Here is a 111479-nt window from a genome sequence, read left to right as displayed (position 1 = left end):
CGACCTGCGTCAGCGACGGGGATGGTTACATAGCCTCCGGCGAGCGCCATGCAAGCGCCAGGCAGGACGGATGTGGAGGAGCGGCGATAAAGCATTTGTCATCGACGCATGCGATCCTATACACACGGGCTCGCGTCGGCCTCCGCTCGTGTTCACGATCTCGTGGAAGAATTGCCTGGCGGCGCGTGCAGCCCCTGACCGACCACACCCTGATCGAACACCCAAATAGCGAAGTGACGACGTCTCCATGAGAGGATTCAAGGAACCTGGATTTGCCGATCGGCAGAAGGCCGCGCAGCAGGCCCGCCAGAGCATCGTGCAGAAGTTCAAATCGCAGCCGGGACCGGACGATCCCGAAGTCGTGAAGCGACGGCAGGAGCGCGAGGCCGCCGCCGCCCGCCGCGAGCAGCAGCGATTGGAGCGCGAGGCCGCCAAGGCTGAGCAGCAGCGTCTCGAGGAAGAGGCCAAGGCCGCCGAGAGTGCCCGGCTTGCGCGCGAGGCGGAAGAAGAAGCCGCCCGCTTGGCCGAGATGGAAGCCGAGCAGAAGGCGAAGCGTGATGCGCGCTACGCCGCGCGCAAGGCCCGTGGAAAGAAGAAGTAAGCAGCGACGCCGCCGCCACCAGACCTGCGCGTCGTCGCGTCCGGCATCGCGCGACTCCTCAATTCATCGGCGATGGGACTGATACGGTCGTCCCATCGCACGATGCCGTGCGAGACGAGCTAGTTCTTCTTCATCATGCCGTCGTCCTTCTTCATCCCGTCCTTGGACATGGCATCGTCCTTCTTCATGGCGTCTTTCGCCATCGAGTCCCTCTTCATGCCGTCGTGGGACATCGCGCCCTTTTTCATCCCATCGTCCTTGCTCATCTTGTCTTCCGCGAAGGCCGCCGGCGCGACGGCCACGTTGAACGCGAGGGCGGCAGCGGAGATACCGAGGATGAGGCGGCTACGATTGGTCATGATGATCGCTCCTTCGTATGACGGGGTTCGACGGCGACGGACGCGCCGTTCTTGGATATCGACGTTCCGATGAAGGCGATTGTTACGAGCGCGGGCGAGAATTTTGTTCGATCAAATTTGACTCGAATGCGTCCCGTTCCGGAATCGAGGACACAATTTTGCCCGGCAAGATCATGTTAGTACAACCGCGCAAGGGATTCACAGGCCGGTACGTGCGCCGCAGCAATATGTCGCTTCCCATGCATTTGGCCTCGAACGAACTGTCTAGTTCGGCTAGAGGTAAGCTCGACAGATTGGCTGGTATAAGTCACGCCAACGAACCGGGTCGGGAACCCAACCAGAAGTTGTTCAGGGGAAATCTCATGCTCACACGCCGTCATGTCATCGCATCCGCGCTCGCTGCGCCGGCCATGCTGCGTTTTGGAACCGGTACGGCCCACGCAGCAACGACGCTGAAGATCTCTCACCAGTTTCCCGGCGGCACCATCGACAAGGGCGATTTCCGCGACCGGCTCTGCCGGGTGTTCTCCGAGGAGGTTGCGAAGCGCTCCGGCGGCGAGATCGCGACCGAGATCTATCCCAACTCCTCGCTCATCAAGACCGTCGCGCAGTTCTCGGCCATGCGGAAGGGCGCGCTCGACATCAGCCTCTATCCGATGCCTTACGCCGGCGGCGAAGTGCCTGAGACCAACATCGCGCTGATGCCGGGTCTGGTCACGACCTACGACCAGGGCATGCGCTGGAAGAATGAGCCGGTCGGCAAGACGCTGAGCGATTTTCTGGCCGACAAGGGCATCATCCTGCTGACCTGGGTCTGGCAGGCGGGCGGCGTTGCCAGCCGATCTCGGCCGCTGGTGACGCCGGAGGACGCCAAGGGCATGAAGGTGCGCGGCGGCTCGCGCGAGATGGACATGGTGCTGCAGACCGCCGGCGCCTCGGTGCTGTCGGTGCCATCGAACGAAATCTACACCGCGATGCAGACCGGCGCCTGCGATGCCGGCATCACCTCGTCGACCAGCCTGATCTCGTTCCGCCTGGAGGAAGTGTCGAAGGCCCTGACCTCCGGCGCCAAGGCGTCGTACTGGTTCATGCTCGAGCCGCTGATGATGTCCAAGGCCTCGTTCGACAAGTTGCCGAAGAACCAGCAGGACATCCTCCTCGCGGTCGGCGCGGAGATGGAGGCGTTCGGGCGCAAGGGCGCGCAGGACGACGACATCGAAGTTGCCAAGGTCTACGAAAAGGCGGGCGCGAAGGTTGTGGAGCTCGATGTCCAGACCGTCAACAAATGGCGCGACATTGCCCGTGACACGGCCTGGAAGGACTATGGCGGCAAGTCTGCGAACTGCGCCAAGCTCCTCAAGCTCGCTTCCGACGTCGCGGCCTGATTGATGCACGCGCCCGTTATCGATACCGAGGCCACGACAGCCATCGGCGCCAGCGGTCCGCTGGCGCCGCTCCAGCGTGTTGTCTCGCTGCTCAATCGCATCATCGTGGTTCTGGCCGCGTTCGCACTGGTCGCGGCCTGCCTCATCCTGAGCTACAGCGTGGCGGGCCGTGCACTGTTCAAGGCCGCCAACTACTGGCAGGACGAAGCCGCCGTGTTCTTGCTCGTCGGCGCCACCTTCATGACTGCGGCCTATGTGCAGGAGCATCGCGGCCACGTCAGCATCGAAGCCTTCGTTGGGCTGATGTCGCCGCTCGCCAACAAGATCAGGCTCTGGCTGGTCGACGTCGCGAGCTTTTTGTTTTGTGCCTTCTTCACTTGGAAATCCTGGACCCTGACACATGAGGCCTGGGTCGATGGTCAGGTCTCGAATTCGATGTGGTCGCCGCCGCTGGCGATTCCTTACGGCCTGATGGCCGCCGGGATGACCCTGCTGTGCCTGCAGATGCTGCTGCAGATCGTGGCTCCGATGACCGGAGCGCGTCGATGAGCGTGTTCGGAATTGGGGTTGCCTACGGACTCTCGACCCTGTTTGCGATGTTCGCGGGCATGCCGATCGCGTTCGCGCTCGGCGCCGTGGCCGTCGTGTTCATGGCCATCTACATGCCTGCCGCGTCGCTCGATACGGTCACGCAGAACGTCTACGAGGAAATGGCGTCGATCACGCTGCTATCGATCCCGCTGTTCATCCTCAAGGGCGCGGCGATCGGCCGCTCCCGCGCAGGCCAGGACCTCTACTCGGCGCTGCATGCGTGGCTGCATCGCGTGCCCGGCGGATTGGGCGTCGCCAACGTGTTCGCCTGCGCGCTGTTCGCGGCGATGGCGGGGTCATCCCCCGCGACCTGCTCGGCGATCGGCTCGGCCGGAATTCCCGAGATGCGCAAGCGCGGCTATTCCGGCGGCTTCGCCGCCGGCATCATCGCGGCCGGCGGCACGCTCGGCATTCTGCTGCCGCCCTCGATTACGATGATCCTGTTCGCGATCGCAGCGGAGAAATCGCTGGGACGGCTGTTCCTGGCCGGTATCGGCCCCGGGCTGCTGCTGGTGACCCTGTTCGGCGTCTATTCGGTGGTGCGCTTCCGGCAGGAATATGCGCGCGCGAAAGCCGTCTATGAGAAATCGGGCGCGTGGTCGGACATCCTGACCAAGGACGATTTTACGATGGCGCAGCGCTTCTCCGTGCTGCCACGCGTGATTCCGTTCGTGCTGCTGCTGACCGGCGTCATGGTCGCGCTCTATGGCGGCCTCGCCACGCCATCGGAAACAGCCGGTCTCGGTGGCATCCTCGCGCTCGTGCTGATCGCGATCATCTACCGCGTCTGGAGCCCGGCCGATCTCGCGCCCATCATGAAGGCGACGCTGCGCGAATCGACCATGCTGATGCTGATCATCGGCATGTCGCTGCTGTACTCCTACGTGATGAGCTACCTGCACATCTCGCAGTCGGTTGCGGAGTCCATCGTGGCGATGCACCTGCCGCGCTGGGAACTGTTGTTCGCGATCCTGCTGATGGTGGTCGTGCTCGGCTTCTTCCTGCCGCCGGTATCGATCATCCTGATGACTGCCCCGATCATCCTCCCGCCTCTGCGGGCAGCAAACTTCGACATCATCTGGTTCGGCGTGGTGATGACGATCGTGATGGAGATGGGCCTGATTCACCCGCCGGTGGGTCTGAACATCTTCGTCATCAGGAACGTCGCGCCGGACATCCCGCTGCGCGAGGTGATCTGGGGCACGCTGCCGTTCGTCCTGCTGATGATGGCCGCCGTGCTGCTGCTCTGCTTCGTGCCGCAGATCTCGACGGCGCTGCCGGATCTCGTGATGGGGCCGGATCTCAGCCGCTGACACGCGGCGAATGGCGAATAGGGAGTGGCGAATAGGGAATACGGCGAGTCTGCCTTTCCCTACTCGCTATTCGCCCCTTCAGCCATTTGCTGCTCGCATGTTCTTCGCGTTCAGCGCCGCTGCAACACGGCTCACGGGTGGCCGACCGAGCAGCCGGCTCATGTCGTTGGTGGCGGCCAGCAGTTTCGTCATGTCGACGCCGGTGCCGATGCCCATGCCTTCGAGCATGTAGACGACGTCCTCGGTCGCGACGTTGCCAGTCGCGCCCGGCGCGAACGGGCAGCCGCCGAGGCCGCCGGCCGCGGCATCGATGACGCGGACGCCCTCCTCCATGCCCGCATAGAGATTGGCCAGCGCCTGGCCGTAGGTGTCGTGGAAATGCATCGCCAGATGCGTCACCGGCACGTCGTCGCAGACGGCGCGCAGCATCTGCTTTGCCTTGAGCGGCGTCCCGACACCGATCGTGTCACCCAGCGAGACCTCGTAGCAGCCCAGATCCCACAGCGCCTTGGCCACGCCGGCTACGGCCTGCGGCTTGATCTCGCCCTCATACGGGCAGCCCAGCGCGCAGGAGACGTAGCCGCGCACCCTGATGCCGTCGGTCCTGGCGTGGGCGATCACCGGCTTGAAGCGCTCCAGCGACTCCGCGATCGAACAGTTGATGTTGGCGCGGGAGAAGCTCTCGGAGGCCGCAGTGAACACGGAAATCACCTTGGCGCCGGCGGCGCGCGCGGCCTCATAGCCCTTCACGTTGGGCACCAGCACATGGAATTCGCCGGGTAGCGCAGCCACGCTGCGCATGACCTCGTCCGAGCCCACCATCTGCGGGATCGCCTTGGGCGAGACGAAGGCGCCGACCTCGACCGTGGTCAGGCCCGCCGCGACCAGCGCGCGGATGAAGGCGATGCGATCGGCGACGCTGATCGACATCTTCTCGTTCTGCAGGCCGTCCCGCGGGCCCATTTCGATGATGCGCACGCTCTCGCTCATGCCGACCTCTTCGGTTCGAGGATCAGGCGGACGGTTCGAGGTCCGCCAGTTCGACGCCTTCCTGCACGATGTCGCCGACCTTGCACTTGATCGCCTTGAGCCGGCCTGCGAACGGCGCTCGCAGGGTCTGCTCCATCTTCATGACTTCGAGCGTCAGGATCGCCGCACCCTTCTCCAGGACGGCGCCTTCCTGCGCAAGCAGCGCCACGACGGTCCCCGGCAACGGCGCCACGATCTTGTCCTCGCCGGCCTGCTCCTCGTCGTCACCGCCGAACGGATCGATCCAATGCAGATCGAAACGGCCGTTGCGGGTCCGCAGGTACAGCTCATGGCCCTCGATGACGGCCACCACATGGGATTTGACGCCGTCGCACACAAGGTCGAAGCCGCCGTCATCAGTCGGAAGTGCCGAGAACGGGGTCTCACGGCCCTCGATCGACAGGCGCTGCACGCTGGGACCATAGGCCAGCGTGGCGGTCCGCGGTTCATTCGCCGCGCTTTGGCGGAACGAGAACACGCGCTGCCGCAGTCCCACCGGCATCCAACCGGATGCGCGCCACGGCGAGCCTTGCTCCTTGGCCGCGGTCTGCTCGCCGATGAGAATGGCCGCGACGGCGGCACTGAGCTCCAGGTCGCCGGCCACCGCCCCCGACTGGGTCAGATGTGTCAGATGGCGCTCGATGAAACCGGTGTCGATCGCGTTGGCCACGACGTCGGGATGCGTTAGCAGCGACGACAGGAACGGGATGTTGCTGACGATGCCTCGGACGTCGGTGTCCTCAAGGCCGCGGTTGAGCCGCTCGATCGCGACCTCGCGGGTCGGCGCCCAGGCGATCATCTTGGCGAGCATCGCGTCGTAATAGGGCGAGACCACATCCCTCTCGCGATAGCCGGCATCGATGCGCAGGCCGCCGGTTTCAGCGGGAAACCGCCAGGTCTTGATCGTGCCGACTGAGGGCATGAAATTCTTGGCGGGATTCTCCGCGTACACGCGTGCCTCGATGGCATGGCCATGCAAGCGGATCTGGTCCTGCGTCAGCGGCAGCGCTTCGCCGAAGGCGACGCGCAACTGCCATTCGACGAGATCGACGCCGGTGATCAACTCGGTGACGGGATGCTCGACCTGCAGGCGCGTGTTCATCTCTATGAAGAACACGTCGCGGCCGTCGGAGACGAACTCGATGGTGCCCGCCCCGACATAGTTGACCGCGCCGGCCGCGCGACGCGCCGCGGCGCAGACCGTCTCCCGCTGCTCCGGCGTCAGCGTCGGCGACGGCGCCTCCTCGATCACCTTCTGGTGCCGACGCTGCAAGGTGCATTCGCGCTCGAACAGCGACACCAGATTGCCGTGGCTGTCGCCGATGATCTGCACCTCGATGTGGCGCGGGTTCTGGACGAATTTCTCGATCAGCACACGGTCGTCGCCAAACGCCGCCTTGGCCTCGCGCTTGGCGCTGGTGACGGCATCAGCGAGATCGCCGGCTGCATTGACCACGCGCATGCCGCGGCCGCCGCCACCGGCGGAGGCCTTGATCAGAACGGGAAAGCCGATCCGCGCGGCTTCATTGGCGAGCGTCGCCTCGTCCTGCGCCTCGCCGTGATAGCCGGGCACCAGCGGCACGCCGGCCTGCTCCATCAGGAATTTGGAGCCGGACTTGGAACCCATCGCGGTGATCATCGCGGCCGTCGGCCCGACGAACACCAGGCCCGCGTCGAGACAGGTCTGCGCGAATTCGGCGCTCTCGGACAGGAAGCCATAGCCGGGATGAACCGCCTCGGCGCCTGTCTGCCTCGCAGCCTCGATCAAGCGCTCGATGTTAAGATAGGAATCGCGGGCGCGTGCGGGGCCGAGCAGCACCGCCTCGTCGGCGAGCGCGACATGCAGCGCGTTTCGATCCGCCTCGGAGTAGACCGCGACGGTCTTCAATCCCATCGCGCGTGCCGTGCGGATGACGCGCACGGCGATCTCGCCGCGGTTGGCGATCAGGAGCTTGCGAAAACGACGATACAATCCGGGACGAGCCATGATCACATCCTGAACAGGCCGAATTTGGTCGGCTCGACCGGGGCATTGGCGGCGGCAGACAATCCGAGCCCGAGCACAAGGCGGGTATCGGCGGGATCGATCACGCCGTCGTCCCACAGCCGCGCCGTCGCGTAGTAGGGATTGCCCTGGGCCTCGTATTGCGCACGGATGGGGCTCCGGAATTTCTCTTCCTCTTCCGCAGGCCAGCTCTCGCCCTTGGCCTCGATGCCGTCGCGGCGGACCTGGCTCAGCACCATCGCGGCCTGCTCGCCGCCCATCACCGAGATGCGCGCGTTCGGCCACATCCAGAGGAAACGCGGCGCATAGGCGCGGCCGCACATGCCGTAATTGCCGGCGCCGTAGGAGCCGCCGATCACCACGGTGAACTTGGGAACCGACGCGGTCGCGACCGCAGTCACCAGCTTGGCGCCGTCGCGGGCGATGCCGCCGGCCTCGTATTTCTTGCCGACCATGAAGCCGGTGATGTTCTGCAGGAACACCAGCGGAATGTTGCGCTGGCAGCACAGTTCGATGAAATGCGCACCCTTCAGCGAGCTCTCGCTGAACAGGATGCCGTTGTTGGCGATGATGCCGACCGGATGGCCCCAGATGTGGGCGAAGCCGCACACCAGCGTCTGGCCGTAGAGCTTCTTGAACTCGTCGAACTCCGAGCCGTCGACCACCCGCGCGATGATGTCGCGCACGTCGAACGGCTTGCGGCCGTCGACCGGCACGACGCCGTAGATCTCTTCCGCCGCATAGCGCGGCTCGCGCACCTCGCGCATGTTCAGCGCGCTGCGCGCGCCCGGCGGCTTCAGCGTGCCGACGATGCGACGCGCGATGCCGATCGCATGGGCGTCGTTCTGTGCGTAGTGATCGGTGACGCCCGACTGGCGTGAATGCACGTCGGCGCCGCCCAGTTCCTCGGCCGTGACGACCTCGCCGGTCGCCGCCTTCACCAGCGGCGGGCCGCCAAGAAAAATCGTGCCCTGATTGCGCACGATGATGCTCTCGTCCGACATCGCCGGCACATAGGCGCCGCCGGCGGTGCACGAGCCCATCACGATCGCGATCTGCGGGATGCCTTGCGCCGACATCTGCGCCTGATTGTAGAAGATGCGGCCGAAATGCCGCTCGTCCGGGAAGATCTCGTCCTGCAGCGGCAGGAACGCGCCCCCGGAATCGACCATGTAGACGCAGGGAAGGTTGTTCTGCCGCGCGATGTCCTGGGCGCGCAGGTGCTTCTTCACCGTCATCGGGTAGTAGGTGCCGCCCTTGATGGTGGCGTCGTTGGCGACGACGACGCATTCGCGGCCGGCAATGCGGCCGATGCCGGTGACGATGCTCGCCGAATGGACGTCGCCGCCATAGAGCCCGTGCGCGGCCAATGGCGACAGCTCCAGGAACGCCGTTCCAGGGTCGAGCAGCAGGTCCACACGCTGACGCGCCAGCATCTTGCCGCGCGACAGGTGCCGCTTGCGCGAGGCCTCGCCGCCGCCCTCGGCGACCTGCCCCAGCTTCGTCCTGAGGTCGGCGACCAGCGCGCGCATGGCGTCGGCATTGCGGGCGAAATCGGAGGACGATGGATCGATCGTGGAGTGAAGCGTCATGACCGGCGTCTTCGTTGCGAGGCTGGAGGGGGAAGCCGTGGGAGCACGCGTCAGAGCGGTCGCGGCCGTTCAGGCCGCTGAGAGCCCGGGTGTACCATCTTTGCCCGCATGCTGTCCTCCCTGCCCGTCGGCGGCCCGGTCTGCGGCCGTCCGTCCTTCTCGAATTAAACGATCATACGTTTTTAAATTCTATTCTCAAGCGGATTGTTGTAGGGTCCGGGGTGAGCAGCATTTGCTTGAGACCACGGAATTTTCAGACTTCACTACGGGGCCCCTCCCGAGGCGGATCCGCCGCGATCGGCACCGGGACGGTCCAGCGAGGACGAGATGGCGCGCACGATCGGGTCACATGGTCCGACGACGATGGAGGCGATCCGCAAGGCCGGCCTGCGGCTGATCTTCCAGCACGGCTATGAGGCCATGAGCCTCCGCCAGCTCGCCGCCGAGGTCGGCATCCAGCCAGGCTCGCTCTACAATCACATCAGCACCAAGCAGGAGCTGCTGGCGGAGCTGATCCAGGACCACATCAACAATCTCCTGCGCGAGCTCGACCAAGCGCTGCGCGACACCCATGGCCCCGTCGAACGCCTGCGGGCGTTCGTCGCCTTCCACGTCAGCTATCACATGACCCGGAAGCGCGAGGTCTTCATCGCCAATTCGGAGCTGCGCAGCCTCGATCCCCGCAACTATGAGGCGGTGGTGGCGCTGCGCGGCGCCTATGAGCGCCGGCTGGCCGACATCCTCGGCGACGGTGTGGCGCAAGGCGTGTTCGACGTCGACGACATCCAGGTCGCGACCTTTGCCATCATCGCGCTCCTGACCGGGCTGTGCAGCTGGTACCGTCCTGGCGGCCGGCTCACCAGGGAGGCGATCATCGCGGCCCACGAGAAGCTCGTGCTCTCCGGCGTCATGCCGCGCACCGTCGGGACCGATCAGGCCGGCGGTGGCCGGCCTGATCACCCGACCGGCTGAACGGGCCGCGCCGATGGCTGGCAGCCCGGAGCTCGACGCGATCGATCGCAGGATCCTGGCGGAGCTCCAGGCGGATGGCCGGATCCGCATGAACGAGCTCGCCGACCGGGTGGGGATCTCGCATCCGAACTGCCTGCGCCGGGTGCGGACGCTGCGCAGCAGCGGCGTGATCAAGTCCATCCGCGCCAGCGTCGATGAACGGTCGCTGGGCTATGAGGTGGTCGCGTTCGTGTCGATTCAGCTCGACAGCCAGCACCAGACGGCGCTGGAATCGTTCGAGGCCGCGATCGTGACGTTGCCCTGGGTCCAGCAATGCTGGCGGCTGTCGGGAGATGCGGATTTTCTGCTGAAATGCGTGTCGACCGGGGTCGAAGGCATGAGCCGCCAGCTCCGCCAGTTCGCCGCCCTGCCCGGCGTCCGGGCCATCAGGAGCTTCCCGGTGCTCGGCCTGTCCAAGGACGCGCCGCTGCCCAACCCCGGCGGGCCGCCTCAAACAGGGTGAACGGACGACGGCCGGGCCGGCCCCTCAATGCGTCCAGGGCTCGCCGCGGCGGAACGAGAAATTGTCGGCATAGGCGATCTGCCGCTTCACCGGCTCCTTCGGCTCGATCACCTGATAGGGAATGCCCTTGCGCTCGCAATAGGCGATCGCCTCGTCCTTGGTGTCGAAGCGCAAGGTGACCTGCTGCTTCATGTCCGAGGAGGACGTCCAGCCCATCAGCGGCTCGACCGAACGCGGCTGCTCCGGCTCATAATCCAACTGCCAGTCCCGGGTCTTGGCCTTGCCCGATTGCATCGCGTTCTTGGCGGGCTTGAAAATGCGTGCGGTCATGGCTGGAAGAGCCCCTGGAAGCTGCGTCGTCATGCGTTTGGCGGAAACGGCCGGGATGGGGTACAGGCAAGCGTCGGCACGGAACGGTGATTCCCATCCTGGACATGACCGTCTATCGTGCCCCGTATAGTCATTCTGCCGTCCCGTGACAATCTCGGTCGACTGCCACGGCGCCTCTGCTCCCCGAACGCTTTCCATTCAAAACAGTGCGTTGAAGCGGCCATGAAAATCAATGCCACGCTGCCCGAGCGAGGGCGCGACCTTCGGCTCGACCTGTTTCGCGGAATCGCCAACTGGGCGATCTTTCTCGATCACATCCCGGACAATGTGGTGAACTGGATCACCACGCGGAATTACGGCTTCAGCGACGCCGCCGACCTGTTCGTGTTCATCTCCGGCTATACCGCCTCGTTCGTCTATGCGCGCATGATGATCGACCGCGGCTTCATCGTCGGCGCCACCCGGCTGTTCAAGCGGGTGTGGCAGCTCTACGTCGCCCACATCGTGCTGTTCGTGATTTATATCGTGGCCATCAGCTATCTGGCGACGCGGTTCGGCGTCTCCGAGATCATCGACGAGTTCAACGTCGCAGGCCTCGTCGACCACGCCAGCGATACGCTGGCCCAGGGACTGATCCTGAAGTTCAAGCCGGTCAATCTCGACGTGCTGCCGCTCTACATCGTGCTGATGGGCTTCTTCCCGCCGGTGCTGTGGATGATGCTGCGCCAGCCCGACCTGACCATGATCGCCTCGATCGTGCTTTGGCTCGTGGCGCGACAGATGGGCTGGAATTTTGCGGCCTATCCGGCGGGCACCTGGTACTTCAATCCGTATTGCTGGCAGGTGCTGTTCGTGTTCGGCTCGTGGTGCGCGCTCGGCGGCGCCCGCCGCTCGATGGGCATCATCATGGCGCCGGCCACGCTGTATTTCTGCATCGCCTATATGGTGCTCGCGCTGGTCATGACGATGGCCGGCCGCTTCCCCGAGCTCGGATCGATGTTTCCGAACTGGCTCTATTCGGCGTTCAATCCCAACGACAAGACCAATCTCGCGCCGTACCGCTTCCTGCATTTCGTGGTGATCGTCATTTTGGTCATCCGGTTCGTGCCGAAGGAATGGCCGGGCCTGGAGTGGAAGGCGTTCGATCCCCTCATCGTCTGCGGCCAACAGTCGCTGGCGGTGTTCTGCGTCGGCGTGTTCCTGTCCTTCATCGGCCACTTCACCCTGATGCTGAGCTCAGGTTCGCTGCTGGCGCAGATCCTCGTCAGCGCGGCGGGCATCGCGATCATGACCACCGTGGCCTACTACATCTCCTGGTCGAAGCGGCAGGACAAGCCGCTGCCGAAGCCGCCTGCGCCGAAGTAAACCCCGCGCATCATGGGCGCGGGGGGGTCCCCGCGTCCGTTGACCTGCATCAAGCCGGCCACGATCGGGCTCGCTAAGGTTTGCTTCACAACGGGTGCCGCCTTCCGCGGCGCGCGTTCCATGGCGAACGCGCAAGGCCGCCACGCGGCGATTTGCTGACAAGGACCAGAATATGCCGACCCATTTCCATGCCGTCGTGTGGCTCGATCACAGCGAGGCCAAGGTGTTCCATATCGGACTGACCGGTGCCGACGAGCTGACGCTGCATCCACACCTGCAGACCAAGCACCTGCACCACAAGGCCAACGAGATCGGCAGCGGCCACGCGGCGCCCGACAAGAATTTCCTCGAGGAGGTCGCGCACGCGCTCGATGACGCCGGCGAGATCCTGATCATCGGCCCGGCCGGCGCCAAGACCGAGCTTGCCAAGTACCTGCACGAGAAGCATCCTGCGGTCGGAAAGCGCATCGTCGGCGTCGAAGCTGCCGATCACCCGACCGATCGCCAGATCGTCGCCTATGCCAAACAGCACTTCAAGATGGCTCCGCCCCGCGTGGCGACGGGTACTGCCGGCTAAGTATAGCCTTTCTCCCGTCGCAGGGTCCGTTCGATCATGGACATGCTGACGCCGGACCGATCCAACGCCATTGCTGCCCCGCCGGCCGTCGATCGCGGCCGGCGTCGTTTTCCGTGGCGCGGCCTGCTCTCGATCATCCTGCTGTTCGGCGCGCTGGCCGGGCTTGCCACATGGTGGGTGCGTGGACCGCTGATCGCGACCGCCCGCATCACCCGCGGCACGGCGGCCGAGATCGTGTATGCGACCGGCGCGGTGGAGCCTGAGACGTGGTCGCGGAGCACGCCCCTGGTCCGCGGCCGCATCGTCGAGCGCTGCCGCTGCGAGGGCAAGCTGGTCAAGGCCGGCGACGTGCTGGCGCGGCTCGACGACAAGGAGGCGCTGGCCACCTTGAACGATCTGCGCGCACAGGAGGAATTCCAGCGCCACGAGTTCGAGCGGCAGTCGCAGTTGCTGGCCCGCGGCGCGGCCACATCGCAAGCGTACCAGCGCTCCGAAAGCGATCTCGCCCGCATCCGCGCCCAGATCGCGGCCCAGACCCAGCGCCTCGACTACTTCAAGCTGGTGGCGCCGATGGACGGCGTCGTCCTCAAGGAGGACGGCGAGGTCGGCGACATGGTCGATCCCGGCACCATCCTCTACCGCGTCGGCCTGGAGAAGCCGCTCTGGGTCGTCGCCGACGTCAACGAGGAGGACATCCCCCGTGTCCAGGTCGGGCAGAAGGCGCTGCTACGCGCCGATGCGTTCGGCAACCAGGCCCTGCCCGGGACGGTGAAGCAGATCACGCCGGCGGGTGATCCCGTGGCCAAGACGTTCCGAGTGCGGATCGGCTTGCCCGACAACACGCCGCTGCGCGTCGGCATGAGCGTCGAGGCCAACATCGTCAGCCGCGAGACGGGCGACACGCTGCTCGCGCCGGCCAATGCCGTCGTCAACAACAGCCTCATGGTGATCGATGGCGGCCGTGTGCACCGGCGCGCGGTGCGGATCGGCATCCGCGGCTCCGCGGCGGTCGAGATCCTCGACGGCGCCCGCGAGGGCGAGCTGGTCGCGGCGCCGGCGACGGCCGACATCAAGGACGGCGAGCGGATTCGCGTGATCGAGCCCGAGACGTCCGTGCCATGAGCCTCGTCCTGACCATCGCCTGGACCCATGTGCGCCATCGCGCCCGCCAGACGCTGGTCGCGATCGCCGGCGTGATGACCGGCGTGGCGTTTTCGGTGATGATGGCGGCAATGATGGAGGGCTCCCAGGACGACTTCATCCGCACGCTGGTCGACGCGCTGCCGCACATTTCGATCACCGACGAGCTGCGCCAGCCGACCCGCCAGCCGGCCGACCAGGTCTATGCGGCGGCCGAATATCATCGATTGACCCCGAATGTCCGCCGCCCCGGCATCAAGAACCCGATGGCCACCATCGCCTCGCTGCAGGGCTGGGTGCCGGGCGCGCTGACGGCGTCGGTGCAGTCCAAGGCCGTGCTGCGCTTCGCCGGCCGCAACCTGACGGTCGCAATCATCGGCATCGATCCGCGCACTGAAGGCCAAGTCTCGACGCTGGCGAGCCACATGCGGCAGGGCAATCTCAATTCGCTGTACCGGTCCTCGCACGCGATCCTGCTCGGCGACCGGCTCGCGGCCAAGATCGGCGCGCGGGTGAACTCCAACATCACGCTCGCCTCGGCCCAGGGCATCAGCATGAACGCGACCGTCGTCGGCATCTTCCATTCCGGCTTCCGCGGCACCGACGAGACCACCGGCTACGTGCTGCTGCGCACCGCGCAGATCCTGGAGCGCCAGACTGGGATCATCAACGAGATCCGCGTCCGCACCAACGATCCGATGCAGGCGCGCCTGATCAGCGAGCGCATCGGCGAGCAGACCGGCTACAAGGCGGTCTCCTGGCAGGAGGCGCAGGAGGACCTGCTGGCGGCGATCACGCTGCGCAACGTGCTGATGTACACCATCGTCGGCGCCATCCTGCTGGTCGCGAGCTTCGGCACCTACAACATCATCTCGACCATCACCCACGAGAAGACCCGCGACATCGCCATCCTCAAGTCGCTCGGCTTCCGCGACCGCACGGTCCGCACCATCTTCATCGTCGAGGCGCTGTTCATCGGCCTGACCGGTGCCGCCCTAGGCTGGGCGCTCGGCTACCTGCTTACCCGCGGGCTGGCCTCGCTCGAGTTCAAGACGCCGTTCTCCGACTACAATCATCTGCCCGTGCTGTATTCGCTGAAGCACTATCTGCTGGCCGGCGCGGTCGCGCTGATCTCCAGCGCGGTCGCCGGCTACTTTCCGGCCCGCGCCGCGGCGCGGTTGCATCCGGTCGACATCATCCGGGGGGCGACGTGAGCCCGCCCCTGATCGAGGCGCGGCAAGTGACGAAGGTGCTGCCTGGCGAGGTGCCGGTGACGCTGGTCGCCAACATCGATCTCGTAATCCATCCGCGCGAGCTCATCGCCATCACCGGACCGTCGGGCTCGGGCAAATCCTCCCTGCTCTACCTGCTTGGCCTGCTCGACCTGCCGAGCCAGGGCGACGTGCTGATCGACGGCCGCTCGACGACCGGCATGAGCGAGGATGAGCGCGCCGAGGTGCGACTGTCGCGGCTCGGCTTCGTCTTCCAGTTTCATTTCCTGCTGCCGGAATTCTCGATCACCGAGAACGTCGCGCTGCCGATGCGCGCGCTGGCACGGCTGTCGCCCCGCGCCATCACCCAGCGCGCCGAGGAGCTGCTGGAGTCGCTTGGGCTGGCCGAGCATCTGCGCAAGACGCCGGACAAATTGTCGGGCGGCCAGCGCCAGCGCGTGGCGGTGGCGCGCGCGCTCGCCAACGATCCGCCGGTGATCCTCGCCGACGAGCCGACCGGCAGCCTCGACACCGCCGCGACCGCGCAGGTGTTCGGCATCCTGCGCGATCTGGTCACGCTGCGCGGCAAGACCGTCGTCGCGGTTACGCACGATCTCAACCTCGCCGCTCAGATGCAACGGCGCGTGCACATCATCGACGGCCGGCTGGCGCAGGGCGAGCTGGCGCGCTGATCCGCCCCCGGCGACCTCGGCACGGCCGACGCGCGAACTGCCTCCTGCGCCTGATTTGATTTAGCGCAAAGACGCGAGATTTCGATTCAGAGGATGCTGACGACCAGCGGATGTTCCTTCCCCGGATTCACCCGCACACTTCGGATGCTCCCGGGTTTTGCCGCTGCGGGAGCATCCGAATTTTTTTGGCCCAGCCGCGCTCGCGGTCGCTCGTGCCGATTGACGGCTGGCGGCCTGGCCGAAATCCTTCTCGCTATCGTGAGCGTCGAGCCGGAGTTCGCACCAGCAATTGGCCTCACCTGGGAAGCCGCGCCGCTGCGGAGATGGTCGGGGCAGCTGGATTCGAACCAACGACCTGCAGTACCCAAAACTGCCGCGCTACCAGGCTGCGCTATACCCCGATGGTCTCAAGGACGATTGTCCTCGAGGACCAGTCACTACACGGTCGCGGCCTCCGCAGCAAGACTGCGGCCCGTCCGTGAAGATGGAGCCGACATGAAAAACGGCCCCAGGAAACGCCGTTCCGGGGCCGTCAAATGCGGTGGTCGCAGCAAGCATCCGCTCAGTGCGAGGACAATGCCGGCGAGCCCGTCTCGGGGTGGATCTCGGCCGCCATCATGCCCTTGGAGCCGGGCCCGTAGCGGACCAGCACCCATTGGCCGGGGCGCAGCTCGGTCATGCCGTAGCGGCGCAGGGTCTCCATGTGGACGAAGATGTCCGGGCTCCCTTCCCCGCAAGTCACGAAGCCGAAGCCGCGCAGCCGGTTGAACCACTTGACCTGGGCTCGCTCCAGCCCGCTGGTCGGCGTGACCGTCACATGGGTGCGCGGCGGCAGCATCTGCGCCGGATGGATCGCCGTCGACTCGTCCATCGAGACGATGCGGAAGGCCTGGTAGCCCTTGGAGCGCTGCACGCACTCCACCACCAGGCGAGCACCTTCATAGGCGGTCTGGTAGCCGTCGCGCCTGAGCACCGTGACGTGCAGCAGCACGTCCGGCCAGCCATTGTCGGGAACGATGAAACCGTATCCCTTGGAGGCGTCGAACCATTTGATGACACCGCTGATTTCGACGAGGTTCTCGCCAAGACCGGTCATCGCATCGATTGCCGAGTCGCGCGCGACGCCGGTTTGATATTCCGCCCCGAGCCGGGTTGGTGTCGATACACCAACGACCGGCACCCCAAGCTTCTTGGACTCAAATCCGTCCGACCCCATAACCCCGGACCTCACATATGAATTGTGAGCCGCCACCCCTGCAACGGCGCCCTCATACACGTGCTCACCACCTATACCCACGATGAGTCACGCGAATCTCTCGAATCAAAGATAACATTCCCTCGTGCCGCGCATAGATAAAAATCGGTTTCAGTGAGGCATATGAACAGAGATGCCGACAAAAATGCATCAATTTCCGTTCAATTACGGACGAACGATCCGAGTACTTCGCCGATGTCGTGGTGGATAACGAGGTCTGCAACGTCGTCCTGATCGGTCGGTTCCCGGTTGATGATCACGAGTTGCGCGCCAGCCCGCTTTGCCATCAATGGAAAGCCCGCGGCCGGCCACACAACCAGCGACGAGCCGATCGCGACGAACAGATCGCAGTGCTGCGCGAGTTCGCTGGCACGCTGCATTTCATGCTCGGGCATCGACTGACCAAAGGATACCGTCGCGGTCTTCACCGGCTCCGCGCATTCGGGGCAATCCGGCGCGGCACCGTCAGCCTCGAAGCGCTCGCGCACCCAGTTGAGCTCATAGCGCTGCCCGCATCCGATGCATCGCGCGTAGGTGGTGTTGCCGTGCAGCTCGATGACGTGATCCGGGGCGAAACCGGAGTCTTGGTGCAGGTTGTCGATGTTCTGAGTGATGACGGCCGGAATTTTCCCCGCACGGTAGAGCGACGAAAGCGCCAGATGGCCGCGGCCGGGCCGCGCCGCGGCAAACGTCTCCTGCATCGCGAAGCGCCGCCGCCAAGCCTCGTCCCGCGCCTCCTGGCTGGCGACGAATTCGTCGAAATGGATCGGCCGGTTGCGCGTCCATAGACCGCCGGGAGAACGGAAATCCGGAATGCCCGTCTCGGTCGATATTCCAGCACCGGTGAAGGGGACGATCACCCGCGCCGCAGCGATCATGTCTCCCAGGCGGTTCACCCCGTCGTGCAGATCGGATGCAATCATCAGCGGCGGCCCCGAACCATGAAACCTCGCATCATCATTGTCCTCCCTTCATAGCACGGCAAGCTGGCTCCCGCCTCTGAGCGTGTCTGGCCCCGGCTGTGTCGTTGCCCCACTCCGCGTCCGCCGGAACCAGTCGTGAACGACGCAACTGCAAGCAAAACGAGTCGGATTGTTCCGTGTCTACCGGAAGGCGTTGGCGTTGCTCGCCTTCCGTCCCCAGCAAAACGCGCGAGCCGCCTGCAGCCGGGGCCGACCGTCCGCAATCACGCCCCAATCGGACATCCACATCGCGCCAGCGATTCGCCAGGAAGTTTGTCACGCGTCTCAGGGCGAGGCTCGCCGGATAGCGACCGGAGCAGAGAGGATCCGTGAGGCAGAACGAGACGCAGGACGACCGCCGCGCGAAGGAGCGCGCCGACATCACCGCAAGGATTGCACGGTTCAAGTCGACCCAGGAGAAGTTCGCGCGCGAACGCGAGGAATATGCCCGCTTGGCGTGGAAGAAGGCGCAGCGCGGCGAGGCCGCGGAATAGCAGGGATGAAAGAAGAGCCCGGAGGCTTTCGCCATCCGGGCTCTCCTTGTCACGACTGGCGCTTACCAGTGATGACGCCAGTGGTGGTAGCGATGATAGTACGGTCCGCCGTAATAGGCATACGGCCCGGGCGCGTAGACGTAACGCGGGCCGTAGTCGTAGTAATCGTAGCCGTAGCCCGGACCATAGTAATACGGGTGCGAGGCCGCGATCGCGCCGGCAGTCAACGCTCCCGCCGCGAGGCCGAATGCGAGACCCGGGCCGATGCCGCGCGCCTGTGCCGGTGCGGGTGCCGCGAGTGCGGTGATGGCGACGGCGCCCGCGGTCGCCAGAACAGCCAATGTCTTTCTCATGATCGAATGTCCTCCAATTCCCATGCGTCCAAACAACGCAGATGCGGGGGAGTTGGTTGCAGCCCGGCTCACCGCCGCGCGCGTTGGAACCGTGACCGTCGCCACACGTTCACCGCCATGAGGGAAATCCGCGATGGCATCCTGGCTGGAACTTCTGTTCAACATCATCGGCTATGGCGGATTCGTCGTGCTTGCGTCCTGTCATCCCAGGACCGAGGCGGCCGGTGCGGCGCCTGAAATAGCTGCGGACGACAGAGCGGATCTGACCGGCGAGCGCCGCTGAAGCCGAGCTTTGCGGGCGAGCGCCGGGCCTTCATCCACAGCCGATCCAACGCTTGTCCACAGCTCCTCGCCTCGGCCCTTCGGATCGCGGATCAACGGCTTGCTGCGCCATATCCACCGGCTTCTCCCCAGCGCGCGCGACGGCGCTCCCGCGCAGGCCGGAGGGCGTACGGGCCGGTCAATCTTCCCGCAAAGACCTTTGAACCTTCCTGCGCCTCCCAGAGACACATCAGTACTGGGGATTTCAGGGCCCAGTTTCGAGGGTGGCGCCACGCGACGAAGATATTCCGTCGCGCTGGCGCTGCTGTCGTTTTTCGGGCCCCCGCGGTGCCAACCTTCGCGGTCCGGGGACGCCGGCGCTTCGGCGACCGCAACACTCAGCCGCGCTGCAACCACACAGCCCGCAACGAAAAAGGCCTCCTTTTCAGGAGGCCTTTGACGTGATCACGACCGTGACTGACGGTTCAGATCAGGCAACCGCGTCCTTGGCGGCCTTGACCGGGCGGGCGCGCACGATCTTGCGGGCCGGCTTGGCCTTGAACATCATCTCTTCGCCGGTGAAGGGGTTGGTGCCCTTGCGCGCCTTCACGGCGGGCTTCTTGACGACGACGAACTTGGCGAAGCCCGGCACCAGGAACACGCCGTTCTTCTTCAGCTCCTTGTGGCCGACGTCGGTGAGCGTCTCCATGACGTTCTTGACGTCGCGCTTGGACAGCTCGGTCGAGGTCGCAATCTTCTCGATCAGTTGCGACTTGGAAAGTTGGGTAGCCATCGTATCTCCTTGTGATTGATACCGGTGAATGACGTGACGACTGCGCGGCTATCAGCGCATTGCTGCGCAGACTGGTCGGGGCTTTCTGGCTGCATTGCACAGCCGGGACTTCAGTCGTCTAGTGGCGTATCACCCCGCGATTTTCGGGATTCTCCTGCATTTCAAGGGGCCCCGAAGCACCCACAGCGGCGCCAAAATTCCAACGGAGCGCGCAGAAGTCAAGCTGCGATGGCGATCGAACGGAGCAAGCGATTCATTTTCCCCTATATTTCCAGGCATTTTCGACGGTCCTGCGTGATTTTGGCCGCACATTGCAGGGGAAACATGCTGAAATCCCTGCATGCGGTCGCATCGCGCTCGTTCATCCATGCCGCGAATCACTGCCAAAACAGCGATTCGCTGGCATACGGAGGGGCTCTCGCAACACCGCGCAGCCCCGTCGAATGCGTCGTCGCGCGCACCGCACATCCGAGCGAGCCGGCACCGCCGCAGCATCAGGCTCGATACACGGGCGGGCGAATTGCTGCTATGGATCGGCGTCCGCAGGCGGCCGTTGACCATCCGCTTCGAGTTCAGGGAGAGAAGACACGATGCGTTATCTCCACACCATGCTGCGCGTGCGCAATCTCGACGCCGCGCTCAAATTCTATTCCGATGCGCTCGGCCTCAAGGAGGTGCGCCGGATCGACAACGACAAGGGTCGCTTCACACTGGTGTTTCTCTGCGCACCCGAAGATGAATACCTGCTGAAGAGCCTGCCGCCGACGCGTGGCGCCCCGCTGGTCGAGCTCACCTACAATTGGGACGAGGAGAGCTATGGCGAGGACCGCTTCTTCGGCCATCTCGCCTATGAGGTCGACGACATCTACGCCACCTGCGACCGGCTGATGAAGCTCGGCATCACCATCAACCGGCCGCCGCGCGACGGCAACATGGCCTTCATCCGCTCGCCCGACCTGCACTCGATCGAGCTGTTGCAGAAGGGCGAGCCGAAGGCGCCGGCCGAGCCCTGGCTGTCGATGCCGAACACCGGACATTGGTGAGTCATTCGCCTTCATGATCCAGCCGGAACATCGTGGCCACCCTCGCGTTGTCGCTCCGATCGATGGAGAGGATACGAGGAGGCCGAGATGGGTCGAGGACTTCTATTGTGGTTGTTGGGCGTGCCGATTCCGGTGATCATTCTGCTCTGGCTGTTCTTCGGCCACTGATCGCCGCGAACGATGCGTTCGTCGGAAAAGCCCCGCTTCGAGCGGGGCTTTTTGCGTAACATGCGCTAATGATGACGCTCGCCCAGAGAGGAGCCGAACGTGTCCGCCGACGACAGACTGACGATCTGGGGCCGCCCCAATTCGGTGAACGTGCAGAAGGTGCTGTGGTGTCTCGCCGAGCTCGATGTCGCTTATGACCGTATCGACGCGGGCATGCAGTACGGCCGCAACAACGAGGCGGACTATCTCGCAATGAATCCGAACGGCCGCATCCCGACGCTGGTCGATGGCGATTTCGTGCTGTGGGAGAGCAACGCGATCATGCGCTATCTCTGCCTCGCCTATGGCGACGGCACGCCGCTTTATCCAACGACGCCACAGCACCGCGCCGCGGTGGAGCGCTGGCTGGACTGGACGCTGTCGACGGTGCAGCCGATCGAGCGTCCGCTGTTCTGGGGCTTGGTGCGAACGCCGCCGGAGCAGCGCGACATGGCCGCCTTGCAGAAGGCGGCCGACGACGCCGCGGCGATGTGGCGCATCCTCGACGCGCATCTGACCACGCGCAGCCACGTCGAGGCCGAGCATTTCACGCTCGCCGACATTGCGCTTGGCGCCTATGCCCGGCGCTGGTTCGGAGTCGAAGGTGTCGTCAAGCCGGAGCTGCCGAGCCTCGCGCGCTGGTACGGACAGATCGCGCAACGCCCGGCCTTCATCCGCCACATCGCGCCGCCGCTGTCGTGAGCACCTCAGCGGCTGGTCGAGGTGCCCATCTCGACGCGCAGGGCGCCGCCGACCTTCACGCAGGTATCGGTTCCCTCGACGCGTACGAAGTTGGCGCCGTAGGACGCGCAGGGATTGCTGGTAGCGGCGCCTGAACGGGGTGCGGCCTTATTCGGTCCAGCCGCCTTCGGCCCGGGAAGCGATGGCGCAAGAAGCGACGACCCCGGCGAGCCGGCGGCTGCCAGGGTCACGGCGGCGAGCACCGCGAGGGCGCCCAGGATGAGAGATCGACACATGCCGCTTGTTAGCGCGTCTGCCGCGGCGAAGCGACACCGGCCGTCTATTTGCCGATGAACTTGACGCCGACCGAGGCGCCGCGGCGCCACACCACCCGGCACTGGCGGCCCGTTCTTGCGTCGCGCGCGAAGGCGAGCCGGATGGTCGCCGGCAGCGCCGCCGCGTCCTGCAGGGTCAGCTTGGCGCCGGCGCTGGAAATGTCCTGAACCAGGCAATGGCGCACGGCGAACCCGCCATCCAGCGTGATCCACGCCGGCTGCTTCATCGATTTGCGGGCTTCCCGCTTCTTGGGCGCGGCCATCATTCTGCTCCTGCTCGCCCGTTGCAGTACGGCAAGGACCCTAATGGACGGTTGACCGGACCCCGAACTGCGCGTGCGATTCATGGCGGCAGAACCTCGCGCCAACCGCGTCTCGGCGCAAACCGTCCGTTTCAAGATCGAAGATGGAAGGAATGCCGGCGCGGAGTGGCGCTCCCTAGCGGAATCGAACCGCTCTCTCCACCGTGAAAGGGTGGCGTCCTGACCGATAGACGAAGGGAGCAATACGCACGATGCCAGAGGGCACGAGGCCCCGGTGCCATCGCCGCTTGCACGTTTCGGTAAAACCTTCAGCAAATCAGCAGCTTGAGGCGATGATCTGCGAGGTCGGCTGAACCACCGACGGTGATTCCGTGCCGCGCGCCGAACGTATAGAGGCGTTTCGCCGGCCGGGCAAGCCACCCCGTGGCGGTGTTTCCGGTCTCTTCCCGCGTGCTCAACGGGCCGCAAACAGCGGAGCGATACCGTCCGTGTCGATGTAGACCACGCCGTCCTCGACCTTGACCGGATATTGCGCCAGCGCGCTCTCCGGCGGGTGGAGCGGCGTACCGGTGAAAGCATCCCACGTCCAATTGTGCACGGGGCAACTGAGCACGCGGCCGTCGAAGCCGGCCTCCTCCATCGGCGCCGCCGTGTGCGGGCAGACGCCCTGGAACGCTTTGAGCTCGCCATTGTCGGGCCAGGCAAGGATGACGAGCTGGGCGTCGGCGATGACGAGGCGCATGCCGCCTTCGTCGATGGTGTCGGCCTTGCAGACGCGGGTGAACATTCGCTGGCCTCATGCTCCATTGCGACCATCGCAATCGAAGGACCACGAGCAAAACTCGTTCCGCGGACCGCGCTGTGCCCGCGAGCCCGACAAGACCAAGCCCGACAAGACCGTGGCACCCTTCTTGCTGCCCTTCCCGGCATCTCTCGTCGAACGAGCCATCGTGTCGCAAAGGCGACAGACCGCTCGGCGGCGAGTTGCGGCGGAGTGCGACATGACCGACATGACCGAGCTGAGAACACGCAAGGAGCCGCTCAATCTCGCCATCGTGCATGTCGATCCCGACGCCTTCATCGCCAACCTCATGGCTTGGCTCGAGATCACCACCTTCATCAAGGCGCAGCGCGTCGGCGAGGCCGCGGTGCCTGCCGACGGCAAGACACCCGCATTGTCGGCGGCGCAATTGCAGAACGGCGGCGTCCACGAGGTCGGCAACGACGCGCTGTTCGCCTTCGCGATGACGGCGTCGCTGAAGGGCGACAAGGCCGCGGTCGACAAGGTCGAGACCGCCTTGCTCGACGGCATAGGCAAGGATTTTCCCGGCTCGTTCGCGCTGTGGCACTTCCGCGCCACGATCGATGCGCCGACCACGCTCGACGATTTCGTCGGCCAGGCCGGCAAGAAGATGCTGACAGGCGATCTGCCGCCACCGCCGCTGCGCGCCAAGGAATATTGGAGCGCCGGACTGCGCTTCTTCGAGAAGGCGCGCAAGTCGAACTTCGTCCACGAGATCATGTATCCGCTGGCGAAATGGACGCGGGCGCGCTGGACCGAGACGGCGGAGAAAGGCGTCGCCTTTCTGCATCACATCGAGGACAACGTCCCGGTGCTGCGCGAGGTGCTGGAGGAGCCGCGCAACGACCAGGCGTTCATCGCCAATGTCCTGCTGAAGCTCGCGCCTGCCGTCGATATGGAGTTGAACGAGGAATATCAGGGCTTCCTGCGCTCGCTGGCGCGGCGCAACTGACGCAAGGGTGCGGTGGTCAATTCCAGCCGACCCGCCCACGCAAAAAGGCCGGCGGGCGTTACGCCGCCGGCCTCTTGTCGCGACTGCCGGCTCCGGCCGTCCGGTTCCGTCGCATTCCTGGGGTATGCGAACAGGGTCGCGCGATCTGGTTAATGATAGGTTAACGCACGTATACCGGAATAACCACGATCATGAACTACAACCATGATCCCGGGTTTGCGTTCCGGCCATGAACCAGCGCGGGGACCATCGAGCGGCGAGATCGGACAAGGCCGTCAGCTCAGCTGCAAGGCGCGCTTCGTCTCACGGCGCAGCACCTGCTCCTGGCAGCCCGACAGCCGGACGAGTTCCTGGGGATACATGTCATAGCCATGGCTGCCAAAGGCACTCTGCTGCGCCATCGGGACCTGCGCAGGGGTTCGGGCCGCATCTGCCCCTGCCCCTGCATTCGACGAACCTCGGACCGGATCGAGCCCAGTGTTCAAAGCGGCCATAGCCAGCTCCGCGAAAGAGTGCCTGCCCCCACTGGAACTATAGTCCACCGGTCGCGGGGCGCAATTGGGCAAAACGCCATCAGCCGGCGGTGGCGCGCGCCTGCTCCGCCTCCTGTTCCCAGCGCAGGATGGTCCGCTCGAGATTGTGGAATTTCTCGGCGACGTCGCCGTCGAACAGCGGGTCCTTGCGGTCCGACATGCGGGCGTCGATATCGGCCCAATCCTCCGCCTGAAGGGCGCGCAGCGCCGCCGGAAACAGCAGGGTCTCCTCCTTGCGCAGATGCTCGCGCTGGCTGTCGATGAACTCATGCACGGCGGCGTGGAAGCTCTCGCGCAGGATCTCCTGGTCCGACAGCACCGCGTTCACGGCGTCGGCAAAGCCGCGCAGCCGCTGCGCCTCGGTCTCGTGCTCGTCGTCGACGTCGCCATAGGCTGCGGCCGCGGCAGGGTCGCGTTCGCGCAGCTTGCCGAAGATCATCTCCTCCTTGGGATGATGACAGCGCTGCGGATAGTCCTCGAAATAGGCGATGATGCTCTGCAGGATGTCGTAGTCCGGCCGCCGATTGTGATCGAACAGCTCCAATTCGTGCTCGAGCACCGAGAGAAGCTTCTCGAGATTCTCGTGCTCCTGCAGCAGCGCTTCGATGATCCTTGCCATGGCCGCCCTCGCCTGTGCGCCGGCTGGGCCTTGCCGAACCGGCATTTTCCCTGAACGCAACAGACTACGCCCGCGCGAGCGCGGGCGGCATTGCGGCAGATCAAACTGACAGACCGATGTGACAGGTCAGCGGAAACGGCTCACTCCGCGGCCAGCGCCTGCGGCGCCCGCGCAAGGCCGAGCCGGTCCCAGACGTCGACCAGCGCCTCGGCCAGGGCGTCGATCAGGCCGTCATCATGGTAAGGCGATGGCGTGATGCGCAGCCGCTCCAGGCCGCGCGGCACGGTCGGATAGTTGATCGGCTGGATGTAGATGCCGTGCTCGGACAACAGCAGGTCGGACGCCGTCTTGCACTTCTCGGGATCGCCGACATGCACCGGCACGATGTGGGTGTCGGACGGCATGACCGGCAGCCCGGAGGCGTTCAGCACGGCCTTGAGCCGCGCCGCCCGGTCCTGGTGCCGGTCACGCTCCCACTGCGAGGTCTTGAGATGGCGGATCGCGGCGGTCGCGGCGGCGCAAACCGGCGGCGGCAAGGCTGTGGTGAAGATGAAGCCCGGCGCATAGGAGCGGACGGCGTCGATCAGATTGGCATTGGCGGCAATGTAGCCGCCGAGGCAGCCGAAGGCCTTGGCGAGCGTGCCCTCGAGGATGTCGATGCGGGCCATCGCGCCGTCGCGCTCGGCGATGCCGCCGCCGCGCGGGCCGTACATGCCGACCGCATGGACCTCGTCGACGTATGTGAGCGCGCCATAACGCTCGGCGAGATCGCAGATCCGGTGCAAGGGCGCGACATCCCCATCCATCGAATACAGGCTCTCGCAGACGATCAGCTTGGGACGGTCGGGATCGGCCGCCCGCAGCAGCTCTTCGAGATGGGCGAGGTCGTTGTGCCGCCAGACCTGCTTCTCGCTCCCGGCCTTGCGGACGCCCTCGATCATCGAATTGTGGTTGAGCGCGTCCGACAGCAGCAGGCAGTTCGGCAGCAGTTTCGCGATGGTCGAGATGCCGGTCTCGTTGGAGACGTAGCCCGAGGTGAACACCAGCGCCGCTTCCTTGCCGTGGAGATCGGCAAGCTCGCGCTCGAGCTCGATCAGCGGATGGTTGGTGCCGGCGATGTTGCGGGTGCCGCCGGCGCCGGTGCCCATGCGCGCGGCAACGTCGACCATGGCGCCGATCACCTTCGGATGCTGGCCCATGCCAAGATAGTCATTGGAGCACCAGATCACGACATCCTTCGGCCCCTCCGGCGAATGCCAGATCGCGCGGGGGAAGCGGCCGGCGAGGCGCTCCAGATCGGCGAAGACGCGATAGCGCCGTTCCTGGTGCAACTGGTCGAGGGCACGGTCGAAATAGCTGTCGTAGTTCATCACCTGATCCGTCCTTCCCCTGCTCGCGTCCCGAACCTGCGTTCCGGCGCGCCCTTGGAGGCCTGTTCGGGGTCGGACCAAAGCGCAATCCGTCGCGTCCTTCGTTGATCCAGATCAGGGATCGCGCACGATGCCGGGCATCCGGATGCCGCTCGCCGCGGTCCGCGACGCCCCCCCGGAGGCGTTCAGGCGCGCAGCGGGTTCTCCGCATCGGCAACCTCGAGCCGCAGCGGCGCACCGGTGTCGAGGAAGGCGGACAGAGCTGCCTCGTACGGCGCGGGGTCGAGACCGCGCGCGGAGAGCCATTGCGGCTCGTAATAGGTTTGGCGATAGCGCTCCCCGGAATCGCAGATCAGCGTGACCAGTGAGCCGCTCTGTCCATCCTGCCGCATCTCGGCCGCCAGCCGGCACAGCGCCAGGAAGTTGGTCCCGGTCGAGCCGCCGACCGGCCGGCGCAGCCGCCGCGTCAGGACGTTCATCGCCGCGACCGAGGCGGCATCCGGCACCTTCATCATGCGATCCACGACCCCCGGCACGAAGGATGGCTCGCAGCGCGGACGGCCGACGCCCTCGATCAGCGACGGCCGTTCGCACGTCCGGGCGCTGTCGCCGTTGCAGAAGGCGTCGAAGAAGGCCGAATGCTCGACATCGGCGACGCACAGCCGCGTCGGATGCCGGCGGTAGCGCAGATAGCGGCCGATCGTCGCCGACGTGCCGCCGGTGCCCGCGCCCATCACGATCCATTCCGGGAGCGGACGGCGCTCGCCCTGCAACTGGTTGAAGATCGACTCGGCGATGTTGTTGTTGCCGCGCCAGTCGGTAGCGCGCTCGGCGAAGGTGAACTGGTCCATGTAATGGCCGCCGAGCCGGCTCGCGAGCGCGGCCGCCTCGGCATAGAGAAACCGGCCGTCATCGATGAGATGGCAATTGCCGCCGTAATGCGTGATCGCGGCGATCTTCTCTTCCGAGGTGGTGCGCGGCATCACCGCGTAGAACGGCACGCCGATCATCTGCGCGAAATAGGCTTCCGATACCGCTGTCGACCCGGAGGAGGCCTCGACCACGGGCGTGCCTTCCCGGATGTGGCCGTTGCAAAGCGCATAGAGAAACAGCGATCGAGCCAGCCGATGCTTGAGGCTCCCGGTCGGGTGGGTCGATTCGTCCTTCAGGTAGATGTCGATGCCGGCGAGCGCGGGCACGATCAGCCGGATCAAGTGCGTGTCGGCGGTCCGGCACTGGTCGGCCTCGATGGCCGCCACGGCGTCGTCGACCCAGCCACGGCGATAGCGTGGACCACAGGCTCTGTCGGAAGCTGACCAAGACGGCGAATTCATCGCGGCAACCGACCATGATCCCTTCGCCGCATCAAGCCCGCCCGGCCGCCCATGCCGAGCAAGCTGGGGGCAAATGGCAGTTCGGCGCCGGCTGCCGCGCCTTGGCACCGCAACGGAGCGAAAGGGCTTCGCGTTTGCGCCAGCGAAAAACGCTCGCATCGCTTGCAACTCATGGAATGCACGCGCGAATTTCGGAAGAATTTTTGAATGACGGCGAGAATGGTCAAATATTTGCACGCTTTTGCGGCCAAGCTGGGCATCATCGAATGGCACGACCGAGTCGAGCCTGCATCACGGGCGACCCAAGCCTGCTCCGAGGGGCACCATGAGAGTTCTTTCGATTGTTCTGGTTGCGTGCGCGATCAGTCAGGCCGCTTTCGCTGAAGGTCTGGAATGCCGGCGTGTGGCCGACCCGACACCACGATTGAGCTGCGTGGAAACGCCGACGACCGCCCAGGCGCCAACCACCTCCCGCACCGACGCCTGGACCCCGGTCGAACCGCGCCAGGAGGCCCCGGTGCGCGGCGGCGATGCGACGGCGCCGAGAGCCTCCCGGCCCCGTTGAGACCAGCCGGGCGGCAGCCGACGGCGGCTGCACTCGGCCCTGCAGCGGTCCCTCCCCCAATCGAGCCCCCGGACGGGGTTCTTTCCCTTGAAGGGCGGCTCATTCTGCCGACATGTAGATCTTGCCGTGCGGCCACGGACCGATGTCAAATCCATTCTCCGCGCGGGTGGTGGAGGGTCGGTTCGGCCCCGCCGCATTGGATGATCGGAGACCATGGCTTACTTGCCATCGCAAATGAACCTTCTCGAAGCCCTCGCGACCGTGATCGGCACCGCCGCGATCGCGCCCGCGCTGCTGATCCTCTGGCTGGTGGTCGCCGCCGGTGACAATTCAGGCCCTCCGCTCAAGATCTGGACCGCCTTCCTGCTCGGGGCGGCCAGCGTGCTCCTGCTCGGCATTATCAGGACGCCGTTCCAGCATGTCGGGCTGACATTGGAGAATCCCTGGATCGCCCAGGCGGTCCGGGCCCTTTTTGGCGTCGCCTTGCCGGAAGAGCTCGCCAAGGTCGCGGTGATCGCCGCGCTGTGGTCGCGGCGCCGGCAGGTCGGCAATGCCATGGACACGGTATTCTACGGTGCCGCCGTCGGGCTCGGCTTCGCGGCTTACGAGAACTTGGCTTATCTCGTCCAGCATGCCGAGATGTGGCGCTCGCTGGCGGTGCTGCGCAGCGTGCTCACCGTGCCGTTTCATGGCGCGCTCGGCATCATTGCCGGTGCCTATCTCGCGATCGCCCGCACCAGTACGGCGCTTGGCGCCAACCGCCACAATCGCGAAGGGGCGCGGCTGTCGAGCTGGGCGCTGGTGCTGGCCGCACCCGTGATGCTGCATGCGGCCTTCGACTATCCATTGCTGTTGCTGCAGCGGGCATCGACCCTCGACACCGCCGCGCGCCTCTGGCTCGGCGGCATCAGCGTGCTGATCGGGTTCTCGTCGATCGCCCTTGCCGTGCGGCTGGTGCGCCGGGTCGCCCATCACCACACGCCGCGCACCGAGGTGGCGCGGGCAAGGCTGAGCCAGCTGCGCAGGATGTGGGCGCTGCTCCTGCTCGGCGGCGCCGCCGGCTTCGTCGGGCTCGGATTCGTGCTGACCTCCATCCGGCATTGGCTGCTCAACCCTGACCGCAATGTCGCCGCGGTTCTGGTTCCCCTCGGTCTCACCGCGATCATCGTCGGGATGGCCCTTCTGATTGTCACAACGACGATCTATGTTTTCGGTCGCAACCGGATTCGGACGACGGCATAATCCCGGCATCGCGGGGCCGGCAGAGCAACCAAATGCGCATTGCGCGCTTGTCCGGGCCGCAGGTCCTCACCATGTGCGTGGGCAGGCGGCCGCGGCGTTAAGCGCGTGAGCTTGCCCGGAGTGACGATCATGACCCTTCCCCAGGATACGATTCCGCCCGAGCTCGAGCGCATGAAGTCGCAGATGGGCGCAGCCGTGCGCGCGCATTGGAAGGCCTTCCTGATCGAGGGCATCCTGCTCGCCGTTCTCGGCCTGCTCGCGATGATCCTCACCCCGCTGGCAAGCCTCGCGGTCACGATCTTCCTCGGCTGGATGTTCCTGATCTCGGGCATCGCGGGACTCGCGCTCACCTTCTGGGCCCGCGGCATGCCCGGCTTCTGGTGGTCGCTGTTGTCGGCAGTGCTCGCCATCGTCGCCGGAGTCATCCTGGTGGCGCAGCCGGTCCAGGGGACGGTGACGCTAACGATCGTGATCGGCGTCTATTTTCTCGCAGAAGGCGTCGCCACCATCATGTATGCGCTGGAGCACCGCCGCGAGCTGTCCGGGCGCTGGTCGTGGCTGGCAATCTCGGGCGTGGTCGACATCGCGATCGCCGGCATCATCATTTCCGGTCTGCCCGGCACGGCGTTGTGGGCGATCGGTCTGCTGGTCGGCATCAACCTGCTGTTCGGCGGGCTGTCGATGATCGGCATGGCGCTCGCCGCGCGCAACGGTTGACGCCGGAGGGCTCGATTTTCGGGATGACAAGCGGCCGCGCGGCCGCTATAGGATGGGCATGATCAACGCCGCCACCAGCTTTTATTGGTACTTTAGCTACGACAGCTCGCTGGCGGCGGGAGGATCGCGCTCAATCTGACACATTGCAGCAAGATATCCGAACGAGCCGCCAGACCTGGCGGCTTTTTTATTGCCGGCAGGTGCCCACCCAAGAGACCCAGGAGCCCGCCGTGCTGAGCACCACAGACGATCTTCGTATCAAGGAAATCAAGGAATTGAGCCTGCCGGCGGAGGTGATGGGTGAAATCCCCCGCACCCTCACCGCCACCCGTGTGGTGATGGCCGCCCGCAATGCGATCCATGCCATCCTGACCGGCAGCGACGACCGCCTGCTGGTCATCGTCGGCCCCTGCTCCATCCACGATCCCGACGCGGCGGTCGACTACGCCGGCCGCCTCGCCGCCTTGCGCGAGCGCCTCGCCGACCGCCTCGAAATCGTGATGCGGGTCTATTTCGAGAAGCCGCGCACGACCGTCGGCTGGAAAGGCCTGATCAACGATCCCGGCCTCGACAATTCCTTCGACATCAACAAGGGCCTGCGGCTCGCGCGCAGCGTGCTGTCCGCCGTCAACAATCTCGGCCTGCCGGCGGGATGCGAATTCCTCGACATGACGACGCCGCAGTACATCGCCGACCTCGTCGCCTGGGCCGCGATCGGCGCGCGCACCACCGAGAGCCAGATCCACCGCGAGCTGGCCTCCGGCCTGTCGTGCCCAGTCGGCTTCAAGAACGGCACCGACGGCAACATCCGTATCGCCGCTGATGCGGTCAAATCCGCGGCCCACCCGCACCATTTCATGGCGGTGACCAAGGGTGGCCGTTCGGGCATCGCGGCCACGACCGGCAACGAGGACTGCCACATCATCCTGCGCGGCGGCAGCGGCCCCAATTACGACGCCGCCCATGTCGAGCAGGCCGCGGCCGAGCTGATCAAGTCCGGACTGCCGGCGCGGCTGATGATCGACACCAGCCATGCTAATTCGAGCAAGAAGCCGGAGAACCAGCCGCTGGTCGCCGCCGACGTCGGCCGCCAGCTCGCCGCAGGCGAGCAGCGCATCATGGGCGTGATGATCGAGAGTCACCTCATCGCGGGACGCCAGGACGTCAAGCCGGGCGTGGCGCTGACCTACGGCCAGAGCATCACCGACGGCTGTATCGGCTGGGACACGACGGTGGAGGTGCTGGAGCAGCTCGCCGAAGCCGTCGCCGCCCGGCGTGCGGCGCTTCGCAACTCCCCGCGTGAGCGCTCGGCGTAACACTCACGACCGATCAAGCGGCGCGCGTCGGGCGCGCCGCAGATCGCGCTCAGCAGCCGCGGCAGATGCCCTTGATCTTGCGATCGAGCTCGCGGTCTTCCTTGGTCGTGCCGCTCATCGAATTGTCCTCAGCCTGCTCGGCCTTCGGCAGGTCGCTGGGGCGCACCTGACGATGGCCGACCGGCGCCTGCGGCGGCATGCCGCTCTTCGATCCGGTGCCGGCGGAGGAGCCGCTGCCGCTCTGCGCCAGCGCGATGCCATCGGTGACGGCCATCAGGAGCCCCATCGCGATCGCAAATTTCTTCATGTTGCTCCTCCGTGTCAGCGGAATCGGCAGGACACTTCATCCCGCGGCGGGCGGATAGAGGTGCGCCTCACCGCAATAGTCAATCACACGATAGCGCGTTTGCGCAGCTGCCGCATGATCCTGCTCAACAGTTTCATCCGCAGTGAGGTATTGCGGCCCCACCGGCGCCTTGCCGTAGCCGCCGGGGATGTCGAGCACGTAGTCGGGCTGGCACAGGCCGGACACCCGGCCGCGTAGCGTTCGAATCAGCGCCTGCCCTTGCGCCAGCGTGGTGCGCAGATGCGCCGTGCCCGGCGCGAGGTCGCCATGGTGCAGGTAATACGGCTTGATGCGGGTCTCGACGAAGCCGCGCATCAGCGCCTCCAGGGTCGCCGCGTCATCATTGACGCCGCGCAGCAGCACCGACTGGCTGACCATGGGAATGCCGGCATCGATCAGCCGCGCGCAGGCCGCGCGCACCGGCGGACTCAATTCGCGCGGATGATTGGCATGCAGCGCGATCCAGGTCGTTGCGCCCGGCGCCTTCAGCGCGTCAACCAGCGCCGGCGTGATGCGCTGGGGATCGGCGACCGGCAAACGGGTGTGGATACGGACGATCCTGACGTGATCGATGCCGGCGAGATCGGCCATGATCTCCTTCAGCCGCCGCGGCGACAGCATCAGCGGATCGCCGCCGGTGAGGATCACCTCCCAGATCTCGTCATGTGCGCGGATGTAGTCGAGCGCCGCGCGATAGGCCTCCTCCGACAGCGCATTGTCCTTGCCGGGCCCGACCATCTCGCGACGGAAGCAGAAGCGGCAATAGACCGCGCAGACATGCACCAGCTTGAGCAGCACCCGATCGGGATAGCGGTGCACGATGCCCGGCACCGGCGCATGCGAATCGTCGCCGATCGGATCGCCGCGCTCGCCAGGCGCGGCCTTCAGCTCATCCGTGCTGGGCACGAACTGGCGCGCAATCGGATCATTCGGATCGTCGACGTCGATCAGGTCGGCGAGATGCGTCGTCACCGCCACGGCATAGCGCTGCGCCACGCGCGCCAGCGCCGGCTGGTCCGCCGCGTCAGCCAAGCCCTGCGCGACGAGATCCTCGGCGCTGCGCAACGTGGTCGGACGTTCGATCCTGTTCATCGCTCACCTGCCGGCGGCGTCCACACCACCTGATCGATCCTGGTGGCGCCGGCCGCCAGCATCACCAGGCGGTCGAAGCCGAGCGCCACGCCGCTCGCCTGCGGCATCGCGGCCACGGCGGCGAGGAAGTCCTCGTCGAGCGGATAGCGCTCGCCATAGCGGCGCTCCTTCTCGGCCATCTCCTGCTCGAAGCGGCGGCGCTGCTCGGCGGCGTCGGTGAGCTCGCCGAAGCCGTTGGCGAGCTCGACGCCGCAGGCATAGACCTCGAACCGCTCGGCGACGCGGGGGTCGGCCGCCACCCGCGCCAGCGCGGCCTCCGGCGCCGGATATTCATGGAGCACCGTGAGCCGACCCTGCCCGAGATGCGGCTCGACATGCTCGACCAGCACCTTGCTGAACAGGTCCGACCAGGTGTCGTCGTCGCTGATCCGGATCTTGCCGGCGGCGGCCTGGGCCAGCGCCCCACGGTCGCCCGCACCGTCGCGGATGGTCGCGAGCAGGTCGATCCCGGCATGGCGCGCGAACGCGCCGGCAACCGTCAGCAGCTCTGGCTCGGCGAAGGGATCAGCGGTGCGGCCACGGAAGGCGAACCGCCGGATTCCGGTCGCCTGAGCCGCATGGGCGATCACCACGACCGTGTCGGCCATGATCGCGTCGTAGGGCACCTCCGCCCGATACCATTCCAGCATGGTGAATTCCGGCAGGTGCAGGTCGCCGCGCTCGCGGTCGCGGAACACGCGGGCGAACTCGAAGATCCGCCGCTCCCCGGCCGCCAGCAGCTTCTTGCAGGCGAATTCCGGCGAGGTTCGAAAATACCGCCGGTGCCGGGTCCCGTCCGGCGCCGTCAGGTCGGTGCGCGGTGCGTGCAGATGGGTCTCGTTGCCCGGCGACACCTGCAGGATGCCGGTCTCGACCTCGGTAAACCCCTGCTCGTCGAACCAGGCCCGCAACGCCCTGGTGATGGCGGCCCGGGCGAGCAGGAACGGCCTGACATCGGCGTGCCGCTGCGGCGACCACCACGGCGAAGGCGCGGGCTCCCGGGACATCAGGAGGTCGTCCGTTCGGGCCGCAAAAGACTGGCAACCCCGGACAAAATCAGTATGTTGCCGCCCGAAACCGCATTCCGCGTCGCGTGGCGCCCCGGCTTGGTCCGGCGCCCCCTTTTCAGTGTCAGGAAAACAGCTTTGAAAGTCATCGCCAGCTCTATTCGCAAGGGTAACGTCATTGAGCAAGATGGAAAGCTCTATGTCGTCGTGACCGCCGAGAACATCCATCCCGGCAAGGGCACCCCGGTCAGCCAGATCGAAATGCGCCGAATCAGCGACGGCGTGAAGATCTCCGAGCGCTTCAAGACCACCGACCAGGTCGAGAAGGCGACGATCGAGGAGCGCAACTTCACGTACCTCTACGAGGATGCCGACGGCTTCCACTTCATGAACCCGGAGACCTACGACCAGGTCCAGGTGCCGAAGGACGTGGTCGGCAACCAGGCCGCCTATCTCCAGGAGAACATGACGGTCAAGCTGTCGATGCACGACGTGGTCCCGGTGGCGATCACGCTGCCGCAGCGCGTCACGCTCGAGGTCGTCGAGACCGAGCCGGTCACCAAGGGCCAGACCGCGTCGTCATCCTACAAGCCGGCGGTGCTCTCCAACGGCGTTCGCACCGGCGTGCCGGCGCACATCACGGTCGGCACCCGCATCGTCGTCATGACCGAGGACGGCTCCTACTGCGAGCGCGCCAAGGACTGAGGCATCTCGAGGATCTGACGCCGGGGGGCGCGGGGGGATTTGGGGGCACGGGTCATCACACTCATCGCCGCCCTGGCGGCGATCATCACGCTGGCCGCGCCGTCCACGACACGCGCGGCCGATGACTTTGCTCCGCCCGCCCTCACCATCAACCGCGCCGACTGGCGCGCCGCGCTGGACCAGCTCCGCTCCGAACTCAACGCGGCGCCCGAGGTCGCTGCCGACTTCGCTCTGTCCGCGCACCGGAGCAGCGTTTCGGCCGGCGATGCGCGGCGCAGGCCCGCGCTGGTCCAGCTCAACGGCGTGACCTCGACCATCTTCACGGGGATCGGACGCAGTCCGGTCCCCGTTTTGCTGCCGTTCGACGCCACGTCCTATCTCGCCGCGCGCCGCAGCGCCGCCATCGCGGCGCGCGATCTGCCGCGCTATCAGGCCGACTTCCAGACCGACCTGTTCGATGCCGGCCCGTCCGGCTACGATGCCGTGTTCTCGCTGCCGCCGGAGATGACCTCCGGCCTTCCGCCGCGCGTCTTCGCAAAGCCGGTCGAGATCCAGATCACCGGCTCGCTCCTCACCTACGATGTCGCCGATCCCGCCGGCGGCAAGGGCGAAGGCGTCAAGGCGCTGTCAGCGCAATATCCCGATCTGCGCCGCTTCATCCGCGAGGGCTATGTCCGCTACGCCTTCACGCGTTTCGGCGTGCCCTACGTGGTCTCGATCCAATGCCTGGACAGCGTGCCGCGGCCGCGCCGGCTCGCCTGCCGCGAGGCCTATCCCATCGCCGAGCGCTTCCTCAAGGCGCTGCGCATCGCCGGCGGGCAGCCGTCGCGAATCCCGCCGGAGATCGCGCCGCTCGCCGCCGAGCGCCCGCTCACACTGGATGCCGATTTCACCTATCGGCCCGTTGGCGACATCGTCGCCAACAGCGGCGGACGCGGCCGGAGCGGGCGGGCCGACCGCACCGTCTATTCGCAGATCCGCTATCCGCTGGATGCGCCGGCCTATGTGCATTCGCAGTCGTTCGGCCGCCGGCGCGCGCGCGACAAGTTCGACCAGCCATGGAGCCAGTATCCCTGGCGCGACAATTTCTGCGAGGCGCGCAGCTTCAACGTCGGCCAGTGCGCCAGCGGCTTCGGCCATCAGGGCCAGGATCTCAGGCCGGGCGCCTGCCCGGTGCGCCGCGACGGCGCCGACGGCTGCAACCCGTGGCGGCAGCGCGTGCTCGCCGTGCGCGACGGCGTCGTGATCCGCTCGACCCGGCAGCAGGCGGTGACGGTGCAGGTCAACAGCGGCACCGAGCACATCCGCTTCCGCTACATGCACATGAACCCCGCGGCGATGGATGCCGACGGCCTGCTCAACGGCCGCAGCCTTCGCGAGGGCGAGCCGATCGGCGTGGTCTCGAACTATCTCGACCATCCCAACGGCACCACGCGCCATCTGCATTTCGACGTCCAGTTGTTCACGCGGGACGGCTGGATCTGGGTCAATCCCTACGTGACGCTGATCACAGCCTATGAGCGCCTGATCGGCGGCCGCGGCCGCGAGGTCGGGCTGGAGGAGATCGCCGCGTCGCCGCCGTCGACGACCGGTGCACTCGGATCGTCACCGCTCGGACCAGCGGCAGACGCCGCCGCGGCGCGCGACCGGAACTGATCGCCGGCGGGTCCGGAACCGGGACCCACCGCTCCGGGTTGTCTGGTCAGGAGGATCGCCGATGATGACAGCCAACCCGCATCGCAGAGCCGGACCAGCGCTCGTTTCAACCGCGATTGCGCTGCTCTGCGTGGGCGCGCTGACGATGCTGGTGCGCGACCGCTGGCATCCGCCGGAAATCAAGTCCGCCGAGGCGGCACGGCATTCGATGACCGGCCAGGTCGCCCGCGCCGCCGGCGCGCGCGTGATGCCGACCGACCCCAGCCTCGCGGTCGAGCCGAAGCCGGAAGGTCCCCAGCGGGCGCAGCCGGCGAATCCGTTTTGAGCGCAGCCCCCTTGCTGATCAGTTCGAGCTGACTGCAAGCGGCATGTGTCTCTTGCAACTCCAAGGAGACGGCCAAGGAGCAAGGAGTCACGCCGACCACTTGTCCTCTTCGCGGCGGTGCTCCTCGGCGTTGAGGCGATCCGCAATCTCTTGCGCCATCGCCTCGTTCTTCGTCGTTGCGATCGGCTTGCCGTCCTGGCGCTGCACGCGCTGCTTGTCGGCCTCCAGCGGAAAATCCTCCGGCTTGAGCGGTTCGTCCGTCCCGGTCATGCGCGCCTCCTCTGCCTCCCGCGTATAACCCGCCGGGCCGTGCTGCGGTTCCGGACAACTCACGAGGCCGCCCGCACGGGCCGCTCCGCCGGCGTCCAGCGGAAGGCGACGCCATAGCGATTCCAGAGATTGATCACGCCGATCGCCGACGTCAGGAACACCAGCTCCGTTTCCGAGAATTCGGCCCGGGCCTGGGCATAGACCTCGTCGCTGACGCCGCCCTGCAGCGTGGTCAGCGCCTCGGTGAACGCCAGCGCCGCGCGCTCGCGGGCCGAGAATTGCGGCGCCTCGCGCCACACCACGACGAGATTGATCTTGTCGGCGGACACGCCGAGCTTCTCGGCCAGCAGCACATGATGCTGCACACAGAATGCGCAGCCGTTGATCTGCGACGCCCTGATCTTGACGAGCTCGAGCAACTGCTTGTCGAGGCCGGCCTTCGCCGCCTGCTGACTCACCGCAAGGATGGCGTCGTACAGCTCCGGCGCATGGCTCCGGAACGCGGTGTACTCGCTGCGCGCATGTGACATGTGCCTGTCTCTCATGTTATCAGATGTCTGACAACTTATCAGGGCTCTGATGATATGCGCAAGGCACCGGAATTGACGACCTCGCGAGCGTCGCGAAAGGCTGGCCCCGCGCGTCGGCCCAGGAGTCAAACCGGGACTCGACCCAGGACGGCGGCCCGCCCGCCATCGCCCGGCGAGGGCAAGCGCGGCGAGGACGGCTACCTTGCCTATCTGCTGCGCCAGGCGCAGGCCGCGGCGCGGTTGTCGCTCGACCGCGCGCTCATCGCGACCGGGCTGACGCATCCGCAATTCGTGGTGCTGACGATGCTGAAGGCCTATCCCGGGCTGTCCGGCGCCGACCTCGCCCGCGTCGCGCTGCTGACGCCGCAGACCGTCAACGTGATCATCGGAAATCTCGAACGCGACGGCGCCATCGAGCGGACGCCGCATCCCGTCCACGGTCGGATGCTGCGATGGAGCCTGACGCGCCGCGGGCTGGCGCTGCTGGCCAAGGCGCGCCGGCAGGCCACCATCATCGAGCGCAGGCTGGCCCGCGGCTTGAAACGGAGCGAGCTCGCGACCATCCGCCGCTGGCTGGCGCACGTCGCCGCCGACCTCCACGGCGCCTAGCGGGTTCCCGCCGCTCCCAAGGCTTTGCCGCGCCCCGCCCTGACCGGGTAGACTGGCGCCATGACCCAGCCCGATTCCATGACCCGCCGCGCCTTGCTCCGCTCCGGCTTTGGCGCTGCCGCGCTGCTCGTCCCCGCGCTGCCGGTAGCGGCTGCCCCAGCCGAATTCGAGACCTGGCGCGACGGGTTTCGCGCCCGCGCGCTCGCCAAGGGCATCTCGCCGGCCACCTGGACGCGGGTCATGGCGCGGCTCGAGCCCGACATGACCGTGTTCAAGGAGATGCGCAACCAGCCGGAGTTCAAGGAGCAGCTCTGGCAGTACATCAACCGTCGCGTCTCCGACTGGCGCGTCATCAACGGCAAGATCGCGCTGCAGAAGAACGAGGCGCTGTTCGCCCGCATCGAGAAGGACTTTGGCGTCGAGCGCGGCACGCTTCTCGCGCTGTGGGGCGTCGAGTCCGCGTTCGGCGATCCCCTGGTGCAGCAGAACCACATGCGCCCGGTGTTTCCGGCGCTCGCCGCGCTCGCCTGGAACGAGCCGCGGCGCAAGGCCTATTGGGAGACCGAGCTCACCAATGCGCTGAAGATCGTCGATCGCGGCTGGAGCACGCCGGAGGAGATGCGCGGCTCCTGGGCCGGCGCCATGGGTCACACGCAATGGATGCCCGAGGTCTGGCTCAATGTCGGCTTCGACTATGACGGCGACGGCAAGATCAACCCGTTCGGCCGGCCCGACGACGCGCTCGGCTCGACCGCGCGCTATCTCGTCAACCGCGGCAAATATCACCGCGGCGAGCACTGGGGCTACGAGGTGCGCGCGCCTGGCAACATGTCGGGCAGTCGCAGCTATGCGGCGTGGCAGGCGGCCGGCGTCACCCGCGCCGACGGCCAGCCGTTCCCGCAGCCCAATGCGTCAGCGCAGCTCTGGATCCCGGTCGCAGGCGGCCCCGCCTTCCTGCTCGGCCCGAACTTCTACTCGGTGAAGTCCTACAATCCGGCCATGAGCTACGCGCTCGCGATCTGCCATCTCGGCGACCGCATCGTCGGCGCACCGGCGTTCCTGCAGCCCTTCCCCGGCTCGGAGCGCGCGCTGACCTTGTCCGAGGTGCAGGAGATGCAGAAGCGCCTGACCGCAGCCGGCTTCGACACCGGCGGCACCGACGGCCGCGTCGGCAACGACACCATGAAAGCGATCCGCGACTTCCAGGCCAAGGCCGGCCTCCAGCCGGCCGACGGCTATGGCGGGCTCAAGGTGCTGGCGAAGCTGCGGCAAGGCGGCTGACGGCCGTCCGCGCGGGTCGGATCGCGCATACGTGCTTACCGCTCGCCGCACGAATTCATCGGGATCAGGAACCTATCGACCGGAGTGAGCAATGACGATGATCGTGGCCGAGCGCACCTACCGGAATGTGGCGACAGGCAACGATGTCGCCGCGCGGGTGTTCGCGCCCGAACGGGTCGACGACTTCGAGTGGCGCTGCAGGATTGCCATCGAGGGGCTGGAGAGCCCCGTCGACAAGTGGATCAGCGGTGTCGACTCGTTTCAGTCGCTGTGTCTGGGGCTGAAACTCCTCTGCAGGCTGCTTACGGAGGACGAGGGGAGCCTCGCCTTCCTCAATGGAGACCCCGGTGACGTCGATGTCCCGCTGATCGCAGACTGCTGCTTTCCGCAAACGCGCACCGAGGCTTTGCGCTTCATCACCGAGCGCGACCGCGAGCTGCTCGACGCCCTGCCTGGTCCGATCCCGTCGGTGCCGCCGGAAAATGTACCCGAGACGAAATTGACCGAGGTTGTCGCCGAGCGTGTGCTGCGCGATGTGACGACGGACACCGCCGTCGTCGCCAGACTGTCCGCGCCCAGACGGGCCGGACCGAGATCCTGGTACTGTGACATTGAAATTCGCGGCTTGGGCAACCCGTTCGAAATGGCCATCTCCGGCGTGGATTCGTTCCAGGCCTTGTATCTGGGCCTTTACCGGACCTGCGTCCATCTGGAAAAGCACGAGCATCACCTGGCCGATGCCGTGGACGGCGCACCGGCGGGAGACGCCAATCTTCCCTTCATCTCGTTCTGTCCGCCCGAGGCGAAGCAAGAGGTCCATCGCTACATGCACGACAAGCTCACGACGGAGGCCCGGCCGTAGCGACGGCGCGGAGTACGACGACCACTGGTCATTGTTCGCGATGACGGAGGGCTGAGGGCCTCCTCGATTGCGGCCACGGTCACACCTTGGCCGCCCACACGCCGGCTAGACTTCAGTGCCCTAGCTCTGGGCGGCGAATACGAATTGCGGGGATTGTTTGTAGGTTCCCTGAACTACACCATGGGAACTCAAACTTCATAGGACAGTCGTATTGTCCAACTGGACACAATTTACCCATTCTTTTGATCTGATTTCGAGCATCTGACGGCATGTTTATCAGTATGCGTGTGTACATCAACTAACAACGGAGCGACGCCATGCGTGTCGCGTTGATCCTCATCGTCATGGCAACCATGACGTCTCCATCGCAAGCGTCTCCTTCGTGTATGAACAAGAGCGAGGCGCGTCATCACTTCGGTTCGGTGCATATTTACTGGCATGGCTCAAACCACTGTTGGGACGCCACACCAATGACGAGGCGCCGCCACATAGCGAGAGTTGAACGCCAAACTGCCGAGCGCAAGCTGCAGAAGGAGCAGCCGCCGCATTGGCGCGACGCGCGATCGGAAATGTTGGCCGCCGCCCGGCCGTTTGAGCCGAGCACTGAATCAGACGACCCGCCCGAGACGACGATGACCAGATCCAACTGGTCAGCGCGGTGGATCGATGTCGCGCAAGTTGGTCCAGTGTCTCTCCCCCAGAGCCTCCCCGCCTCCATACCCGCAGCGTCAAATTCCAAACATCAGGCCGAATCCGGCGCGGAGTCTTATGGCGTCGCCCTGATCGTTGTAGGCTCAATGTTGCTGCTTATCGTTGTCGTCGGATTCATGTTCCGACCTGGCGATACGCGCATAGGAGTGATGTTCGCGGCCGTGCACCGCCGAATGTACTCTTGAGTTCGTGGCCGCTCGCAAGTTCTCTCCGACCACGACACGCTGCCACCGACTGGATCACGATTTGGCCGTCGCCTCGCGGTGGCCGGACCTCGACGCCCGCGCCTTGGGCTGCGACGCGCTCGCCGCCTTCACGCGGATGCGCACCGAGCCGCCGCCCTTGGACTGTTCCTCGATCTCGAAACCGCCCGTCTTGCGCACGAGGTCGCTGAGCTTGCGGCAGCCATAGGTGCGTGGGTCGAAGTCGGAGACCAGGTTGGAGAGCTGCTTGCCGACCTCGCCGAGCGCGACCCAGCCGTCCTCGCTCTCCATCTGCGTGATGACCTTCTTGATCATCGGCGTCGCCGCGCTGATCGGCAGCAGCGACTTCGGCGCCGCAGCGCTGTCCGCGTCCTTGCTGCTCGCCGCGTCGCTGCGCAAATTCTCCGTGTAGATGAACCTGCGGCAGGCCTGCCGAAAGCTCTCCGGCGTCTTCTGCTCGCCGAAGCCGAACACGTCGATGCCCTGCTCGCGGATGCGCGCCGCCAGCCGGGTGAAGTCGCTGTCGGACGACACCAGGCAGAAGCCGTCGAAGCGTCCGCTATGCAACAGGTCCATCGCATCGATCACCAGCGTGATGTCGGAGGCGTTCTTGCCGGTCGTGTAGGCGAACTGCTGCTGCGGCACGATCGCGTGGCGCGCCAGCGTATCGGCCCACGGCCTCGAGCGCGGGCTGGAGAAGTCGCCATAGATCCGGCGCACGCTCGCCTCGCCGATCTTGGCGATCTCCTCGAACAGCCCGTCGACGATCTTGGCGGAGGCATTGTCGGCGTCGATCAGGACGGCCAGACGCGGCGAGCGGGGTTCGGACGGCATCAGATGGTCCTTGAGTAGGCCTTGGTCTCATTCCTTATACGCGGGCCGACGTCCATTCGAATGATTTTCTTGAAGCGAATGACGAGACTCGCGATGCGCGACAGGGCGCGGCCACGCAAGGCGCGGCGTGCAGGCCACAGAGATATGCGCTGCTGCGCCCCCCACCATTCGTATACGAACAAATTCCGGGTTCCCGGCCCGTTCTGACGATCGTTTTCACCTTCTCTTAATTGGCGTCGCACAACGATGCTCGCGATCCAACAATGGGATCTGCGGCAAATGATCAAGGAAGGCACCTATTCGGCCTGGTTCAGGACCCCCAAGGGCCAGGGAACCGGGATCGTCGAGCTGGTGGGTGGCAAGGTGTGCGGCGGCGACACCGTGCTGAGCTATGCCGGAAGCTACGAGGCCCATGGCGATCGTTTCACCGCCATCATCAAGACGAAGCGCCATGCCCCGGGACAGCCGTCGTTGTTCGGCCCCGACGAGCTGACGCTCAGCCTCGAAGGATGCTGCAGAGGCACGCCCGTCACGTGCACCGGTTATGCCGCGGAAGCACCCGACGTGCCGTTCGAGGCGTTGCTGCTGTTCTCGGCGTCCGACGACGCCCCATCTCCGCCCGCGCCCCGGCCGACGGCAAAATTCAGTCCCGATCATCTGCCGAAGCCGTCCTGGCGCTAGCATCCGACGCGATTGACGTCATCCTTTCCCCTGGGAACCGAACGCCTACGCGGTCGCCAGCGGCAGCTTGCGTTCGGCCACGATCCGCACCGGCGGAAACACGACGCAATCAATCGCATCGAACACGACCTCAAAGCGGCCGACGAACGAGCGCGCAAACGCCATCGCATCGTCGCGCCGGTCATTCGAGATCCGCGTGCCCAGCGTGCAGTGAGGCACCCACGCGCCGGGACGATAGTGCGGCCGGCAAAGCAGCGGATCGATCGCTGCCGAGATCGATGCATGCCATCGCAACAGCGTCGCGTTCATCTCAGGCTCGGCCCACAGCACGCAACGAGGGTGCAAGAACCAGCGGACCCGATTGAAAGCGATCCGCAGCGCCGTGTCGCCTTGAACGGCCACGCGCATTACGCGCGAAGCCGTCTCGACGTCGATCTCAGGCGCGTCATAGATCGCGAAGGTGAAGTGCGGCCGGTAGCGCAGCTCGCGCATCGACGGCGCGTCCTCGAAAGCCGCGACCTGCTTCCACAGGTGCTCGATCTCGCATGAAGAGGCGTCGTCGGATCGGAGGTTGATCGCCAGGGCCATCGACGTCCTGCTCAAGGAACCGACGCGGTGATCTTGCCGACGAGATCGAGGAAGCGCTGCGTTCGGACGCCTGTCCGATTCACGGCCAGATCGACCAGCTCGACGACCACCAGGTGCTTCGAGGGAACGACCACGATCTGCTGTCCGCCGTAGCCGGAGGCAAAATAGCCGCTGATGCCGGATCGGACGCTGCTGAAGGTCCACCAGAGATAGCCGTAACCCCGTCCGGGCTGCTCGGTGTCCGAGAGACGGCTGGTCGATTCCGTCACCCATGTCGGCGGGATCAGTTGAGCCCCATTCCAGCGTCCGCCGTTCAGGAACAGCAGGCCAAACCTCGCCAGGTCTCGCGCGCTCATCCGAAACACATAGGCCGGATGCGACGAGGAGGCTTCCTTCACGTACACGCCGTCTGCGGCGGAGAAATCCTCCATCCCGATCGGCCGGCCGATCCGTCTGTCGAAGCTTGCGAACACGTCGTCGACGGACTGCCGATAGATCGTGCCGAGCGCGTTGAAATCCCAGTTGTTGTAGTACCAGAAACTGCCCGGCGGATGGCTCTCGCGCGCCGGCCGCCTCTGCTTCATCTGCCCCGTCTCATAGGACGCGAGATGATAGACCCCGGAGCGCGCCATCAGTAGCTGACGCACCGTCGCGGTCTGCTCGGCCGGCGAAAGCCCCGGCGGAACGTCGTCGATCTCGAGCGCGGCAAGCGTGCTGTCGAGGTTGATCCGGCCGGCTTCGACGGCGATGCCATACAACGCGCTGAGCAGACTCTTGCGCACGGACCGGACATTGACCTTCGCACCGAGATCGCCGAACGAGGCAACAATGTCGTCGTCCCTCACGACCATGATCGCTGTCGGCTTCTGTTCGACCGCAAACTCCTGCACCTCGCGTGCGATCGGTGCAGACCAGGGCGTCTCGTCCGGGCTTGCCGTCCGCCAATGCAGTCCCGGCTCGGCCTGAGCCCAGGACCAACCCATCGCAAGGATTGCCAGCACGGCAAGCGGACGTCGCATTGGCACGTTCATTCCCGTCTCGACAAAACCGATGTCGAGAATGCTAGAGCAAGACCGACGGACGGTACAGAGGTCACCGGCCATCGATGTCTCTGTCTGCATGGCCGCGGATCTCCACTGCTCGTGACGCAACATGCCCCGTTGCAATTTTTTTTATTTTCACCCGCAGCATCAGCCAGATGGCCGCCGCAGCCAGCCCCGCCCTCAAACTTTCCGCTTGCTTTTGTTCCGAAAATCGGAAATAACATCCGCATCCCGTCCTCATGAGAGGGACGTTTCGCGATCGTCATGAACGTGGAGGGCGGGATGCGGTGGCCGCGATCGTGTTGCAGCGTGCTCGATGTACGCGGACGAACGGCAGGTTGCGGACGTGAAATCGCGTGGTCCTGGCGCCCCGATGCTGGCGCCAAGTCTTTGGGTGATGATGATCCCGGAGACGACGGTGGCTATCAAGCCGGACACCGGGGAGATCGCGTATAAGCGTTAAGACCTCCGCGCAGGGAATGCCGGTTGAAACGGCTTTGCCTGTGGTGACTGCCGCCTGCTTTTTGTTTGCAGGCGGGCCATGGGTGAGGCCTTCACCCGGCATTCCCTGCGCCCTCTCTTCTGTGATGAGGGTCTTGATCCAGCATCACTCGGGCGCAGATGCGCGGCGAGATTGCAAAGACTTGCCCTGCAATGAGACACGCGACGGCCACCCCACGCTCCGCTGTCGTCCCGGCCTCCGCGCCGGGACCCATACCCACAGGGAGCAGTTTGAGGCAAGATCGGAGTGGGCATCTCGTCCTCACAACATCTGCTGCTGCGTATGGGTCCCGGATCGGCGCTTCGCCGACGCGAGCGTCGTCGAAGCTTGTCCGGGACGACAGCGGTGTTGGGGCTGCTACCTGATCATCGCCGGCCCATGGTCCGGCACGGCGACATCGAGCACGCGCAGCTGCACGCGTTCGACGCCCTGGTAGCGGTCGACGGTGAGCGTGCCGGCGACGTGCAGGATCTGGCCGCGATGCTGAACCAGGGCGTTGCCGAGCTTCTGGCCCACGCTGCGGAATGCGATCGCATTCACGGCGGCGCCGTCGCCGGACTTGAAGCGCAGCTTGAGATGCGCCTGCCCGACCTCGTCGGCGTAAACCAGCTGATGCGACGGCAGCGCCACGATGGGCTCGGGATTGCCGCTGCCGAAGGGACCGGCGCGATTGAGCGTCGCGACCAGCTCGGGTGTCGCGGCGCGCGCGCTGATGGCGCCGTCGATCAGGATCTCGTTGACGTGACGTGCGTCGGCGACGTCGGCGGCGAGCGCGCTTTCGAGAAAGGCGCGAAACTCGGCCAACCGCTCCTTGCGCAAGGTGACGCCGGCGGCCATCGCGTGCCCGCCGCCCTTCATCAGGATGCCCTGCTCCACGGCGTGGCGGACGGCCTTGCCAAGATCGACGCCGGGAATCGAGCGGCCCGACCCGGTGCCGATGCCGCCCGGCTCGAGCGCGATCGCAAACGCCGGCCGGGCAAACTTTTCCTTGAGCCTGGACGCGACCAGCCCGACCACGCCGGGATGCCAGCCTTCGGATGCGGTCACGATGACGGCGCCCTTGTCCTCCAGCCCGAGCGAGGCCAGCGCCTCCGCTTCGGCCTGCGCTTCGGCCTGCTGCTCAATGATCCGGCGCTCGCTGTTGAGCCGGTCGAGCTCGGCGGCGATGCGCGCGGCTTCGGAGATATCGCTTTCCAGGAGCAGGCGCACGCCGAGGTCGGCGCGGCCGATGCGCCCGCCGGCATTGATGCGCGGTCCCAGCATGAAGCCGAGATGCCAGGCTTCGGGCGGACCGTTGAGCCGGGCGACATCCATCAGCGCGGTGTGCCCGACATGGTCGCGCCGGCGCATCGCGATCAGGCCCTTGGCGACGAAGGCGCGGTTGAGCGCGATCAGCGGCGCGACGTCGGCGACGGTGCCGAGCGCGACGTGATGCAGCATGCTGAGCAGATCCGGCTCCGGGCGCGTGCTGCTCCAGAAGCCGCGGCCGCGCAGCTCGCGATTGACCGCAACCAGCGTGACCAGCGTCAGCCCGACCGCGGCGAGATAGCCGAGGCCGGAAAGATCATCCGGCCGGTTCGGATTGACCAGCGCCTCGACCTCCGGCAGCTCCTCGCCGCATTGATGGTGATCGATCACCACCACGGACATGCCGAGCCGCCGCGCCTCCGCCAGCGGCTCGAGGCTGGTGGTGCCGCAGTCGACCGTCACGAGCAGCGTCGCGCCTTTGCTTGCCAGCGCGCGGATCGCCTCGACGTTCGGGCCATAGCCTTCGAAGATGCGGTCGGGAATGTGGATCAGCGGATCGAGCCCGCAATGGCGCAGATGCCAGGCGAGCAGTGCCGCCGAGGTCGCGCCGTCGACATCGTAGTCGCCGAAGATCGCGACCGTCTCGCCCTTGACCGCGGCGTCGGCAATGCGCTGCGCCGCCGCCTCCATCTGCGTCACCGTGAACGGATCCGGCATCAGCTTGCGGATGGTCGGATCGAGGAAGTCGTTGACCGCGTCGATCTCGACGTCGCGCCCGGCGAGCACGCGCGCCAACATCTCGGGCAACTGATATCGCTGCACCATCGCAAGCGCGCGCGCCGCGCCGCGCGCATCCAGCCGGTCGCGCCACAATTTGTTGGTCAGCGACAGCCGCACGCCCAGGAACGCCTGCGGGGCGCTCAGGGGCAGTGCAAGGGCGGATGGTGCCATGATGCGCGGGGCCTCGCTTGCAGCGCAGCGATTCGAAATGGACGCAGTCGAATCTACAGCAACTGGCTTGCCTCAGCAGGTTCCATCCATGAAACCCACCAGAATCGCCCCAGAACTTGGCGGAACTCACAAGAAATCAGGGAAATGCCGCCATATACGGCTGGCTGCCTAAAATTAGAGCTGCGTTCGATGGAGTGCATTAAACAGCCATTAGGCGAACTCCGTAACATTTCAATCAATTATTACGTCCGATTTGTCCGCCCTCTTCGTGCCGACCAGGAGGCGCGGCAACATGGAGTTCATTGCCGATGCTGACCGCGCCCGAGTTGAAGACGCAGCCCTCCGCCGCTCCGGCACAAACGACTCCCAAGGATGACGAGACCGACGTCTCGGCGCTGATCGCGCGGCTCACCGGCGAGGTCAATCAGATCGCCTGCGAGAAGACCAAATCGATCCAGCAGATCACCAACCAGATGAAGATGCTGGCGCTGAACGCGCTGATCGAGAGCTCGCGGGTCGGCGCGCAAGGCGCAGGCTTCGCCGTGGTGGCCCAGGAGGTGCGCGCCGTCGGCCAACTCGTCGAGACCATCGCGCGCGAGCTGGAGGGCCAGCTCACGACGCGCACCGGCAATCTGAAGAGCTCGATCGAACGCATGACCGAGCGCGCCCGCGGCGAGCGCATGGTCGATCTGGCGCTGAATGCGATCGAGCTGATCGACCGCAATCTCTATGAGCGGACCTGCGACGTGCGCTGGTGGGCGACCGACTCCGCCGTGGTCGATTGCGCAGCCGCGCCCGATGCGGCCCGCGTCACGCATGTCTCCGAACGGCTCGCGGTGATTCTCTCGGCCTACACCGTCTATCTCGATCTGTGGCTGTGCGATCCGAGCGGCAACGTGATCGCCAACGGCCGGGCGGACCGCTTCAACGTCGTCGGTCAGAGCGTGGCTGATACCAAATGGTTTCGTGAGGCGCGCGGCCTGCGCTCGGGCGACGACTATGTCGCCGGTGATGTCGAATGCCAGCCGCTGCTCGGCAACGCCCAGGTCGCGACCTATTGCGCCTCGGTGCGCGAGGACGGCAAGGCCCATGGCAAGCCGCTCGGCGTGCTCGCGATCCATTTCGATTGGGAAGCGCAGGCGCGCGCCATCGTTCAGGGCGTGCGCGTCAGCGAGAGCGACAAGGCCCGCGTGCTGCTGGTGGATTCCAATCTGCGCGTGATCGCATCCTCGGACGGTCAGGGCATTCTCAGCGAGCGCGTTTCACTGAAGCTCGATGGCAAGCGCAGTGGCTTCTATCAGGACATCTCCGGGCGCATGGTCGCGTTCCACGCCACGCCCGGTTACGAGACCTACAAGGGGCTCGGCTGGTATGGCGTGATCGTGTCGGGCGCGTGAGGCAGGACGATCAGCAGCCGAGCCGGTCGGCGATGCCGTTGAAATCATCGGCGACGATGTCCCAGGCGCCGGTGGCGTCGAAGTCGCGGCTCTGCAGCGGGCCGTATTCGGTGGGGCGGGCGACGAAGGCGGTCTTCAGTCCGTAGCGTTGCGCCGCCTCGAGATCATTGTTGTGCGCGGCGACCATCATCACCTCGTCGGGCGCAAGACCAAGCAGACGCGCGGCGCCGAGATAGGTCTCGGGGTCGGGCTTGTAGTGCTGGAACAGCTCGGCGGAGAGCACGAGGTCCCACGGCAGACCCGCGAACTTCGCCATGTTGGTGAGCAGCGCAACGTTGCCGTTGGAGAGCGGCGCGATGATGTATTTGGACTTCAGCCGGGTCAGCCCGGCGACACTGTCGGCCCACGGATGCAGCCGGTGCCAGCCGCGGGTGAGATGATCGAGATCGGCCTCGGTCAAGCCGGTGATGCCGAGCTGGGCAACGAGCGTCTCCAGCGAGCGCCGGTGCAGCACGTCGAGGATGACGTAGCCGCGCTCCGGGTGCCTGCGGACCTCGTCCATCGAGCCGACATAGAGCCCGCGCCAGCCATCGACCAGCGCGGTCCAGTCGCCCTGGATGCCGCGGGTCTTCGACCACGCGGTGAAGTCGTTGATCAGGCTGGTGCGCCAGTCGACGACGGTGCCGAACACATCGAACACCAGCGCCTTGACCATGGACAGGTCGGACATGCTGAGCCGCTCTCCAATTTCGTCATTCCGGGATGCGCGCACGGCGCGCAGACCCGGAATCTCGCGCCACGATCTCGAGATTCCGGGGTCACGCCCCGCGTGCCCCGGAACGACTGTGCTGGATCAGTCGAGGTGGAACTTCGCCAACTGGCGGTGCTCCGCGCGGATGTAGCGCACCGTGCCGGTGACCGAGCGCATCACGACGGTCTCGGTCTCGATCACGCCGTCCTTGCGGAACTTGACGCCGGAGAGCAGCGAGCCGGTGGTGACGCCGGTGGCCGCGAACAGACAGTCGCCGCGGGCCATGTCCTCGATGCCGTAGATCATCTTGGGATCACCGACGCCCATCTTGTGGGCGCGCTCGCGCTTCTCCTCGGTGTCGAGGATCAGGCGGCACTGCATCTGGCCGCCAATGCAGCGCAGCGCCACCGCGGCCAGCACGCCTTCCGGCGCGCCGCCGGTGCCGAGATACATGTCGACGCCGGTGTTGTCGGGATCGGCACAGTGGATCACGCCGGCGACGTCGCCGTCAGTGATGAGGCGCACCGCAGCGCCGGTCGAGCGGACGCCCTGAATGATGTCGGCGTGGCGCGGACGGTCGAGCACCAGCACCGTGATCGCGCCGGGCTCGACGCCCTTGGCCTTGGCGAGCCGGCGCACGTTGTCGGCCGGCGTCGCGTCGATGTCGACGACGCCCTTGGCGTAGCCGGGGCCGACCGCGATCTTCTGCATGTAGACGTCGGGGGCATGCAGCAGCGTGCCGCCATCGGCCATCGCCATGGTCGCGATCGCGCCCGGCATGTTCTTGGCGCACAAGGTCGTCCCCTCGAGCGGGTCGACCGCAATGTCGACCTTGGGCCCGGCATTGAGGCCGACCTTCTCGCCGATATAGAGCATGGGCGCCTCGTCGCGCTCGCCCTCGCCGATCACGACTGTGCCCTCGATCGGCAGCTTGTTGAGCTCGCGGCGCATCGCATCCACGGCCGCCTGGTCGGCCGGCTTCTCCTGGCCGTGGCCGCGCAACCGCGCCGCAGACACCGCCGCCCGTTCGGTCACGCGCACCAGCTCCAGCGTCAGGATGCGCTCGAGCAGCAATTGTTGCGGGACAGAAATCTGCGTCGACATCGATCAACTCCTCAAGACGTCAAGGCGGACATCCGCCATCAAAATCTACCGCTCGCACGCCGCCCCCCTGGGCGGCATCCGGGTCAGGCGGTTGGCACGAACGGCCGCTCTCCGCCTGTCTATTCTCCCGGTTTGAGCATGAACCTATACCAAACGCCACGCGTTTGTTTGAGCAGGGACAAGTGGTTCCCTGGCATCATGCGCTAGTTCTTCTCGATCCGGATCACCTGCGGCTTGCCGCTGATGACCTTGTCGCGCTGCACCGCCTGGAGCGCGCGATGCACGGCGTCCTCGTGTGTCGCATAGGTGATCAGGATGACCGGCACCGGCGCAGACTTGCCGGCCGTCTTCGCCGGCTCGCTGCCATTGGGATGGCGCTGCACGATCGATTCGATCGAGATCTTCTGCTCGGCGAGCCGGGTGGCGATGGTCGCGGCCGTGCCCGCGTGGTCACGCGCCATCAGGCGGATGTAATAGCCACCCTCGTGCCGCTCCATGGGTGCCTTCTCGGTCGCCTGCAGCCTGTCGACCGGACGCCCGAACGGCGCGGCGCGGATGCCGCGCGCGACGTCGGCAATGTCGGCAACGACGGCGGACGCCGTTGCGGCGCCCCCTGCTCCCGGACCGACCAGCGTGATCGGCGGGATACCGTCGCCGTCGATCGTGACCGCGTTGGTGACGCCCATCACCTGGGCGATCGAGGAGGATTTCGGCACCATCGTCGGGTGCACCCGCTGCTCGATGCCCTTGGCGGTGCGCACGGCAACGCCAAGCAGCTTGACGCGGTAGCCGAGCTCCGCCGCCGCGCGCAGGTCCTCCGGCGCGATCGAGGAGATGCCTTCGACATAGACCGAGTTCTGCGCCACCTGGGTGCCGAAGGCGAGGCTCGCCAGGATCGCGAGCTTCTGCGCGGTGTCGTGGCCATGGATGTCGAACGACGGATCGGCCTCGGCATAGCCGAGACGCTGGGCGTCCTTCAGACATTCGTCGAACGACAGCCCCTCCTGCTCCATCCGAGTCAGGATGTAGTTGCAGGTGCCGTTGAGGATGCCATAGACGCGGCTGATGCCGGTGCCGGTGAGCCCTTCGCGCAGGGTCTTGACCACCGGAATGGCCGCGCCGACGGCGGCTTCGAAGTTCAGCGCACCGCCATGCTTCTCGGCCGCCTTGGCGAGCTTCAGGCCATGCTTGGCGATCAGCGCCTTGTTGGCCGTCACCACCGACTTGCCGGCCTTGAGAGCGGTGTCGATCGCCGACAGCGCGGGATCGCCGGCACCGCCCATCAGCTCGACCAGGCAGTCGATTTCGGGATCGCTCGCCAGCGCGATCGGATCCTTGGCCCATTTGATCCCGGACAGATCGATGCCGCGCTTCTTGGCCTTCGACCGCGCCGTCACGGCGACGACCTTCACCGGGCGCCCCGTGCGTTCGGTGAGCACGCGTCCCTCACGCTCGATGAGACGAACGACCTCGACACCCACGGTGCCGAGGCCCGCGATGCCCACTCTCAGGGGTGCGACCATGGAATCAAAGAACCTGTCGAAAGGAAAGTACGGGAGGGCTCAGCGCCGGTTGGCGATGGGAACGACGTTGTGCAACGTTTCGATCCCGCTTTCAAGGAAGCGGCGGACGCCGCGCGCGGCCTGCCGGATGCGCTGCTCGTTCTCGACCATCGCGATGCGGACATAGCCTTCGCCATGTTCGCCGAAGCCGACGCCCGGCGACACCGCGACGCCGGACTTCTCGACCATGAGCGTCGCGAACTGCATGCTGCCGAGGCTCTTGAACTTCTCCGGCAAAGGCGCCCAGGCGAACATCGACGCCTCCGGCGACGGGATCTCCCAGCCGGCCCGGCCGAACGCCTCGACCAGTGTGTCGCGGCGCTTGCGGTAGACGTCGCGCATCTCGCGAATGCAGTCGTCGGGACCGTTCAGAGCAGCCGTGGCCGCGACCTGCACCGGCGTGAACGCGCCGTAGTCGAGATAGGATTTCACGCGCGCGAGCGCCGCGATGATGCGCTCGTTGCCGACGGCAAAGCCCATGCGCCAACCGGCCATCGAATAGGTCTTCGACATCGAGGTGAACTCGACCGCGACATCCATCGCGCCAGGCACCTGCAGCACCGACGGCGGCGGGTTCTTGTCGTCGAAATACACCTCGGCATAAGCGAGGTCCGACAGGATCAGGATCTCGTGCTTCTTCGCGAATGCGACGAGGTCGCGATAGAAGTCGAGGCTCGCGACATAGGCGGTCGGGTTGCTCGGATAGCAGACGATCAGCGCAAGCGGCTTCGGGATGGAATGAATGATCGCGCGCTCGGCCGCCTCGAAGAACTGCGGCGTCGGCTCGGAAGGCACCGACCGGATCACGCCGCCCGCCATCAGGAAGCCGAAGGCGTGGATCGGATAGCTCGGATTCGGGCAGAGAATGACGTCGCCCGGCGCGGTGATCGCCTGCGCGACGTTGGCAAAGCCTTCCTTGGAGCCGAGCGTCGCCACGATCTGGGTGTCGGGATTGAGCTTCACCCCGAAACGGCGATCGTAATAGGCTGCTTGCGCCCGGCGCAGTCCGACGATGCCGCGCGAGGCCGAATAGCGGTCGGTCCGCGGCTTGCCCAGGGTCTCCCTGAGCTTCTCCAGCACGTGCGGCGGCGCCGGCAGATCCGGATTGCCCATGCCGAGATCGATGATGTCGGCCCCGGCGTTCCGCGCGGCCGCCTTGGCCCGGTTGACCTGCTCGAACACGTAAGGCGGCAGACGGCGGATGCGATAGAAATCTTCCATGGGTCTCTCGGCTCCGGCAACCGGGGGCGGATTCGCCAGCAGAGCTGGCGCTGCGGCGGCGCACGCCATGCCTTGAAACCGGTGCTGGATCAGGAGCTTAGCACGGGCTCGCGGCTTGGCTGGCAACGACACGCGGAGGTGTTGATTCCGGTTGTTTTATCATGGCCGCCGCGCCGCGCCAGACAATTACGCCGCTCCGGGCGGCCGATCGCCCAGCCCTTGTCCCTGGCCGATCATTTGGGCCTGGTGCTGGTGCCCGCCGAGGCTTGGCGGTCGCGCGCCGCGAGCAGCTCCTTTTCGATCTTGTCGCGCTCCTGCGGCGAGATGATCGGCGCATCGCGGTCGCGCGGCACGTCGTTGACGGGCAGATACCCGCCCGGCTCCTTGGGCCGGGCGATCGCATCCGCGTCGAGCGAAGGCATGTCCGCTATTGGACTGGAGCACCCGGCAAGCGCGAGCGCGCCGAACACAACGAGCCCCGCAACAGGGGCGCGCCGTCCCGAACTCCAGCCTCGCCCCTGCGTCCCCACGCGCACGTCCCTCAGCCCCCAACTTCCAGTCGACGGTCCCCGGCCCGACCGCAACGCGGCGCATTTTGCCGCAGCACAACCAATTGTCACTCGAAACGTGACCGGCTTGAACAGGAATTTCATCCAGCTACGTGATCATGATGTCGGAAGCGAGAGATTTTTTCGCAACGCAACAATCAGAAATCGAATTTGCCGCAAACTCGCGGATTATTGATCTCGCTCGGTGACGAAACGGTCCCGACGCGATAGTGTGATCCAGCCATGACCGACGTTCAGAACAGCAGCAATCCAGAAAAAACATTCGATGCGGAAGCGTTCGCGATGAACATCGCGAAAGCCATGGAAAGCAGCGGCAAGGCGCTCTCGGCCTACCTGAAGCCGCGCGAGACGGGCGAAGTTCAGGACCGGCCACCAACCGAATTGACCGAAGTCGTCAAATCCTTCACCGCCGTCGCCGACTACTGGCTGTCGGACAAGGATCGCGCCAGCGACATCCAGACCAAGATCGCCAAGGGCTATCTCGATTTGTGGGGCTCGGCCGCGCGCCGTCTCGCCGGCGAAGACGTACCCCCGGCCATTTCGCCCTCCCCGCGCGACAAGCGCTTCGCCGATCCGGAATGGAAGTCGAACCAGTTCTTCGATTTCGTGATGCAGGCCTATCTGCTGACGACGCAGTGGGCGCAGGACCTTGTCCACAATGCCGAGGGCCTCGATCCGCACACGCGCAAGAAGGCCGAGTTCTACGTCAACCAGATCACCAATGCGCTGGCGCCCTCGAATTTCGTCCTGACCAATCCGGAGGTGCTGCGGCAGACGGTAGCGTCGAGCGGCGATAATCTTGTGCGTGGCATGCAGATGCTCGCGGAGGACATCGAGGCCGGCAAGGGCTCGCTGAAGATCCGCCAGTCCGACCCGGCCAATCTCGAGGTCGGCGTCAACATGGCGACGACGCCGGGCAAGGTGATCTTCCAGAACGAGATGATGCAGCTGATCCAGTACGCGCCGTCGACGGAGAGCGTGCTGCGGACGCCGCTCCTGATCGTGCCGCCCTGGATCAACAAGTTCTACATCCTCGATCTGCGCCCGGAGAAATCCTTCATCAAATGGTGCGTCGATCAGGGCCTGACGGTGTTCGTGATCTCCTGGGTCAATCCCGACAAGTCGCTCGGGACCAAGACCTGGGAGGACTACATGAAGGAAGGCCCGCTCACCGCGATGGACGTCATCGAGAAGGTGACGGGCGAGATGAAGGTGCACACGCTCGGCTATTGCGTCGGCGGCACCATGCTGGCGACGACGCTCGCCTGGCTGGCCGACAAGCGCCGCCAGCGCGTGACCTCGGCGACCTTCCTCGCCGCACAGGTCGACTTCACCCATGCCGGTGATCTCCTGGTGTTCGTCGACGAGACCCAGATCTCGGCGCTGGAGCGCGACATGCAGGCCTCGGGCGTGCTCGAGGGCAGCAAGATGGCGATGGCCTTCAACATGCTGCGCTCGAACGACCTGATCTGGTCCTATGTCGTCAACAACTACCTGAAGGGCCAGCCGCCGCAGGCATTCGACCTGCTGCACTGGAACTCGGACGCCACGCGGATGTCGGCGGCGAACCATTCCTACTACCTGCGCAACTGCTATCTGGAGAACCGGCTGACGCAGGGCACGATGGTGCTGGACAACACGCTGCTGGATCTCTCCAAGGTGAAGGTGCCGGTCTACAACCTCGCCACCCGCGAGGACCACATCGCGCCGGCCGACTCCGTGCTGTACGGATCGCAATTTTTCGGCGGTCCGGTGAAGTACGTGCTTTCGGGCTCGGGCCACATCGCCGGCGTCGTCAATCCCCCCTCCTCCGGCAAGTATCAGTACTGGACCAATGACCAGATCCACGACATCTCGCTGAAGGACTGGATGAAGGGCGCACAGGAGCACAAGGGCTCGTGGTGGCCGGACTGGCGCGAATGGCTGAGCCAGCTCGATCCGGAAGAGGTGCCCGCGCGCGGCGTCGGCAGCGAGGCCTATCCACCGCTCGAGGATGCGCCGGGCTCCTATGTCCGCGTCCGCGCATAGCGCGATCCGCCGCGATTGACTATAAACGCTCCGTCCCGCCGGGACGGGACGGGAATCAGTTGAGGGGATCTCGATGACGCGCGAACTGTTCTGGCTGACGCTCACGGTCATTCTGACCGGCCTGCTGTGGGTTCCCTACATCCTGAACCGCTGCCAGGTCCGCGGCCTGACGGGCGCGATGGCCAACCCCTCCCGCAACGACAAGCCGCACGCGCCGTGGGCGACCCGGCTGATGTTCGCGCACGACAACGCGGTCGAGAACCTCGTGATCTTCGCGCCGCTGGTGCTGATCCTCAACGCGATCGACTATTCGACCAAATGGACCGTGCTCGCCTGCGCCGTCTATTTCTGGTCGCGCGTCGCCCACGTCATCGTCTACGCGATCGGCCTGCCCGTATTTCGCACCCTTGCGTTCGTCGTCGGCTTCATCGCCCAGGCCGTCCTGGCGCTCGCGATCTTCGGCTGGCTCTAGGCCTGTCGGCTAGGGAAGATTGTCCCGCAGGAAGATGTCGATGCGGATGCGCTCCTGATCGGGGCTGATCGGCTCGCCCGAGCAATGCGCGAGCAGGACGCGCGCAGCCGAGCGCGCCTCGTGGCCGGGATCCTGGTTGATGATGGCGTCGCACGTGCCGCGGACCAGGAACCGCCTGGTGTGCTGGGTCAGCTCATGAGTGATCCAGACCACCTCCCGGGCGCGGCCGGATGCCTCGAGCGCATCGGCGATGCCACGGTTGCCGGCGCCACAACAGTAGATGCCGCGCAGATCCGGATGGCGCGCGAGCAGCGCGGCGGTCAGCTCCCGCGTGCGCTCGCTCTCATCGCGGCCTTCGATGGCCGGAAGCGCGAGCAGGTTCGGGTACTCGCTGGACAGGATCTGGTGAAAGCCGAATTGCCGCTCGGCGTGATCGCGCAGCGACAATGATCCCGCGATCACGGCAACCGTCCCCTCGCGACCGCCGAGATAGCGCCCCATCAGCGTGGCCGCCGTCCGCCCCGCGGCAGGGTTGTCGATGCCGACGTAGTGCAGGCGGCGCGAGCTCGGGGCGTCCGAGACCAGGGTCACCACCGCGACGCCGCGCGCGGTGAGTTCGTCGATCGCGGCGCGCACTCTGGGGTGATCCAGCGCGATGACCGCAACGCCCTGATAGGCCGGCGACAGGTTCTCCAGCGCACCGGCCAGCACGTCAGGATCGAACACGTCGACGTGGAGGATATCGATGAAGCCGCGCTGACCGGCCAGCCACTCTGCCGTGCGCTGGACCTGCTCGGTCAGGATGGTCATGAAGCTGTTGCCACCGGTCGGCAGCACGAAGGCAAAGCGGAAGCTCTGGCCGCGCGCGAGCCGTGCCGCTGCGACGTCGGCGCGATAACCCAGCTTGGCAACAGCGGCCTCCACCCGGGCAACGGTCTTGGCACGCACGCCCTCGCGTCGGTTGATGACGCGGTCGACGGTGGCGAGCGACACGCCCGCCGTCCGCGCGACGTCCTCCAGCGTGGCCCGGACCGGTAACGGGTTCGCGTCAGCCGTCACTCGCGCGCCGCCCATAGCATGCCGCGGGTCATCAACGTCCGGATCTCCGGCACGTCGAGCTCGTAGGCACGGTGGCCGAGGGAGGAATAGAACACCCTGCCCGCGCCGTAACGCTTCTTCCAGACCACCGGCATCACCACCCCCTCGATCCATGGGGCGTGCTCTCCGGTGAAGGTCGTGGTCGCCAACACCTCGTTGGCCGGATCGACGTGCATGTAATACTGCTCGGAACGGTGCTCGAAACTTGTCAGGCCCTTCATGATGGGATCGTCCGGCCTGGTCAAGTCGACCCGGTAGTCGATGATGTTGCCGGGATGGGTGACCCATTGCCCGCCGCACAGGAACTGGTAGTCGACCGAATCGCGGAAGGCATCGCACATGCCGCCATGATGGCCGGCGAGCCCAACGCCGCTGCGCACCGCCGCGCAGAGGTTGAGCGCTTCCGCCTTCTCGATCTTGGACATCGTGTAGATCGGGATGATCAGCGACAGATCGTGGATCGCAGGATCTGCGAACGCGGCCGTCGTGGTCTCGATCCGCACCTCGAAGCCTTCCGCCTTGAGCCAGCCGCGGATCATCGAGGCACAGAGATCGGGGTCATGTCCTGGCCAGCCGCCCCATACAATCATTGCCTTGCGCATGTCTCTGTCCTCAGTCGATCTGTCCGGTGTCGCGTCCAACAGGCAAAATCGCCGGCCGCTCCACGCGGCTCTCGATCTTGACCCGCCGCCCTTCGCTTGCGGAGGTCTGGAACGCCTCCATGACCTCCAGCACGTGGAAGGCGAGCGCACCGCTGGCCCGATGCGGCCGGTCGTTCAGGATCGCGGTCGCCATATCGGCCACGCCGATGGAGCGGAACTCGCCGTCGACGTGACCATGCGTCAACGGCATCGTCTGCCAGTCGCCGCCGGTCTTGGCGACCTGCACCTCGCCGCCGAAGCGGTTGGGGTCCGGCACCAGCATGCTGCCCTCGGCGCCATAGATCTCGATGGGCGCGTGCCGGTGCTTCGGAACGTCGAAACTCATGGTGACCGAGACCACCGCCCCGCTCTCGAACTCGAGCGTGCCCGCGACGTGGGTCGCGACCTCGACCGGGATCAGCGTGCCGTTCATCGGCTGGCTGGTGACCAGGCGTTCGGATCTCGGGCGCGCGGTCGAGCCCATCACGCTCGCGACCGGGCCAAGCAACTGCACCAGATCGGTGATGTAGTATGGGCCCATGTCGAGCATCGGGCCGCCGCCGCGCAGGTAATAGAAGCCCGGCGCCGGATGCCAGCGCTCATGGCCGGGACAGCCGAAGAACGCGCTGCCCGCGACAGGCGTGCCGATCGCGCCGTCGTCGATCAGCTTGCGCGCGGTCTGGTGGCCGCCGCCGAGGAACGTGTCGGGCGCGCAGCCGACCCGCAGGTTCTTCTGCGCGGCAAGCTCGATCACCTTGCGGGCTTCCGCGACGTCGATTCCGAGCGGCTTCTCGGAATGAACGTGCTTGCCGGCATTTAGCACGGCGAGACTGACGTCGGTATGGGCGAGCGGCACGGTGAGATTGATGACGATCTCGACGTCATCGCGCTTCAGCAATTGATCGACCCGCATCGCCGGCAGGCCGAAGGCTGCGCCCTGTCGCTCGGCTGCGTCGCTGCGCATGTCGGCGAGCGCCTTGATGTCCAGAACGGGGAAGCGCTGGGCCGCCTTCAGATAGGCGGTGCTGATGTTGCCGCAGCCGATGATGCCGATGCCGACTTTTCTCATTGGGGTCTCCGTGAGGTCCGGTTCATCCCTTGACCGCGCCCGACGTCAGGCCGGCAACGATGTGCTTCTGCGCCAGGAGGAAGAGGATGATCGTTGGCAGGATGGTCAGGGTGATGAAGGCGAGGATCAGGTGCCACTCGGACGAATACTCGCCCTGATAGACCATGATGCCGAGCGGCCATGGATACAGCGCATCGGTGTTGAGCATCACCAGCGGCAGCAGATAGGCGTTCCAGCTGTTGACGAAGGTAATGGTGCCGACCGTCGCCAGGATCGGGCGCGACAATGGCAACGTCACGTAGCGGAAGAATTTGATATAGCTGCAGCCGTCGACCAGCGCGGCCTCGAGCAGCTCGTAGGGGATGTCCTTGAAGAAGCGGCGCAGCAACAGCACGCTCATGGCGAAGCTGAAGGCGACCTGCGGCAGCGCGACGCCGAAATAGGTGTCGAGCAGCCCGAGATCGCGCACCTTGATGAACAGCGGCAACACCGCGGTCGCCGCCGGAAACAGCAGGCCGAGCGTCAAATAGCTCAGCAGCATCGAGCTGCCGTAGAATCGGACATGGGCAAAGGTGAAGGCCGCCATCGACGCGACGATGAGAGTCAGAACGACCGTCAGCGTGGAGATGATCAGCGAATTGCGCAGGAGCTGCCAGTAGCGCCCGGAGAACAGGATATCGGCATAGTTCTGCCACGCCCAGTGCTGCGGCAGGCCGAACGGATTCACGCGCAATTCCCCGAGCGACTTGAAGCCACCGAGCAGCGTCGCAAGCAGCGGCACCAGCACGAAGATGGCGACGATCGCGAGGAACACCGTCTTGAACAGCACGGCGGGATCGAATGGTGCCCGGAACGTCTCCACCTTATTCATCGCGCATGAACCATCGCTTGTAGGTGAAGGCAAAGGTCACGCAGATCACGAACAGGATGACGCCGATGGCGCTGCCATAGCCGACCCGCATCCGGGAGATGCCGTTGTTGTAGAGAAAGCTCACCATTGTATTCGAGGAGTCGGCGGGCCCTCCGCGCGTCAGCGGCATCACCAGGTCGAACAGCTGCAGCGAGCCGACGATGGCGAAGAACACCGAGAGCCGAATCGTCGGGTAGAGCAAGGGAATGACGATGTGGCGCAGGCTCTGCGACCGCGTCGCACCGTCGATCCGGGCGGCCTCGATCAGGCTCTTGTCGATGCTCTGCAGCGCGGCGATGAACAGCATCATGTGGAAGCCGAAATACTTCCAGACGATCACGATCAGCACCGCCAGCATCGCCGTGTCGGTCGAGGCCAGCAGATGCGGCGGCTCGGCGCCGAAGCTGCGCCAGATCGACGCGACCAGGCCATAATCGCCGTCATAGACGAAGCTGAAGATCAGCCCGGTCGCGATCTCGGCGAGGATATAGGGCATGAAGAACAGCATCCGCAGCGCCACCGCGCCGCGGAACCGCTCCGCGAGCATCAGGGCCAGCGTCAGCGCCAGCGGCAACTGGACACACAGCGAGACCGCAATGATCAGGCCGTTGTTGCGCAGCGCGAGCCAGAACGCGCGCGTCTCCAGCACGAAACGATAGTTGTCAAAGCCGATCCAATGGGTCGGCCTGCCGAACCCATTCCAGTTGAAGCCCGAGTACCAGGCGGCCTCGCCGATCGGCAGCACCACGAAGAGCGTGAACAGCAGCAGCGCAGGCGGCAGGAACAGGATCAGGACGGTGAAGCGGCCGTCCCAGCTCGGGCCGCCCACCGCGCGCGTGGAGAGCGATGCCGGCGATACACCCATCGCCGGCGAACTCGCGATCGGACGTGCCACGTCAGTTGCCCTGCTTCCGCGCTGCCTCGATCGCCTTGGCAGCCTCCTGCGGACTCATGCTGCCGCCGGCTATCTCCGCGGAGACATCGTTGACGACGCGACCGACGGAGGGGCCGAGGCTCTGGTCATAGAAGTTCTGGTGATAGTTCGATTTGGCCAGATTGGACGCGATCAGCTTCATGAAGGAATTGTTGAGGCCGGCGTCCGCGCCCTGCACCACCGGGATGATGAAATTTCCCGCCGCCAACCGTGTCTGGACGTCCTTGGAGATGAAGTACTTCAGGAAATCGACGGCTTCCTTGGGCGAGCCCTTGGTGACCAACCAGCCGGTGATGCCGCCGAGCGTATCCGTCGGCGCGCCCTTGCCGCCTTGCACGACCGGAAAATCGAACCAGCAGATCTTGTCTTCGCTCAAGCCGACCTTGTCGGCGGCGAGCGCCCGCTGCAGATTGTAGACGGAGCTGATCGCGAGCGTCATCGCCGCCTTGCCATCGCCGAAATATCCGACGGCCTGCGGGTTCTTGAAGCCAAGAAAGCCATTCTGGAATGGCTGGAGATCGACGAGCTGCTTGAACAGCTCGCCTGATTTGACGAAGGTGTCGCCGGCAAAGCCGCCATTCTCGCCGCGCAGCGCCGCGTCGAATGCCGGCTTGCCGCCGATCCGCACCGCAAGATGCGTCCAGTAGAAATGCAGCGGCCATTTGTCGGCGCCGCCGACCACGATCGGGGTCACGCCGGCCGCCTTCAACGTCTTCACGGCGCTCAGCAGATCGTCCCAGCTCTTGATCGCCGTGGGATCGACCTTGGCCTTGGCCATCAGCTCCTTGTTGCAGACGAAGCCGACCTGCGACAGCGAGATCGGAAGGCCGTAGACGTGGCCGCCATCGGTGAATGCCGCGAGCGCCGCCGGAGTCACGCTGTCGCTGTAGCCTTTCACCTGCTCGGTGATGTCCTCGAGCACGCCAGCCTCGATCTGCGCCTTCAGGACACCGCCCGCCCAGCTGTAGATGATGTTCGGCCGGTCCTTGGACTGCAGGATGGTCGGCAGCTTGGCCTTGTAGGCCTCGTTCTCGAGGAACTGCATCTCGATCTTGACGCCCGGATGCGACGCCTCATAGGCGCGGGCCACCTCCTCCCAGATCTTCACCTGGGCTGGATTGACCTCGATATGCAGCCATTTCACGGTGGTATCGGCGCTCGCGACGGTGGCCCAGAGCAGGCATGCGGCAGCGGCGAGTCCCAGCTTCGCGAGCAGTCTCATCACAATCCTCCCAACCGTCTTCTTTGTTGCGGTAATCCTGTCCTCATTTTTTGAGGTGCGCAACTGAAATTCTGACAGAGCAAACCTCAAACGTGTTCGCATTTGCGAACAGCTTCACGAGTAGACAGAGAGATTGCTAATTGGGCTGAGCAAGACTCGGCGGGCAGCCGCACGCGCCTTTCGCCTGGAAAAGGCGGAGCGGGCGTCTGCCGCACCGCGAAGGATGTGCTGGAGATCGCCTGACGCTCAGGTGCAGCGCGCCTTGAAATTTGCGGCGACGAGCTTCGCCATCACGTCGTTGAGATGCGCCTGGTCGCGCGTCTCGATCACCAGCTCGAGCAGGGTCGCCTTGGCCGGCAGGTCCGAGAACGTTCGCTGATGCGACACCTCGATGATGTTGGCGCCGGCATCGGCGAGCAGCGTCGACACGGCAGCGAGTTGTCCGGGACGATCGACGATGTCGATCGACAGCTGCGTCAGCCGCCCCTCGCGAGCGAGCTCGCGGGTGAGCACCGAGGCGATCAGTCGGGTGTCGATGTTGCCGCCGCTCAGCACCAGGCCGACATTGCGGCCGGCAAACTGCGCGGGGTGCGCGAGCACTGCGGCGAGACCGACGGCGCCGGCGCCTTCGACCACCGTCTTCTCGATCGAGATCAGCGTGGCGAGCGCACGCTCGATCTGCGGCTCGTTGACCAGCAGGATATCGTCGACGAGATGGCGGATGATCTCGGTCGTGATCCGGCCCGGCGATTTCACCGCGATGCCCTCGGCGAGCGTGTCGCCGCGCATCGGCAGCTGACTGCTGCGGATGGCGTTGTACATCGACGGATAGAGTTCGGCCTGAACGCCGACGATGCGCAAGCCCGGCTTGATTGCGCGCGCCGCGACCGCCATGCCGGAGATCAGCCCGCCGCCGCCGATCGGCACCACGAGCGTATCGAGCTCGGGGACCACCGCGAGCATCTCCAGCGCCACCGTGCCCTGCCCTGCGATGATCAGTGGATCGTCGTAAGGATGGATCATGGTCATGCCGTGCGCCGCGCCGTGCTCCCTGGCGAACGCGCCCGCCTCCTCCAAGGTGGCGCCGGAAATCACGACCTCGGCGCCGTGCCGCTTGGTGTTCTCCACCTTCACCATCGGCGTGCCCACCGGCATCACGATGGTCGCGGGAATGCCGAGACGCCGCGCGTTATACGCGACGCCCTGCGCGTGGTTGCCGGCCGACATCGCGATCACGCCGCGTTCGCGCTGCTCGGCGGACAGCGCATTCAGCCGGTTCAGCGCGCCGCGCTCCTTGAACGACGACGTGAACTGCAGGTTCTCGAATTTCAGCCAGACGTTGCAGCCGCAGATCTCGCCGAGCGTCCGGCTCTGGTTGCAGGCCGTCGCGAGCACGGCGCCACCGATGGTCTCGGCGGCGGCCCGCACATCGTTGGCGGTGACGGGCAGCGCGTTCAGATCAGTGGCGGTCATGGGTCTGCCCATCCCTCAGCGTGCGTCATTGCACGCGATGCCGGCGGCGCGCCGACCTCGCATGATGTTGCCGATCGTGCCGGCGCGTCTGCGGCCGGACGATCCAGATCGGTCTCAGCTCCCGAGATCGGGCAGTCCGAGCATCAGCCGCATGTTCTGCACGGCCGCGCCCGAGGCGCCCTTGCCGAGATTGTCGAGCCGCGCCACCAGCACCGCCTGGTGATGCTGGTCGCTGGCGAAGACGTAGAGCTCGAGCTTGTTCGTCTCGTTCAGCGCCTCCGGCTCGAGCCGGCCGCTCTTGGCCGCCGCGCCATCGAGCGGCATCACCGAGACGTATTTGCTGCCGGCATAATGCTTCGTCAGGGCCGCCTGCAGGTCCGAGCCTGACGGCTTGCCCGGCAGTGTGTCGAGTTGCAGCGGCACGGAGACCAGCATGCCCTGCCGGTAGTTGCCGACGGAGGGAATGAAGATCGGCCGCCGGGTCAGCCGCGAATAGAGCTGCAGCTCAGGCAGATGCTTGTGCTCGAGGCCGAGACCGTACAGCTCGAAGTTCGGCGCGGTGCCATTCTCAAAGGCCGCGATCATCGTCTTGCCGCCGCCGGAATAGCCGCTCACCGCGTTCACCGTGACCGGATAGTCCTGCGGCATCAGTCGGGCATCGACCAGCGGCCGCAGCAGCGCGATGCCGCCGGTGGGATAGCAGCCGGGATTGGAGACCTTGCGCGCATTCCGGATCTTGTCGGCCTGGTCGGCGGCGAGCTCGGGAAAGCCATAGGCCCAGTCCGGCGCGACCCGGTATGCGGTCGACGCGTCCAGCACCTTCGGCGCAGAGCTGCCCATGCCGTCGATCAGCGCCACCGTCTCCTTGGCCGCATCGTCCGGCAGGCAAAGGATGACGAGATCGACCTCGGCCATCAGCGCCCGCTTGGCCGCCGGATCCTTGCGCTTGTCCTCGGCGATCGTCTTCACGACGATGTCCGGCTGGTGCCGGAGACGCTCGGCGATTCCCAGGCCGGTCGTTCCCGAGCCGCCGTCGACGAACACGGCGCGTGTCGCAGTCCCGGAGGCGGCGTGAGCTTTCGGCACGTTGCTGTCGATCACGGTCATGACACGCTCCTTAGGTCTGGGTTTCGCCGGCAAAGGCCTGGGGCCGCGCCTGCCGCATGAGAGAGGAAATCTGTTGCGAGCCAATGTCGGGCTGCTCGCCGAGCCTCGTCGCGATCGTCGCGTAGTCGGCCTCGGACTTGTGCTGGTTGAGCTTGAAACTGCCTTCGACCTGATCGATCGTCATGACGATGCCCACAATCGCCTTGCGCATCGCCTCGAGGCGTCCCGCCGTCATCTTGTCCGAGGTCCAGGGCTTCTTCGGCAGCAGCCGCTGCTCGAACTTCGCACTGACCTCATCCGTCTGCCGCGCGAGCTCGGCCTCCGACAAGATCCGCGCCGTACCGGTCAGATGCACGGCCTGATAGAGCCAGGTCGGCACTTGGTCGGGCGACACATACCAATCGGCGGAGACGTAAGCATCGGCGCCGCTGACGGCCAACAGCCAGGGCGTCGTACCGTCGGCGATCCTTGCCAGCGGATTGCCGCGCGCGACATGGAAGAACGCCTGCGGCGTACCATCGTTCAAGGCGCCCAGGTGAAACGGCACCGGTGACGCGATCGGCTTTGTGCCGTCCCACGCGCAGACCATGCCGAAGCCGCGCGCGTCAGCGAAGCCGAGGCTCGCGGCGCGATCGGGCTTGAAGGGCGGTGGCGTGTACATCGGAAACTCCTGCTGGACGAAGGAGCCGCCTGATCAATCGCGCTGCAAGGAGAAAGTCTGCCGCGGGATCGGATCCGGCGGCAGGGGCTGTGATCTAGACGCAGATCATCGCCCGTACCGCGGAGGTACGACGGCGCATTTCGGCGATCATGTGGGTCGCTGCGTTGATCATGGGGGCAGGCCTATAAGGCTGCCAGGTTCCTGCGTCAAGCTCGCAAGTCGGCCCGGCGCGTTCAGGGCTGGGGTCAGACCGCATGCCACAGCCATTCCATGATGCGCCCGATGATGTCGCCGAACAGCAGCAGCACCGCCGACCACACCAGCGCCGACACGAAGTTGGCGATCTGGAACACCATGTAGGGCATCTCGAAAATGCCCGCCGCCAGCGGCACCGATGCGCGCAACGGGCCAAAGAACCGGCCGATGAAGATGCTCGGCACGCCCCAATCGCGCACGAAGGCCTCGCCGCGCGGCAGCAGCTCCGGGTAGCGCGACAGCGGCCACATCTGGGCGACGCGGTCCTTGTAGCGGTAGCCGAACCAGTAGGAGACCCAGTCGCCGAGCGCGGCGCCGATGCCCCCGGCCAGCCATATCGGCCAGAAGCTGATCCCGGTGGCGCCGATCAGGGCGCCGATCGCGACCAGGGCGCCCCAGGCGGGAATCAGGAGCGAGACGAAGGCCAGGGACTCGCCAAAGGCAAGCAGCAGGACGATCGGAGCAGCCCAGGCCTGATGGTCGCGCACGAAGTCGGCAACCGCGCGGCCAAAATCTTCCATCTGCTCGACGCCTTTCTGCTCCGCGGCGCTTAAGTGCTTGAAGGCCTTCGCGGTTCCATGGCGCAGACTGGTACGCCACCGAACCCGCCCACTTCAAGTCACAACAACCGGCTGAACCGCGTGAACAGCGGCGATCCGACGTTCGGAACCGGCCAAGACGTGGCGGGCCGGTGAACGTCGTTGTTTCCCGGGGTCATTGTTTTATGCCGGTCCATGGCATAGTCAGGCCCAACGATTCGTTCCATCTTGCGCACACGCAACATCAGAATCCATGGGTAAGCCGTTGAAATCAGCTGCAAAAGCCAAGGCCAAGAGCGTCACGGACCCGTTGGCGGCGTTCGCCGCCAAGGGCAAGGCTCCGGCCAAGCCAGCCGCCCGCTCGGCGAGTGCCGAGGGCGATTACACTGCCCGTGACATCGAGGTCCTCGAGGGCCTGGAGCCGGTGCGGCGCCGCCCCGGCATGTATATCGGCGGCACCGACGAAAAGGCGCTGCACCACCTGTTTGCCGAGGTCATCGACAACTCGATGGACGAGGCGCTGGCCGGCCACGCCACCTTCATCGAGGTCGAGCTTGACGCCGAAGGCTTCCTCACCGTGACCGACAACGGCCGCGGCATTCCTATCGATCCCCATCCCAAGTTTCCGAAGAAGTCGGCGCTCGAAATCATCATGTGCACGCTGCACGCGGGCGGCAAGTTCGACTCCAAGGTCTACGAGACCTCGGGCGGCCTGCACGGCGTCGGCATCTCCGTGGTGAACGCGCTGTCGACCCGGCTCGAGGTCGAGGTCGCTCGCAACCAGAAGCTCTACCGCATGGTGTTCGAACGCGGACATCCCAAGGGCAAGCTCGAGGAGGTCGGCAAGGTCGCCAACCGGCGCGGCACACGGGTGCGTTTCCAACCCGACCCGACCATCTTCGGCGCCAAGGCGACGTTCAAGCCGCAGCGCCTGTTCAAGATGGCGCGCTCGAAAGCCTATCTGTTCGGCGGCGTCGAGATCCGCTGGAAGTGCGATCCGTCGCTGCTGAAGGGCATCGAGGACGTCCAGGCCGAGGCGACGTTCCATTTCCCCGGCGGTCTGAAGGACTACCTGGCCGCAGCGATCCATGCCGACACGCTGGTCCATCCGGATATCTTCGCCGGCAAGTCGGGCCGCACCGGTGGCCATGGCGGCTGCGAATGGGCGGTCGCCTGGACCGCCGATGCCGACGGCTTCCTGTCCTCCTACTGCAACACGATTCCGACGCCGGACGGCGGCACGCACGAATCCGGCATCCGCAGCGCGCTTCTGCGCGGCCTGAAGGACCACGCCGAGCGCGTCGGCCAGGGCAAGCGATCGGCCAACATCACCTCCGAGGACATCATGGCGGGCGCCGCCATCATGCTCTCGGTGTTCGTGCGCGAGCCGGAATTCCAGGGCCAGACCAAGGACCGCCTCGCCACGGCAGAGGCCCAGCGCATCGTCGAGCAGGCCGTCAAGGACCCGTTCGACCACTGGCTGTCCGGCAATCCGGTGCAGGCCAACCGGCTGCTCGATTTCGTCATCGAGCGCGCCGAGGAACGCATCCGCCGCCGGCAGGAGAAGGAGACGGCGCGCAAGACCGCGACCAAGAAGCTGCGCCTGCCGGGCAAGCTCGCCGACTGCACCGACGCCGGCACCGAAGGCTCCGAGCTGTTCATCGTCGAGGGCGATTCGGCCGGCGGCAGCGCCAAGCAGGCGCGCGACCGCAAGAAGCAGGCCGTGCTGCCGCTGCGCGGCAAGATCCTCAACGTCGCCTCCGCCGGCAAGGACAAGCTGACCGCCAACGCCCAGCTCGCCGATCTCGTGATGGCGATCGGCGCCGGCACCGGCACGTCGTATCGGGAGGAGGATCTGCGCTACCAGCGCATCATCATCATGACCGATGCCGACGTCGACGGCGCCCACATCGCCTCGCTGCTGATCACCTTCTTCTACCGGCAGATGCGGCCGCTGATCGACGAGGGGCATCTCTACCTCGCCGTGCCGCCGCTCTACCGGCTCACCCATGGCAGCAAGACGTTCTACGCGCGCGACGATGCCCATCGGGACGAGCTCCTGAAGCGCGAGTTCAATGCCAACGCCAAGGTCGAGATCGGCCGCTTCAAAGGTCTCGGCGAGATGATGCCGGCCCAGCTCAAGGAAACCACCATGGATCCGGCCAAGCGCACCCTGCTGCGCGTGGTTCTGCTGGCCGAGGATCGCGACGGCACCGCCGACTCGGTCGAGCGGCTGATGGGGACCAAGGCAGAGGCCCGCTTCGCCTTCATTTCGGAAAAGGCCGAATTCGCCAGCGACGAGCTGCTCGACGTCTAGCTTTTGACCCGATTTCACGCCTCGATTGCAGGTTCCATTCGCTCGCGCGAGCCTGCAATCGACCTGTCCAATCAGAGGGTTACGAGAATCCCGAGCATCCCGCAGCGCACTTTCCCCTCCGGTGTGCTCAACCTGCAACAGCTTTTGGGCACCAATCGGCTATAGTTCGGGCACATCTGGCGAGGGAATCGCCGCCGCAACCCGGCACCTGCGACATGACGATCTTGGGGAATTGAATATGAAAAAGCTTTTGCTTGCTGCCACTGCGCTGGTTGCGATCACGGGTGCCGCTTCGGCTGCTGATCTGGCAGCTCGCCCCTACGTGAAGGCTCCGATGATGCCGGTGGCGCCGAGCTGGACCGGCTTCTACATCTTCGGTGGTGCCGGCGGCGGCATCTGGGATGCCGACTCGCACACCAACTTCAACGGCGTGCCGGTGACGATCGATCAGCGCGTCGGTGGCGACGGCTGGTTCGGCACCGTCGGCGCCGGCTACGACTGGCAGTTCAATCCGTCCTGGGTCTTCGGCGTGTTCGCCGATGGTCAGTTCGGCAGCATGCGCGGCACCGTGCAGGATCAGATTGCGCCGGCCCTCACTGGCCGCATCAAGATGCAGGATGCCTGGGCCGCGGGCGCTCGCATTGGCTATTTGGTTGCTCCGAATGTCCTGTCGTACGTCAATGCCGGTTACTCCGGATCGCATTGGTCGGGCACTGGTCTGACCACCCTCACCGGTGCTGCCTCGGGCTTGCATACCGACTCGTTCAACCGGAACGGCTGGTTCGTCGGCGGCGGCGTCGAGAACAACCTGAACATCTTCGGCATCTCGGCGCCGGGCTGGTTCATGAAGACCGAATATCGCGCGGCCTATTACGACCGCAAGGATATTGCCGTCCGCTTCGATGGCACCAATGCTCTGAGCACGGACTCCGTCAGCTTCAAGCCGTGGGTGCAGACCATCAGCACCTCGCTGGTCTACCGCTTCAACTGGACCGGCCCGGTCGTCAAGTACTGAGCCGAACGCACTCGGTCTTTCAATAATTCTGCGAAAAGCCCCGGTTGATCCGGGGCTTTTTGTTTTTGGCTCGGATATTGGCGGCTGGAGCCGCTGGTCATCTGCCGCGCCGGCCGCTAGCCTCCTCGTCACAAAACTTCACAAAAAAGACGGCAGCAGCGTTTCCGATGCTGTGACGCGGTCGACGAGGGAGGAAGTGGCCATGCGGAAATTCCTGATGATCGGCGGCCTGCTTCTGCTCGCCATCGGCCTGCTCTGGGTCGGTCAGGGCACCGGGGTGGTGGCATGGCCGCGGACGAGCTTCATGATCAACCAGCTGCAGTGGGCAGGTTACGGCGTCGGCATGGGTGCGCTCGGCCTGGTGATGATCTGGCAGGGCACCTGCTGACGTCTGACAACAACAACAATGGAGACACTGCATGGCGGGCCGTTTCGACCTGAGGGGCAAGGTTGCGATCGTGACGGGCGGCAACGGCGGAATTGGCCTGGGGATGGCACGCGGGCTTGCCGATGCCGGCGCCGACATTGCCGTGGTCGGCCGCAACGAAGCCAAGTCACGGGCGGCGGTGGCTGATCTCGCCGGTCGCGGCGGCCGTGCTATCACCGTCACAGCCGACGTCAGCGACAAGGACGACGTCGCCGCCATGGTCGCGCGCGTGACCAGCGAGCTCGGTCGCATCGACATCCTCATCAACAATGCCGGCATGAGCATCCGCAAGCCGCCGCACGTGCTCGAGCTGGAGGAGTGGCAGCAGGTGATCGACACCAATCTCACCAGCGCGTTCCTGTGCTCGAAGGCCGCCTACCCGGCCCTCAAGGCGAACGGCGGCGGCAAGATCATCAACATCGGCTCGATGCTGTCGATCTTCGGCGCCAGCTTCGCGCCGGCCTATGCGGCCAGCAAGGGCGGCATCGTGCAGTACACGCGCGCCTGTGCCTGCGCCTGGGCGCCCGACAACATCCAGGTCAACGCGATCTTGCCGGGCTGGATCGACACCGACCTGACGCGCGCGGCGCGCAGCCAGATCGACGGCCTGCACGACCGCGTGCTGGCGCGCACGCCCGCGGCACGGTGGGGCGACATCGACGACTTCGCCGGCATCGCGACGTTCCTGAGCTCGCCGGCCTCGGACTTCGTCACCGGCACAGCCATTCCCGTCGATGGTGGCTATTCGATCATGGCCTAGCCGAGGCCTCAGCGTCGAAAGCTCTTGATCTCGGAGACGCTGCCGTCGCGATAGGTCAACTCCACCGAGACGAACTTCGTCGCTGGCGGCAGCTTCAAATAGGGCGTGGCGTTGGAGGGAATCGCAATGGGATCGCGCATGTCGCAGCCGGGCATGTTGAGGACCTTGTCCGGCACCGCCGTGTCGATGCCGATGCGGACCTCGCGGATGGCGCAGCGATACGACATCAGGTGCGTGTAGTAGACCAAGAGACCGTTGAACTCGCGGAACGACAGCCAGCTCGTCGCGGTCATGTCGAGGATCTTGCGCTGGTCATGCACCAGCGCGGCCTCCGGCTCGAAGCGGATCGGGAACGGTCCCTGCATCTCGCCCGATGCATCGACATAGCGGACCTGGATGGTGCCCGCGGGCGCATCCGACGGCAGCTGGATCGAGGGATTGGGCATGCGCTTGCGCGTGCGCGGATCGAGCACGTCCATGAAGCCGGTCTCGCGAAACTCTCCTGCCTCACCCATGCGCCAGGAAATGCCGAGCGTCGGATCGGCGATCGAGAAGGTGACGGTCCAGCCGCCATTGTGGCGCGAGAACATCGCAATCGGTGCGTTCAGGCTCTCGTTCGCCGGCGGAATGCGCGGCGCCGAGACAGGAGGCAGCGCCGCGAGCTTCTGCTGCGGCTCGGCCGGCTTGTCGGTTGCAGCCGGCCCCTTCGCCATGCCGTTGAGAAAGACATCGTCGACCATCTGGTCGAAATAGACCGGAATCTGCTTGTGCCGCACGGTCTCGGCGAGCTCGCTGACCAGCCGGCGGGTGCGTTGCGCCACCTGCACCAGATTGACGCCGGGCTGCGTCAGCTCCTTGGCGAAGGTGCGCGTGAACACCGAGTTTGGATTGACGTCATCGTTGGAGAGCCGGTCGAGCGCGGTCTGGCGCGGACCGGCCGAGAACACTGAGAATACGCCTTCCGGCAACTGCGTCATCGGCGCCAGGCCACCCCCGCCCGCCACCGCGCGCGTGCCCGAGCGCTCGAACGGATTGTTGCGGCAGGCGTCGAACACCAGGATCGAGGTGCGCGCCTTCTTGTTCTGCAGCCGCTCGATGACGCGGTCCGCGAGGATCGAGGCGTCGCGTACCAGCTCTTCCTGGCCTTCGGTGGCCGCGGGCACGTCGGTCGGCAACAGGAAGTTCTGACCGGCGATTTCGAAGCCGTGACCGGCATAGAAGAAGAACGCGGTGTCGCCCGGCTCGACGGCGTTGTCGAACGCCAGCAGTGTCTGGCTGAACTGCTGGCGATTGAGATTCTCCGCGACCATGACATTGAAGCCGAGTTGCTTCAGCGTGTCGCCCATCGTCCGCGCGTCGTTGACGGCCTTCTGCAGCTTCGGCACGAAGCGGTAGTCGTTGTTGCCGATCACGAGCGCAATGCGCTTCTCGGCACGCGCGGCGGCCGGCGCCAGAACCACTGCCAGCATCGCCAGCCCGCACGCCAGCCACGTCCGCATCGATCTCATCGTTCGTCCCTGCCCTCATCGCGTGGGCTGCCGCCCTCGGATAGTCGACGGCACCGCGCCACCGGTTCATGCCCGGCGGCACACGCGGCTGCTCCCCTGCCGAACACACGCCGCAATTCCATCGACAATTCGACCAGAGCGCTTTCCGCGACCGGCCGTAGGAAGCTTCGGAGCACCCGAATACGACAGCTCGACGACAGGTTGCCTGCAAATAATGCAAAAACATTAAGCTTTTTCGGTACTTCGCTCCCCTCTTCCATTGACTTTGCAGAATTCGCCCCTATCTTCCGGAGCAGCGCGGCCGGATCGCATCCGATTCCTGAGAGATTGACCGCGGGTCGGCGTTAGTCAGAAAACCCCCAGCTTCGTTAGAGCATGCCGTTTCGGGGTTGAGCGCGACCACAGCCTTTTACCCTCGATTCCTAACGGCGGCGTCGAATAGAGGCCCCGTCGCCTATCGGCGCGTGACATAGAGGCTCGATGTCTTTTTCCAATCTCGGCTTGTCCGACAAGGTGTTGGCTGCAGTTGCGGCCACTGGTTACACCACCCCGACCCCCATTCAGGAACAGGCGATTCCTCATGTGCTGGCGCGCCGCGACGTGCTCGGCATCGCCCAGACCGGCACCGGCAAGACCGCCGCTTTCGTCCTGCCGATGCTCACGATCCTCGAGAAGGGCCGCGCCCGCGCCCGAATGCCGCGCACCCTGATCCTGGAGCCGACCCGTGAGCTGGCCGCCCAGGTCAAAGAGAACTTCGATCGCTACGGCGCCGGACAGAAGCTCAACGTCGCCCTGTTGATCGGTGGCGTCTCCTTCGGCGACCAGGACGCCAAGCTGACTCGCGGGGTCGACGTGCTGATCGCCACGCCAGGCCGACTGCTCGATCATACGGAACGCGGCGGATTGCTGCTCACGGGCGTGGAGCTCCTGGTCATCGACGAAGCCGACCGCATGCTCGACATGGGTTTCATCCCCGACATCGAGCGCATCTGCAAGCTCGTCCCCTTCACCCGCCAGACCCTGTTCTTCACCGCGACCATGCCGCCGGAAATCCGGCGCATCACCGAAACCTTCCTGCACAACCCGCAGAAGGTCGAGGTCTCCAAGCCGGCCACGACCGCCGTCACCGTGACCCAGTTGCAGGTCCCATCCGGCCGCGAGGCGCATCAGAAGCGCGAGGTGCTGCGCAGGCTGTTGCGGAACGCCAAGGATCTCAACAACGCGATCATCTTCTGCAACCGCAAGCGCGACGTCGCCATCGTTCACAAGTCGCTGCAGAAGCACGGCTTCAGTGTTGGCGCCCTGCACGGCGACATGGACCAGTCGGCCCGCACCGCGGCGCTCGATCAATTCCGCAAGGGCGAACTGCCCTTGCTCGTCGCCTCCGACGTCGCCGCACGCGGCCTCGACATTCCCGAAGTCAGCCACGTCTTCAATTTCGACGTGCCGCATCATTCCGACGACTACGTTCACCGCATTGGCCGTACCGGCCGCGCCGGACGGACCGGCACGGCAATCTCGATCGTGGCCCCGGCCGACCAGAAGTCGATGGTCGCCATCGAGAAGCTGATCGGACAGGGCATTCCGACCATCGAGGGTGACTACGAAGTGCAGGAGTCCTCGGGCGACGAGGATACGCGTGAGCGACGTCCGCGTGACGCCGCGCGTCGCGGCAGCCGCGGCAAGGCCCGGGAGCGCGATGCGGCCCCGCGCGAGCGTGATCCAGCCCCGCGGGAGCGCGAGCCGCGCGCGGCAGCTCCGCGCGCCGCACAGGCAAATTCTCCTCGGCCTGCGCCGAGCGCTCGCAAGGAACAGCCTCGCAACGAACAGCCTCGCAATGAAGCGCGGCGGCCGCGGCGCGACCACGACAACGAGCCCGCCGATCACTCACATCTCCCCGCCTTCCTGCTTCGCCCGGTGCGGGCACCGCTTCCCTGAGCGCGGGCACAAGATTCCGGGCTGCTCCCCCATGCGGTCGCCCGGAACATCAGCCGCTGCATTCGTAGACCTGACTTAAGTCGACAGCGCTGAGCTCTCGGCGAGGCGTGCGTCGACCGAACAGTTCCAGCCCGCGTCAGCAAGTTTCCAGCAGCATCCTATGTAGCTCATTGAACATATGAGCTGCCGTTCCCGTATCCACGGCGCGGCGCATCCGGGACTCTACGGCCGTATTTACCCCTGGTTCACAAACGTCCTTTAGCTTGCCCGGCATTGTTTATTTCATTGCTGTGACGACGACGGCGACGCGGGCGATTGGGGGGAACCTGTGGTGGTCAATGCGCTTGACGAACACGAACGCACGATAGGCTTCGCCGAAGTCGCGCTCAGCCAGATCAGAACGCTCCGCCATTCGGCCAATCCGCGCAATTACGAGGTCTGGTACGTCTACGCGACGGGCTACAACGCACCGCTGAACGAGATCATCAACGAGACGCTGTCGCGCAACGGCAAGCTGTCGCAGTCCGATCTCGATCAGCTCTACGACTCCTACCTCGCGCAGCTCAAGACGTCGGATCGCATCGACAAGGTCGGCGCGCGCGTCGTCGGCGAGATCGACGACCTGGTGAACATGCTCACCGATGCTCTCGGCAGGACGGCGAGCTACGATGCGAGCCTCGCGGGCGCCGATCAACGGCTCGCATCGGCCACCAGCCGCGAGCAACTGGTCGACATCATCGAGGCGCTGGCCCATTCGACCAAGCAGATGCGCGAAACCAACCGGATCCTCGAAGAGCGGCTGACGCTGTCCAAGGACGAGATCAGCGGGCTGCAGCACAGCCTGGAGGTGATTCGGGCCGAGAGCCTGACCGATCCCCTCACCGGCCTCGGCAATCGCAAATATTTCGACCGGATGATCGAGACGACGGTGCAGTCGGGGCTCGCGACCGAGCAGCCGCTGTCGCTGTTGATGTTCGACATCGACCACTTCAAGTCCTTCAACGATTCCTACGGACATCTCACCGGAGACCAGGTACTGCGCCTGGTCGGGATGACCCTGAAGCACGCCATCAAGGGCCAGGATATCGCAGCGCGCTACGGCGGCGAGGAGTTCGCCGTCGTGCTGCCCAACACCTCGCTACAGCACGCGCTGACGGTGGCCGATCACATCCGCCGCGCCGTCACGGCAAAGGAGCTCAAGAAGAAATCAACGGGAGAGATTCTCGGACGTGTGACCATCTCGGTCGGCGTATCCGTGCTGCGGGCCGGCGACGACACCGACGCCCTGATCGAGCGCGCGGACGCCTGCCTCTATGCCGCCAAGCGCAACGGCCGCAACAAGGTGGTATGCGAGAACGATCCCGAATACGCGACGACGACGCGAGGTCAGGTCGCCTGACGGCAAGGTCGCCAGCGACGCATATGGAGCATCAGCGTGTTCGCGATGATGCTGCGCGCGACGTCTGCCGGCCCCGCGCCACTGTCGCGCTGCGTGTTTTGCGACCGGCGGGACCCTTGTCTGCGCTCTTGTCAACGCTCTTGGCCACCTTTCCCGTCTTGGCCGGCTTGGTCTTTTTCACTGCCGGCCTGGTTGGTCCAGGCTTCGCCCCACCCCGGGTCGGGACCAGTCTGTTGCCCCGCGCCGCCCGCTTCTTGCTGGTCCGCTTGCTCAAGGCCGCCCTCTGGGCCGCTGCGAATGCATCTCTCGCCCAGACCGCGAACTCGTCGGTGTCATCGAACAGATGTGCCGGCACCTGCCAATACGACCGCACCGTCATGGTCCGCGCGCGGGTCTCGTAGGAAAACGGCTTGGATCCGGCCTCCTCGAATCTGGCAAAGCTGGTTTCGTCAGCACGGAGATAAAGGCCGCTGCGCAGCGCGAGCGCGAAGTTGATGCCGTCGGCGGAGATGCCGAAGCCGGAGAACATCCGCCGGATCGTGACCGGACCGAAGCCGGCGAACAGATCGATCAGGAATTCGCGGTCCATCGCGCCAGCTCCCGCCAACACCCCACTTGCTCGCCCGGAGTTTTCGGTCGGGAAGGTGGCGCGTGTCAATGTCCGGAACGTGACAGCTCCGGAGCCGCACTGGCTGGAAGCGGACGATCAGACCTCGGCCGGCTTGAGCTGCACCGACTCGCCGCAGCCGCAGGCACTGATCTGGTTCGGATTGTTGAAGACGAACTGGGCCTGCATCTTGTCAGCCTGATAGTCCATCTCGGTGCCGAGCAGAAACAGCACGGCCTTGGGATCGACCAGGATCTTGACGCCCTTGTCCTCGACGACCTCGTCGGTCGGCCGGATATCATGGGCATACTCGACCGTGTAGGACTGACCGGCGCAGCCGCCATTCTTGACACCGACACGCAATCCGATGATCTCGGACTCGGCGCGATCGGTGAGCTCACGGATGCGCTTGGCCGCCGCATCGGTGAGCCGCATCACCTGCGGGCGGGGCCGCGGCTTGGGCTTGGCAACAGGCGCTGTCGAATTCGTCGTGCTGGTCATGGCGTCATCCCGGCGGGGTATGTGATCCGCCCTTACTATTCAAACTTCGTGCCCGCTCGTCTCACCACATGTTCAGGACGAGCCGGGCCTCGTCGCTCATCCGGTCCGGCGTCCATTGCGGCTCCCAGACGATGCTGACGTTGACGACGCCGACACCCGGGACGCTCGCGATCGCGTTCTCCACCATGGTCGGCAGCTCGCCGGCCGCCGGACAGTTCGGCGTCGTCAGCGTCATCATGACGTCGACGCTGCGGTCGTCCTTGATGTCGACCTTGTAGATCAGGCCGAGCTCGTAGATGTCGGCCGGGATCTCCGGATCGAACACCGTCTTCAGCGCCGCGATGATCTCGCTGGAGAGCCGCTCGGTCTCCTCCGGCGGCAGCGCCGAATGCGTTTCGACGGACTGAGTTTTGACGTCGGCCGTGTCGGTCATGCAAACAATTCCCGCGCCTTGATCAATGCCTGTGCAAGCTGATCGACCTCTTCCCTCGTATTGTACATGCCAAACGAGGCCCGGCAGGTCGCCGTGACGTTGAATCTCTCCAAAAGCGGCATCACGCAGTGCGTGCCCGCACGCACCGCGACGCCCTGCCGATCGATCACGGTCGCGATGTCATGGGCATGCGCCCCCTTCATCTCGAACGAGATCACAGGGCCCTTGCCCTTGGCGGTGCCGATCAGCCGCAGCGAGTTGATCTCGCGCAGCCGATCCTGGGCATAGGTGAGCAGGTCGTGCTCATGCGCGGCGATGCGCTCCTTGCCGACCGAGTTGACGTAATCGATCGCGGCGCCGAGCCCAACCGCCTCGACGATCATCGGGGTGCCAGCCTCGAACTTGTGCGGCGGATCGCCATAAGTGACCCAGTCGCGCGCAACCTCGCGGATCATCTCGCCGCCGCCATTGTAGGGGCGCATGGCAACGAGGTGGTCGTACTTGGCGTAGAGCACGCCGATGCCGGTCGGCCCGTACAGCTTGTGGCCGGTGAAGACGTAGAAGTCGCAGTCGATGTCCTGGACGTCGATGGCGAGGTGCACGGCGGCCTGGCTGCCATCGACCAGCACCGGAATGCCGCGCGCATGCGCAATGCGCACGACCTCCTTCACCGGGACCAGCGTGCCGAGCATGTTCGACATCTGGGTGATAGCGACCAGCTTGGTTTTCGGCGTGAGCAGCTTCTCGAACTCGTCGATCAGGAAATTGCCGTCGTCGTCGACCGGAGCCCACTTGATCACCGCGCCCTGGCGCTCGCGCAAGAAGTGCCAGGGCACGATGTTGGAATGGTGCTCCATGATCGAGAGCACGATCTCGTCGCCCTCGCCGATGTTCGGTCCGCCCCACGACGACGCCACGAGATTGATCGCCTCGGTCGCGTTGCGGGTGAAGATGATCTCCTCGCTGCGCCGTGCATTGAGAAAGCGCGTGACCCGCTCGCGGCCGCCCTCATAGGCCTCGGTCGCGGCGTTGGCGAGATAGTGCAGGCCACGATGCACGTTGGCGTATTCGCTGGTGTAGGCCTGCGTCATGCGATCGAGCACCGCGCGCGGCTTCTGCGCAGACGCCGCGTTGTCGAGATAGACGAGCTTCTTGCCGTAGACCTGCAGCGCCAACGCAGGAAAATCCTCGCGGATGCGGGCGACGTCGTAGGATCCGTTGGAGACGGCGGGATGCGTGCTCATGCGCGCGCCTCCATCCAGTCCTGGGCAGCAGCAATGACGCGCTCGCGCAAGGAATCGTCCTCGATCGCTTCGATCGCCTCGCCGACGAAGGCCTGGATCAGCAGCGCCTGGGCCTGCTTCTCCGGCAGGCCGCGGGCCTGCAAATAGAACAACAGGCTGTCGTCGAGCGCGCCAGCGGTGGCGCCGTGGCCGCAGGAGACGTCGTCGGCGAAGATCTCGAGTTCCGGTTTCGAGTCGGCCTCGGCCTCGTCGGACAGCAGCAGCGCACGGGTCATCATCTTGCCGTCGGTCTTCTGCGCGTGGGGGCGGACGATGATGCGGCCCTGGAACACGGAATGAGCGCGATCGTCGAGCACCGCGCGGAAGTTTTCGCGGCTGGTGCAGCCCGGCACCGCATGGTCGACGACGAGCGTCAGGTCGCCATGCTGCTTGTCACGCAGCAGGTTGACGCCGTTGACGATCAGCTCGCTGCCTTCGCCCTTGAGAGTAATGAAGCCCTGCAGACGACTGACGGCGCCGCCTGTCGTCATGTTGAAGAGATTGAGTTTCGACCGCGCACCGACCTCGTACCTGGCTGAGGTGATGTTCACAGCATCGCTGGCATCGCGCATCAGGCGAATGGTGGACAGCGCAGCGTCATCACCGAGGGAGACGACCACGGCGTCATTGGCCTGATAGCCTGAGGCATCATCGGCGGCGATCGCGCTTTCGATCAAGGTGGCCTGCGCGCCGTTCCCCACCGAAAGATGTGAGCGACTGGCACGCGATGCTTGCGATGCTGTCGCGATGTGAATGATCTGCAGCGGATGCGAGAGCTTTGCACCGTCCGCCACGGAGATCAGGACTCCGTCGGTCGCAAGCGCCCCGTTCAACAGGACCATCGCATCGTTGACAGTCGTCTCCAGCAGCCGCTCGCTGCCGGCGCTCTGCAGCGCCTCGCGAAGCGTGCGAACCTTGACACCATCCTCGGAGGCCGAAATATCCGAGAGCTCCGCCACGAACACGCCGTCGACCAGCACCAGCTTCCGAGCACCGTCGACGGCAACAGAAGCCAGCACGGCCTTAGCCCGCGCCAGCGCCGCCGCATCCGGCGCGCCTGCCAGCGGCAGCACCTCGCGCATCAGCGCACGCAGATCGGTGTACTTCCATTCCTCGATACGACGGTGCGGCAGGCCTGTGCGCTCGAAAGCCGAGAAGGCTTCGCGCCGGATATCGGCCACCTTGCCGGTGCCGGGCAGACGGCCCCAAGCGGCAGAGAGCAAGCTGCTCGCCGCCGGACCGCTGTCGTTCTTGACCAAAGCTACGTTCATCACAGATCCATTCACGCGAGGCTCAGGCCGCGTCTTCGAACTGGGCGTAACCGGACGCCTCCAGCTCGAGCGCGAGCTCCTTGCCGCCGCTCTTCACGACGCGGCCCTTCGACATCACATGAACGACGTCGGGGACGATGTAGTTCAGCAGCCGCTGATAGTGGGTGATCACGATCATCGAGCGCTCCGGCGAGCGCAGCGCGTTGACGCCGTCGGCGGCGATGCGCAGCGCGTCGATGTCGAGGCCGGAATCCATCTCGTCGAGGATGCAGAGCGACGGCTGAAACAGGGCCATCTGCAGCACCTCGTTGCGCTTCTTCTCGCCGCCGGAAAAGCCGACATTGACGCCGCGCTTGAGCATGTCCTGCGGAATGCTGAGCGATTTCGAGATCTCGCGCACCTTCCTGAGGAAGTCCGGCGTCGAATACTCCTCCTCGCCGCGCGCCTTGCGCTGCGCATTCAGCGCGGTGCGCAGGAAGGTCATGGTGGCGACGCCGGGGATCTCGACCGGATACTGGAACGCCAGGAACACGCCCTTGGCGGCACGCTCGTCCGGCGCCATGGCAAGCAGATCCTCGCCCTTGAACAGGATCTCACCGCCGGTCACCTCATAGCCCGGCTTGCCGGCGATGACGTGGGACAGCGTCGACTTGCCGGAGCCGTTCGGCCCCATGATCGCGTGCACCTTGCCGGCGTCGATCGACAGCGTCAGGCCGTGGAGAATCTCGCGCTCCTCGACGCGGACCTGCAGGTTGTTGATTTCGAGTAGTGCCATGATCTGTTTCCGCTCAACGCTTGCCCTGGCGCCACCGATTCCATCGGGTTCCGAGGGCGTATGATATCGATGTCAGCACGAGCGGGCCGCGCCGCGGCCCCGCTGCAATGTGGCCTCAGCCGACCGAACCTTCGAGGCTGATCGAGATCAGCTTCTGCGCCTCGACCGCGAACTCCATCGGGAGCTGCTGCAGCACGTCCTTGACGAAGCCGTTGACGACGAGCCCGACCGCCTCCTCCTGCGAAAGACCGCGCTGGATGCAGTAGAACAGCACGTCCTCGGAGATCTTGGACGTGGTCGCCTCGTGCTCGAAGGTGGCCGAGGAATTCTTGGCCTCGATATACGGCACGGTATGCGCGCCGCATTTGTCGCCGATCAGCAACGAATCGCAGGCGGTGAAGTTGCGCGCGCCGGTGGCTTTGCGATGCGCCGTGACGAGACCGCGATAGGTGTTCTGCGAGCGGCCTGCGGCGATGCCCTTGGAGATGATCCGGCTGGTCGTGTTCTTGCCGAGATGGATCATCTTGGTGCCGCTATCGACCTGCTGATAGCCGTTCGAGATCGCGATCGAATAGAACTCACCGCGCGAATTGTCGCCGCGCAGGATGCAGCTCGGATATTTCCAGGTGATCGCCGATCCCGTCTCGACCTGGGTCCAGGAGATCTTGGAATTGTCGCCGCGGCAGTCGCCACGCTTGGTGACGAAATTATAGATGCCGCCCTTGCCTTCCGAATTGCCCGGATACCAGTTCTGCACCGTCGAGTACTTGATCTCGGCGTCGTCATGCGCGATCAGCTCGACCACGGCGGCATGCAGCTGGTTCTCGTCGCGCTGCGGCGCCGTGCAGCCTTCGAGGTAGCTTACGTAGGCGCCCTTGTCGGCGATGATCAGCGTGCGCTCGAACTGGCCGGTGTTGCGCTCGTTGATGCGGAAGTAGGTCGACAGCTCCATCGGGCAGCGCACGCCCGGCGGCACGTAGACGAACGAGCCGTCGGAGAACACCGCCGAATTCAAGGTCGCGTAGAAATTGTCGGACGTCGGCACCACGCTGCCGAGATATTTCTGTACGAGCTCGGGATGCTCGCGGATCGCCTCCGAGATCGGCATGAAGATCACGCCGGCCTTCCTCAGCTCCTCCTTGAACGTCGTCGCCACCGACACCGAATCGAACACGGCGTCGACCGCGATCTTGCGCGTCTCGGGGCTGCCGGCGCCGGGCACCGGCTCGACGCCTTCGAGGATCGCGACCTCGCGCAAGGGAATGCCGAGCTTCTCATAGGTCTTCAGGATCTCCGGATCGATCTCGTCGATCGAGGAGAGCTGCTTCTTCGGCTTCGGCGCCGAGTAGTAGTAGAGATCCTGGAAATCGATCTTCGGATAGTCGACGCGCGCCCAGGTCGGCTCGGTCATGGTCAGCCACCGGCGATAGGCCTCAAGGCGCCATTCGAGCATCCAGGCGGGCTCGTTCTTCTTGCCCGAGATGAAGCGGACGGTGTCTTCGGAAAGCCCCTTCGGAGCCTTCTCGGATTCGATGACGGTCTCGAACCCATAGCGATATTGGTCGACGTCGATCCGCCTGACGCGGTCGACCGTCTCTTGTACGGCTGGCATCCAATCCTCCGCTCGCGGTTTCAAGGACCGCGGTGGACACGTTCTGGAACCGTCTTACGACGTTTCCTCGACGAAATCACGCCCTTAGAATCGCTCAAGCACGGTTTCGTCGCCACCTTTAAGTAGGGTCAATGACAGCTTTCGCCAAGCCTGCAGGCCGCGATCGACGTCCGCCTCCGTCGTGGACCAGCCCAGACTGAGGCGCACCGCTCCCTGGGCCGCTGCGGAACTGGCGCCCATCGCTTCCAGGACATGGGAGGGCTGGACCTTGCCGGACGAGCAGGCCGAGCCGGAAGACACCGCGATTCCTTCGAGATCGAACCCGATCACGGCTGTCTCGGCCTTCAGCCCCGGCGCCGTGAACAGCGTCGTGTTCGGAAGCCGCGCCGCTTCGGAGGAAAATACCGTCACGCCAGCGGTTTGACGAAGGCCCGTTTCCAGCCGGTCGCGCAGCGCCGTGATCCGGGGCAGGTCGACCTCGAGCCCAGCCAGGGCAGCACCGGCCGCGGCGCCAAATCCGGCAATTCCTGCGACGTTTTCGGTTCCAGCCCGGCGACCGCGCTCCTGGCCGCCACCGCGGAGAACCGGAATCGGCTCCTCCACACCAGCGCCCAGAACCAGCGCGCCGACGCCCTTGGGTCCGCCGATCTTGTGCGCAGAGATGGTTACAAGGTCTGCGCCCATCCCTTTGATATCGAGGGGTATTTTCCCGAATGCCTGGACCGCGTCGACCTGCAGCAGGCCGCCCGCCTGGTGCACGATCTCAGCAACTTTCGAAGCCGGTTGAAGCACCCCGGTCTCGTTGTTGGCGGCCATGACGGATACCAGCGCCGGCGGCCCTCCGGCCAGCAGGGCTTCCAGGCGGCCGAGATCGACCACGCCGGAGGGGTCGACCGGGATCGTCTGCACGACGGATGGCGCGAACCGGCCGCCGGCCAGCACCGAGGCATGCTCGACCGCCGACACCAGCAGCCGCTCGACCGGGCCGGCCGGCGCGCGCAGGCCTGGGCTCAAGGCGAGCACATTGGCCTCGGTTCCGCCGGAGGTGAACACCACGCTGCGCGCGACGGTGCCGAGCCCCCGGGCGATCACCTCGCGGGCCTCCTCGGTCAGCCGCCGCGCCTTGCGGCCTTCGGCGTGAACCGACGAGGGATTGCCGACCAGATCCATGGCGGCGAGAATCGCCGCGCGCGCTTGCGGTCGCAGCGGGGTCGTCGCATTCCAGTCGAGATAGATCCTGTCGGCCATGGCTCGTTCTTATCAACTCGGGCCACGAACGACCATCGCTCGCCCGCGCCATGATGATGCGCGACGGCCAGCGTGATATTGTCGGGCGCGAGATTGAGATAGCGGGTCCGTTGCCATGAACAAGCTTGTCGGCTCGATGCTGCGTCCGAATGATCGGACCTTCTAAGCGATCATGGCCGGGCTCTCGCTCGGCGTCGGCGTCGTCAACGCCCTCTCCGCCGCCCACGATGCCGTCAGGCGGGGCGCGGCCTATGATCTGGAAAAACAGTTGCTGTGGGAGATGACGAGCATTGTCGTCCTCATCCTGCTGGCGCCGCTGCTGGTCGCTACGGTTCGTTCCATCCGGCTGGGTCCGGCTGCCATGGCACGTCACATCGCGCTCGCAATTGCCGCCGTGGTCGCCTTCTCTGCGCTTCACATGATCGGCATGGTGACGCTGCGCAAGTTGCTGATGTGGAGCGCGGGCGGCGCGTACGACTTCCAGCTCTCGCTGGCCACCATCGTGTACGAGTTCCGCAAGGACGTCATGACGGCGCTCCTCATCGGTGCCACGCTCTGGCTGTACGACGGCTATCGCGCGAGCGCTGTCCGAGAGCCGACACGGCGATCCGAGCCTCCTGCCCCTGCCACGCTCTGGCTGCGCGACGGCGCGAGCCGCATCCGCATCTCGCCGGCCGACATCCTGTGGGTCGCCGCGGCCGGCAACTACGTCGAATATGCCATGGCCGACGGCAGGCGACATCTGATCCGCGGCACCTTGTCGGCCACCGAGGTCGAGCTCGCCCGCTTCGCGCTCGTCCGCATCCACCGCGGCCGGCTGGTCAACATGGCCCGGGTCGCCGCGCTTTCGGTCCTGCCAACGGGCGATTTCGGCCTGACCTTCGACAACGGACAATCCGCGCAGGGCAGCCGCCGCTATCGCAGCGCCGTTGCGCAACTGGAGCACAGGGCGTCGCTGCGCTGAACGGCCGGGCTGCAGACGAAAACGCCAGTATTTTCATCGAATTGCAGGCGCATTCGGATCACGTTCCGCGACCGCTTCGCCCCGCCACTGTATCGGCAGCCCGGCCTGCATCCCTGCCGCAGCCGCCTTGCCGGGCGTTGAAAATCCTTGCTTTTTGCCCCGCGCTCCATGCTAGAAGGCCAACTTCCAGTCACGCCAGCGCTGCTCCGTCCAAGCGAACGGATGGCGCTCGATCACCACTTTTCCTGCTGAACTCGTCGGCGAGGCGCCAGATGAAGCATGGACGAAGTCGGTCGACGCTCTGCCAAGGATTCTCTGATGCCTGAAGTCATCTTCAACGGTCCGGCCGGCCGCCTCGAAGGCCGTTACCATCCGGCGAAGCAGAAGAACGCGCCGATCGCGATGATCCTGCATCCGCATCCGCAGTTCCACGGCACGATGAACCATCAGATCGTGTACCAGTGCTACTATGCCTTCGCGCATCGCGGCTTTTCGGTGCTGCGCTTCAATTTCCGCGGCGTCGGCCGCAGCCAGGGTTCGTTCGATCACGGCACCGGCGAGCTGTCCGATGCGGCCTCCGCGCTCGATTGGGCGCAGACCATCAACCCCGAAGCTCGCGCCTGCTGGGTCGCCGGCTTCTCGTTCGGCGCCTGGATCGGCATGCAGCTCCTGATGCGCCGCCCGGAGGTCGAGGGCTTCATCTCGATCGCGCCGCCCGCCAACCTCTACGACTTCTCGTTCTTGGCGCCCTGCCCGTCCTCGGGCCTGATCGTGCACGGCGAGCGCGATGCGGTGGTGCCGCCCAAGGACGTCAACACGCTGGTCGAGAAGCTGAAGACGCAGAAGGGCATCGTGATCGACCAGCAGGTCATCCCCGGCGCCAACCACTTCTTCGACGGCAAGCTCGAGCCGCTGATGGAAACCATCACCGCCTATCTCGACATGCGCCTCGCCAATGTGAGGTGAGGTTGCGTCATCACCCGCGAAAGAAAGCGGGTGATCCAGTACGCCGCGGCTTCTCGGCTGATCATCAGCGTCTCGGAATACTGGATCGCCCGGTCAAGCCGGGCGATGGCACTGTGAGTGGCGTGAACGCTCGGTACGACAACAACGTTCCTACGCCGCCTGCTTCAACAAATACGCATCGTGCCGCGCGAGGAACGCGCGCAGCAGCTGCGGATAGTCGGCGCTGACCGCCGTCCTCACGCTCGGCCGCTGCGCGAGCCGATCGCGCCACGCCCGAACCTTCGGCGTGGACGCAAAGATGCCGAGATCGCCGTAGCCATCGAACACATCGAAGTAGCGGAAGATCGGCGCGAAGACGGCGTCGACTAGGCTGAAGCGGACGCCATCGAAATACGGCCCCTCGCCCAACGCAGCCTCAACGCGGACGAACTTCGCCGTCAGCGCCTCGCGCTTGGCCGCGAACACCGCGGCATCCTGCGTCGTCTCCAGGCCCCAGAGATCGCCGAGGATCGCTGAACCGAACTCCATCCAGGTGCGATGCTGCGCACGCGCGAGCGCGCCCTCGGGATGCAGCCGCGCGCCGGCTTGCGTGTCCTCGATGTACTCGCAGATCACGTTGCTCTCGAACAGCGCCACCTCGCCTTGCGCCGTCGGCACGACCAGCACCGGCACCTTGCCGAGCGGCGATATCTTCAGGAACCAGTCGGGCTTGTTGGCGAGATCGATGTCGATCCGCTCGAATGCGACGCCCTTCTCGGTGAGCGCGATGACGGCGCGTTGCACATAGGGGCAGAGCTTGTGGCTGATCAGCTTCAGGGCAGGCGCCATGACATCCTCGGCAGTTTGATGCAGATGCATCAAACTAGATGCATGCGCATGGAACTGTCAAGGTCCATGCAGATGCATGGATCATGGCCGCGCGATCACTCCGCCGGTCATCGGAAACGGCACGCCGGTGGTGGTGGGATAGCTCAGCGGCAGGCCCTTCATGCCGCGGACCGCCAGGAAGCCGAACGCCTGGGCCTCGATGGCGTCCGCCGACCAGCCCAGCGCATCGGCCGATTCGACGCTCGCCGGCGCGACACGCTCCCGTAGCATCCGCATCATGGTATGGTTGCGGGCGCCGCCGCCGCAGACGATCCAGCTCGCCGGCGGCTTCGGCAGCAGCGGGACGATGCGGGCAATCGCTGCGGCCGTGAACGCCGTCAGGGTCGCGGCCCCGTCCGCCGGCTTCACATCGCCCAGCTTCAGCGCGGCAAAATCATTGCGGTCGAGAGATTTCGGCGGCGGCAGCGCGAAGAAGGGCATTTCCAGCGCACTGGTGATCCAGGCCTCGTCCGGGTTGCCCTGCTCCGCCACGCGGCCATCCTGATCGAATGCCTGTCCCGTGGTCCGGTGCATGAAATCGTCGAGCAGCGCATTACCGGGACCGGTGTCGCAGGCGATCAGCACGTCGTCGCCGTCGATATAGGTGATGTTGGAGACGCCGCCGATATTGACCACGGCGATCGGCCCCGCGCGCGACAGCGACTGCGCCAGGGCGCGGTGATAGACGGGTACGAACGGCGCGCCCTGCCCGCCGAAATCGACGTCGGCGGCGCGGAAATCGTGCATCACCGGGATGTGGACGGACTTGGCAAGCACGGCCGCGTCGCCGATCTGCACGGTCAGGCGGCGCTCGGGGCGGTGCAGCACGGTCTGGCCGTGGAAGCCGATGATGTCGATGTCCTCGGGCTTGAGCCGGTGCTGCGCCAGGAACGCGGCGACCGCCTCGGCATGCGCCACCGTCACGACGCGCTCGGCGTCGCGCACCCGTCCGGGGCGCGCATCGCGCCGCTCGATCTGCACCGCATCGGCGAGCGCCTCGCGCAGCAGGCTGCGCTCCGCGGCGCTATAGGCCCGGTAGCCCGAGGGACCGAGGCTCTTGATCTGCCGCCCATCGGTCTCGATCAGGGCCACGTCCACCCCGTCGAGCGAGGTGCCACTCATGAGGCCAAGTGCGGTCAGAATCATTGCAGTCGAACCTGAAAACCCTGCCCTGCTTGCCAAGTACGGCCGATTTGAGGTCCCGCCCAGGCCGTGCACATGCTTGTACAAGCCCGGCGCATCTTATAATGCCACAACGCCCGTATCCGTGGCATGTGCCTCCCGCACGTCCCCGCGACAAGCGGTCAATACCGTAAACAAATGCTCAGAGTCGCCGACAATGACTGGCTTCAAGTCTGATTTCCTGAACGTGCTGCAGAGCCGCGGGTTCATTCATCAGTGCTCGGATTTCGAGGGGCTGGATGCCCTCGCCGCCAAGGGCCAGGCGACCGCCTATGTCGGCTACGACTGCACCGCACGCTCGCTGCACATCGGCAACTTCCTGACCATGATGATGCTGTATTGGCTGCAGCAGACCGGGAACAAGCCGATCACCCTGATGGGCGGCGGCACCACCATGGTCGGCGATCCCTCCGGCAAGGACGAGACGCGGGCGATGCGCACGGTCGAGGAGATCGAGGCCAACAAGGCGTCGATCCGCGGCGTGTTCGCCAAGGTGCTGCGCTACGGCAATGGCGCCACCGATGCCATCATGCTCGACAATGCCGAATGGCTGACGAAGCTGAACTGGATCGAGATGCTGCGCGACATTGGCCGGCATTTCTCGGTCAACCGCATGCTGACCATGGACTCCGTCAAGCTGCGGCTCGAGCGCGAGCAGGAGATGAGCTTCATCGAGTTCAACTACATGGTCTGCCAGGCCTACGACTTCGTCGAGCTGGCGCGCCGCACCGGCTGCCGGTTGCAGATGGGCGGCTCCGACCAGTGGGGCAACATCGTCAACGGCGTCGAGCTCGGACGCCGCATGGGCACCGAGCAGCTCTTCGCGCTGACCACGCCGCTCTTGACCACCGCATCCGGCGCCAAGATGGGCAAGACCGCGCAGGGCGCGATCTGGCTCAACGCCGACCAGTGCAGCCCGTATGACTTCTGGCAGTACTGGCGCAACACCGAGGACGCCGACGTCGTCAAGTTCCTCAAGCTGTTCACGACGCTGCCGCTGTCCGAGATCGAGAAGCTCGGTGCACTGCAGGGCGCCGAGATCAACGAGGCCAAGAAGGCACTGGCCGATGCGGCCACCACCTTGCTGCATGGCGAAGAGGCGGCACGCACCGCTGCCGAGACCGCCCGCCGCACCTTCGAGGAAGGCGCCATCGCCGAGAACCTGCCGACGGTCGAGGTGCCGCAGGCCGAGCTCGACGCGGGCCTTGGCGTGCTCAACGCCTTCGTCAAGGCCGGCCTCGTCGGCTCCAACGGCGAGGCGCGGCGGCAGATCAAGGGCGGTGGCCTGCGCGTCAACGACATTGCGGTCACCGACGAGAAGATGGCGCTGACGCCGGCTGCACTGACCAGCGAGGGCGTGATCAAGCTGTCGCTGGGCAAGAAGCGCCACGTGCTGGTCAGGCCTGCATAGCCGCATTCGCTTTTGCCTGCTTGTCAGGGAAGGCCGAAAGGCGCTCCCTCAGGGCATGACGATCAGCGCGCCGCGAGAGCCTGCGCAAGCCGAGGAAATTCCGACAGCTCCACCACGAGTGCGCATGGCGTTCGTGGTGCTGGGTCTCTGCTTTGCGCTATCGGTGATTGGCCGCGGGCTGGGAGAAAGCTTCACCGTCTTTCTCAAGCCGATCTCCGACAGCTTCGGCTGGGACCGTTCCGAAGTCGTCTCGATCTATTCACTGACGGCGCTCGCCGGCGGCCTCGCCGCACCGCTGATCGGGCGGCTGTTCGATCACTCCGGACCACGCGCCGTGTATGCGCTCGGCCTCCTGCTGCTTGGTTCCGCCTTCACGGCCGCGGCGCACGCGCAGGCGCTGTGGCAGTTCCAGATCAGCATCGGCCTGTGCGTCGGCATCGGCATCGCGCTGATCGGCAACGTCCCCAACTCGATCCTGCTGGGCCGCTGGTTCGGCAAGAAGCTGCCGACCGCGATGGCAGTGATCTATTCCGCCACCGGCGCCGGCGTGCTGATCCTGCTGCCGGGCTCGCAACTGCTGATCGACGCGATCGGGTGGCGCAGCACATATCAGGCGTTCGGCGCCGCCACCTTCATCCTGCTGGTGCCGCTGGCGCTGCTGCCCTGGCGGCTGTTTGCCGCCGGCGCGCCCCACATCACCAGGCCCATTGCCGACGAACTCGCCGGCGATGCCTGGACCTTGTCGCGGGCGCTGCGCCATCACGCCTTCTGGGCGTTGTTCTCGACCTTCTTCTTCACCGCCGTTGGCATGTATGCGATCGCGCCGCAGGTCGTCGCCTATCTGATCGATGCCGGCTTTGCGCCGCTGCAGGCCGCCACCGCCTGGGGCTTCTCGGGCGTGGTGCTGCTGTTCGGCATGCTCGGCGTCTCGGCCCTCGACGGGCTGATCGGCCGGCGGCCGTCGGTGCTGTTCTCCTACGCCGTATCGATCGCAGGAATCCTGATGCTGTGGGCGCTGCAATTCTCGCCGAACATCTTCCTGCTCACCGGCTTCGTCGTCTGCTTCGGCAGCATGATCGGCTCGCGCGGGCCGCTCCTGTCGGCGACCGCGATGAAGATCTTCCGCGGCAGGCGGCTTGGCACCATCTACGGCACGATCACGATCGGCAGCGGGCTCGGATCGGCACTGGGATCATGGAGCGGCGGCGTCATCCACGATCTCACCCACGGCTATGATGCCGTCATTCTGCTCGCGCTCGTGAGCGTCGTCATCGGCATGATCCCGTTCCTGGTCGTTCCGGCACTTCGCACGTAGTTGGCCCGCGGTCCAAGCACGATGTGCTTGCGCGCTCCGACAGCCGCCCGTCCACATAGTGGACGGCGCACAACAACCACGCGTTCATGATTAGTAGGCTGCTTGATGATAGTTATTTCGGCAAGGACGCGCCGTCGAAAGCGCGCGCCATACCGACGGGATCGTCCGCGCCCTGGCCGATGGCGCCAAGCAGATCGAGCACGTCGCCGAGCTGATCTCGAGCATCGCGGGCCAGACCAACCTGCTGGCGCTCAACGCCACGATCGAGGCCGCGCGCGCCGGCGAAGCCGGGCGCGGCTTTGCCGTGGTCGCGGCGGAGGTGAAGAGCCTGGCCAGCCAGACCGGCACAGGCCACGCAGGAGATCGGCGACCGCATCGCCCGGATCCAGAACGCGACGTGGGAAGCGGTCGGCGCGCTCGACGGCATCACCCTGACCATCGAGGAGGTGTCCGCGATCGCGGCCACGATCGGATCGGCGATCGAGGAACAGGGACCGGCCACCGCGGAGATCGCGCGCAACGTCACCCAGACCGCGCAGGCCACCCGCGAGGTCACCGCCAACATCGGCGGCGTCTCGACGGCGGCCAATGAGACCTGGAGCGCCGCCGGCCACCTGCTGATCGCGGCCGGCAACCTCTCCAAGCAGGCCGAGCAGCTCTCCAGCGAGGTCGACACCTTCCTTGCTGGCGTCAGAGCGGCCTGAACCGCATCGATCGGTTCGTTGACGTCGCCGAACGCCGGCGGCCGGCAACGTCAATTGTTCGGCGGCAGCTCCGCCGGCGGGTATGGCTGCTTGCCGGTGTTGAAGTCCATGATCTTGCGCGTCACGCCCGGCAGCATGGCCGAGATCGGGTTGATGCGCACCACAGGCTGGCTTGGCGTGCCCACAACTTCATAGGTCACGCCGAACAGACCTTCATTGCTGCCGCCGAGGAACAGCCCGACGATAGGGATCTGGTTGAACATGTTGTTCAGCCCGTACAGCGGCACGATCGTGCCCGAAGCCCGGACCTGGTTGACGTTGTAGTCGATGCTGCCCTCGATGGTCAGGCCGAGCGTCGGTCCCTTGACGACGCCGTCGCGGATCGAGAGCAGCCCGTTCTGCCGCGTGAACTCCGCGCGCAGCATGGTGAAGGCGATGCCTTGCGAGGCGCCCTGTGCTGCGCCGGAGGCGGCGCGATCCAGCGCCTGCTCACCCCTGACGGTGAAGTTGCGAACGATCGCCAGGCCTTCCTTTGGGCTGGAGTCGGCCGTCGGCGGCTCCATCGCCAGTTCCAGCTCGCCGCCAGCCATCTTGGAATAGGTGTCGGCGAAGCGCAGCAGGGCGCCGGCATCGTTGGTTACGAGATAGATCACCTCGCGGCCCTGGCGACGCGCGCGAGGATCGGCGCTCGGCGCCTCGCGGCCGACGCGGATGTCGGCGGTGACGGGCGTGTCGCGGCCGACCTTGCCGGTCAAATTGAAGCTCTTGAAGGCGCCGCCGCGCCTGGAGAACTTGAGGTCGACGCTGCGCAGCGCCTCGCCGTTGAAGCCGGCAACGGCGCCGAGCTTGACCTCGGCGTCGAAGTCGAGGTTGGAGCGTGCCTTGTTCTTGTCGGCGTCCTTGTTGGTGCCCGAGATCGCCGACTTCAGGAAGCCGCGGCCGTCGAACACGTCGCCGCGCATCGACAGCTTCAGCACGCCGTCCTGGCCGCGCTCGGCCTTGAGCTGCGTCTTGTCGCCTTCCGACGGCGAATAGGTCGGGAAGTTGGCGTTCATCAGGTCGCCGTTCTGGTCGACTTCCAGCGAGCCCTTGATGGAGACGCCGCCGCCTTCGATGTTGATGTCCTCGAAGCGTGTCGATTGCTGCTTGGCGACAACGTTGAAGGTGGCCTTGCCGGATTTGCCCGGATTCTTCACCCAGCCCGGCAGCAGGTTGTCGAGCTTGAGCTGGGTCAGATCGGCCTCGACGCCGATGCGGCTGTCGCGATCGCTGGAGCCGGCGATCTTGCCATTGAGCTTGAGCGGCACGTTGCCGGTGATCGCAGTGCCCAGATCCATGCCGAGCCGGGCCCGGCTGGCATCGTCGAGGATCGCCTGCATCTTGATGTCGGCGTCGCCTTCCGTCGGCTTGCGATAGTCGAGCGTGGCCGGCTGGCCGTTGATCTTGACGTCGCCCTTCACCTGATAGCCGGCGGTGTTGGCCACGATCTTGAGCGTGTTGGCCTCGAGCTTCTGGTTCATCACCAGTTTGTCGGCGGCAAAGCCATTGAGATCGGCCGTGACCGCGTAGCTGGTGTCGGCCTTGGTCAGTTCGCCCTTGACCGGCATCGCGAGATTGACGCTGGCCTGGAACGTTCCCTTGGTCTGGTTGGGATCGATCGGCATCGACGACAGATCGTTGAGCCGGTCGGAGGCGAGGATTTCGGCGGCAGCGGCGACCTGCCCTTCGACGCGCATGCGTACCCGCGACGGCGACGGCTTCGGCGCCATGTCCGGTACTTCGAACACGACGTCGGAGAAGTTGAGCTTGCGCCCGGCCGGCGTATCCGCGACGCCCTGCCCGATCGTCACCGTCGCGGTGCGGCCGGTGACATGCGCCTTCACGTCGGCATCGCGCACCGACGGCAAGCCGTCGACCGGATGCACGGTGACATTGGTGGCGACGATGTTGACGTCGAGACCATCGTCGGGAATCGGCGGCCCCTTTCGCGGCAGGTTGCGCGTCGGCGAATTGACGGCGACGTCGATCCGCTGCACCGAGCCGCGCTCGATGCGCTCGATGATCCAGGCCCGCACCTCCGGCACGATCAGCGCCGGCCAGATCCGTTTCATCGCCAGCGCGGGCATCGGCGTCGCCGCGAAGCCGAGCTTCAGCCGCGGCTCGCCGGCATAGTCGACGCTGCCGGTGCCGGCGACGCCGATCTCGCCATTGGAGACCTCCGCCTGCGTCAGCAGCACGCGCTTGCCCTCGGTGTCGAAGCGGAAGTTGATCGAGATGCGGTTGAAGATCAGCGGTGGCTCGTTTTCGATGGCGCCGAGCAGAATGGTGCCGCCGTTGAGACCCAGCCGCCAGTCGTTTGCGGTGTCGTTCGGAGGCTCGAGATTGGCGTTGAGCGTGATGCGGTTGGCGCCCGAGATCACCTTCAATGGCGCGATCAGCACGCGGCGCCCGGCGTCCCATTCCATGCTGATCTCGGCGGAGTCGATCGCCATCGGATAGTCGGGCGTATCGGTGTCGATGATCTTGCCCGCGCCGATGTTGATCTTGCCGCGCAGATAGGTCGGCAGCCCGTCGCGCGCGAGCTCGCCCTTGATCTCGCCGGTCATGGGCAGGTCCGCCATGTAGGTGAGATCCTTGAGCCGCATCGCCAGCAGGATGTTGCTGGTGGAGACCTTGTCGGCCTTGATGTCCACCGTGCGCACGCCGTTGGCCTGGGGCCCGACCAGGATGCGCAGCTGCCACGGCTTGGCGCCCTCTTCGCCGAGGCTCAGCGCCACCCCGCCGCCGGACGGCCGGCGCAGGCTGAGGCTGATGTTCTCGAACGTCCATTTGTTGCCGCGCTGCTGGTCGTCGACGATCAGCACGCCGTTCTTCAACCCGATCTCGTTCAGGTTCTGGCCATCGAGCCCGGTGAGGCTGAGGCTGTCGAGCCAGTCCAGGCCGGCAAGCAGGCCGTTCGGCGCAGCGGTCGCGGGCACAGTCGACATGGCCGGCGGTGCTGGCTGCGAGCCGGCCTGCGGTCCCGGTGCGTTGGGCGGTGGCGCGGCCTGTCCCGGTCGCGGGAATGTCGGCGGCAGGCCGGCATCGCGCTTGGAGGCGACGCCCGTTGCCAGCGGCTTGGTGGTCTCCCCCGTCGACACCGTGACGGTGCCGTCCGGGGTGATGCGAATCGCGAGCTCGGCGTCGACCAGCTTGAGGCTCTCGGCACGCAGCTGGCCCATCAGCAGCGCGGCGCCGGACAGCCGCACCTCGGCCTTGGGCGCGCTGGCGACGATGGCGTGATCCTGATCGCGCACGATGATGTCGCGGATCCGGACCGCGATCCTGATCCGGCCGGCACGCTCGATCTGGGTGCCGCCGACCTCGACGGTGTTGCCGTGGCCGATATTGTCCTCGATCGCCGCCGCGAGCCACGGCGTCGCCAGATCGAGGCTGATCGGGCCCGCACCGAGCCGCAGCCACAGGCCGGCGAAGCCGAGCCCGACGAGCAGCATGAGCGATGCCAGCGTGATGACGACCCGCTTGGCCACGCGGCCGCCCGGCAGACGCGCCCAGCCGAATCGACCGGTGCTCCCGCCCGAATCGGGCCGCGACAACAGGCGCCGGGCGCGCTGCCCGACCGTCTCGTCGTGCTCGGCGGCAGCCTCATACTGGTCGGCCACATCCCAGTCGGCCTCATCCCACTGCTGGCCCTGGGTGTCCGCTTGCAGATGGGGCCGGTGGGGTGATGTCTGTCTTGCCATTGCCTCTCGGTGCCGGCCCCTCGTGTCCGAAACATTCGTGCCAACCTGGCCTCGGCCAGGTTGGTCGCCGGTGTGGCCCCGCCCGTTCACGCAGCGCGCGTGCTCACTGCCGGCAGGACTCGATGCCCCAAATGATCCCGTCACGCTTCGGCGGGTGCTGTCAACACGCCGCTGGCGCTTCGCCGGCGGCGCGGACGACGCGCGACATCCTCGTCACTATCCCCCGCCGCCGTCAGGTTTGCCCACCTGCTCGCGCCAGCGGACCGGCGCCTCTCCACCGCCGGACGAATTCTGTGGCGGGGACGTCTGATCCGGAGACGGTACGAGAGTCGTCATTGCACTGTGCTCAACTGCGCTGGTGCTCACGCCTGCTGGTAGCCATGATCTTCGCTTCATCGCAAGAGGCGCGATCCCCTGCGCGCCGCGAAGCACGGATTCCAGATCGATCCCGGGACACCGGACAAGAACCGAGATACTTTCATTTTTGAGCCGCCGAAAGCGACGAAAGGAAGGCGTATGTCAAAGGAATCACAAAAGAAATCCTCCAACCCGGCGTCCTACGGGGCGATTGACGGGAACCGGCTCGCCACCGCGGCCAAGAAGGCCACCAAGAAGACGGCCAAACCGGCAGTGGCGAAAGCCGCCAAGACGACCTCTACCAAGACGACCTCCGCAAAGACCACGACGTCCAAAGCCGCGACCACCAAAACGGGAGCTGCGAAGGCCGGGCCCACCAGGACGCCAGCCACCACTGGAACGGGCCTCACCGAGGGCGTCAAGGCACCCGCGTTCAAGCTGCCGCGCGATGGCGGCGGAACCGTTTCGCTGGCCGACTACGGCGGCCAGAAGCTCGTGCTGTTCTTCTATCCCAAGGCCAATACGCCCGGCTGCACCAAGGAGGCGATCGACTTCACCCGCCTGTCGAAGGACTTCGCTGCCGCCGGCGCCGCAGTGCTCGGCGTCTCCGCCGATTCGGTCAAGGCGCAGGACAATTTCCGCGACAAGCACGATCTCGCCGTGCCCCTGATCTCGGACGAGACACATGAGATGCTGGAGGCCTACGGCGCCTGGGGCGAGAAGTCGCTCTATGGCCGCAAGTTTCTCGGCATCATCCGAAGCACCGTCTTGATCGGCGCCGACGGCCGCGTCGCCAAAGTGTGGCGCAACGTCAAGGTCGACGGCCATGCCGACGCGGTGCTCGCGGCGGCGCGCGCGCTCTGAGAATGCGCCTGACGGCGTTGGCGGAAAATTAACCATGCAGGGGTCAAATCGCTCCCGTAAATGACGCCGCTGGAACGACGATCTCCGGCCGGCGCGGGAGTGCCGATGTCGTATCGTTCCGGCCATCACGCCGAATATCCCCAGCACCATTCTCATGACCGTGGGCACGCCCATCACCATCGGCGCGCCCCCGTCAGCCATCCGGCGCCGGTCGCGGCCGCGTCGCAGAGCGACTACACGCTGGTGCATGCCGGCAAGCAGGTGCGCATCGGCCCGGTGGTATTCTGGATCGTGGTCGGCACCGTCAGCCTGCTCGGGCTGTGGTCGGCGGCGACCGCGACCTATTTCGCGTTTCGCGACGACGTGCTGACGCGGCTGATCGCGCGCCAGGCCGAGATGCAATACGCCTATGAGGACCGCATCGCCGAGCTACGCGCCAAGGTCGATCGCGCCACCAGCCGGCAATTGCTCGACCAGGAGCAATTCGACCAGAAGCTCGACCAGATCCTGAAGCGCCAGAGCGCGCTTGAAGGCCGCGCCACCGCGCTCGGCAGCATGCCCGACATCACCGGCTCGATCCGCGCCCCGGCGCGCGCGCCTGTCGCGATCGAGCCGCCGTCGGCGCCAGCCACGCCCAAGCCGTCGCCGATCAGCGACACCGTGATCTTCACCGCGCCGCCGGACCGCGAGGCCCGGCTCGAATCGCGCAGCCCCGTGATGGCCAACGCGCAGCCGAACCCATCGACCAAGCTCGCCGGCGTCGACAACGTGCTGACGCGGCTGACGCGCTCGCTCGACCAGGTCGAGGCGCGGCAGATCGCGATGCTGTCCTCGGCCGAGGAGACGCTGGAATCGAAGCTGCGCCGGATGCGCGGCGTCATCACCGATCTCGGCCTCGACATGGGTCAGCTCGAAGCCGCGGCACCGAAGGGCGGCATGGGCGGCCCGTTCGTGCCGGTCAAGCTCGGCGCCGAATCCGGTCCGTTCGAGCGCCAGCTCTACCGCATCAGCATCACCCGCGCCCAGGTCGAGAAGATGAACCGCACGCTGTCGCTGGTGCCTTATCGCAAGCCGGTGATCGGCGAGGTCGAGTTCACCTCCGGCTTCGGCGTGCGCTCCGATCCGTTCCTCGGCCGCCCAGCCATGCACACCGGCCTCGACTTCCGCGCCGCCACCGGCGATCCGGTCCGCGTCACCGCCAACGGCAAGGTGGTCAACGCCGGCTGGGCCGGCGGCTACGGCCGCATGGTCGAGGTTGATCACGGCAACGGCCTCTCCACCCGCTACGGCCATCTCTCCGAGATCAACGTCAAGATCGGCCAGTATGTGAAGATCGGCGACATCATCGGCGAGGTCGGCTCGACCGGCCGCTCGACCGGCCCGCATCTGCACTACGAGACCCGCATCGACGGCGAAGCCGTCGACCCGCAGAAATTCCTGCGCGCCGGCGTCCGGCTGAGCGCGGGCTAGGTCAATCAGCTCACATCAAGTTGGTGCGGTGCAGCGTCCCGCGCGGGCGCTCCACAGCCGGGCCTATCGCCTGGCCGGGAGCATGAAGACCTGGCCCGGATAGATCAGATCGGGACTTCGGATCTGCTCCCGGTTTGCCTTGTAGATGACCGCGTAGCGCGTGCCGCCCCCAAGCAGGCGGCGGCTGATGTGCCACAAGCTATCGCCGCGGGCGACCGTGACCGTCGTCATCTTCGGCTCGCCTCTGGCAGAGGGCACGATCGCCTCACGCGGGTTGCCTGCAGCCGCGACCAGCGTGGACTGAGCGGCCGCGCGTGCCTTGGCCGTCTCGGCCCCCGCAACAACCGAGGACAGCGATGCAGTCGTCGCGTCGTCGGGCAGGCTCAACGGGACCTCGGCGCGCGCCTGGACGGAGCCGGATGCCGGATCGACCTCGTCGAGCCTGATCCGGTCTTTGCCCGCCCGGCTGACGTCCTTGCCGATCGCGATGCTGAGACGTCCGTCGGCACCCGCCACCGTCGATGAGATCAGGCGATCGTTCAAATAAAGCCTCACCGTCGCGCCCGGACGCGCCCGGCCGTTGACGCGCAGGACGCCATTCGTCTCGTGATCCACCGCGTCCACCGCCGGCGCCTGCGGGATCGCGCCGGCCGGCTTCGACAGAACGCGCGTCGGCTCATCCGGCGACAGCAGAGCCACCGTGGCCTGCTGCCGCCCGGCCTCGACGTTCACCGCCACGCTCTGCTTCGACGTCACCTCGTGTCCGTCGGCGAGCTTCGATCGCAGGGTCAGATCGTAGGTTCCGGCAGGGAGACGGGGCGGCACCATGGCGAACTGTCCGGCCCGGTCCGCAACGACGCGGTCATGAACCTCGCCGTTGCGCAGCAGCTCCACGGTGGCGCCGGGCGCTGCGCGCCCGGCGACGACGGCGTCACCCGAAGGAGCGACGTTGACGACATCGAACGCCGGACCATCGCTTTCGGCGCCCGACTGTGGAACCAGCGGGCCCAGCGCGTCGGCAAGACCACTCGCCTGCTGCTGCATCGTCGCAAGCGGGCTCGCGCCGCGACCATGGTCCGCGGCGGACGGCGCTTGCTCGGCGGTCGGAACCGATGCGGACTGCCCCGGCGCTTCGGCCGCCGGGATTGCCGCTCCGCTCGCGGCCGTTTTGTCCCGCCCGATGATCGGGACGTCACGGACCAGGGCGGGATCGAACACGACGACCAGCGCTGCCGCCAGGACAATGAGGGCCGCGACCCCAAGAATGATCCGGATCACCGGCTTGCCGCTCATGATCATGCCTCGGTCCATTGCTGGTCGCGTCGATCGCGCGTGTGTCGAGCCATACCATCCGGTCCGGCGAAACACCATTGCAGCCGGGCGGGCACGACACCGGACAATTCCGGGATACCGGCCGCCGAGGCCGCCCATGGCTGGCCCGGCCGCGCCCGGACCCGACCGGCTCACGCCGCGCCGAGCGCATCGACAAAGCGCGACAAATCTTCCCACAACTCGCCCGGCTCCAGCGCCGCCTCGTCCTGCGAGACGCCGATGCTGAGCCGCACCAGCACATCCTTGAGCGCCTTGCGCAAGGCCAGATCCCTCACCGTGATCGCGCCGAGCAGCAGGTCGGAATGGTCGCCGACCGCGGGCACGAGACAACATCCGGTCATTTGCGCGACGCGCGTGCCTTGCTCCGGCCTTCGGACGCAATCTGCGCCGCGCATTCGGCGAACACCTGGCGCAGGAATTTGTGGCTGGGGTCCTGATCCCTGAACGAGGGCCAGATCATGGACTCGTTCAGGCGCGGAATCTCGAACGGGAAGCCGACGAACTTCACGGGATAATGCAGCGCCAGATCCTGCGCGAGCAGCCGATGCAGTGTCGCGATCCGGTCCGTCCCGCACAACATCCTGGGCAGGAGGCAGTAGGAATCGACCGTACAGGCAATCTTTCGCGGCCGGCCGGCGCGCGGGAAGAACAATTCCTCGAACGAGAAGGTGCCGGCTTCGCCGAGGCGGACGTTGACGTGATCGGCCGCGAAATAATCGTCCTCGGACAGCTTGCCACGCCGCAACGGCCGCTCCCGGCACATCATGCAGACATGATCGTCCGACAGCAGATGCGTCTGCGGATGCGCTATCCGTGATGCATACTGCTCGGGCAATATCAGCAGGTCGATGTCGCCGAGCCCGAACACCTGCTCGACATGCTTGGGCAGATGCGCGATCTCGAGCTGGAATCCGCTCGCGCGCTGCGCGAGCGCGATCGCCACTCGCGACACCAGCACATAGGTCGCGTAGTCGGATGCACAGATTCGGAACGTGCGGCTGATCGTCGAGGGATCGAAGTCCGGCCTCGTGCTGATCGCGGCGCGCGCACGAACGAGCGTGTCCTTGACCGGCTCGACCAGCGCCTGGGCGAGCGGCGTCAGCTCGAACTGCCGTCCGACCTGGGTCAACAACTCGTCCTCGAAGAACTCGCGCAGACGCGCCAGCGCGGCGCTGGTCGCGGATTGACCGAGCCGGAGGCGATCCGCAGCCCGCGTGACGTTGCGCTCGTCGAGCAGCGCGTCGAGCGCCACCAGCAGATTGAGATCGAACCTGTCCAGCCGCATCGCAGCGCGCTCCCTTCCCCTGGACTTGTCACTTGGTATCGATCGTATCGATGACGATGCGCAATTCAATCGATTTTGCCGGATCACGGGTTCGACCTAGCGTGTGCTCGGACCAGCGTCGGCAGAGGGCGCGAAAGCCCGGGCCAAGGGGCCCCCGCGACTGGTCCGTTCACGGGGAGGGAAACATGAGCCGATCGAGCTCGGGTGGAGTCGTGCTCGCCACGTGCCACGTAGCCGGCATGCTGGACCTGGTGGCGCTGCCGGTCTGGGTCGGAACGTTCATCGAATTCTACGGTCTGTCGCCCGCGCAGGCGGGTGCGACCGTCACCAGCTTCCTGGCGGGCATCGTGCTCGCGAGCCTGGTGACCGCGCGATCGTTCGCGCGGCTCGACGCGCGCAGCATCGTGGTCGGCGGCTTCATCGTGGCCGCTGCGGCGTTCGGCTATCTCGCCGGCAGGCCGCCAGAGCTGGTGCCATTCTGGGTTCTGCCGATCATCCACGCCATCGCGGGCCTCGCAGCCGGTGCCGCCTTGTCGATGACGCACGGCACGATGGGCCGTACCGACAATCCGCACCGCCTGTTCGGCCTCGCCAATGTCGCGCTCGCCGTCTTCAGCGTCGCCTTCTTCGCCACCGTGCCGGCCCTGATCCATGCGATCAGCCCGCGCCTGCTGTTCGCGGTGTTCGCAGCCAGCATGGCGGTCGCGGCGCTCCTGGCCTCTCTCGGCTTCCCGCGCTCCGTCGCCGCCGCCGAGACCGGCGGCGAGATGCTGCACGCGATGCCCGGCCGAGCCTGGCTGATCATCGCCGTCGTGATCTGCCTCGCCTTCAACCAGTCGCTCGTTTTCTCCTTCCTGGAGCGCATCGGCCATCACAAGGGGCTGTCGCAGGACGACGTCACCAAGGTTCTGATCGCCGTCGGCTTCATCAACCTGCTTCCCGGCGCGCTGGCGGCGGCCCTGCAACGACGCCTGTCGCCGATCGCGATCGGCATTGCCGGCCCGCTGCTGCAGGCCATGCTGGCTTTCGTGATCGTCAATGCCCAGGGCTTCTCGACCTACGCGGCCTTTGCGATCCCCTACGTCTCGATCGTGATCTTCACCCACACGTTCCTGTTCGGACTGCTGTCGCAGATCGACCCGAGCCGGCGCGCAGTCGCGGCGACACCGGCGATGATGATGATCGGATCGGCCGCGGGACCCGCCGTCGCCGGCGCGATCGTGGAGAGCCTGGGCTACGGCGGCCTGAGCTACGTGGCCGGAACGATATCCACGCTCGCCGTCGTCCTGATGCTGACCTTCAAGGCACGCACCGCCGCATCACCGGCCATGCTGCGCTCCGCCTGAGCCCCCTGCCCCCAAGGAGAGTCCCATGAACAAACACGTCACGCAGCACAACGGCCTGGAGTTTCCGCAGGATATCGTGTTCTCCGGCTATGCAGCTCCGGTGCGGATCGAAGGCGAGGTGCACGACCTCGAGGTGATCGGCCGCATTCCGGCGGGGCTGGAAGGCGTCTACTACCGCAACAGCGCCGACCACACCTACCCGCCTCTGCTGGGCAAGGACATCTTCCTCAACGGCGACGGCATGGTGCACATGGTCCGCATCCAGAACGGTCATGCCGATCTGGCGATGCGCTACGTCCGTACCCGCAAGTTCCTGATCGAGCGGCAGGCGCGCAAGGCGCTGTTCGGCGCCTATCGCAATCCGTTCACCGATTCACCCGAGGTGGCGGGCGAGGATGCCAACACCGCCAACACCTCGGTGATGTGGCACCATGGCAAGCTCTATGCCCTGAAGGAATCCGGCCGCCCCTACGAGCTCGATCCGGTCACGCTGGAGACCCGTGGCGAGACCGATTTCGGCGGCCAGCTCCGGAGCCGCACCTTCACCGCCCATCCCAAGATGGACCCGCTCACCGGCGAGTGCATCGCGTTCGCCTATAATTGCGAGGGCACGGCCAGCAATGACATCGAGCTCTACACCATCGCGCCGGACGGCGAGTTCACCCGCACCGAGCGCTTCACCGCGCCCTACTGCTCGATGGTCCACGACTTCCTGGTATCACGCAACTACATCGCCTTTGTGATCTGCCCGATGGTCTGCGACTGGGATCGCGTCAGGAAGGGCGAGCCCTATTGGCATTGGGACAGCCACAGGCAGACCCATGTCGCCGTGATCCCGCGCCGGCAGGGCGTGGCCGGCATCCGCTGGTTCACCGCGCCGAAGCTCGCGATGCAGACCCACACCTTCAACGCCTGGGAGCACGGCAGCCGCCTGGTGCTCGACCAGTTCGTCACGGAGTCCGGCTGGCTCAGCCAGTTCCCGGACATCCGCGATCCCGAGGCCAAGGAGCTGCCGCCCTTCGGCGAACGTTGGACGATCGATCTGTCGAGTGCATCTGGCGCCATCGACATCTCGCGCTTCATCGGACACATCGGCGAGATGCCGGTCATCGACCAGCGCTTCGCGATGGCCCGCGTCCGGCACTTCTGGTTCGGCACCAACAATCCCAAGCTCGGCCCGATGCTGCCCTTCGGCCCCAAGGGACCGCCCTTCACCTGCCTCGGACATTTCGACGAGGAGACAGGCAAGCTCGACTTCTACTACGCCGGCCCCGAGAGCTCGCCCGAGGAGCCATGCTTCGTTCCCCGCAGCGCGCACGCAGCCGAGGGCGACGGCTGGCTGCTCAGCATCGTCGGACGGCGGGCGGAGAACCGCACCGATCTCGTCATCCTCGACGCACGCAATCTGTCGGCCGGCCCCATTGCGACAATCCGCTTCCCGTGCCGGGTGCACGAGGGTTTCCACGGCATCTGGGTGAACGCCGACGTCCTTTAACGCATCCGGCCACCGGAGGCGCCAGCCGCGGATCCGCCAGCGCCTCGCGCTGAACGACAAACACTCCAATGACAAAGAGCCTCGCAGCAGGCCTGTCACAACCGGGGAAACACCATGATACGTCTGTACGGCTCGATGCACTCGCGCGCGCATCGCTGCGCCTGGATGCTGAAGGAGCTCGCGCTCGACTTCGAGCACGTTCCGACCGGCTTCACCGACGGCAGCACCCACACGCCGGACTTCCTGAAGATCAATCCCAACGGACGCGTGCCCGCGTTCGTCTCCGACGAGATCCGCCTGTTCGAGTCGCTCGCGATCAACCTTCATTTGGCGCGCCGCTACCGCAGCGACCTTTCTCCGGCCACCCTGGAAGAAGACGCCCTCGTCACCCAGTGGAGCTTCTGGGTCGTGACCGAGATCGAGAAGCCCCTGCTTCTCGCCGCAGCCAATCGCGTCCTGTTCGATGCCGACAAGCGCGATGCCGACGAGCTCGGGATCGCGCTCACCAAGCTCGGCCGTCCGCTGGCGGTCCTCGATCGGCATCTCACCGAGAGGCCCTATCTCGTCAGCGGCCGCTTCACCGTGGCCGACCTGAATGTCGCCGCCGTCATGACGCTGGCCCGGCTCGGCACGCTCGACATGTCACCATGGCCCCATGTCGACCGCTGGCTCGATCGCTGCCTGGAACGGCCGGCCGCTGCGGACTGGAAGACGATCAGTTTCCGCGTTCCGCGGCCCGAGAACCCTCTCGGCATCCTCGCGATGTTCGTCTGAGGCACTATCGCAGATTGAATGAGGAACCGCACATCATGCTGATGCTCGCCGACGCAGTGATCATCATCGACGCCGCGCTGCGCGAAGCGCGTGCGAAGAACCTCGCGCCGCTCGCGGTCGCCGTGCTCGATCCAGGCGGACACCTGATCGCCTATCAGCGCGAGGACGGCGCCGGCATCGTCCGCTTCGACATCGCCTTCGGCAAGGCCTTCGGCTCGCTCGGCATGGGCTTCGGATCACGCGAGCTGAGCCGTCGCGCCGGCAACATGCCGACATTCTTCACGATGCTATCAGCCACGACCGGCGGCCGCCTCGTCGCCTCGCCCGGCGGCGTCCTGGTGCTCGGACCGGACAGGCAGGTGCTCGGCGCCGTCGGCATCTCCGGCGATCTCGGCGACAATGACGAAGCCTGCGCGATCGCCGGCATCGCCGCGGCGGGCTTTCGAACGGAAGAGCCGCCCGGCGCGTGAACCGGTGAAGAACGGCCAAGCGGACCGCCGAAACGGTCCACGCGGCTGATCATCGCTTGGCCGGGAGCACGAAGACGTGGCCGGCCCCACCGCGGGCGGGTGCCCATCATTCGGCTGAAGGGGAGGACCACGCCCGGCAGCAACTCCCTCATCCGAATTCTCCCACGCGATTTTGTTATTTCGTTTTTCCAGAAATCATGTATGATCCCCCCATCCTGCCCTCTCTGCGAGGGGCGTACGCGTCGTCACGGACGTTGGGGCGGGATGCGGTGGACGCGGGCTGCGATGCACGACGGGCATGGCGGTCGCGGACGATGAAGTCGCGTGGTCCTGGCGCCCCGATGCTGGCGCCAAGTTCGTGCCGGTGCAGATGCGCTGGCGCGGATGACGGGGGCAAGAAAGCCGGTCCCCGGGGAGATCGCGTATAAGTTGTTAAAACCATCGCGCAGGGAATGCCGGTTACGGCTTTGCCTGTGGTACCTGCCGCCTGCATTCTTCTCGCAGGCGGGCCATGGGTGAGGCCTTCACCCGGCATTCCCTGCACCCTCGCGTCGAGGGGGCGCTGCCGAAAACCCCGGGTGCACCGCGCCGCGGGAGCTCTTTCTGCACGCTGAATCACATACTTGCGCGCGAGAGCGAGCATTCCATACAAATTGCAACCTTTATGAGCAGTGCGTAGTCGTACGGTGCCTAGGTTTTACGCAACTTTTAAGGAGTCGGCGCCTTCTAGGCGGTGATCTGAAACTCTGCATCCAGTGTCCGCATGCAGGTGGGACAATTTGGAGTCATACCGTGCGCAAAAATCTGCCTGTCACCCACAACGAATACCCGATCACCGACGAGACGCTGATCGTCTCGCGCACCGATCTGAAGGGCAAGCTGACCTACTTCAACGACCAGTTCGTCGATGCCGCCGGCTTCACCCCCGACGAGCTGATGGGCCAGCCGCACAACATCATCCGCCACCCCGACATGCCGGAGGCCGCATTCGCCAATCTCTGGGACACGCTGAAGCAAGGCAAGCCGTGGGCCGGCGCCGTCAAGAACCGCCGCAAGAACGGTGACTTCTACTGGGTACTGGCGAGCGCATCCCCCATCCGCGAGAACGGCCGGATCACGGGCTACACCTCCATCCGCACCAAGCTGCCGGCCGAGCAGCGCGCCGAGGCCGAGAAGGTCTACGGGCTGTTGAATCAGAACAAGGCGCAGGGCTACGCGATCAGCGCGGGCGTCATCCGCCGCCGCTCGGTGTTCGACCGCCTGTCGCTCTTCACGGGTACGCTCAGGGCGCGCCTGATGACCTTGGCCGCGGTGCTGGGCGTGTTCATGCTGATCATCGGCGCGGCCGGCCTGCTGTCGACCCGCTCCACCAACGTCGCCATGAAGTCGCTGTACGAGGATCGCACGATCCCGCTGGCGCAATTGCTCGAGATCAACGATCGCACCTTGCAGAACATGTCGTCGCAACAGTCTGCGGCGGCGAACGGCAAGGCCGGAAAACCGATCGACGGCATCAGGGCGCTGGTGGACGGAAACAGCGCCAGGATCACCAAGGTCTGGGCCGACTACATGGCGAGCTACCTGACGCCGGAGGAGAAGATCGTCGCCGATGCCTTCGCGATCAAGCGCAAGGCCTATCTGGAGGAAGGCATCAGGCCGGGATTGGCTCTGCTCGAGCAGGGCAAGTTCGACGAGGCGAGCCAGCATATCGCCACCAAGGGGCATGATCTGTTCGAGGCCGCCAAGCACGAACTCGACAAGCTCGTTCAGATCCAGGTGAAGGAAGGCAAGGCGCTCTACGAGGAGGCCGAGAGACAATATCTGGTGGTGCTCGCGATCATTTCTGTGATGATCCTGGCCGGTATCGGAATCGGCGCTACGTTCAGCCTGCAGAGCATCCGCGCGGTGCTGCGGCCGCTCAAGGTGCTCAACGACGCCATGCAGAACATCGCCGCCGGCAAGCTCGACAACCGCATTCCGGTGGAGCGCGACGACGAGCTCGGCGAGGCGCTGCGCAACCTGCAGACCGTGCAGGCGATCGTCCGTTTCAACAGCGAGGAAGTGAAGGCCGTGCAGCACTCGGCCGAGGTCAAGCGCAAGGCCGGAATGAACAAGCTCGCCAGCGAATTCGAAAGCGCGATCGGCGGCATCGTGCAGACGGTGTCCTCGGCCTCGTCGCAGCTCGAGACGTCCGCCGGCACGCTGACCTCGACCGCGACGCGCTCGCAGGAGCTCGCCACCACCGTGGCCGCCGCGTCCGAGCAGGCCGCGACGAACGTGCAGTCGGTCGCCTCGGCCACCGAGGAACTGACCTCGTCGGTGACCGAGATCAGCCGCCAGGTGCAGGAATCGGCGCGCATCGCCAACGGCGCCGTCGATCAGGCGCGCACCACCAACGACCGCGTCAACGAGCTCTCGAAGGCAGCCGCGAGGATCGGCGACGTGGTCGAACTGATCAACACCATCGCCGGCCAGACCAACCTGCTGGCGCTGAACGCCACCATCGAGGCGGCGCGCGCCGGCGATGCCGGCCGCGGCTTCGCCGTGGTCGCGTCCGAGGTCAAGGCGCTCGCCGAGCAGACCTCGAAGGCCACCGGTGAGATCGCCCAGCAGATCTCGGGCATCCAGGCAGCGACACAGGAATCGGTGTCGGCGATCCGCGAGATCAGCACGACGATCGAGCGGCTGTCGGAAATCTCCTCGACCATCGCCGCCGCCGTCGAGCAGCAGGGCGCGGCGACGCAGGAGATCTCGCGCAACATCCAGGAAGCGTCGCGCGGCACCACCGAGGTCAACACCAACATCGTCGACGTCCAGCGCGGCGCCTCGCAGACCGGCTCTGCTTCGGGCAACGTGCTGTCGGCGGCGCAGTCGCTGTCGCGGGAGAGCGACCGGCTGCGGCAGGAGGTCGACCGATTCCTCGGCAACGTGCGGGCGGCCTGAGCCGCCCCGCGCTCACCGCCCGGTCAGCCGGATCGGGCGGCCCTGACTGATGAAGGCGTAATGGCCGGCGCCGATGCCGCCGACCATCAGCGCCTCGACGACGGGCTCGGCGATCTCACCGGTCGCGGCCCAGTCGATGACGAAATTGGCGCCGGTGCCGCCGCGGGTGTCCTTGATGGGCACGAAGACCTCGACGGTCGCGAACGGCCTCAAGGCGACGGGCTCGTGCAGATGCGCCTCCACCAGCGTGCCAGCCGTATCGTAATAGTTGATGCGCCGGACGATCAGCGGCCGCTGCTCGGAGGCGTTGTGGATGCTCAGCGTCACCGAGAAATCGGCCTGGACCCGGCCCGGGGTCATCGCGACGCTGGAATAGACGGGGACATAGACGGCGCCCGTGACCGTGACGGGCTCCGCCGGAACTGGCGTCAGCGAGCTCGCGAAAGCGGTGGTCACGTCGTCGGCGGCCTGCGCCGCGCCGGCCGCAACAGCTGCGATGAGCAGCAGCGCGAATGCGCCCGTCCGGATGTGACAGATTGCGGGTTTCCTTGCGCGGCGGCACGACATAAGTTGCCGCCTTGGGGGTTGCTTCATGCATGAACTGATCGGCGACATCACGCTCTGCATCCTGTTTGCGTGGGTGCTTGGACTGGCGGCACATAGATGGCGCCAGCCCTCGATTCTCGCTTATCTGGTCGCGGGCTTCGCCATTGGCCCCTTCGGCACCGGCTGGGTCAAGTCCCAGGAGTCGATTTCGGTGATCTCCGAGCTCGGCCTGATCTTCATGCTGTTCATGATCGGGCTCGAGATCGACCTCAAGAAGATCATCCGTGCCGGCCCGGTGATTCTGATCGCCGGTGGGGTCCAACTGCTCGGGGGTGCCGCGCTCGGCATCCTGTTCTTCGTCGCGATCGGCATGCGGATGGGCGCCGAGAGCTACGACGCACTCTATCTCTGCGTCGCCTGCGCGCTGTCCTCGACCGTCATCATCGTCAAGGTGCTGTACGAGAAGCGCGAGCTCGACACCCTGCCCGGCCGCATCACGCTCGGCGTGCTCGTGCTGCAGGACGTGTTCGCGATCCTGTTCCTGGCGGTGCAGCCGAGCCTCGACGACCTCCATGTCAGCGTGATCCTGCTGTCGTTCGCCCGCGCCGGCACACTGGTCGCGATCGCCCTGCTCCTCAGCCGCTACGTCTTGCCGCCGGTGTTCCATCGCATCGCGCGTACTCCGGAGCTGATCCTGCTCGGCGCGCTGGCCTGGTGCTTCCTGATCGGCGAGATCGCTGAAAGGCTGCACCTGTCGCGCGAGATGGGCTCGCTGGTCGCGGGCGTCTCGCTGTCGACCTTCCCCTACGCGCTCGACGTCACCGCCAAGGTCACGACGTTGCGCGATTTCTTCATCACGCTGTTCTTCGTCGCGCTCGGCATGACGATCCCGATCCCGACGATGTCCGTGGTGGGGCTGGCGCTCGTGATCGCGCTGTTCACGGTGGCGAGCCGGCTGCTCACGACGTTCACGCCGCTCTACATGATGCGGCAGGGCCTGCGTGCCAGCCTGCTGCCGGCGCTCAACCTCGCCCAGATCAGCGAATTCTCGCTGGTGGTGATCCAGACCGGCGCCGCCGCCGGGCACCTCAAGAACGGCACGTCGAGCGCAGCGTCCTTTGCTTTCGTGCTGCTCGCCGTGCTCTCGACCTTCGTCATCGTACGCTCCGATCCGATCGCGCGGCGAAGTATCCCGCTGCTCAAGCGGATCGGTCTGCGCGACCTCGATGCAAGCAAGGATGGCGAGGCCGGACATGAGGGCGGACACGGCGCCGGACGGCCGATCGTTCTCCTCGGATTCTTCCGCACGGCAAGCGCCCTGCTCAGCGAGATCGAGCGCAACGAGCCAGCGCTGCTGGAGCAGATCGGCGTGGTCGATTTCAACCCCGTCGTATTCCGAACCTTGTCCGATCGCGGCATCCAGGTGACCTATGGCGACATCAGCAACGTCGACACGCTGATTCATGCGGGGGTGGGCCAGGCCGAGCTGATCATCCTGAGCATCCCGGATTCGCTGCTCAAGGGTGCCAATAACGAAAAGCTGGTGCGCCATGTCCGCAGCATCAATGCATCGGCCAAGATCATCGCGACCGCCGACCTGCTCGCCGACGTCAACGACCTCTACGCTGCCGGCGCCGACTACGTGACCGTGCCGCGGCTCAGCGATGCGCAGGTGCTGCTCAACCTGATCCAGGACGTCAGCGCCGGGCTCCTCTCCGAGCGCCGCAGCCAGGCGGAGACGATGCTCGCCGACCGCCGCGAGGTGCTGCCATGAGCCTGGCACGCATCCATCTCCCACAGAACCTGCGATCCTGCTGGACTTGAATCATGGCAAACACGAGCGTTCACGTCGTCGATCACCCGCTGGTCCAGCACAAGCTCTCCTTGATGCGCGAGCGTGACCGCTCGACCAAGGGCTTCCGTGAGCTGTTGAACGAGATCGGCATGCTGCTGGCCTACGAGGTCACGCGCGACCTGCCGCTCGAGCTGGTCGACATCGAAACGCCGATCGCGCCGATGAAGGCGCCGAAGATCGCCGGCAAGAAGCTGACGCTTGCGCCAATCCTGCGCGCCGGCGTCGGCTTCCTCGACGGCATGCTGGCGCTGATGCCGTCCGCGCGCATCGCCCACATCGGGCTCTACCGCGATCCCAACACGCTGCAGGCCGTCGAGTATTACTTCAAGGCGCCGCAGGACCTGAGCGACCGCACGGTGATCCTGATGGACCCGATGCTCGCGACCGGCAACTCCGCCTGCGCGGCTGCCGAGCTGCTCAAGACGCGCGGCGCCCGCGACATCCGTTTCGTCTGCCTGCTGGCGGCACCGGAAGGCATCGCCAAGTTCGAGAAGGAGCATCCGGACATCCCGATCTGGACCGCGGCGATCGACGAGAAGCTGAATGACCACGCCTACATCGTGCCCGGTCTGGGCGATGCCGGCGATCGGATGTTCGGCACGAAGTGATCGTGCGCGTGCAGTTCAGCAGGACGGTCGCGGTGAAGGGCGAATGACGCTGAAGATGCGACCGTCGATCACCAGCAGCGCACTCCCGATCACCAGCGCGCCGCTGATCTCTCCCAACGAGATGCTTTCGCCGAGCACCAGCGACCCGAGCAGGATCGTCGTCAACGGGATCAACAACGTCACCAGCATCACGTTGGTCGCTCCGGAGCGGCGCAGGATTTGGAAGAACACGATATAGGCGAACGCCGTCGACAGCGCCGCAAGGCTTATGACCGCGACCCAGGTCTGCAGTCCGGGAAGCGGGAGACGCCAGGGCTGGTCGACCGCGCCGGCGACCATCAGCATCATCACGCTGGACGCCGAGAGCTGGAAGGTGGCGGTTGCAAGCGGCGGCGAATGGGCGAGATGGCGGCGCACCAGCAGCGCGGCGATGCCGTAGCTGAGCGACGCGCCAAGACCGAACAGAATGCCGTAGCCGCCCGCCGAGCCGCCGAGCCCCGGTCCGCCCCGCAGGATCACGACCCCGACGAGGCCGACGACCAGACCCGCTGCCCGCCGGGCCGACAGCCTTTCCTCTCCCGCGGCGGCCATCACCACGATTGTGAACAGCGGCGTCGTCGCATTGAGGACGGCAGCAAGGCCGGAGGTGATGAACGTCTGGCCGATCACGATCAGGCAGAATGGCACGACATTGTTGAACAGCGCCACGGCAAGGAACGGCAGCCAGCCGACAACCCCCTGGGGAAAGCCGAGCCCGCGCAGTCGCGCCACCGGCAGCAGAATCGCCGCCGCCAGCACGATGCGCAGCAGCACCAGCGTCAGCGGGGGCAGTTCCTTCAAGGCGAGGCCGTTGAAGATGAACGATCCGCTCCACAGCAGCGAGAGCAGGCAGAGCAGCGACCAGTCCCGCGCGTCCATGCTCTCGATCTGGGATGTCATCGCCGCAAACCGCTGTTTCATCCGCGCGAGCCTTGCAGGCGAAGCCTCGCGCCGTCCACCCGCTTTCCGCTGGTGTGCCTACGGCATGGATCTCGGCCGCGACACCAGCTCGATCATGCGGCCTTCGTCCTCATCCGGCATCGCCGCCTTCGTCCGCGCATAAGCATCGACGGCTGCCTGGGCCATGATGGGACGCTCATCAAGTAGCTGCTCGGCGAGCTGCAGCGCATAGGCTGCATCCTTGTGACGGAGCGCCGCGGTGAAGCTTGCATCGGCGAAGTTGCGCGCGATCATGCGCGGCGCGTGGCGCAGAACCTGGGGGCTCGCCGCGACGCCGCTCTGGATCGCCTCCAACACGAGCTTCATGTCGAGGCCGGCCTGCTCGGCGATTGCGAGCCCCTCCGCAAGACCTGCGATCTGCATCGCGCCAAGCAGGTTGTTGATCAGCTTGTAGACTGTCCCGGCGCCCACGGGCCCGAAATGGCGAATGGTCGAGCCGATCGGCGCCAGATACGGCTGCGCGCGGTCGAGATCGGCAGCGTCGGCACCGACCAGCAAGGTCAGCTTGCCGCTCGCGGCCGCGTCGGGCAGCCCGGTCACCGGGCAGTCGAGATAGGTCACGCCGCGCGCATCCAGCTCGCGCGACAGACGCAGCGCATGGTCGCGCGATACGGTCGAGCATTCGATCGCGA

106 protein-coding genes, 2 tRNA genes and 2 pseudogenes (1 of these 110 only partly in view) are annotated in these 111479 nt (G+C 65.7%); 50 read left to right on the top strand and 60 right to left on the bottom strand.

Annotated elements, in window-relative coordinates; all coding sequences use genetic code 11:
• Positions 1-247 precede the first annotated feature (247 nt).
• Positions 248-601 carry a DUF6481 family protein gene (locus tag QW887_RS03505; RefSeq protein WP_315712052.1) on the top strand — a complete coding sequence of 118 codons (354 nt, stop codon included), beginning with the start codon at positions 248-250 and terminating at the stop codon, positions 599-601.
• Positions 602-720: 119 nt separating this feature from the next.
• Here the strand turns inward: QW887_RS03505 and QW887_RS03500 are convergent, their stop codons facing one another.
• Positions 721-960 (bottom strand): pentapeptide MXKDX repeat protein, encoded by a 240-nt coding sequence (locus QW887_RS03500; RefSeq protein ID WP_315712053.1) that lies wholly within the window; start codon positions 958-960, stop codon positions 721-723.
• A 362-nt stretch (positions 961-1322) separates the two neighbouring features.
• Between QW887_RS03500 and dctP the strand changes: the two genes are divergently transcribed.
• The 3 genes from dctP to QW887_RS03485 are packed head-to-tail and all read left to right on the top strand — an operon-like array spanning position 1323 to position 4249.
• Entirely contained in the window at positions 1323-2345 is a 1023-nt protein-coding gene (dctP, locus tag QW887_RS03495) for a TRAP transporter substrate-binding protein DctP (RefSeq protein WP_315712055.1), read from the top strand.
• A 3-nt stretch (positions 2346-2348) separates the two neighbouring features.
• The gene (locus QW887_RS03490) at positions 2349-2894 is read left to right on the top strand and encodes a TRAP transporter small permease (RefSeq protein WP_315712056.1); all 546 of its coding nucleotides are present in this window, start codon (positions 2349-2351) and stop codon (positions 2892-2894) included.
• Positions 2891-4249, top strand: a complete 1359-nt coding sequence (locus tag QW887_RS03485; RefSeq protein WP_315712058.1) for a TRAP transporter large permease — start codon at positions 2891-2893, stop codon at positions 4247-4249. The genes QW887_RS03490 and QW887_RS03485 overlap by 4 nt, the downstream gene beginning before the upstream one ends.
• A 78-nt stretch (positions 4250-4327) precedes the next feature.
• Here QW887_RS03485 and QW887_RS03480 read toward each other — a convergent pair whose 3' ends face one another.
• The 3 genes from QW887_RS03480 to QW887_RS03470 are packed head-to-tail and all read right to left on the bottom strand — an operon-like array spanning position 4328 to position 8875.
• Entirely contained in the window at positions 4328-5239 is a 912-nt protein-coding gene (locus tag QW887_RS03480; protein ID WP_315712059.1) for a hydroxymethylglutaryl-CoA lyase, read from the bottom strand.
• A 22-nt stretch (positions 5240-5261) separates the two neighbouring features.
• On the bottom strand, positions 5262-7265 hold the full coding sequence (locus QW887_RS03475; protein ID WP_316194176.1) for an acetyl/propionyl/methylcrotonyl-CoA carboxylase subunit alpha: 2004 nt from the start codon (positions 7263-7265) through the stop codon (positions 5262-5264).
• Positions 7266-7267: 2 nt separating this feature from the next.
• On the bottom strand, positions 7268-8875 hold the full coding sequence (locus QW887_RS03470; RefSeq protein WP_315712061.1) for a carboxyl transferase domain-containing protein: 1608 nt from the start codon (positions 8873-8875) through the stop codon (positions 7268-7270).
• Positions 8876-9202: 327 nt separating this feature from the next.
• Between QW887_RS03470 and QW887_RS03465 the strand changes: the two genes are divergently transcribed.
• A complete protein-coding gene (locus tag QW887_RS03465; RefSeq protein WP_316194175.1) occupies positions 9203-9847 on the top strand; it encodes a TetR/AcrR family transcriptional regulator in 645 nt (214 codons plus the stop codon).
• Positions 9848-9860: 13 nt separating this feature from the next.
• Positions 9861-10349 carry an Lrp/AsnC family transcriptional regulator gene (locus QW887_RS03460; protein WP_316174022.1) on the top strand — a complete coding sequence of 163 codons (489 nt, stop codon included), beginning with the start codon at positions 9861-9863 and terminating at the stop codon, positions 10347-10349.
• Between the two features lie 24 nt (positions 10350-10373).
• Here the strand turns inward: QW887_RS03460 and QW887_RS03455 are convergent, their stop codons facing one another.
• Positions 10374-10679: an ETC complex I subunit gene (locus tag QW887_RS03455; RefSeq protein WP_315751632.1), complete on the bottom strand. Its 306-nt coding sequence runs from the start codon at positions 10677-10679 to the stop codon at positions 10374-10376.
• A gap of 222 nt (positions 10680-10901) precedes the next feature.
• On the opposite strand from QW887_RS03455, the gene QW887_RS03450 reads away from it, so the two are divergent.
• The 5 genes from QW887_RS03450 (at position 10902) to QW887_RS03430 (ending at position 15664) form a co-directional block, all read left to right on the top strand.
• Positions 10902-12044, top strand: coding sequence for an OpgC domain-containing protein (locus QW887_RS03450; protein WP_315712065.1), 1143 nt, complete (start codon positions 10902-10904; stop codon positions 12042-12044).
• Positions 12045-12216: 172 nt separating this feature from the next.
• Positions 12217-12621: a translational machinery protein gene (locus QW887_RS03445; protein ID WP_315712066.1), complete on the top strand. Its 405-nt coding sequence runs from the start codon at positions 12217-12219 to the stop codon at positions 12619-12621.
• Positions 12622-12663: 42 nt separating this feature from the next.
• Entirely contained in the window at positions 12664-13743 is a 1080-nt protein-coding gene (locus QW887_RS03440; RefSeq protein ID WP_316170496.1) for an efflux RND transporter periplasmic adaptor subunit, read from the top strand.
• On the top strand, positions 13740-14975 hold the full coding sequence (locus QW887_RS03435; RefSeq protein ID WP_316164799.1) for an ABC transporter permease: 1236 nt from the start codon (positions 13740-13742) through the stop codon (positions 14973-14975). Before QW887_RS03440 ends, QW887_RS03435 begins: the two co-directional genes overlap by 4 nt.
• On the top strand, positions 14972-15664 hold the full coding sequence (locus QW887_RS03430; protein WP_316173686.1) for an ABC transporter ATP-binding protein: 693 nt from the start codon (positions 14972-14974) through the stop codon (positions 15662-15664). The genes QW887_RS03435 and QW887_RS03430 overlap by 4 nt, the downstream gene beginning before the upstream one ends.
• 324 nt (positions 15665-15988) lie before the next feature.
• On the opposite strand, the gene QW887_RS03425 is transcribed toward QW887_RS03430, so the two are convergent.
• The 3 genes from QW887_RS03425 to QW887_RS03415 all read right to left on the bottom strand — a co-directional run bounded on the left by QW887_RS03425 (position 15989) and on the right by QW887_RS03415 (position 17842).
• A tRNA-Pro gene (locus tag QW887_RS03425) sits at positions 15989-16065 on the bottom strand.
• Positions 16066-16226: 161 nt separating this feature from the next.
• Positions 16227-16880, bottom strand: coding sequence for a cold-shock protein (locus tag QW887_RS03420; protein WP_315712071.1), 654 nt, complete (start codon positions 16878-16880; stop codon positions 16227-16229).
• Between the two features lie 200 nt (positions 16881-17080).
• A complete protein-coding gene (locus QW887_RS03415; RefSeq protein WP_315751637.1) occupies positions 17081-17842 on the bottom strand; it encodes an SIR2 family NAD-dependent protein deacylase in 762 nt (253 codons plus the stop codon).
• Between the two features lie 368 nt (positions 17843-18210).
• Here QW887_RS03415 and QW887_RS03410 point away from each other — a divergent pair, with 368 nt between their 5' ends.
• Complete coding sequence (locus QW887_RS03410; RefSeq protein ID WP_315712073.1) at positions 18211-18375, top strand: hypothetical protein; 165 nt, start codon at positions 18211-18213, stop codon at positions 18373-18375.
• A gap of 62 nt (positions 18376-18437) precedes the next feature.
• On the opposite strand, the gene QW887_RS03405 is transcribed toward QW887_RS03410, so the two are convergent.
• Positions 18438-18728, bottom strand: coding sequence for a hypothetical protein (locus tag QW887_RS03405; protein ID WP_315712074.1), 291 nt, complete (start codon positions 18726-18728; stop codon positions 18438-18440).
• Positions 18729-18861: 133 nt separating this feature from the next.
• On the opposite strand from QW887_RS03405, the gene QW887_RS03400 reads away from it, so the two are divergent.
• Complete coding sequence (locus tag QW887_RS03400; RefSeq protein ID WP_315751638.1) at positions 18862-19011, top strand: hypothetical protein; 150 nt, start codon at positions 18862-18864, stop codon at positions 19009-19011.
• 468 nt (positions 19012-19479) lie between these two features.
• On the opposite strand, the gene QW887_RS03395 is transcribed toward QW887_RS03400, so the two are convergent.
• Positions 19480-19782, bottom strand: a complete 303-nt coding sequence (locus tag QW887_RS03395) for an HU family DNA-binding protein (protein WP_172109121.1) — start codon at positions 19780-19782, stop codon at positions 19480-19482.
• A 590-nt stretch (positions 19783-20372) separates the two neighbouring features.
• Here QW887_RS03395 and QW887_RS03390 point away from each other — a divergent pair.
• Both QW887_RS03390 and QW887_RS03385 read left to right on the top strand, forming a co-directional pair.
• Positions 20373-20825: a VOC family protein gene (locus QW887_RS03390; protein WP_315712076.1), complete on the top strand. Its 453-nt coding sequence runs from the start codon at positions 20373-20375 to the stop codon at positions 20823-20825.
• A 267-nt stretch (positions 20826-21092) separates the two neighbouring features.
• Positions 21093-21734 (top strand): glutathione S-transferase family protein, encoded by a 642-nt coding sequence (locus tag QW887_RS03385; RefSeq protein WP_315712077.1) that lies wholly within the window; start codon positions 21093-21095, stop codon positions 21732-21734.
• Between the two features lie 5 nt (positions 21735-21739).
• On the opposite strand, the gene QW887_RS03380 is transcribed toward QW887_RS03385, so the two are convergent.
• The 4 genes from QW887_RS03380 to QW887_RS03365 all read right to left on the bottom strand — a co-directional run bounded on the left by QW887_RS03380 (position 21740) and on the right by QW887_RS03365 (position 23098).
• Complete coding sequence (locus tag QW887_RS03380; RefSeq protein WP_316194174.1) at positions 21740-22009, bottom strand: porin; 270 nt, start codon at positions 22007-22009, stop codon at positions 21740-21742.
• A 44-nt stretch (positions 22010-22053) separates the two neighbouring features.
• On the bottom strand, positions 22054-22311 hold the full coding sequence (locus QW887_RS03375; protein ID WP_315826902.1) for a PilZ domain-containing protein: 258 nt from the start codon (positions 22309-22311) through the stop codon (positions 22054-22056).
• A gap of 166 nt (positions 22312-22477) precedes the next feature.
• Positions 22478-22552, bottom strand: a tRNA-Glu gene (locus tag QW887_RS03370).
• Between the two features lie 213 nt (positions 22553-22765).
• A complete protein-coding gene (locus QW887_RS03365; protein ID WP_315712080.1) occupies positions 22766-23098 on the bottom strand; it encodes a Rieske 2Fe-2S domain-containing protein in 333 nt (110 codons plus the stop codon).
• A gap of 214 nt (positions 23099-23312) precedes the next feature.
• On the opposite strand from QW887_RS03365, the gene QW887_RS03360 reads away from it, so the two are divergent.
• On the top strand, positions 23313-24065 hold the full coding sequence (locus tag QW887_RS03360) for a hypothetical protein (RefSeq protein WP_316164794.1): 753 nt from the start codon (positions 23313-23315) through the stop codon (positions 24063-24065).
• A gap of 275 nt (positions 24066-24340) precedes the next feature.
• Here QW887_RS03360 and QW887_RS03355 read toward each other — a convergent pair whose 3' ends face one another.
• The 4 genes from QW887_RS03355 to QW887_RS03340 all read right to left on the bottom strand — a co-directional run bounded on the left by QW887_RS03355 (position 24341) and on the right by QW887_RS03340 (position 27921).
• Positions 24341-24466, bottom strand: a complete 126-nt coding sequence (locus QW887_RS03355; protein WP_316194173.1) for a hypothetical protein — start codon at positions 24464-24466, stop codon at positions 24341-24343.
• Between the two features lie 172 nt (positions 24467-24638).
• Complete coding sequence (locus QW887_RS03350) at positions 24639-25217, bottom strand: hemerythrin domain-containing protein (protein WP_315712084.1); 579 nt, start codon at positions 25215-25217, stop codon at positions 24639-24641.
• A gap of 140 nt (positions 25218-25357) precedes the next feature.
• Positions 25358-26587: a 5-aminolevulinate synthase gene (gene hemA / locus QW887_RS03345; protein ID WP_315712085.1), complete on the bottom strand. Its 1230-nt coding sequence runs from the start codon at positions 26585-26587 to the stop codon at positions 25358-25360.
• Between the two features lie 185 nt (positions 26588-26772).
• Positions 26773-27921, bottom strand: a complete 1149-nt coding sequence (locus tag QW887_RS03340) for a PLP-dependent cysteine synthase family protein (protein ID WP_315712086.1) — start codon at positions 27919-27921, stop codon at positions 26773-26775.
• A gap of 778 nt (positions 27922-28699) precedes the next feature.
• Here QW887_RS03340 and QW887_RS03335 point away from each other — a divergent pair.
• The 3 genes from QW887_RS03335 (at position 28700) to QW887_RS03325 (ending at position 31761) form a co-directional block, all read left to right on the top strand.
• Positions 28700-29728: a PrsW family intramembrane metalloprotease gene (locus QW887_RS03335; protein WP_315751644.1), complete on the top strand. Its 1029-nt coding sequence runs from the start codon at positions 28700-28702 to the stop codon at positions 29726-29728.
• A 129-nt stretch (positions 29729-29857) separates the two neighbouring features.
• Positions 29858-30445: an HdeD family acid-resistance protein gene (locus QW887_RS03330; protein WP_315712090.1), complete on the top strand. Its 588-nt coding sequence runs from the start codon at positions 29858-29860 to the stop codon at positions 30443-30445.
• A 230-nt stretch (positions 30446-30675) separates the two neighbouring features.
• Positions 30676-31761, top strand: a complete 1086-nt coding sequence (locus QW887_RS03325; protein ID WP_315751645.1) for a 3-deoxy-7-phosphoheptulonate synthase — start codon at positions 30676-30678, stop codon at positions 31759-31761.
• Between the two features lie 49 nt (positions 31762-31810).
• Here QW887_RS03325 and QW887_RS03320 read toward each other — a convergent pair whose 3' ends face one another.
• Genes QW887_RS03320 through epmA form a run of 3 tightly spaced genes read right to left on the bottom strand, consistent with a single transcriptional unit; the run spans position 31811 to position 34245 of the window.
• Positions 31811-32068 carry a hypothetical protein gene (locus QW887_RS03320; protein ID WP_315712092.1) on the bottom strand — a complete coding sequence of 86 codons (258 nt, stop codon included), beginning with the start codon at positions 32066-32068 and terminating at the stop codon, positions 31811-31813.
• A 36-nt stretch (positions 32069-32104) separates the two neighbouring features.
• Complete coding sequence (locus tag QW887_RS03315; protein ID WP_315826899.1) at positions 32105-33199, bottom strand: lysine-2,3-aminomutase-like protein; 1095 nt, start codon at positions 33197-33199, stop codon at positions 32105-32107.
• Positions 33196-34245 carry an EF-P lysine aminoacylase EpmA gene (gene epmA, locus QW887_RS03310; RefSeq protein ID WP_316173696.1) on the bottom strand — a complete coding sequence of 350 codons (1050 nt, stop codon included), beginning with the start codon at positions 34243-34245 and terminating at the stop codon, positions 33196-33198. The genes QW887_RS03315 and epmA overlap by 4 nt, the downstream gene beginning before the upstream one ends.
• Positions 34246-34383: 138 nt before the next feature.
• Between epmA and efp the strand changes: the two genes are divergently transcribed.
• The 3 genes from efp to QW887_RS03295 all read left to right on the top strand — a co-directional run bounded on the left by efp (position 34384) and on the right by QW887_RS03295 (position 36931).
• Complete coding sequence (gene efp / locus QW887_RS03305) at positions 34384-34950, top strand: elongation factor P (RefSeq protein ID WP_315712097.1); 567 nt, start codon at positions 34384-34386, stop codon at positions 34948-34950.
• A 39-nt stretch (positions 34951-34989) separates the two neighbouring features.
• Positions 34990-36606, top strand: coding sequence for a M23 family peptidase (locus QW887_RS03300; RefSeq protein ID WP_316194172.1), 1617 nt, complete (start codon positions 34990-34992; stop codon positions 36604-36606).
• 61 nt (positions 36607-36667) lie between these two features.
• Positions 36668-36931 carry a hypothetical protein gene (locus QW887_RS03295; protein ID WP_315712100.1) on the top strand — a complete coding sequence of 88 codons (264 nt, stop codon included), beginning with the start codon at positions 36668-36670 and terminating at the stop codon, positions 36929-36931.
• An 87-nt stretch (positions 36932-37018) separates the two neighbouring features.
• Here the strand turns inward: QW887_RS03295 and QW887_RS03290 are convergent, their stop codons facing one another.
• Together QW887_RS03290 and QW887_RS03285 are read right to left on the bottom strand one after the other, a co-directional pair.
• Complete coding sequence (locus tag QW887_RS03290; RefSeq protein ID WP_316194171.1) at positions 37019-37201, bottom strand: hypothetical protein; 183 nt, start codon at positions 37199-37201, stop codon at positions 37019-37021.
• A gap of 59 nt (positions 37202-37260) precedes the next feature.
• Complete coding sequence (locus tag QW887_RS03285; RefSeq protein WP_316194170.1) at positions 37261-37731, bottom strand: carboxymuconolactone decarboxylase family protein; 471 nt, start codon at positions 37729-37731, stop codon at positions 37261-37263.
• 54 nt (positions 37732-37785) lie between these two features.
• On the opposite strand from QW887_RS03285, the gene QW887_RS03280 reads away from it, so the two are divergent.
• The 4 genes from QW887_RS03280 (at position 37786) to QW887_RS03265 (ending at position 41379) form a co-directional block, all read left to right on the top strand.
• Positions 37786-38340 carry a MarR family winged helix-turn-helix transcriptional regulator gene (locus QW887_RS03280; RefSeq protein ID WP_316194169.1) on the top strand — a complete coding sequence of 185 codons (555 nt, stop codon included), beginning with the start codon at positions 37786-37788 and terminating at the stop codon, positions 38338-38340.
• A 60-nt stretch (positions 38341-38400) separates the two neighbouring features.
• A complete protein-coding gene (locus tag QW887_RS03275; RefSeq protein ID WP_316194168.1) occupies positions 38401-39621 on the top strand; it encodes a lytic murein transglycosylase in 1221 nt (406 codons plus the stop codon).
• Between the two features lie 91 nt (positions 39622-39712).
• Entirely contained in the window at positions 39713-40483 is a 771-nt protein-coding gene (locus tag QW887_RS03270; RefSeq protein WP_316173701.1) for a DUF6968 family protein, read from the top strand.
• A 317-nt stretch (positions 40484-40800) separates the two neighbouring features.
• Positions 40801-41379, top strand: a complete 579-nt coding sequence (locus tag QW887_RS03265) for a hypothetical protein (RefSeq protein ID WP_315751653.1) — start codon at positions 40801-40803, stop codon at positions 41377-41379.
• 54 nt (positions 41380-41433) lie between these two features.
• On the opposite strand, the gene QW887_RS03260 is transcribed toward QW887_RS03265, so the two are convergent.
• Positions 41434-42231 carry an NYN domain-containing protein gene (locus QW887_RS03260; protein ID WP_315751654.1) on the bottom strand — a complete coding sequence of 266 codons (798 nt, stop codon included), beginning with the start codon at positions 42229-42231 and terminating at the stop codon, positions 41434-41436.
• Positions 42232-42510: 279 nt separating this feature from the next.
• Here QW887_RS03260 and QW887_RS03255 point away from each other — a divergent pair, with 279 nt between their 5' ends.
• Positions 42511-42912, top strand: a complete 402-nt coding sequence (locus QW887_RS03255) for a hypothetical protein (RefSeq protein WP_315751655.1) — start codon at positions 42511-42513, stop codon at positions 42910-42912.
• 45 nt (positions 42913-42957) lie between these two features.
• Here the strand turns inward: QW887_RS03255 and QW887_RS03250 are convergent, their stop codons facing one another.
• The 3 genes from QW887_RS03250 to recJ form a co-directional block, all read right to left on the bottom strand.
• Complete coding sequence (locus QW887_RS03250; protein WP_316185012.1) at positions 42958-43500, bottom strand: 2'-5' RNA ligase family protein; 543 nt, start codon at positions 43498-43500, stop codon at positions 42958-42960.
• Positions 43501-43511: 11 nt separating this feature from the next.
• Entirely contained in the window at positions 43512-44519 is a 1008-nt protein-coding gene (locus tag QW887_RS03245) for a serine hydrolase (RefSeq protein ID WP_316185011.1), read from the bottom strand.
• An 883-nt stretch (positions 44520-45402) separates the two neighbouring features.
• Positions 45403-47244 carry a single-stranded-DNA-specific exonuclease RecJ gene (recJ, locus tag QW887_RS03240; protein ID WP_316185009.1) on the bottom strand — a complete coding sequence of 614 codons (1842 nt, stop codon included), beginning with the start codon at positions 47242-47244 and terminating at the stop codon, positions 45403-45405.
• 308 nt (positions 47245-47552) lie between these two features.
• Here recJ and QW887_RS03235 point away from each other — a divergent pair, with 308 nt between their 5' ends.
• A complete protein-coding gene (locus tag QW887_RS03235) occupies positions 47553-48641 on the top strand; it encodes a methyl-accepting chemotaxis protein (RefSeq protein ID WP_316185007.1) in 1089 nt (362 codons plus the stop codon).
• 10 nt (positions 48642-48651) lie between these two features.
• On the opposite strand, the gene QW887_RS03230 is transcribed toward QW887_RS03235, so the two are convergent.
• The 5 genes from QW887_RS03230 to QW887_RS03210 all read right to left on the bottom strand — a co-directional run bounded on the left by QW887_RS03230 (position 48652) and on the right by QW887_RS03210 (position 53701).
• On the bottom strand, positions 48652-49371 hold the full coding sequence (locus QW887_RS03230; RefSeq protein WP_316185005.1) for a haloacid dehalogenase type II: 720 nt from the start codon (positions 49369-49371) through the stop codon (positions 48652-48654).
• A 123-nt stretch (positions 49372-49494) separates the two neighbouring features.
• A complete protein-coding gene (gene glpX, locus QW887_RS03225) occupies positions 49495-50496 on the bottom strand; it encodes a class II fructose-bisphosphatase (RefSeq protein ID WP_315712118.1) in 1002 nt (333 codons plus the stop codon).
• Between the two features lie 203 nt (positions 50497-50699).
• On the bottom strand, positions 50700-52019 hold the full coding sequence (locus QW887_RS03220; RefSeq protein WP_315712119.1) for a homoserine dehydrogenase: 1320 nt from the start codon (positions 52017-52019) through the stop codon (positions 50700-50702).
• A gap of 39 nt (positions 52020-52058) precedes the next feature.
• Entirely contained in the window at positions 52059-53279 is a 1221-nt protein-coding gene (locus QW887_RS03215; protein WP_315712121.1) for an LL-diaminopimelate aminotransferase, read from the bottom strand.
• 233 nt (positions 53280-53512) lie between these two features.
• Positions 53513-53701 carry a hypothetical protein gene (locus tag QW887_RS03210; RefSeq protein ID WP_315712122.1) on the bottom strand — a complete coding sequence of 63 codons (189 nt, stop codon included), beginning with the start codon at positions 53699-53701 and terminating at the stop codon, positions 53513-53515.
• Positions 53702-54070: 369 nt separating this feature from the next.
• Between QW887_RS03210 and QW887_RS03205 the strand changes: the two genes are divergently transcribed.
• Entirely contained in the window at positions 54071-55876 is a 1806-nt protein-coding gene (locus QW887_RS03205; protein WP_316164782.1) for a class I poly(R)-hydroxyalkanoic acid synthase, read from the top strand.
• Between the two features lie 73 nt (positions 55877-55949).
• Positions 55950-56348, top strand: a complete 399-nt coding sequence (locus tag QW887_RS03200; protein ID WP_315751659.1) for an MAPEG family protein — start codon at positions 55950-55952, stop codon at positions 56346-56348.
• Positions 56349-56357: 9 nt separating this feature from the next.
• Here the strand turns inward: QW887_RS03200 and QW887_RS03195 are convergent, their stop codons facing one another.
• From QW887_RS03195 to QW887_RS03150, 10 genes are all read right to left on the bottom strand, one after another.
• Positions 56358-57407: a LacI family DNA-binding transcriptional regulator gene (locus QW887_RS03195; protein WP_315712126.1), complete on the bottom strand. Its 1050-nt coding sequence runs from the start codon at positions 57405-57407 to the stop codon at positions 56358-56360.
• Positions 57404-58048 (bottom strand): ThuA domain-containing protein, encoded by a 645-nt coding sequence (locus QW887_RS03190; protein ID WP_316173709.1) that lies wholly within the window; start codon positions 58046-58048, stop codon positions 57404-57406. Before QW887_RS03190 ends, QW887_RS03195 begins: the two co-directional genes overlap by 4 nt.
• Positions 58049-58058: 10 nt before the next feature.
• The gene (locus QW887_RS03185; protein ID WP_316173711.1) at positions 58059-59156 is read right to left on the bottom strand and encodes a Gfo/Idh/MocA family oxidoreductase; all 1098 of its coding nucleotides are present in this window, start codon (positions 59154-59156) and stop codon (positions 58059-58061) included.
• 22 nt (positions 59157-59178) lie between these two features.
• Positions 59179-60027 (bottom strand): carbohydrate ABC transporter permease, encoded by an 849-nt coding sequence (locus tag QW887_RS03180; RefSeq protein ID WP_316194167.1) that lies wholly within the window; start codon positions 60025-60027, stop codon positions 59179-59181.
• On the bottom strand, positions 60020-60961 hold the full coding sequence (locus tag QW887_RS03175; RefSeq protein WP_315712132.1) for a sugar ABC transporter permease: 942 nt from the start codon (positions 60959-60961) through the stop codon (positions 60020-60022). Before QW887_RS03175 ends, QW887_RS03180 begins: the two co-directional genes overlap by 8 nt.
• A 1-nt stretch (position 60962) precedes the next feature.
• Entirely contained in the window at positions 60963-62222 is a 1260-nt protein-coding gene (locus QW887_RS03170; protein WP_315751661.1) for an extracellular solute-binding protein, read from the bottom strand.
• 246 nt (positions 62223-62468) lie between these two features.
• Complete coding sequence (locus QW887_RS03165; RefSeq protein ID WP_315712136.1) at positions 62469-63695, bottom strand: threonine ammonia-lyase; 1227 nt, start codon at positions 63693-63695, stop codon at positions 62469-62471.
• Between the two features lie 114 nt (positions 63696-63809).
• On the bottom strand, positions 63810-64802 hold the full coding sequence (gene argC / locus QW887_RS03160; protein WP_315712138.1) for an N-acetyl-gamma-glutamyl-phosphate reductase: 993 nt from the start codon (positions 64800-64802) through the stop codon (positions 63810-63812).
• A gap of 10 nt (positions 64803-64812) precedes the next feature.
• A complete protein-coding gene (locus QW887_RS03155) occupies positions 64813-65463 on the bottom strand; it encodes an FMN-binding negative transcriptional regulator (RefSeq protein WP_315712139.1) in 651 nt (216 codons plus the stop codon).
• A 245-nt stretch (positions 65464-65708) separates the two neighbouring features.
• Positions 65709-66239: a DedA family protein gene (locus QW887_RS03150; RefSeq protein WP_315712141.1), complete on the bottom strand. Its 531-nt coding sequence runs from the start codon at positions 66237-66239 to the stop codon at positions 65709-65711.
• 271 nt (positions 66240-66510) lie between these two features.
• On the opposite strand from QW887_RS03150, the gene parE reads away from it, so the two are divergent.
• The 4 genes from parE to QW887_RS03130 all read left to right on the top strand — a co-directional run bounded on the left by parE (position 66511) and on the right by QW887_RS03130 (position 70776).
• On the top strand, positions 66511-68574 hold the full coding sequence (gene parE, locus QW887_RS03145; protein WP_315751665.1) for a DNA topoisomerase IV subunit B: 2064 nt from the start codon (positions 66511-66513) through the stop codon (positions 68572-68574).
• A gap of 238 nt (positions 68575-68812) precedes the next feature.
• Positions 68813-69589, top strand: a complete 777-nt coding sequence (locus tag QW887_RS03140; RefSeq protein WP_315751666.1) for an outer membrane beta-barrel protein — start codon at positions 68813-68815, stop codon at positions 69587-69589.
• A gap of 202 nt (positions 69590-69791) precedes the next feature.
• The gene (locus tag QW887_RS03135) at positions 69792-69977 is read left to right on the top strand and encodes a hypothetical protein (protein ID WP_315712631.1); all 186 of its coding nucleotides are present in this window, start codon (positions 69792-69794) and stop codon (positions 69975-69977) included.
• A gap of 31 nt (positions 69978-70008) precedes the next feature.
• Positions 70009-70776: a glucose 1-dehydrogenase gene (locus QW887_RS03130; protein ID WP_316194166.1), complete on the top strand. Its 768-nt coding sequence runs from the start codon at positions 70009-70011 to the stop codon at positions 70774-70776.
• 8 nt (positions 70777-70784) lie between these two features.
• Here QW887_RS03130 and QW887_RS03125 read toward each other — a convergent pair whose 3' ends face one another.
• Complete coding sequence (locus QW887_RS03125; protein WP_410052598.1) at positions 70785-72284, bottom strand: caspase domain-containing protein; 1500 nt, start codon at positions 72282-72284, stop codon at positions 70785-70787.
• 480 nt (positions 72285-72764) lie between these two features.
• On the opposite strand from QW887_RS03125, the gene QW887_RS03120 reads away from it, so the two are divergent.
• Both QW887_RS03120 and QW887_RS03115 read left to right on the top strand, forming a co-directional pair.
• Positions 72765-74222: a DEAD/DEAH box helicase gene (locus tag QW887_RS03120; protein ID WP_315712146.1), complete on the top strand. Its 1458-nt coding sequence runs from the start codon at positions 72765-72767 to the stop codon at positions 74220-74222.
• A gap of 331 nt (positions 74223-74553) precedes the next feature.
• Complete coding sequence (locus tag QW887_RS03115) at positions 74554-75621, top strand: GGDEF domain-containing protein (RefSeq protein ID WP_315751668.1); 1068 nt, start codon at positions 74554-74556, stop codon at positions 75619-75621.
• A 31-nt stretch (positions 75622-75652) separates the two neighbouring features.
• On the opposite strand, the gene QW887_RS03110 is transcribed toward QW887_RS03115, so the two are convergent.
• From QW887_RS03110 to QW887_RS03075, 8 genes are all read right to left on the bottom strand, one after another.
• The gene (locus QW887_RS03110) at positions 75653-76210 is read right to left on the bottom strand and encodes a TfoX/Sxy family protein (protein WP_316194165.1); all 558 of its coding nucleotides are present in this window, start codon (positions 76208-76210) and stop codon (positions 75653-75655) included.
• Positions 76211-76327: 117 nt separating this feature from the next.
• The gene (locus QW887_RS03105) at positions 76328-76729 is read right to left on the bottom strand and encodes an iron-sulfur cluster assembly accessory protein (protein ID WP_315712149.1); all 402 of its coding nucleotides are present in this window, start codon (positions 76727-76729) and stop codon (positions 76328-76330) included.
• 61 nt (positions 76730-76790) lie between these two features.
• Positions 76791-77162 (bottom strand): SUF system Fe-S cluster assembly protein, encoded by a 372-nt coding sequence (locus tag QW887_RS03100; protein WP_315712150.1) that lies wholly within the window; start codon positions 77160-77162, stop codon positions 76791-76793.
• The gene (locus tag QW887_RS03095; protein WP_315712152.1) at positions 77159-78406 is read right to left on the bottom strand and encodes a cysteine desulfurase; all 1248 of its coding nucleotides are present in this window, start codon (positions 78404-78406) and stop codon (positions 77159-77161) included. Before QW887_RS03095 ends, QW887_RS03100 begins: the two co-directional genes overlap by 4 nt.
• Entirely contained in the window at positions 78403-79716 is a 1314-nt protein-coding gene (gene sufD / locus QW887_RS03090) for a Fe-S cluster assembly protein SufD (protein ID WP_315826881.1), read from the bottom strand. Before sufD ends, QW887_RS03095 begins: the two co-directional genes overlap by 4 nt.
• Positions 79717-79738: 22 nt before the next feature.
• Positions 79739-80491: a Fe-S cluster assembly ATPase SufC gene (sufC, locus tag QW887_RS03085; protein ID WP_315712154.1), complete on the bottom strand. Its 753-nt coding sequence runs from the start codon at positions 80489-80491 to the stop codon at positions 79739-79741.
• A 115-nt stretch (positions 80492-80606) separates the two neighbouring features.
• Positions 80607-82103, bottom strand: coding sequence for a Fe-S cluster assembly protein SufB (gene sufB / locus QW887_RS03080; protein WP_315712155.1), 1497 nt, complete (start codon positions 82101-82103; stop codon positions 80607-80609).
• Positions 82104-82187: 84 nt separating this feature from the next.
• Positions 82188-83351: a cysteine desulfurase family protein gene (locus QW887_RS03075; RefSeq protein WP_316194164.1), complete on the bottom strand. Its 1164-nt coding sequence runs from the start codon at positions 83349-83351 to the stop codon at positions 82188-82190.
• Between the two features lie 172 nt (positions 83352-83523).
• On the opposite strand from QW887_RS03075, the gene QW887_RS03070 reads away from it, so the two are divergent.
• Positions 83524-84315: a LytTR family DNA-binding domain-containing protein gene (locus QW887_RS03070; RefSeq protein ID WP_316194163.1), complete on the top strand. Its 792-nt coding sequence runs from the start codon at positions 83524-83526 to the stop codon at positions 84313-84315.
• A 318-nt stretch (positions 84316-84633) separates the two neighbouring features.
• Positions 84634-85281, top strand: coding sequence for an alpha/beta hydrolase (locus QW887_RS03065; RefSeq protein WP_008971476.1), 648 nt, complete (start codon positions 84634-84636; stop codon positions 85279-85281).
• A gap of 150 nt (positions 85282-85431) precedes the next feature.
• Here the strand turns inward: QW887_RS03065 and QW887_RS03060 are convergent, their stop codons facing one another.
• Together QW887_RS03060 and QW887_RS03055 are read right to left on the bottom strand one after the other, a co-directional pair.
• The gene (locus QW887_RS03060; protein ID WP_316188373.1) at positions 85432-86109 is read right to left on the bottom strand and encodes a glutathione S-transferase family protein; all 678 of its coding nucleotides are present in this window, start codon (positions 86107-86109) and stop codon (positions 85432-85434) included.
• 81 nt (positions 86110-86190) lie between these two features.
• On the bottom strand, positions 86191-87294 hold the full coding sequence (locus QW887_RS03055) for an anhydro-N-acetylmuramic acid kinase (RefSeq protein WP_315712160.1): 1104 nt from the start codon (positions 87292-87294) through the stop codon (positions 86191-86193).
• A gap of 193 nt (positions 87295-87487) precedes the next feature.
• Between QW887_RS03055 and tyrS the strand changes: the two genes are divergently transcribed.
• The 3 genes and pseudogenes from tyrS to QW887_RS03040 form a co-directional block, all read left to right on the top strand.
• A complete protein-coding gene (tyrS, locus tag QW887_RS03050) occupies positions 87488-88741 on the top strand; it encodes a tyrosine--tRNA ligase (protein ID WP_315712161.1) in 1254 nt (417 codons plus the stop codon).
• A 55-nt stretch (positions 88742-88796) separates the two neighbouring features.
• Positions 88797-90056 carry an MFS transporter gene (locus QW887_RS03045; RefSeq protein WP_316170472.1) on the top strand — a complete coding sequence of 420 codons (1260 nt, stop codon included), beginning with the start codon at positions 88797-88799 and terminating at the stop codon, positions 90054-90056.
• A 124-nt stretch (positions 90057-90180) separates the two neighbouring features.
• Positions 90181-90760 (top strand): annotated as a pseudogene (locus QW887_RS03040) (methyl-accepting chemotaxis protein); the annotation flags it as partial.
• Positions 90761-90810: 50 nt separating this feature from the next.
• Here QW887_RS03040 and QW887_RS03035 read toward each other — a convergent pair.
• Positions 90811-94503: a DUF3971 domain-containing protein gene (locus QW887_RS03035; RefSeq protein WP_316186940.1), complete on the bottom strand. Its 3693-nt coding sequence runs from the start codon at positions 94501-94503 to the stop codon at positions 90811-90813.
• Positions 94504-95019: 516 nt separating this feature from the next.
• Between QW887_RS03035 and QW887_RS03030 the strand changes: the two genes are divergently transcribed.
• Both QW887_RS03030 and QW887_RS03025 read left to right on the top strand, forming a co-directional pair.
• Positions 95020-95724: a peroxiredoxin gene (locus tag QW887_RS03030; RefSeq protein WP_315712164.1), complete on the top strand. Its 705-nt coding sequence runs from the start codon at positions 95020-95022 to the stop codon at positions 95722-95724.
• A gap of 105 nt (positions 95725-95829) precedes the next feature.
• Entirely contained in the window at positions 95830-97194 is a 1365-nt protein-coding gene (locus QW887_RS03025; protein ID WP_316194162.1) for a M23 family metallopeptidase, read from the top strand.
• A gap of 63 nt (positions 97195-97257) precedes the next feature.
• On the opposite strand, the gene QW887_RS03020 is transcribed toward QW887_RS03025, so the two are convergent.
• The 3 genes from QW887_RS03020 to QW887_RS03010 form a co-directional block, all read right to left on the bottom strand.
• Positions 97258-98493 (bottom strand): LysM peptidoglycan-binding domain-containing protein, encoded by a 1236-nt coding sequence (locus QW887_RS03020; protein WP_315712166.1) that lies wholly within the window; start codon positions 98491-98493, stop codon positions 97258-97260.
• A gap of 164 nt (positions 98494-98657) precedes the next feature.
• The gene (locus QW887_RS03015) at positions 98658-98849 is read right to left on the bottom strand and encodes a hypothetical protein (protein ID WP_315712167.1); all 192 of its coding nucleotides are present in this window, start codon (positions 98847-98849) and stop codon (positions 98658-98660) included.
• 14 nt (positions 98850-98863) lie between these two features.
• Positions 98864-99811, bottom strand: coding sequence for a LysR family transcriptional regulator (locus QW887_RS03010; RefSeq protein ID WP_316194161.1), 948 nt, complete (start codon positions 99809-99811; stop codon positions 98864-98866).
• A 185-nt stretch (positions 99812-99996) separates the two neighbouring features.
• On the opposite strand from QW887_RS03010, the gene QW887_RS03005 reads away from it, so the two are divergent.
• The 5 genes from QW887_RS03005 (at position 99997) to QW887_RS02985 (ending at position 106839) form a co-directional block, all read left to right on the top strand.
• Positions 99997-101157 (top strand): MFS transporter, encoded by a 1161-nt coding sequence (locus tag QW887_RS03005; protein ID WP_316194160.1) that lies wholly within the window; start codon positions 99997-99999, stop codon positions 101155-101157.
• A 25-nt stretch (positions 101158-101182) separates the two neighbouring features.
• The gene (locus QW887_RS03000; RefSeq protein WP_315751684.1) at positions 101183-102652 is read left to right on the top strand and encodes a carotenoid oxygenase family protein; all 1470 of its coding nucleotides are present in this window, start codon (positions 101183-101185) and stop codon (positions 102650-102652) included.
• Positions 102653-102766: 114 nt separating this feature from the next.
• Positions 102767-103426 (top strand): glutathione S-transferase family protein, encoded by a 660-nt coding sequence (locus tag QW887_RS02995; protein ID WP_315751685.1) that lies wholly within the window; start codon positions 102767-102769, stop codon positions 103424-103426.
• Positions 103427-103461: 35 nt separating this feature from the next.
• Complete coding sequence (locus tag QW887_RS02990) at positions 103462-103896, top strand: GlcG/HbpS family heme-binding protein (protein ID WP_315826871.1); 435 nt, start codon at positions 103462-103464, stop codon at positions 103894-103896.
• Positions 103897-104688: 792 nt separating this feature from the next.
• Positions 104689-106839, top strand: a complete 2151-nt coding sequence (locus QW887_RS02985; RefSeq protein ID WP_316194159.1) for a methyl-accepting chemotaxis protein — start codon at positions 104689-104691, stop codon at positions 106837-106839.
• Positions 106840-106851: 12 nt separating this feature from the next.
• Here QW887_RS02985 and QW887_RS02980 read toward each other — a convergent pair whose 3' ends face one another.
• The gene (locus QW887_RS02980; RefSeq protein ID WP_316194158.1) at positions 106852-107406 is read right to left on the bottom strand and encodes a DUF3124 domain-containing protein; all 555 of its coding nucleotides are present in this window, start codon (positions 107404-107406) and stop codon (positions 106852-106854) included.
• A gap of 25 nt (positions 107407-107431) precedes the next feature.
• Here QW887_RS02980 and QW887_RS02975 point away from each other — a divergent pair, with 25 nt between their 5' ends.
• Both QW887_RS02975 and upp read left to right on the top strand, forming a co-directional pair.
• Entirely contained in the window at positions 107432-109159 is a 1728-nt protein-coding gene (locus QW887_RS02975) for a cation:proton antiporter (RefSeq protein ID WP_315826868.1), read from the top strand.
• Positions 109160-109212: 53 nt separating this feature from the next.
• Complete coding sequence (upp, locus tag QW887_RS02970; RefSeq protein ID WP_315800151.1) at positions 109213-109848, top strand: uracil phosphoribosyltransferase; 636 nt, start codon at positions 109213-109215, stop codon at positions 109846-109848.
• A gap of 15 nt (positions 109849-109863) precedes the next feature.
• On the opposite strand, the gene QW887_RS02965 is transcribed toward upp, so the two are convergent.
• Positions 109864-110787, bottom strand: coding sequence for a DMT family transporter (locus tag QW887_RS02965; protein WP_316194157.1), 924 nt, complete (start codon positions 110785-110787; stop codon positions 109864-109866).
• A 78-nt stretch (positions 110788-110865) separates the two neighbouring features.
• Positions 110866-111479: pseudogene (locus QW887_RS02960) on the bottom strand (NAD(P)-dependent oxidoreductase); its annotated part runs 289 nt beyond the window's last position; the annotation flags it as partial.

It is taken from the genome of Bradyrhizobium sp. SZCCHNRI3052, from assembly GCF_032484895.1.
Taxonomy (GTDB): domain Bacteria; phylum Pseudomonadota; class Alphaproteobacteria; order Rhizobiales; family Xanthobacteraceae; genus Bradyrhizobium.
This window is presented reverse-complemented; position numbering and strand designations above follow the sequence as displayed.

What these genes read in the sequence shown, in the direction of transcription:
- QW887_RS03505 (WP_315712052.1), top strand. Translation starts at nt 248, where the DNA reads ATGAGAGGATTCAAGGAACCTGGATTTGCCGATCGGCAGAAGGCCGCG.
- QW887_RS03500 (WP_315712053.1), bottom strand. Translation starts at nt 960, where the DNA reads ATGACCAATCGTAGCCGCCTCATCCTCGGTATCTCCGCTGCCGCCCTC.
- dctP (WP_315712055.1), top strand. Translation starts at nt 1,323, where the DNA reads ATGCTCACACGCCGTCATGTCATCGCATCCGCGCTCGCTGCGCCGGCC.
- QW887_RS03490 (WP_315712056.1), top strand. Translation starts at nt 2,349, where the DNA reads ATGCACGCGCCCGTTATCGATACCGAGGCCACGACAGCCATCGGCGCC.
- QW887_RS03485 (WP_315712058.1), top strand. Translation starts at nt 2,891, where the DNA reads ATGAGCGTGTTCGGAATTGGGGTTGCCTACGGACTCTCGACCCTGTTT.
- QW887_RS03480 (WP_315712059.1), bottom strand. Translation starts at nt 5,239, where the DNA reads ATGAGCGAGAGCGTGCGCATCATCGAAATGGGCCCGCGGGACGGCCTG.
- QW887_RS03475 (WP_316194176.1), bottom strand. Translation starts at nt 7,265, where the DNA reads ATGGCTCGTCCCGGATTGTATCGTCGTTTTCGCAAGCTCCTGATCGCC.
- QW887_RS03470 (WP_315712061.1), bottom strand. Translation starts at nt 8,875, where the DNA reads ATGACGCTTCACTCCACGATCGATCCATCGTCCTCCGATTTCGCCCGC.
- QW887_RS03465 (WP_316194175.1), top strand. Translation starts at nt 9,203, where the DNA reads ATGGCGCGCACGATCGGGTCACATGGTCCGACGACGATGGAGGCGATC.
- QW887_RS03460 (WP_316174022.1), top strand. Translation starts at nt 9,861, where the DNA reads ATGGCTGGCAGCCCGGAGCTCGACGCGATCGATCGCAGGATCCTGGCG.
- QW887_RS03455 (WP_315751632.1), bottom strand. Translation starts at nt 10,679, where the DNA reads ATGACCGCACGCATTTTCAAGCCCGCCAAGAACGCGATGCAATCGGGC.
- QW887_RS03450 (WP_315712065.1), top strand. Translation starts at nt 10,902, where the DNA reads ATGAAAATCAATGCCACGCTGCCCGAGCGAGGGCGCGACCTTCGGCTC.
- QW887_RS03445 (WP_315712066.1), top strand. Translation starts at nt 12,217, where the DNA reads ATGCCGACCCATTTCCATGCCGTCGTGTGGCTCGATCACAGCGAGGCC.
- QW887_RS03440 (WP_316170496.1), top strand. Translation starts at nt 12,664, where the DNA reads ATGCTGACGCCGGACCGATCCAACGCCATTGCTGCCCCGCCGGCCGTC.
- QW887_RS03435 (WP_316164799.1), top strand. Translation starts at nt 13,740, where the DNA reads ATGAGCCTCGTCCTGACCATCGCCTGGACCCATGTGCGCCATCGCGCC.
- QW887_RS03420 (WP_315712071.1), bottom strand. Translation starts at nt 16,880, where the DNA reads ATGGGGTCGGACGGATTTGAGTCCAAGAAGCTTGGGGTGCCGGTCGTT.
- QW887_RS03415 (WP_315751637.1), bottom strand. Translation starts at nt 17,842, where the DNA reads ATGATTGCATCCGATCTGCACGACGGGGTGAACCGCCTGGGAGACATG.
- QW887_RS03405 (WP_315712074.1), bottom strand. Translation starts at nt 18,728, where the DNA reads ATGAGAAAGACATTGGCTGTTCTGGCGACCGCGGGCGCCGTCGCCATC.
- QW887_RS03400 (WP_315751638.1), top strand. Translation starts at nt 18,862, where the DNA reads ATGGCATCCTGGCTGGAACTTCTGTTCAACATCATCGGCTATGGCGGA.
- QW887_RS03395 (WP_172109121.1), bottom strand. Translation starts at nt 19,782, where the DNA reads ATGGCTACCCAACTTTCCAAGTCGCAACTGATCGAGAAGATTGCGACC.
- QW887_RS03390 (WP_315712076.1), top strand. Translation starts at nt 20,373, where the DNA reads ATGCGTTATCTCCACACCATGCTGCGCGTGCGCAATCTCGACGCCGCG.
- QW887_RS03380 (WP_316194174.1), bottom strand. Translation starts at nt 22,009, where the DNA reads ATGTGTCGATCTCTCATCCTGGGCGCCCTCGCGGTGCTCGCCGCCGTG.
- QW887_RS03375 (WP_315826902.1), bottom strand. Translation starts at nt 22,311, where the DNA reads ATGGCCGCGCCCAAGAAGCGGGAAGCCCGCAAATCGATGAAGCAGCCG.
- QW887_RS03365 (WP_315712080.1), bottom strand. Translation starts at nt 23,098, where the DNA reads ATGTTCACCCGCGTCTGCAAGGCCGACACCATCGACGAAGGCGGCATG.
- QW887_RS03360 (WP_316164794.1), top strand. Translation starts at nt 23,313, where the DNA reads ATGACCGACATGACCGAGCTGAGAACACGCAAGGAGCCGCTCAATCTC.
- QW887_RS03355 (WP_316194173.1), bottom strand. Translation starts at nt 24,466, where the DNA reads ATGGCGCAGCAGAGTGCCTTTGGCAGCCATGGCTATGACATGTATCCC.
- QW887_RS03350 (WP_315712084.1), bottom strand. Translation starts at nt 25,217, where the DNA reads ATGGCAAGGATCATCGAAGCGCTGCTGCAGGAGCACGAGAATCTCGAG.
- hemA (WP_315712085.1), bottom strand. Translation starts at nt 26,587, where the DNA reads ATGAACTACGACAGCTATTTCGACCGTGCCCTCGACCAGTTGCACCAG.
- QW887_RS03340 (WP_315712086.1), bottom strand. Translation starts at nt 27,921, where the DNA reads ATGAATTCGCCGTCTTGGTCAGCTTCCGACAGAGCCTGTGGTCCACGC.
- QW887_RS03335 (WP_315751644.1), top strand. Translation starts at nt 28,700, where the DNA reads ATGGCTTACTTGCCATCGCAAATGAACCTTCTCGAAGCCCTCGCGACC.
- QW887_RS03330 (WP_315712090.1), top strand. Translation starts at nt 29,858, where the DNA reads ATGACCCTTCCCCAGGATACGATTCCGCCCGAGCTCGAGCGCATGAAG.
- QW887_RS03320 (WP_315712092.1), bottom strand. Translation starts at nt 32,068, where the DNA reads ATGAAGAAATTTGCGATCGCGATGGGGCTCCTGATGGCCGTCACCGAT.
- QW887_RS03315 (WP_315826899.1), bottom strand. Translation starts at nt 33,199, where the DNA reads ATGAACAGGATCGAACGTCCGACCACGTTGCGCAGCGCCGAGGATCTC.
- epmA (WP_316173696.1), bottom strand. Translation starts at nt 34,245, where the DNA reads ATGTCCCGGGAGCCCGCGCCTTCGCCGTGGTGGTCGCCGCAGCGGCAC.
- QW887_RS03295 (WP_315712100.1), top strand. Translation starts at nt 36,668, where the DNA reads ATGATGACAGCCAACCCGCATCGCAGAGCCGGACCAGCGCTCGTTTCA.
- QW887_RS03290 (WP_316194171.1), bottom strand. Translation starts at nt 37,201, where the DNA reads ATGACCGGGACGGACGAACCGCTCAAGCCGGAGGATTTTCCGCTGGAG.
- QW887_RS03285 (WP_316194170.1), bottom strand. Translation starts at nt 37,731, where the DNA reads ATGTCACATGCGCGCAGCGAGTACACCGCGTTCCGGAGCCATGCGCCG.
- QW887_RS03280 (WP_316194169.1), top strand. Translation starts at nt 37,786, where the DNA reads ATGCGCAAGGCACCGGAATTGACGACCTCGCGAGCGTCGCGAAAGGCT.
- QW887_RS03275 (WP_316194168.1), top strand. Translation starts at nt 38,401, where the DNA reads ATGACCCAGCCCGATTCCATGACCCGCCGCGCCTTGCTCCGCTCCGGC.
- QW887_RS03270 (WP_316173701.1), top strand. Translation starts at nt 39,713, where the DNA reads ATGACGATGATCGTGGCCGAGCGCACCTACCGGAATGTGGCGACAGGC.
- QW887_RS03265 (WP_315751653.1), top strand. Translation starts at nt 40,801, where the DNA reads ATGCGTGTCGCGTTGATCCTCATCGTCATGGCAACCATGACGTCTCCA.
- QW887_RS03260 (WP_315751654.1), bottom strand. Translation starts at nt 42,231, where the DNA reads ATGCCGTCCGAACCCCGCTCGCCGCGTCTGGCCGTCCTGATCGACGCC.
- QW887_RS03255 (WP_315751655.1), top strand. Translation starts at nt 42,511, where the DNA reads ATGATCAAGGAAGGCACCTATTCGGCCTGGTTCAGGACCCCCAAGGGC.
- QW887_RS03250 (WP_316185012.1), bottom strand. Translation starts at nt 43,500, where the DNA reads ATGGCCCTGGCGATCAACCTCCGATCCGACGACGCCTCTTCATGCGAG.
- QW887_RS03245 (WP_316185011.1), bottom strand. Translation starts at nt 44,519, where the DNA reads ATGCGACGTCCGCTTGCCGTGCTGGCAATCCTTGCGATGGGTTGGTCC.
- recJ (WP_316185009.1), bottom strand. Translation starts at nt 47,244, where the DNA reads ATGGCACCATCCGCCCTTGCACTGCCCCTGAGCGCCCCGCAGGCGTTC.
- QW887_RS03235 (WP_316185007.1), top strand. Translation starts at nt 47,553, where the DNA reads ATGCTGACCGCGCCCGAGTTGAAGACGCAGCCCTCCGCCGCTCCGGCA.
- QW887_RS03230 (WP_316185005.1), bottom strand. Translation starts at nt 49,371, where the DNA reads ATGTCCGACCTGTCCATGGTCAAGGCGCTGGTGTTCGATGTGTTCGGC.
- glpX (WP_315712118.1), bottom strand. Translation starts at nt 50,496, where the DNA reads ATGTCGACGCAGATTTCTGTCCCGCAACAATTGCTGCTCGAGCGCATC.
- QW887_RS03220 (WP_315712119.1), bottom strand. Translation starts at nt 52,019, where the DNA reads ATGGTCGCACCCCTGAGAGTGGGCATCGCGGGCCTCGGCACCGTGGGT.
- QW887_RS03215 (WP_315712121.1), bottom strand. Translation starts at nt 53,279, where the DNA reads ATGGAAGATTTCTATCGCATCCGCCGTCTGCCGCCTTACGTGTTCGAG.
- QW887_RS03210 (WP_315712122.1), bottom strand. Translation starts at nt 53,701, where the DNA reads ATGCCTTCGCTCGACGCGGATGCGATCGCCCGGCCCAAGGAGCCGGGC.
- QW887_RS03205 (WP_316164782.1), top strand. Translation starts at nt 54,071, where the DNA reads ATGACCGACGTTCAGAACAGCAGCAATCCAGAAAAAACATTCGATGCG.
- QW887_RS03200 (WP_315751659.1), top strand. Translation starts at nt 55,950, where the DNA reads ATGACGCGCGAACTGTTCTGGCTGACGCTCACGGTCATTCTGACCGGC.
- QW887_RS03190 (WP_316173709.1), bottom strand. Translation starts at nt 58,048, where the DNA reads ATGCGCAAGGCAATGATTGTATGGGGCGGCTGGCCAGGACATGACCCC.
- QW887_RS03185 (WP_316173711.1), bottom strand. Translation starts at nt 59,156, where the DNA reads ATGAGAAAAGTCGGCATCGGCATCATCGGCTGCGGCAACATCAGCACC.
- QW887_RS03180 (WP_316194167.1), bottom strand. Translation starts at nt 60,027, where the DNA reads ATGAATAAGGTGGAGACGTTCCGGGCACCATTCGATCCCGCCGTGCTG.
- QW887_RS03170 (WP_315751661.1), bottom strand. Translation starts at nt 62,222, where the DNA reads ATGAGACTGCTCGCGAAGCTGGGACTCGCCGCTGCCGCATGCCTGCTC.
- QW887_RS03165 (WP_315712136.1), bottom strand. Translation starts at nt 63,695, where the DNA reads ATGACCGCCACTGATCTGAACGCGCTGCCCGTCACCGCCAACGATGTG.
- argC (WP_315712138.1), bottom strand. Translation starts at nt 64,802, where the DNA reads ATGACCGTGATCGACAGCAACGTGCCGAAAGCTCACGCCGCCTCCGGG.
- QW887_RS03155 (WP_315712139.1), bottom strand. Translation starts at nt 65,463, where the DNA reads ATGTACACGCCACCGCCCTTCAAGCCCGATCGCGCCGCGAGCCTCGGC.
- QW887_RS03150 (WP_315712141.1), bottom strand. Translation starts at nt 66,239, where the DNA reads ATGGAAGATTTTGGCCGCGCGGTTGCCGACTTCGTGCGCGACCATCAG.
- parE (WP_315751665.1), top strand. Translation starts at nt 66,511, where the DNA reads ATGGGTAAGCCGTTGAAATCAGCTGCAAAAGCCAAGGCCAAGAGCGTC.
- QW887_RS03140 (WP_315751666.1), top strand. Translation starts at nt 68,813, where the DNA reads ATGAAAAAGCTTTTGCTTGCTGCCACTGCGCTGGTTGCGATCACGGGT.
- QW887_RS03135 (WP_315712631.1), top strand. Translation starts at nt 69,792, where the DNA reads ATGCGGAAATTCCTGATGATCGGCGGCCTGCTTCTGCTCGCCATCGGC.
- QW887_RS03130 (WP_316194166.1), top strand. Translation starts at nt 70,009, where the DNA reads ATGGCGGGCCGTTTCGACCTGAGGGGCAAGGTTGCGATCGTGACGGGC.
- QW887_RS03125 (WP_410052598.1), bottom strand. Translation starts at nt 72,284, where the DNA reads ATGAGATCGATGCGGACGTGGCTGGCGTGCGGGCTGGCGATGCTGGCA.
- QW887_RS03120 (WP_315712146.1), top strand. Translation starts at nt 72,765, where the DNA reads ATGTCTTTTTCCAATCTCGGCTTGTCCGACAAGGTGTTGGCTGCAGTT.
- QW887_RS03110 (WP_316194165.1), bottom strand. Translation starts at nt 76,210, where the DNA reads ATGGACCGCGAATTCCTGATCGATCTGTTCGCCGGCTTCGGTCCGGTC.
- QW887_RS03105 (WP_315712149.1), bottom strand. Translation starts at nt 76,729, where the DNA reads ATGACCAGCACGACGAATTCGACAGCGCCTGTTGCCAAGCCCAAGCCG.
- QW887_RS03100 (WP_315712150.1), bottom strand. Translation starts at nt 77,162, where the DNA reads ATGACCGACACGGCCGACGTCAAAACTCAGTCCGTCGAAACGCATTCG.
- QW887_RS03095 (WP_315712152.1), bottom strand. Translation starts at nt 78,406, where the DNA reads ATGAGCACGCATCCCGCCGTCTCCAACGGATCCTACGACGTCGCCCGC.
- sufD (WP_315826881.1), bottom strand. Translation starts at nt 79,716, where the DNA reads ATGAACGTAGCTTTGGTCAAGAACGACAGCGGTCCGGCGGCGAGCAGC.
- sufC (WP_315712154.1), bottom strand. Translation starts at nt 80,491, where the DNA reads ATGGCACTACTCGAAATCAACAACCTGCAGGTCCGCGTCGAGGAGCGC.
- sufB (WP_315712155.1), bottom strand. Translation starts at nt 82,103, where the DNA reads ATGCCAGCCGTACAAGAGACGGTCGACCGCGTCAGGCGGATCGACGTC.
- QW887_RS03075 (WP_316194164.1), bottom strand. Translation starts at nt 83,351, where the DNA reads ATGGCCGACAGGATCTATCTCGACTGGAATGCGACGACCCCGCTGCGA.
- QW887_RS03070 (WP_316194163.1), top strand. Translation starts at nt 83,524, where the DNA reads ATGGCCGGGCTCTCGCTCGGCGTCGGCGTCGTCAACGCCCTCTCCGCC.
- QW887_RS03065 (WP_008971476.1), top strand. Translation starts at nt 84,634, where the DNA reads ATGCCTGAAGTCATCTTCAACGGTCCGGCCGGCCGCCTCGAAGGCCGT.
- QW887_RS03060 (WP_316188373.1), bottom strand. Translation starts at nt 86,109, where the DNA reads ATGGCGCCTGCCCTGAAGCTGATCAGCCACAAGCTCTGCCCCTATGTG.
- QW887_RS03055 (WP_315712160.1), bottom strand. Translation starts at nt 87,294, where the DNA reads ATGATTCTGACCGCACTTGGCCTCATGAGTGGCACCTCGCTCGACGGG.
- tyrS (WP_315712161.1), top strand. Translation starts at nt 87,488, where the DNA reads ATGACTGGCTTCAAGTCTGATTTCCTGAACGTGCTGCAGAGCCGCGGG.
- QW887_RS03045 (WP_316170472.1), top strand. Translation starts at nt 88,797, where the DNA reads ATGACGATCAGCGCGCCGCGAGAGCCTGCGCAAGCCGAGGAAATTCCG.
- QW887_RS03035 (WP_316186940.1), bottom strand. Translation starts at nt 94,503, where the DNA reads ATGGCAAGACAGACATCACCCCACCGGCCCCATCTGCAAGCGGACACC.
- QW887_RS03030 (WP_315712164.1), top strand. Translation starts at nt 95,020, where the DNA reads ATGTCAAAGGAATCACAAAAGAAATCCTCCAACCCGGCGTCCTACGGG.
- QW887_RS03025 (WP_316194162.1), top strand. Translation starts at nt 95,830, where the DNA reads ATGTCGTATCGTTCCGGCCATCACGCCGAATATCCCCAGCACCATTCT.
- QW887_RS03020 (WP_315712166.1), bottom strand. Translation starts at nt 98,493, where the DNA reads ATGATCATGAGCGGCAAGCCGGTGATCCGGATCATTCTTGGGGTCGCG.
- QW887_RS03010 (WP_316194161.1), bottom strand. Translation starts at nt 99,811, where the DNA reads ATGCGGCTGGACAGGTTCGATCTCAATCTGCTGGTGGCGCTCGACGCG.
- QW887_RS03005 (WP_316194160.1), top strand. Translation starts at nt 99,997, where the DNA reads ATGAGCCGATCGAGCTCGGGTGGAGTCGTGCTCGCCACGTGCCACGTA.
- QW887_RS03000 (WP_315751684.1), top strand. Translation starts at nt 101,183, where the DNA reads ATGAACAAACACGTCACGCAGCACAACGGCCTGGAGTTTCCGCAGGAT.
- QW887_RS02995 (WP_315751685.1), top strand. Translation starts at nt 102,767, where the DNA reads ATGATACGTCTGTACGGCTCGATGCACTCGCGCGCGCATCGCTGCGCC.
- QW887_RS02990 (WP_315826871.1), top strand. Translation starts at nt 103,462, where the DNA reads ATGCTGATGCTCGCCGACGCAGTGATCATCATCGACGCCGCGCTGCGC.
- QW887_RS02980 (WP_316194158.1), bottom strand. Translation starts at nt 107,406, where the DNA reads ATGTCGTGCCGCCGCGCAAGGAAACCCGCAATCTGTCACATCCGGACG.
- QW887_RS02975 (WP_315826868.1), top strand. Translation starts at nt 107,432, where the DNA reads ATGCATGAACTGATCGGCGACATCACGCTCTGCATCCTGTTTGCGTGG.
- upp (WP_315800151.1), top strand. Translation starts at nt 109,213, where the DNA reads ATGGCAAACACGAGCGTTCACGTCGTCGATCACCCGCTGGTCCAGCAC.
- QW887_RS02965 (WP_316194157.1), bottom strand. Translation starts at nt 110,787, where the DNA reads ATGACATCCCAGATCGAGAGCATGGACGCGCGGGACTGGTCGCTGCTC.